Origin of the sequence: Actinomycetospora lutea (genome assembly GCF_028737205.1) — a bacterium.
GTDB lineage: Bacteria > Actinomycetota > Actinomycetes > Mycobacteriales > Pseudonocardiaceae > Actinomycetospora > Actinomycetospora lutea.
This window is the reverse complement of record NZ_JAQZAL010000019.1, coordinates 1-115,343: the sequence shown is the minus strand read 5'-3', so window position 1 is coordinate 115,343 and position 115,343 is coordinate 1. Positions and strand designations below refer to the sequence as shown.

Here is a 115,343-nt window from a genome sequence, read left to right as displayed (position 1 = left end):
TCTCGACGATGCCGGCGGCGGCCGCGTGCTCGGCGAGCATGAGGTGGTGCAGCAGGCCCGGGGAGTAGCGGCGGAACCGGTTGTCGAACGCCGGGAACCAGCCGGCGAGGGCCGGGCCGTTGCGCAGCCCGAAGTGGCCGGCGACCGGGGTGTCGCCGGCGCGGAGCATCGAGAGCGTGCCGGCGAAGGTCTCCGACGGGGTGGCCAGCAGCGACTCGAGCAGCTCGCGGATCCAGGGCACGCGGAAGCGGTCGCTGCGGTAGGTCCGCTGGTACTGCTCGGACTTCCACGCCATGATCTGCCGCAGGTCGGCGACGTCAGCGCTCCCCAGGGTGAACGTCACGGTGCCGTGGTCGCGGCCGAGCGCCCGTCCCTTGCGCTCCAGCTCGGAGAGGAACGACTTGGACCGGGCGCGCACCTCGGCCCGGAACGCCGGGTAGCCACCGCTGAGGTCCATCACCGGCGACGGCACCCGCAGCGCCTGGTAGCGCTCGAAGGGCTTCTGGCCGTCGACGAGGTGGTCGAACTCCCACACCGACAGCCCGCAGGCCCGCAGGAGCTGCTGGGGGTCCCACTCCGCGTCCTGCGCGTGCACGAGGCCGTGCGCGTCGGTGAGGCCGGGCGCGGGCGGCGTGCCGTACCCCCACCGCCCGCGCTCGAACGGGAAGAAGCCGACGGTCCGGCCGCCGTCCTCGAGCACCGCGACGCGCACCGGACGGCCCACCCGGCCCACGGCCTGCACGAACTCCGGGGCGAGGAACGGGTGGGCCGTCGGCCCCGAGCGCTGGAACGCGCGCCAGAGATCGAGGTCGGACGCCCCCAGCTCGTCCGGCCGGACCACGCTGATCTGCACATCCGCCCCCATGTCGCCCCCCACGGGAGGCTAGGCGGCCGGATGCCCGGGCGGCGTCGTCAGAGTGGACGAGTCCGTGTAGTCACCGTGAAGGTGTCGCCTCAGCGGGGGCACAGGCAGAACGGGTGGCCGACCGGATCGAGGAGCACCCGCCACGTCCCGCCCGGCTGGTGTTCCGGCAGCGTCGCGCCGAGCTCGCGGGCCCGGGCGACCGCGGCGTCGAGATCGTCGACGGCGAGGTCGAGGTGGTAGCGCTTGGCGCCGTCGGGGTCCGGCCAGGGCGGCGGGGTCCAGCCCGGCACGCGCCCGAACCCGATCGGCGCGCCCTCGCCCGAGATCATCGCGTACTCCTCCTCGGCGTGGACGGTCTGCCAGCCGAGCAGCGCGCCGTAGAAGGCGGCCTGCGCGCGGGGGTCGGGGCCGTCGAGGTTGATCATGGCGAGCGACGTGGTCATGGCGGTCACGCTAGGAGCCGTTCCTGACAGGTCACGTCAGGTTCGGACCGACATCTCGGCACTCGCCCGGCGCACCCCGTTCACCCGACCCGGTGGACCCGGCCGGTCCGGGCCTCGCGGGGCTAACGGACGCCCGGGCCGATGCGACACCGCTCACACAGCGTCCGACCGGACGCGCGCCAACTAGGCCGGTCGGGGGTCGACATGGGGTAGCACCACCGCCGGGAGGACGCCACGGTCACGCACGCGGACGTCCGGGCGGCCGTGCTCGTGCGCCCCGGTCGCCGCCCCGCGGTGCCGCAGGACGCTCCGCCCGCCGGGCTCGGCTACCCGCCGCCGACCGCGTACCGCCGCGACCCGGTGACCGGCGTGCCGACCCCGCCGCGCGCCGTGCCCACCGCCCCCGCCGCCACCACCCACGCGGCCGCCGGGCCCGTGCCGCGTCGCCGCGCCGGCACCCGCGCCCCGCTGGCCGTCGCCGTGGCAGGGGCCGCGACGGCGCTGGTCGGCCTGGGCGCCCAGATCCCGGGCCTCGTCGACGCGGTGAGCGCGTCCGCGGCCACCGCGCCGGCGCCCGCCGCCGGGTCGCCGGCCGTCGCCGGGCAGTGCGCCACGGTGGTCGCCGACGCCATCGACGAGACCGTCGCGACGCTCGGGCGCACCCCGGCCGGGCAGTGGACGGGCGTCGTCGCCGCCCGCGAGGAGTCCCTCGCCGCGACGTACGGCGACTCCTCCCGCGAGCAGCGCGCCTACGCCGCCGGCGTCGACGACGTCATGGACTGGCTGATGACCGACCCGGTCGCCGCCGAGGACTGGAACCTCGTCACCACCCGCGTCGCCCGCACGGTCGCCACCACCTGCGCCTCCTGACCCCTGTGAGCGCAGCGCGCTCACGGACGGCGGACGACCCCCGCGGCGGCCAGCGCGGCCGAGACGGCGGCGGTCGCGACGGCGACGTCGCGCAGCACGACCGGCAGCAGGACCACGCCCGTCGAGGTCGTGGAGAGGAGCATCCCGCCCGCGCCGGGCTTGCCGGCGGCGCCGTCGGCCGGGGGCGCGCCGGAGGTCGACGACCCCGGGACCTCGTGCGTCGGCGCGTTGCCCGCCGGCTCCGAGCGCGGCGGCGCGGTGTCGGTCACGAGCATCTCGCGGCCCGAGTCGTCCCACGCGTCCTCGAAGGTCGCCCGCGGCACCACCGAGATCGCCCCGCTCGGGTCGCCCGGGTCCGCGAGGTACACGTTCTCGTCGTCGATGCCCGTCACCACCACCGCGTGGTTGGCGTCGGCGCCCCCGTCGGAACCGTCGTCGTCGGTGCCGTACCAGACCTCGTCGGAGTCGACGTAGGCGATGATGTCGCGGTCCGCGTCGAGCAGGGACTCGAGGTCCTTGAGGCTGCCGTGCGTCGTGGTCGCCGGGATCCCGTAGCTCTCGAGCAGCGCCTCGGCGTCCGACGACGTCATGCCCGAGGCGTCGTCCGGCACGCCGTCGCCGGTGGTGTCGGTGGTGGTCAGCCAGCCGTGCGCCACGGCGCGGGAGACGACCTCGGGCTCGCCGACGTTCCGTCCCTGCCACTCCCCCACGATCTGCGCGACGGCGGCGGGCACGCAGTAGCCGTTGACCGACTGCGCGTACCAGTACGAGGACGCCTGCTCCGGGTCGCCGTGCATGCCGTCGTCCCGCGCCGCCGTGGCCTCCCCGGGCAGCACGCCGTCGCGGAGGTCCTCCCGGCGCCACCCGTCGGTCGACCACGCGCCGTCGGTGACGGGGTGGACCTCGTCGGAGGTGACGACCCCGTCCCCGTCGGCGTCGGTCCAGGCGAGGTCGAGCACCCCGTCGCCGTCGGTGTCCACCGCGGTGACGTCGACGAGGCCGTCACCGTCGAGGTCGGCGAAGAGGTCGAGCTCCCCGGCGTCGAGGTCCATGCCGGGTTCGACGATCACCGCACCCCGGGATGTTCCGGGCCGGCCTAGTGCGAGAGCAGCGACTCGGTGCGCACCGCCGAGATGTGCCGGTCGCGCTGGTGGCGGCGAGCGCGGTCCGAGGACTGGTTCTGGGCCACGCTGACGCCCAGCAGCGCCCCGCACAGGAAGATCACGCCCACGACGACCACGCCCACGATGACGAACATCCGACTCTCTCCTTCTGCCCCGAGCGCCGGGAACGCCCCGCACCCACGGATCCAGACGGGTGTCGCGATCGACGGTTGGCGGTCACGCTGCGTCGGCTACGTCACGCCCCCGGAGCCGGTCCGGGGAGCAACCTCGGTCCCGCAACGTGCCCGTGACGCGGAGGCCCGCGTCGGCGCGGCGCGTCCGGGGTACCGCTGCGGTGATGAGCAGCGATCCGCGCACCCCCGACGAGCGGCAGCTCGACGACGAACCGGGCGTCACCAGTCCCGAGCCGACCGACGACGCCGCCCCGGACGCCGACCCCGACGAGGTCGAGCCCGCGTTCGAGATCGACCTCGAGCCCGACGAGCAGGGGCTCGCCGAGGCGGGCGAGGAGCCGACCGGCTGAGCCGCTACCAGCCCAACAGCGACGGCAGCTGCGTCCCGACGGCCGGGGACATCGTCCGGCTGTAGGACGCCGACAGGTGGTTGTCGTCGAGGTAGACGAGCACGTTGCCGATCTCGGGCGGGCACGTCGCCGGGGTGCAGATCTCGTTGCTGAGGTCGAGGAACGCGACGTTGGACGGGACGTCGTCGCGCAGCGCGTACGGCGGGTCCGGGGCCAGCAGCTCGGCGCGCGGGATCCCGCACGGCGCCGCACCGCGCCCGTAGGTCTCGAAGCACTCCGACGGGCGGTGGTCGAAGCGCGGGTTGTCACGGACCGCGACGACCGGGATGCCGAGCTCGTCGAGCGCGCGCCAGCCGGCCACGAAGCCGTCCGGGGTCTGCTCGGTCAGCCCGGCCCGGACGTCCCGGGTGGCGCTGACGACCACCGCGTCCGGCGGGTCGAGGGCGAGGTGCTCGACGGCCGCCGCGTTCCAGTCCACGCAGGTGGCGTCGTCCGGGTCGGTCTCCGAGGCCAGCGAGAAGGGGCAGCGGGCGCGCACCAGGGTGCTGACCTGCCACCCCCGTTCCCGCGCGAGCGGCTCCAGGGCGGGCAGGAGCTGCTGCATGTGCGAGTCGCCGACGACCGTGATCCGGCGCTGGGGCTCGCCCTCGGGCGCGATCGGCACGCACTGCTCGAGCACCGGGTGGTCGGGCACCGGGGCACACGCGTCGCGGTAGTCCGCCCAGTCGTCCTGCACCCGCGCCGTCGAGGGCCGGACGGGCGCGGCGACGTCCCCGCCCGCCCCGCCGGTGGCCTCGTGGTCGGCGACGAGCACGGCGGCGCCGGGATGGTCCTGGTCCCCGACCGCCACCGGGGTGCCGCGGTCCGCGGCGACCACCGCGGCCCAGACGGCGAGGCCGAGCATCGCCGGCAGGAGGCTCGCCGCGACCGCCAGCGCGGCGAGCCCGACCGGGCGCGGCAGGGTGACCCGGCGCAGCGGCTCCTCGACGAGGTGGTGGGTCGCGACCGCGAGGGCCCCCGAGAGCCCGACCACGACCACGCCGCCGACCAGGCCCGGCGTCGCCGTCCCCATCAGCCCGAGCGTCACGACGAGCACCGGCCAGTGCCACAGGTAGAGCGGGTAGCTGATGCTGCCGAGGTACTGGGCGGCCGGCGTGGCGAGGCGCTCCCCCGCGCCCGCGCGCCCGGCCACGAGCACCGCGACCGCCGAGAGCACGGGCCACAGCGCGAGGTAGCCGGGGAACGCGGCGCCGACGTCGAGCACGGCGCCGCAGGTCACCAGCCCGACGACGCCCGCCCAGCCGAGCACCGCGCGTGCCACGCGCCCGAGCCGCACCCGGTCGAGCACGAGGGCGAGCAGGCCGCCCAGCGCGAACTCCCAGAGCCGCGTGCGGGTGTCGAAGTAGGCGAAGGCCTGGTCGGTGGCGGTGGCGTGCACCGAGTGCACGAACGACACGACGGCGACCGCCGAGAGCGCGAGCAGCAGCGCGGACCGCACGTCGACGCCGCGCGAGCGCGCCCACCGGGCGACGAGCAGCACGAGCAGCGGGGCCGCGAGGTAGAACTGCGCCTGGATCGACAGCGACCAGAAGTGCTGCGCGACGCTCGCCGTGCCGTGGTTCGCGTAGTAGTCGACGGCGTCGGTGGCGAGGCGCCAGTTCTCCAGGAACAGGCCGGACGCGACGAGCTCGCGCAGGTTGCGCGCCCACGTCGAGGGCGGCAGCAGGACCGCCGCGGCCACGGTGCTGGCGAGCAGGACGAGCCCGGCCGTGGGCACGAGGCGCCAGAACAGCCGGGTCCACGTGGCGCCGACGTCGACGCGCTCGCCCCGCATCGCGCGGCGGGCCACCATCCCGAGCACGAAGAAGCCCGAGAGCAGGAAGAACACGTCGACGCCGCCGGAGACGCGCCCGACCCAGACGTGGTAGACGACGACGAGGACGGCGGCGAGGCCGCGCAGACCCTCGATCTCGGGGCGCCGCTCGCTGCGGGGACGGGTCGCCGACGCGGTGACGGTCGTCCCGCTGCTCGCCACGTCTCCCGGCCCTCCCTCGCGGTGATCACGCCCTCACCGCCGGACGATTTTTCCGTATGCCGCCGCTCACCCCGACGTCGGGCTGCCGACCATCCTCGCGGGAGGATGATCAGGTGAGCGTGACGCGGCGTCTCGTCGTCTGCTGCGACGGCACCTGGAACACGGCCACCGACCACACCAACGTGCGGCGCCTGTACCACCGCCTCGCGATCACCGACGACCAGCTCCCGCGCTACTTCGAGGGGCTCGGCACCGACGGCGGGCCGGTGCGCCGGGTGCTCGACGGCGCGCTCGGGGTGGGGCTCCCGGAGGCCATCCGCGAGATCTACCGCTGGCTCGCCGAGACCTTCCGGCCCGGCGACGAGCTCGTCCTCGTCGGCTTCAGCCGCGGCGCGTTCACCGTGCGCAGCACCGTCGGGATGCTCACGCGGTGCGGCCTCGTCGCCTTCTCCCCCGAGCAGGACGACGCCGCGCGCGACGCGGTCGTCGCCCGCGTCTTCGCCGAGGGCTACCGGGCCGGGCGGGAGCTCGACGGGCTCGCGTTCCACCCGGGCTTCGCCCCCGACGACCGGGCGCCGATCGCGTTCCTCGGGGTCTGGGACACGGTCGGCGCGCTGGGCGTCCCGCGCACCTTCGGGCTGCTCTCGAGCCTCGCCGGGCGCGACCTCGTCGAGTTCCACGACCTCGAGCTCGCCCCCGACGTGCGCCACGCGCGCCAGGCGATCGCGCTCGACGAGCGCCGCGGCCCGTACGTGCCGTCGCTGTGGCCGACCCCGCCGCCCGATCGCCACACCACCTTCGCCCAGGTCTGGTTCCCGGGCGGGCACGGCGACGTCGGCGGGGGCAAACCACGGACGGGCCTGTCCGACGGGGCGCTGCGCTGGATGGCCGACGAGCTCGACGCCACGATCGCCCCGCGGTGGCGCGACGGTGTCGACGGGGGCCCGCCGCGCCCGGAGGGCGACCCGTGCGCCCCGCTCGACGACGGCGTCGACGGCCTCTGGCGGGTGCTGAGCCCGCGCCCGCGCACCGCCCCGCGCGTGGTCGAGGGCGCGCGGGACGTCAGCGCCTCGGCCGTGGCGCGCCGGCGGTGCGACCTCGATCCGCCCTACCGGCCCGGGCGGGTCCTGGCGGTCGGCGAGTCCGCCGAGGTGGCGGTCGGCGCCGGGGAACCGTGGGGCGAGACGGGGCTCTACCTCGTGCCGGGCCGCTACGCGCTGACGGTGTCGGGGACATGGCGCGACCACGGGGCCGCGTCCCCGGGCACCGGCGCCTCCCCGTGGCCGGTCCCGTCGTGGCCGTCGTACGCGGTGGGGAGCGCGCTCGACGGGGTGCGGCGCCTCGTCGAGCGCGTCACCGGCAACCCGCGCAGCGACGTCGTCGGCAGCCGCCGGGTGCCGGAGGCCGCGTGGCTCGAGCTGGTCGCCGCGGTGGCCGACGACGTCGTGGACGTGGACGGCACCGTGCGCGAGGGCACCACGGCCCCGATCGGGCCGACCGGGCACCGCGAGCTCGCCACCGCGCGGGGCGGCTACCTGTACGCCCTCGCCAACGACGCGTGGACCGGCTACGGCACGAACGGCGGCGCGGTGGCCCTGACGGTGGTCCGCGTCACCTGAGACCCGGTCGGCGTCGTCGCCGCTGACGCGGATGCACGCGCGGGGGTTGTCGCTCGTCCGGGTGAGGCGCTCCGGGCCGCCGTTATCGAGTCGTGACCTCACTCGTTGTCCCGATCAAGAGAACGCAGCGTCACGTTCTCCAGACGAACGGGGTCTTCCGGCCCGTGCGTCGTCACCGCTTCCCACCTTGACGCGATGAGGTACAGACCCATGGGTCAGCACTCCGCGCGCCGCTCCGGCGGCGCCATGACCACCGTCGCCGGCCGCGGCCTGTTCACCGCCACCGCGGCGGTCGCCCTGCTGGGCGGCGGCACGAGCATGGCCGTCGCCGGTGAGGCGCCGTCGTCCGGCGGCCACGAGCACGCGCAGAGCGGGTCCGAGCACGCCCAGGGCGGCGAGAGCGGGTCGTGCGAGATCCCGGTCGTCGACGCCACCGTCGAGTCCGGCGAGTCGACCGTCAACGCCGTCACCGGCGACGCGACCGCCCCGGTCTTCGAGGCGGGCGGCCAGGTCACGCAGCCGGTGCACGACGCCGCCTGCCCGCCGGCCAGCGAGCTCCTCGGCCCGATCCTCGGGGGCGCGCCGGCGAGCGCCGACGCCGAGGAGGCCACCCCCGACGAGGCCACCCCCGACGAGGCCACCTCCGAGGAGGAGACCTCGGACGAGTCGCCGCAGGCCGCCTCGTCGGAGACCCCTGAAACCCCCGAGTCCCCCGAGGCGTCGGGCTCCGGCGCCCCGATGGAGCTCCCGATCCAGTAGCCGGATCGGCCAGGACCGGCACGGCCCCGGTGGCGTCCCCGAAACGCCACCGGGGCCGTGTGCTGTCCGGGGCGTCCTGTCCGGGGCGTGCTGGGTGAGGTCGTCCGGAACCGCGTCGGCCCCGGCCCGTCGGGGCGGGCCGGGGCCGTGCGGCGCTGGGGAGCGGGGTCTGCGGGGAGCGAGGTCTGCGGGAGCGGTGCGGGGTGCGGGTCAGCGCACCCGTTCGCGGCGCGCCGAGCGGCGGCCGGCGGTGTTCGCCTCGAGCTGGCGGCGCCAGAGCTCCCAGGTGTCCGGGTCCATCGTCTGGCCGGCGGGCGGGGTCTGCGGGTTCCGCGGGGCGGGGAGCGCGGCCTGGCGGCCGGTGCCCATCGGGAGCGCGGGCATGCTGCCGGTGAGCGGCTCCCAGGGCCACGACTCGCGGACCGCGCGGGAGCGGTGGAAGCCCAGCCCCATGATGAAGCCGAAGATCAGGTGACCGATCAGCGAGAGCGTCAGCGTCGTCGGCGTCAGCGGGAACATCATCGTCTGGCCGCGGGTGGCCAGGTAGACGGTCCCGATGAGGCCGGCCCACACGGGGAAGACGGAGAACGCGACCGCGGCGACCACGCACACCCGGCGCGAGCAGCGCTGCAGCCCGAACGCGGACGCGAGGGCGAAGAACGTGATGCCGATGCCGCCGCCGTCGCCGATGTAGCGCCAGAGGTAGCCGACGACCGCGCCGGCGGTCAGGTCGTCGGGGTTGCCCGTGATCCAGGTGCCCATGACCGGGATGAAGTCCGCCCACCACCCGAACACGTGGACGGTGGTGAGGCGGAAGCCGTCGTAGATCGCGCAGCCGACGATGCCCCAGAGCATGCCGTCGGCGACGACGCGGTCGCCGGCGTGCGGCGCGAGCACCGTCAGGGCGACGATGGCGGCGGCCAGCGGGATCACGAGGATGCCGGCCGAGACGTTCATCGTGATCAGCCCGAAGACGTGGGCGGAGATCGCGAGGAGCGGCAGCGCGGCGAGCAGCAGGTGCAGGCCGATCCGGACCAGCCCGGCTCCGTCACGGCCCCCGGGGTGCTTCGCGGCGGCCGGTCTCGACCCCGTGACGGGGTGCTCCGGCGTGGTCGTCGTACGCATCGCCGGGAACGCTAGGGATTCGCCCGGTCACCAACCGCGAACCTGAGAGACCCTGAGGACACCCGCCGCCCACGCGCCCTCGGGACGCGACGACCGGCCGGGCGGCTCCCCCGATCGGACGAGCGTGTCGGGTGGCCCGGGAGACGTGGCCCTCAGCTCGGGCGATCACGGGGCTGCAGCGACGACGACCCGCGCGGGGCGAGCGGCGAGCGGCCTCCCGGTCCGGTGCGCTCGCCGGCGCCCGCCGCCCGTCGGACCGGTCGTCGACGCCGGACCGACACCGTGCCGTGACCGGACCGCGACCCACCCCGGTCGACCGGGCCGGACGAGCGATCACGGCCGGAGAGCGGCCGACCACGTGACGTGGTCGTAAGGCGGCGGACGGACGGTGCAGCCATCCGCCGCGAGGAGCACACCGTTCGGCCCAGGGCCACGCTCGGGAGCAGGGTGAGGTCACGGGCGGGTGACAGAGTGTCGGCAGACGAGCACGCTGCACGGCCCCGTGACGGGGGCTCCCCTTCACCCGTCCGGACCGACCCGGGAGACGCCCTCGATGACCGACGTGGTCACCCACGCCGACACCTCGCCCGACGGCGGGCGTCGTCCCTCCCGCGGCCCCCGCTCCCGTCGCGCCCAGCGGGGGATGCGCGTCCCGGGCGCCGAGCCGGTCGCGACCGGGACCGGGACCGACGCGCGGGCGCGTCACCGTCGCGCCCCGCGCACCGGGCCGTTCGTGGTGCCGACCGCCGGAACGACCGGTCCCGGGAACCGCCACCACGCCACGGACCCGACGGAGGCCTTCGGCGCCCAGCACCCGAACGTGCCCGGGCCGGGCGGCGGGCGGCACACCGGGGAGCACACGGTCGTCACCGGCCGGTACTCCGAGCCGCGCCCGCGGCACCGTCCCGACCCGGCCGCCGACCCCGCCACCGGGCCGATCGCCGTCGCGCCGGACGCGGCCACGGCCCTGACGTCCGTCACCACCGCGACCTCCACGGGCCGCCACGCGGCCGTCGACACGGTCGCGGTGGCGGAGCAGGCGCCGGTCGCCCGCACCGCGAGCGCCCCGACCCGCGCGTCGCGGCACGCGGCGCCGGCCCCGGTGGCCAAGCCGGCCGTCCCGGACGCCGAGCCGACGCGTCGCACGGGCCTGCCGCTGCGCGCGACGATCGGGCTGATCGGCGGCGGGGGCGTGGCGGCCCTGTTCGCGCTGACCACGCCGGGCTCGCCGCTCCCGGCGTCGGCGCCCCACGACCCGCAGCCCTCCGTCGCGGCGCCCGCGGGCCTGTTCGACTCGGTGCTGCCGAGCGCGCCCGTCGCGGCGCCGCCCTCGTCGCTCGTGCCGGTCTCGCCCTCCGAGATCACGACGACGCCCACCGAGGAGGGTCCGCAGCCGGTGATCGGCGCCCTGTTCGACGCCGCGGCCGGCGCGTTCGACGACCTCTTCGACAACAGCGCCAACGACGGCCTCGTCGAGAACGGGCCGCGGCCCCGGATCGTCGCGAACCCGGACGACCCGGGCCGCCAGGCCTGGCAGTTCTCGCTCGGGCCCGGCGGCAAGCGCAGCGAGGTCCTGCCGCAGGGCCCGGGCACCGAGCCGGTCGACGGCGACGAGCAGTACATCCGCTACACCGCGCACCTGTCCGACGACTTCCCCACGGACACGGACCACTGGCAGCTCATCCTGCAGTGGCACCACGCCCTGCCGAGCGGGTCGCCGCCGCTCGCGCTGCAGGTCACGCGCGGGCAGCTGTACATGGTCAGCGGGGGCGACGACATGCGGGCGATCGGCCCGGTCTCCCCCGGTCAGCGGATCGATCTGACGATGCGCGTCACGTTCGCGCAGGACCCGGACGAGGGCTCCGTGACGGTCTGGCGCGACGGCCGGCCCACCGGGGTCACGAACTGGCAGCCGCGCGACGGCACGATGAGCACCCGAGCGGCCTATCTGAAGATGGGCATGTACCGGGCGCAGGCCATCCGCGAGAACGGTTCGATCATCGTCACCGATCTGAAGATCGGGAAGACCCCCGAGGGGATCGGCGGCATCGGGCCGCGCACCGTCGACTGAGCCTCGCGCCCGGCGGGCGACCTAGGCTGGCGCGATGCCGTCCGTCGCCCACCTCGTGCGGCGCGCCCCGGAGCCGGGGGCTCCCCGCCGGCCGGTGGTCCGGCGAGTCGTGCGCGTGCTGGTGCGCGTGGTCGTGCCGGTGGTGCTCGCGGTGCTGGTGCTCCTGCCGGACCTGGTCGGCCTGGACCGCCACCTGCCGTTCGCGGTGTTCGCGGCGCTGCGTCCCGCGCTGGCGGTGGCCGGCGCGGGGGTGGTGGTCGTGCTGGCGGTGCTCTGTCGCCGTCGTCTCCGGGGGACGACCGCCGTCGGGGTCGCCGGGGTGGCGGTGGTCGTCGCCGTCGCCGCCGGGTTCGTCGTGCCGCGGGCGGTCCCGGCCGCCCCGCCGCCGCCCGGGGGCACGGCGCTGACGGTGCTCGAGCTCAACGCGTTCGAGGGCAGGGCCGACGTGGGTGCGCTCGCCGACGTGGTGCGCCGCGAGCGTCCCGACCTCGTCGTGCTGCCCGAGGCCGGCGAGCGCTTCCGGGGGCGGATCGCGGCGCTGCTGCCCGAGTACCGGTCGTGGACGAACGTGCCGGCCCGGGCCGCCGACGTCCGCGGCATCACGGTGCTGTCGTCGCCCCGGGCCGGCGACGTCACCGCGCGGACGATCTCCGACGCGCCCGGGACGCCTACCGACACCCGCTACCCCTGGGCCGAGATCACCGGGGGGATCCTCGGCCCGGTGCGGCTCGGCGCCGTGCACGTCGTCTCGATCGTCCCCGGCTGGGTCGCCTACTGGCCCGGCGAGCTCGCGCAGATGCAGCGGTGGTGTGCGGCGGGTCCGGCGCTGGTGGTCGGCGACCTCAACGCCACCCCGGACCACTCCGCCTTCCGCACGGGCACGCGGGGGTGCACGGACGCCGCCACCGAACGCGGGGGGTCGCTGGCGGGGACGTGGTTCGCGGGCGCGCCGCGGGCCCTGGGCGCGCAGATCGACCACGTGCTCATGACCGGTGGGCCGCGGGCGCGGGAGGTGGCCGTCCTCGACGTGCCGGGCTCCGACCACCGGGCCCTGTTGGCCCGGCTGACGCTCTGATCGGTGGCCCGCTCACCGGCGGGTGAGGGTCCCCGCGTGGGCGTGACGCGGGCGGACGGGGCGGCCGCGGAGGTCGAGGTGACCGCCGACGAGGCCGCACCAGGAGCACGGTCCGGCGTCCGCGTGTGACACCGCGGCCGACGCCCCGCTCAGCCCGCGCGCCGCGCGACCGGGGATCGCTCGCGCGTCCCCGTGCGCCGCCGACCCAGCGACCGACCGAAGCGACGAACCCGCCGCCGAGCCGCCCGGTGTGGACGGCGACGCCTCGAGGGCCGCCGCAGGAGTCCGCGCCTCCCGCCGCGCGCGCACCGCCCGCACGAGGCGCAGCAGGACGAAACGCAGGAGGGCGAGCAGCACCACCGCCGCGATGGCGACCACCGCGAGCCACTTGGCGAGGAGCAGGGCGCAGAACGCGATGAGCAGCCCGACGATCGTCGTCGTCACCCGCGCACCACCGTCCACGCGGAGGAGGGTACGTCCGCCGGGGGACCACACTGCACCACATTCACCCCGCGTGTCACTGCGACACCTTGAGTCACACGATGGCGGGCCGCTCAACCAGCCCGGACCGGTGAGCCCCGGGCACGGCAAAGCCCCGCGGGCCACCGGGTCGGGGGTCCGGTGGCCACGCGGGGCACCCGGGATGTCGTCACGGGCCCGCGGGCCGTTACACCGCCCGAGAAGAATTTTCCTCCGGGCTGTGTGCACCGTCCGGCCAGGCGACCGTCCGCGTCCGCACGGTGACCCCGTCCGGGGTGTGGCCGCCGGCGAGCTCCGCAGAGCGCACGCAGAACTCGACCCAGAGCAGGTACTGGATCTGCTTGGCCAGCCCGAGGCGGCTGTAGAGCACGTCGGCGATGCGGTCCCCGGCCCGCGCCCACGTCGTGATGCCGAACTCCAGGTCCCCGTCGGGCAGCTCGCGGGCGGCGAACTCGATCTGTCCGGCCTCGAGGTGCCCGTCGAGCGTGCCCAGCCGGAACGACGTCGCCGAGCGTTCGAGCACGCGCACCGGCCCGTCCCACGGCCCGGGCATGCGCACCACGAGCTCCTCGCCGACGCGCAGCGCCCCGCTCGCGGCGACGTAGTCGAACCGCGCCACCCCCGGCACCACGGCGCGGTTCATGTTCCGGGCCAGCGCGTCGATCAGCGCGGACGCGCTGCGCCGCGCCCCGACGACGCGCACGCGGAAGTCCCGGTGCAGCGCGGGCCCGAACCCCTGATCGAGGGGCTGGTCGCGCAGCGTGGTGTCGGGCAGGGGCGGCGGCAGATCGCGGTGGTCGCCCGCCTCGTCGATGGTGTGCACGGCCGCCTCGGGACGCACGCACCGCCAGAGCACCCCGGCGACCCCGCGCGGGAGCCGCGTGAGCATCAGCGCCTCGCGGACCACCTGACGCGGCCCGGGAATCCAGGTCGAGGTGCCCAGAGAAGGATCCGCCATGCCCTGGTCATACCCGCGGCCGGAACCGATCAGCCCGTGACCGTCCTGACGTGGACCCGGCGCGCGACCCCGGTCCGGCTCAGCCCGCGGGTGCGGCGATCCCGCTGCGCCGGCGCGTCTCGCAGTGCGCCTTGAGGTCGTCGCCGAGCTGCTGGAGGTTCGCCTGCACCCGTCCGGCGGTGAGGCGGCCCATCGGCGAGCCCATCCAGCCGGCGCGTTCGTGGGTCACGACGAGCCGCGTGCGGGAGGCGCCCGTGGGCGTCAGCGCGAACCGGACGTCCGCGTGCCCGCCGACGCCCTCGTGGCGCAGCGCGACCCGGTGGCGACGGGCCTGGAACTCGGCCACGCGCCACGTGCGCTCGGGCAGGCCGGGCGCCCGCAGCCGCACCACGCCGTGCAGCGCCAGCGTGCCGCCGCCGAGCAGGGCGGCGTCGCGCACGGCGGAGGTCCAGCGCGGCCAGCGGTTGAGATCGGTGATGACCGCCCAGACATGGTCGGCGCAGGAGTCGATGTCGACCGCGATCTCGCAGCGCATGATCGCCTCTCCGATGAGACCGACGCACCGCGTCCACGGCCGCCCCGACGTACGCCCACCACGGTAAGCGGGCGTCCGGGCACGGACCAGACCCGGGCCCCGCTCAGGACATCACGGTCAGGCCTCGCGGCGTCCGAGGCCGATGCCGGTGAGGCCCGCGCGCCGCAGCGTGGCCGGGTCGAGCAGGTTGCGGGTGTCCACCACGATGGGCTGCTTCATCGCCCCGGCGATCGCCACCCAGTCCAGGGTGCGGAACACCGGCCACTCGGTGAGCACCACCAGCGCCTCGGCGCCCTGCGCCGCCTCCATCGGGTCGCTCACCAGCGGCACCCCGTCGACCTCGTCCGCCGCGATCTTGTCCGGGTTCGACGGGTCGGGCACCAGCGCCGGGTCGTAGCCCACCAGGTCCGCCCCGGCCTGGCGCAGCAGCGCCGCGATCGCCAGCGCCGGCGAGTCCCGCAGGTCGTCGGTGCCCGCCTTGAACGTCAGCCCCAGCAGCCCCAGCCGCACCCGGGTCAGCGAGCCCGTCCGCCGCCCGGTCACCGCGTGCCGCACCTTGTCCACGATCCGCTGGCGCTGCCGGGTGTTGGTGTCGATCGTGGCCCGCAGCAGCCGGAACTCGAAGTCCGCCGCGTCCGCCACCTGCAACAGCGCGTGGGTGTCCTTCGGCAGGCACGACCCGCCCCACCCCGGCCCCGGCGACAGGAACGCCTGCCCGATCCGCCGGTCGTACCCGATCCCCTCGGTGACGTCCCCGATGTCCGCCCCGACCCGTTCGCACAGCTCGGCCATCGCGTTGACGTACGACAGCTTCATCGCCAGGAAGCAGTTCGCCGCGTACTTCATCAGCTCCGCCGACGCCGCGTCGGTCAGCACCGTCGGCGCGCCCAGCCGCGCGTACAGCGCCGCCACCCGCTCCGCGGCCTCCGCGGTGTCGCACCCCACCACGATCCGGTCCGGGTTGAGGAAGTCGTGCACCGCCGAGCCCTCGCGCAGGAACTCCGGGTTCGACACCACCGACACGTCCGCGCGGTCCAGCAGCTCCGCGGTCCGTCCCGCCGTGCCCACCGGCACCGTCGACTTGTTCACCACCACCGTGCCCGCCGCCAGCAGCTCCCGGGTCTCCTCGACCACGGCCTCCACCGCCCGCAGGTCGGCCACCCCGCCGACCCCCATCGGCGTGGGCAGGCACAGGAACACGATCTCGGCGTCCAGCTCGCCGGAACCGGACTCGCCCGGGAAGCCCTCGGACACCGCGTTCGCCGCCCCCACCACGAACGACAACCGACCCGCCGACACCTGCTCGGTCACCAGCTCCGCCAGGCCCGGCTCCACGATGTCGACCACGCCGCGGCGCAGCCGCTCCACCTTCGCGGTGTCGATGTCCGCGCACACCACCTGGTGACCCAGCGACGCCAGACACGCCCCCGTCGTGAGCCCGACATAGCCCGTTCCCACCACGGCCACCCGACGCGTGAACACGGCGTATCCCCCTCGGTTCCCCGGGCCGCTCGGCCCGTGCGATCTCGACGGCTACGCTGCCAGATCACGCTCCGCGCCCGTGTCGCCGGTCCGCCGGCGATCCAGCACCGTCTCGAGCAGCAGGAACACCAGCAGGGACGCACCGAGCAGCGGCAGGGCGATCCCGACCGCGACGGTGACCGCGAGGACGCCCGCGAGCAGCGGGCGCGGCAGGGAGCGCAGGACCCCGTCGGCCGGCACGTGCCCGGGACGCCGGCCCGGTCCGCGGCGCCACCAGAGCACGGAGCCCCAGACGACGGTGCAGGCGAGCCCGGCGGCGAGCGCGGCGAGCACCACCTGGTTGGCGACGCCGAACAGCAGGCCCATGTGCGCGTCGATGCCCCAGCGGGCGAGCTTCGCCGCCAACGGCCAGTCGGCGAACCGCACGACGTCGGTGATCTGCCCGCTGGCCGTGTCGACGGCGATCGCGTCGAGGTGCTGGGGCCACAGGCGGTCGATCTGCGTCACGGTGGTCGCCGCGCCGTCCCCGCCCGGCGTGATCTCGACCGGCCCGGCGAGACCGAAGTCCGCCGCGACCCGCGCGGCGACGTCGAGGTCGACCGAGGCGCCGGACGTGCCCGTCCCCGGCAGGGTCGTCGCCGGCTCGGGGGTCTCCCAGGAGAGCTGGGCGCGCAGGGCGCTGATGTTCTCGCCGGCGTAGGTCGACCACGTCAGCCCGGTGGCCGACAGGAACAGCAGTCCGGGCGCGGCCCACAGCCCCACCACCGCGTGCCACGACAGCAGTCGCGCCCGGCGCCCGCCCGACACCCGGGGGACGAGCAGGGCCGCCGCCCGCTCCCGGCGCCGCCGCCGGACGAGCCCGACCCACAGCACCAGCCCGGCCAGCACGAGCACCCACAGCCACGACGCCGCGACCTCGGTGTAGAGCCGGCCGGCGTCGCCGAGGTGCAGGGTGCGGTGCAGCTGGTCGGCCCAGGCGCGCAGCGGCATCGCCTGCCCGGACCCGTAGGTCTCGAGCACACCGCGCAGGTCGCCGGTGTGCGGGTCGACGAAGGCGGTGCGGTAGGTCGACCCGGGCAGGGCCGGGTCGTCCGCGATCACCTGCGTGCTGTCGGTCGGCGTCGCCCCGGGCCGCACCGCCCGCAGCTCGGTGCCCGGCACGGCGTCGAGGCCCGCCCGCACCTGGTCGGCGAGCGGCACCTGCGCGGCCGACGCCTGCACCGTCAGCTCGTCGCGGTACACGACGGTCTCGAGCGACGGCATGAGCGTGTAGGCGAACCCCGTCAGGGCCGCGACCAGCAGGAACGGCCCGACGAGCACGCCGGCCCAGAAGTGCACGCGCAGCACGAGGGGACGCAGCAGCGACCGGGCGCCGCGGTCGCGGTCCGGGGTGGAGGCGCGCGAGGGCCCGGGCTCGACGACGGTCACGGGGAGCCCTTCCTGGGGGAGCCGGGGATTTCTCAGTGCACGAGCAGCATCAGGGCCATCCCGGCCCCGGTAACGGCCTGGCAGCCGAGCTGCACGGCGGGGGTCTCGACCACGCGCCCGACGCGGGTGCCGAGCCCCACGGACGCACCCCCGCCGCCGGCCGTGACGGTGACCGTCGCCGCGGGGCGCAGGACCGTGCCGACGGTCAGCACGGTGTGCAGGATCAGGTAGATCGCCAGCGCGAAGGAGACGGCCTGCAGCGCCAGCGGCGAGGAGGCGCCGCCGCCGTGCCCGGCGTGCGCGCCCCCGTCCATGCCCGCCGTCGCGACGCCGGCCGGGACCATCGCGACGTACATGACGGCCATGGCCGCGTTGCTCAGCAGCAGGTGGGTCGGGTGGGCCGCGCAGCGGTCGCCGCCGATCGCCGAGCCCAGCGGACGACCCTGCGCGCGCAGCGTCACCAGGCGCACCGCCCACACCGCGCCCAGCGCGCCGAACACCACCGCGCCCGCGACCGGCGCGACGAGGTCGGCCGTCGCGGGCAGCACCATCGCCGCCATCCCGACGCCCATGACGACGTGGTTCGTCTCGGATGCCGCGGCGGCGCGCTCGTGGCGCCCCCGGCGTCGCCACAGGCTCGCCACGCACAGCGCCGCGGCGGCCAGGAAGACCGCGGCGAGGAAGCCCGCGACCGACGGGGGGAGGCTCACCGAGAACCCGCGAGGAGCTCGTCGAGCACACCCGCGCGGGCGTCGTCGACGATGACGGCGAGCTGCGCGAGGCTCATCCGGATGGACCGGCCGAAGTCGTCGGTGATGACCACGCGGCCGTCGTCGTCGGCGGCCGGGTCGACGTAGAGCTCCGGGCAGCCGCACGAGCACTGGCCGCAGAAGGTCGCGACGTGCTGCAGGCCGTCGGTCGGCAGCGGCTCGTGGTCGGTCATGGGGTCCTCCGGGGGGCGTGGCTGTCCTGCGACCTGCGGGGACGGTACGGCGGTCGGACCCGGCCGCACACCGCTCACCTCGCCGCGCGGGTCCGATGTGCCCGGTCGGCGCAGCGTTCTCAGGTGCGCGCCCGCTCCTTCTCAGGCAGGGCTCCTCGGTGGTCGACGAGCCCGGGGGCCTACCGTCGGAGCAGCACGGTAGGCGCCGCGGGGACGGTCGCGGAGCCCGGTTGTCGCAACGGTCACGGCCGGGAACTCCGGGCCGCCGCGCGACGACCACGTGCGTGGGACGACGAAGGAGCAGCCGGGGTGGACGACGCGAGGATCACCGCGCTGGCGCTGCGCGCCCGCGAGGGTGACCGCACCGCGGCCGGCGAGTTCGTCGCCGCCACCCAGCACCAGGTCTGGCGGCTGCTCGGCCACCTCGCCGACCCGGGCGTCGCCGAGGAGCTCGCCCAGGAGACCTACGAGCGCGCGCTCGGGTCGCTGCGGCGCTACCGGGGGGACGCGCCCGCCCGCAGCTGGCTGCTCTCGATCGCCCGGCGGGTCGCCGCCGACCACCTGCGCCGGCGCGCCCGCCGGCCGGTCGCGCCCGCCGAGCCCGCCGAGGACGACCGCCCGCTGGGCCGCGCCCCGCAGCCCGACCCGGCGGAGTCCGCGGCGGTCCGCGACGCGCTGGCCGCCCTGGACGCCGACCGCCGCGAGGCGTTCGTCCTCACCCAGCTGATCGGGCTGAGCTACGAGGACGCCGCCGCGGTGTGCCGCTGCCCGATCGGGACCATCCGCTCGCGCGTCGCCCGGGCCCGCGCCGACCTCGTCGACGCCCTGGGGGAGCCGGGCGCGCAGCGCCGGTCGGGGTGAGCGGGAGACGAAGCGGAGCGGAGCTCGACCCGAGATGACCGGGAACTCCGGGCGCCCGCGCGGCGACCAGCAGGGCATGGCCGGCTCCAGCGACTGCGACGTGTGCCGCGAGGCGGTGTCGGCGGCGCTCGACGGCGAGGCCGGCGCCGCCGAGTCGGCGCGCGTCGACGCGCACCTCGCCGGCTGCGCGGCCTGCCGGGCCTGGCGCCGGGACGCGGAGGCCGTGACGCGCCGCGCCCGCACCGGGGTGGTGGTCGGCGGCCCCGACCTCGTCGACCGGGTCGTCGGCGCCGCCCCCGGTCTGCGGGCGCGCTGGTGGGGCGTGACGGCCCGCGCGGGCCTGGCCGCCGCGGGGCTCGCGCAGGCCGTGCTCGGGCTGGTCGGGCTGCTGGGGGCGGCGACCCACGCCGGTCACGGCGACGACCCGCTCGTGCTGCTCGGCGCGGGTATGGCCCACGCGGCGCACGAGAGCGCGGCGTGGAACCTCGCGCTCGGCGTCGCCTTCGTCGCCGGGGCGATCTGGAGCCGCCACCTCGCGGGGCTGATGCCCGTGCTCGGCGCGTTCATCGCGGTGCTCGCCGTGCTGTCGGGCGTCGACCTCGTCGCCGGGCGTGTCGAGCCCGCCCGCGTCGCCGCGCACCTCGTCCTCGTCGCGGGCTTCCTGCTGGGGCTCGCCGTCGTGCGCACCACCCCGCGCCCCGGCGCCGGCCCCTCGCCGGGCGCGCGGTGGCGCTCCCGGCCCACCGAGCACGGCGCCGCGCCCGAGGGCCTCCGAGCCGCCGCCCCGACCGGCTGGGAGCGTGAGTCCGACGTCGCCTGACCGTCGGACCGTCCTCCTCGGCTGCCTGGGCGTCGTCGGCGTCGGCGCCGTGGTCGCGCTCCTCCGCGGCGACCTGCCCGCGACGCTGCTCGGCGTCACCGCCCCGCCGGTCGCGGTCACGGTCGCGACGGCCCTCGCGCGCCTGGTCGTCCTGCTGGCGGCGGGCGCGACCGTCGGCGGGCTCGTGGGCGCGCTCGTCGCGCGGCCGTCGCGCGACACCGCGCTCGGCGCGCCGGCCTACGCGACGGTGTGCCGGGCGGGCGCCGCGGCCGCCGTGTGGGCCGTCGGCGCGCTGGCCGCCGCCGTGCTCACGGTGCTGGTGGGCACCGGCAGCGACCCGCGCATCCTCACCACCCCCGACGCGTTCCTCGTCTCGGCGGGCGCCCTGGAGGAGCCCGCCGGGTTCCTCGTCGCCGCCGTCCTCGCGGGCGTGGTGGCCACCCTGTGCCGGGTCACGCTGTCGTGGCGCACGACGGCTGGCGATGCTGCTCGCGTCGATGCCCTTCCACGCGCCGACGGCCGGGACGCCACCCGCCGCGACCGGCACGCCGACCGCGACGGCGACGCCGAGCTCGCCGCCTGGAACCGGATGCTCGCCGACCTCGCCCGCGGCCGGTGAGGAACCGTGCGCACCCGCCGCACGACCTGAACCCGCGGCGCCGCACACCCGCCGACGCCCCGACGACGAGGAGGACCCCCGGATGGCCACGCGCCCGAAGCGCCCCGCGCCGGTGAAGCGCACGACGTCCCGGACGCCCACGATCGTGGCGGTCGCCGTCGTGGTGCTGGTCGCGGCCGTGGTGTTCGGCGGCGTACTGCTGTCGGGCAACGGCTCCTCGGGCGGCGGGCAGGGCGCCGCGATCCCCGACACCCCCGCTCCCGCGCAGTACGCGACGGCCGTCGACGAGGGCGTCGTCACCGCAGGCGGACCCGCGCCCCACACCCTCGACCTCTACGAGGACGCGCTCTGCCCCGCCTGCCAGGCCTTCGAGCAGCGCGAGGGCGACCGCATCGCCCAGGCCGTGGCGGCCGGGCGCCTGCAGGTCCGCTACCACCTCGTCAACCTGCTCGAGCAGCGCTCGACCCCGCCCGGCTACTCCTCGGCGGCCGGCAACGCGATGATGTGCGCGGCCGACAACGGCGCGTTCCCCGCGGTGCACACCAGCCTCTACGCCGCCCAGCCGCCCGAGGGCGCGCGCGGCTACGACACCGCGCAGCTCGTCGACCTCGGCCGGCGAGCCGGCGCCGGCCCGGGCTACGCCGACTGCGTCACCGCCGGCCGCCACGTCGGCGAGATCGCGCTGAACTTCCACGACGCCTCGAACGACCCGGCGCTGCAGGACCAGGGCTCGTTCGGCACCCCGACCGTCGTGCTCGACGGCCGCCTCGTGGAGCCGGGCTCGCCGGAGCTGGAGCAGGCGCTCGCCGGCTGAGGCCCATGATTCGCCCGGGTGCTCCGACGGGTCGACCTCATCGCCCCGGAGGAGCACCCGGAGCGATCACGGACCGAGATCGGGCGGATCCGCGGCACGGGGCGCTGCGTCGAACCCCGTGTGGACACCGAGAACGACCTCGCCGCCCTGCTACGCCGCCAGGACGGCGTCGTCACCCGGGCCCAGGCGCTTGCCTGCGGCCTCTCCCGCGCGGCGATCAAGCACCGTCTCGCCCGCGGCCTCTGGACGCTCCTGTGGCCCCGCGTCTACCTGTCGGCGTCGCACGCCTTCGGCCCCCGAGCGCGCCTGCGGGGCGCCTCCCTGTGGTTGGGGCCCTCGGCGACCCTGATCGGCGTCGGCGCGACCTGGTGGTGGCGTCTGGTCGACGAACCGCCGGACGTTCTACGCTTCGCGGTCCCCCCGAGCCGGCGCGTCCGGTCGCGCGGCGGCGTGGTGGCGGTGCGCCGGCGGCTTCCCGGCAGGCGCAGCACCGTCGACGGGGTTCCGGTGGTGTCGAAGGCGTACGCCGTGGTCGACGCCGCCGCCGAGCTCGGCCTGCGCCGCGGCGCCGAGCTGATGGACCGCGCGCTGCTGAGCGAGCGCGTGACGCTCGAGGCCCTCCGGAGCGCGCACCGCAGCCGTCTCGGCCGACCGGGCTCACGGACGGTCGCCCGCCTGCTCGCCCTCGCGGCCGGCGGGGCCCGGTCCGAGGCCGAGCGACGCGTGCATGCGCTCCTCCGGTCGGCGGGAGTGACCGGCTGGGCTGCCGACCTCCGCGTCGTGGTGCCGGATCACGGCGTCGCCGTGCTCGACATCGCCTTCCCGGGCAGCCGTGTGCTCGTCGAGGTCGACGGCTGGGCGTACCACCGCGACCTGCCGGCCTTCCGGCGCGACCAGGAGCGGCAGAACGCCCTCGTGCTCGTCGGCTGGACAGTGCTGCGCGTGAACTGGCACCTCCTCGAGAGCGACAGCGAGGCCGTACTCGCGATGATCACCGGGGCGCTGCGCGCGGCAGGCGCAGGCTCGAGGTCACGACGAGCAGCGACGACAGGGCCATCGCGAGCCCGGCGAGCAGGGGGTTGAGCAGGCCGGCGACGGCGAGCGGGATCGCGGCGACGTTGTAACCGAACGCCCAGCCGAGGTTCACGCGGATCGTGCGGTGCGTGGCCCGGGCGAGCGCCAGGGCCTCGGGGACGGCGGTGAGGTCGTCGCGCACGAGGATCACGTCGGCGGCGTCCAGGGCCACGTCGGTGCCCGTCCCGACCGCGAGCCCGAGGTCCGCGGCGGCGAGCGCGGGGCCGTCGTTGACACCGTCGCCCACCATGGCCACCACCGCGCCGGACGCGCGCCGCTCGGCGAGGAACGCGAGCTTGCCCTCGGGCAGCACGCCGGCGACGACCTCGTCGATCCCCACCGCGTGGGCCACATGCCGGGCCGCCCGCTCGTGGTCGCCGGAGAGCAGCACCGGGTGCAGGCCGGCCTTGCGCAACGTCGCGACGGCCGGGGCGGCGCTGGGCTCCACCTCGTCGGCGAGCACGACGGCGCCCTGCACGCGGGAGTCCCACCCGACGGCGACCACCGTGTGCCCGGCCTCCTCGGCCGCCGCCCACACCTCGGCGAGCGACGCCGGCACCGCGCCGACCAGGTCCGGCCGGCCCACCGTCACCGCCACCCCGTCGACCACCGCGCGCGCCCCCAGCCCGGGCAGCGCGACGAAGTCCTCGGGCTCCGCCGGCGCGCCGGCCGCGGCCACGATCGCCGCGGCGATCGCGTGCTCCGAGCCGCGCTCCACGGCGGCCGCCCGCTCCAGGACGGGTGCGGGACCGAGCACCGACACCACCGTCATCCGCCCGGTGGTCAGCGTCCCGGTCTTGTCGAGCACGACGGTGTCGACGCGGCGGCTGGTCTCGAGGGCGTGGTGGCCCTTGAGGAAGATGCCGCGCCGGGCGCCGCGGCCGGAGGCGACGACCATCGCCATCGGCGTCGCCAGCCCCAGCGCGCACGGACAGGCGATGACGAGCACCGCCAGCGCCGGCGCGAACGCCCCCGCCGCCCCGGCGCCCGCGAGCCACCAGCCCGCCGCCGTCAGCACCGCGAGCACGACCACCGCCGGCACGAACCACGCCGAGATGCGGTCGACGAGCCGCTGCACGTCGGCCTTGTCGGCGCGCGCGTCGCGGACCAGGCGCACCATGCCGGCCAGCGCCGTGGCCTCGCCGACCGCGGTCGCCTCCACCACGAGACGCCCCGACACGGCGATCGTCCCGCCGACCACCCGGTCGCCGACCCCGGCCTCCGACGGCACCGGCTCGCCGGTGAGCATGCTGCGGTCGACCGCCGAGCCGCCCGCCACGACCCGCCCGTCGGCCGCGATCTTCTCGCCGGGCCGCACGACGAACCGCGTCCCGACGGCGAGGGACGACACCGGCACCCGCGTCTCGGTCCCGTCCTCGCAGAGCACCGCCACGTCGCGCGCCGCGAGCCGCGCCAGCGCCGCCAGCGCGTCCCCCGAGGCCCGGCGCGCGCGGCGCTCGACGTAGCGCCCGGCGAGCACGAACGTCGTCACCCCGGCCGCGACCTCGAGGTACACGGGTCCCGCCGGGTGCAGCAGCAGCTCCCACGTGCTCGCCGCCGGCGCGGGCGCGGCCCCGCCGAGCAGGGCGCCGCACGACCACACGGTCGCCGCGACGATCCCGAGCGAGACCAGCGTGTCCATCGACGTCGTGCCGTGGCGCAGGCCCGCGAGCGCCCGGCGGTGCAGCGGCCACGCCGACCACCCCACGACCGGCGCCGCGAGCACCGCGAGCAGCCACTCCCAGCCCGGGAACCGCAGCGAGGGCACCGCGGTCATCACGAGCGCGAGGTCGGCCACGGGCAGGAACAGCGCCGCCGCGACGACCAGGCGGCGCCAGAGGTCGCGCAGATCGGCGTCGTCGTCGGCCTCGACGACCTCGGGCCGGGTGGGCCGCGCCGAGTACCCCAGCGTCGCGACGGTGTCGACGACGGTCGCCGTCGTGACGTCCGGCGAGTCGATGACGACGCGCGCGCTGTCCCCCGCGAGGTCGACGGTGGCGGCGACGCCGTCGATCCGGTTGAGCCGGCGCTCGATCCGCGCCGCGCAGGCGGCACACGTCATGCCGCCGATGTCCAGATCCAGGACCGACGCGGCGGGAGCGCTCACCGGCCCACCAGCCCCGCGGCCCACGCGGGGAACGTCGCGACGATCGCGACGACGATCGCGAGGTACCAGGCCGCGAGCCCCCAACCGTGCCCGCGCAGCGGCGCCGGGGCGCCGCCGAGGTGCCCGGCGCGCAGGGTGGCCACGGTGACGGCCCAGAACATGCCGATCACCGCGACCCACGCGACCATGCACCACGGGCACAGGGCGTGGATCACCGCGAGGCTCTGGACGATCAGCCAGTGCACGAACAGCAGGCCCAGCGTCGTGCCCGCCTGCAGGCCCCACCACGTCCACCGGGGCAGCGCGACCCCGCCGAGCACGAGCGCGCCCAGGGCCGCGGCGACCGGGAAGGTCACGAGGCCGATCACCGGGTTGGGGAACCCGAGCAGCGACGCCTGCCAGGTCTTCATGATCGTGCCGCAGGACAGCACCGGGTCGACGCTGCACGAGGGCACGAACGTCGGGTCGGCGAGCAGCGCGAGCTCGTCGCGCAGCAGGAGCAGCGAGACGACCGCGCCGACCAGGCCCCCGGCGAGCAGGACGGCGCCGACACCCCGCGCGGGAGCGGCCGCCTCGGCGACGGGCTCGTCCACCCCCTCGGCGACCCGCGTGTCCACGGCCCGATCGTCCTCCCGCGCCGCGGGGAAGGCCTCGGTGGGGGCTGTTCGGCTGACCACGTCGTGCTGGTCGTCGCGGGCCCCGGCCCGGTTCCCGCCGTGATCGCCGCGACGGCCGCGCGGTGCTCCACGGCGCCCGGTTCCGGTCCGGGTGCCGATCGCCGCGACCGGCGCTCGGGGGGTCTCGGCCTAGACTCGTCGGCGGCGCCCGTCACCCCACCGGGCGATGCAGCACGGGGCGATGCAGGAGGAACCCGCCAGGTGGAACGGCCCACCCCATGACCTCGGAGACGCCGGGACCCCGCCGCTCGGCGGGACCCTCGCGCGGAGCGACCGCGGCGCCCCTGCCCCCGTACGGCCTGCTGGCGCGCTGGGGCGACTGGTGGCAGGCGCGCGCCGACGGTCGCGCCGGGCTGCCCAGCCTCGAGCCCGGGCGGCCGGCGGGGACGCCGGCGCTCGAGGAACTCCACCAGGACTTCCTCGCCCGCGTCCACCGCGAGCGGCTGCGCCTCGACCTCGAGGTCGCCCCGCTGCACGAGACCCGCGCGACCATCGCCGTGCGCCTGCCCGCCACCGAGGACGCGCTCGCCCGGGCGCGGGCCGGCCTCGACGCGATCCCCGTGCTGCTCGACGCCGAGGCGCTCGCCGTGCGCCGCGGCGGCGAGACCCACACGGCCGCCGACGTCGTCGCCGCACGCCGCGCCCGCGAGCACGAGGCACGGCGGCGCCCCCTGGTCGACGAGGCGGCGCGCCTGCACGCCCAGCTCACGCAGATGCGCACGGAGTACGCCCGGCTGGGCAGCACGATCCGCTCCTGCGAGCTCGTCGGGGCCACCCGCATCCGCCGGCTGCACGCGCAGGTCATGCGCCGCGTCAGCGCCTACGAGCGCCACCTCGTGCGCCACCACCCCGCGGGCGACCGGATCGGCCCGGCGCTCGTGGCCCAGCACCCGGTCGTGCCCGGCTGGGTCGCCGCGGCCGAGGACGCCGACCCGGGGACGCCGGAAACGGGACCCGTCTCGCCACCGACAGGCATGCCGACACCCCGGTCCACCGTCGCCGGCCCCCCGCCCGGACAGGAGTAGCCATGGCCCGCAGGTTCTGGCCCCGGCGCCGCCCCGAGGGCGCCCGGCCGCCGACGCCGACCGGCACCTCGGGGGGCCGTCTGTCCAGCATCACGGCGATCCCCGGCGGGGCGGCGACGCCCGAGGAGCACCGGTTCGCACAGGTCTACGCCGCCGACCGCGTCGGCCCCATGCCCTATCCGAACCAGCCGACGCCGGACGTCTCCGCGGCGCGCGGGCGGGTCCGGTCGCTGGTGGAGGGCATGCTCGACGGCGTCGACGAGGGCAGCGGGCGGGCGCTCGACCCGCTCATCGCCTCGATCGCGTCGGGCTGGCTCGCCCGCGTCGACTCCCAGCACGCCGACCACCACGCCGTCATCGACCGCCTCGTCGGCGGCGCGCGCCAGCAGCTCGCCGAGGCCGAGGCCGCCCACGAGCGCGACCGCCGCGCCCTCGAGATCGCCCGCCGGGACTATGCCGAGGCCCGGGAGCGTCTCGGCGAGCCGGTCGACGACGGGTCGCCCGCCGCACCTCCTGCCGCCCCACCCACCGCGCCATCCGCCGCGCCATCCACCGTGCCCCCGGCCGACCCGCCGACCGGCCCGCTCCCCCGGGAGGACCGCCGATGAGCCGCGACGGCGGCGTGCGCCCCCGCACCTACCGGGACGCCACGCTCATGATCAACCGATCGCGCGAGGACCACCTCGCGCTCGTGATCGTGCTGCTGGCGATCGGCGGCGACATCGCGGCCTTCTACGTCGTGCTGGCCCGGGTCTTCCGCGGCTCGCCGCTGCTCATCGCCGTCGGCACCGTGGGGTTCGCGGCGGCCGCGGTCGGCCTCGCCCACCTCGTCGGGCAGGGGCTCGCGCGGCGCCGCTGCGGCGACCCGCGCGCATCGCTCGTCCTCACCGTGCTCGCCGCGGTCACCTGGCTCGCGCTCGGCGCCGCGGCGTTCTACACGCGGCTCATGACGCCCAGCAGCAGCTCGTCGGGCGGCTTCGGCTCCGGCGGCTCCGGGGGCGGCGGGTTCGGCTCCGGCGGCTCCGGGGGCGGCGGGTTCGGGTCCGGCGGCTCCGGCGGCGGCCTCGGCGGCTCGTCGGGCGGGCTCGGGGACGTGGAGCTCACCGCCCTGCTGCCCGCCCTGCTGTTCGGCGCGCTGTTCCTCGCGAGCGGGATGGCGGCGATGATCGCGACGTTCGTGTCGTTCAACCCCGTCGCGAGCGCCCTGCGCCGCGCCGAGCGCCGGATGCGCGAGGCCACCGAGCGCGAGCGGGCCAGCCGCGCCGAGCTCGAGCGCGCCCGCGAGGCCCTGCGCCAGCAGGAGAACGAGCGCGCCCGCGAGGACCAGCGCTGGCGCGCGGCCCGCCAGCAGGTGACCGCCGAGATGCTCGAGCTGCAGAACTACGCGCGCACCCTCATGGCGTCGAAGAAGGCCGACCCGTCGGTCACCGACGGCCTCACCGGCTCCTCGCCCTTCCCGCTGTTCACCCCGGCGAGCGAGGTGGTGCCCGGCGAGGAGGCGCCGCCCGGGATGCGCGCCGACGTCCCCGCGTTCACGACCGCCGAACCCACCCCGAACGGAGACCCTCGTTGATCCACCGGCGGGCCGTCCTGCCCTTGGTGTTCGCCCTGTCGTGCGGAGGGGCGCTGCTCGCGGGCTGTTCGAGCGGTGACGAGGGCGGCGGCGGGTTCTCGGGCGGGGGTGGCGGCGCCCTGTCGTGCCCGGTGCCCGTCGGCCCGATGGCGTTCGCGGTGTCGGGCCGCGCGAACTCCCCCGAGCCCGGCCTGCCGCAGGCCGTGCAGGACGCCACCGTGTCGGTGCTGACGCGCGCGGTCGACCAGGACGTCCGGCCCCGCATCACGCTGATCAACCTCGACGGGCGGCCCACCTCGGCGGGCAGCGACACCTACTCCAGCGACGCCGGCAACGGCATCGCCGCCGAGGACGACCGCAACCAGTTCCTCAGCGGCTTCGGCGAGGCCCTGACCGGGGTCCGCGCGCAGGCTCCCGAGGCCGACGTGCTGTCCGCGCTCGACCTCGCGGGACGGTCCGCCGGAACAGGGGGGCAGGGCAACCGCCCCGGCACCGTCGTGCTCGTCGACTCCGGGCTCTCCACCGTCGCCCCGGTGGACTTCCGCCAGCGCGGCCTCCTCGACGCCCCGCCCGCCGAGACCGTCGAGGCGCTGCGGGCGAACAACGCGCTGCCGGGGCTGCAGGGCGTCACCGTCGTGCTCGCGGGCCTCGGTGACGTCGCGGAGCCCCAGGCCGCGCTGAGCCCCGCCCAGCGCTCGTCGCTCGTGGGGCTCTGGACCGCGATCGCCGAGGCCGGCGGCGCCTCCTGCATCGCGGTGGTCGACGAGCCGCGGGGCGGCGACGCCCCGAGCGACGTCCCGTCGGTGAGCCTCGTCGACGTCCCGCCGCCGCCGACGATCACGCCGGGCCGGACCACCGCGCTGCCCGACGACAATTCCGTGGGGTTCCGGCCCGACACCGCGGAGTTCCGCGACCGGAATGCGGCGCGCGGCGTCCTGCTGCCGTTCGCGCAGTTCCTGCAGGAATCGCCGACGCGGCGTCTCGCCCTCACCGGCACGAGTGCGCGGGCGGGCACGCCCCAGGGCCAGGTCGATCTGTCCACCCGCCGGGCCGACGCGGTGAAGGCGCTGCTGGTCGAGCTCGGGGCGCCCGCCGACCGGATCAGCACCCGCGGGGTGGGCAGCCAGTTCCCCGGCTACGTGGACGACGTCGGCCCGGACGGGCGCCAGCTGCCGGGTCCGGCGAGCGCGAACCGGACGGTGATCGTCGAGCCGACCGGGTAGCCGGACGGTGACACGGTGTCGCCGGACGCCGCGGTTGCGCATTCCCGGAGAAACGTGGCTGCCATCACAGCACGATGTGGTCACGGAGGTCCCCGTGCGCGCACACCCGGTCGGAGCAGCGCCGATGGCGTTGATCGGCCGAGGCAGCGGGGGCCGCACTGTATCGATTCTGTCGACCGTACGAACTCAGGGCGGGTTCCGGGACGGCCCACGGCTGCCTAGCGTCGACTCCCCGGAAGCGTCCACGACGTCCGGAGGACACATGACCGCAGCCGCAGACCGGAGCCCCGACACCGCGGCTGGCCTCGACGACACGTACACCGAGGCCGATGTTCATCAGGAGTTCGGCGAGAACCCCAACGAGGTCCGCGACACGAACCACTACCAGGAGGAGTACGTCAAGGGGTTCGTGGACAAGTGGGACGACTACATCGGCTGGGAGGGACGCGCCGCCAGCGAGGGTTCGTTCTTCATCGACCAGCTGAGCGCCCGTGGGGTCGAGAAGGTGCTCGACGTCGCCACCGGTACCGGGTTCAACTCCGTCCAGCTCCTCAAGGCCGGTTTCGAGACGGTCTCCGCCGACGGCAGCGCGGAGATGCTCGCCAAGGCCTTCGAGAACGGCCGCCAGCACGGGCACGTGCTGCGCGTGGTCCAGGCCGACTGGCGCTGGCTCAACCGCGACGTCCACGGTGAGTACGACGCGATCATCTGCCTCGGCAATTCGTTCACGCACCTGTTCAACGAGCGTGACCGCCGCAAGGCCCTCGCCGAGTTCTACGCGATGCTGAAGCACGACGGCGTGCTGATCCTCGATCAGCGCAACTACGACGAGATCCTCGACAACGGGTTCTCGTCGAAGCACAAGTACTTCTACTGCGGCGACACCGTCACCGCGGAGCCCGAGTACGTCGACGACGGGCTCGCCCGTTTCCGGTACACGTTCCACGACGACGGTTCCGTGTACCACCTCAACATGTTCCCGCTGCGCAAGGACTACGTGCGCCGGCTCATGCGCGAGGTCGGGTTCCAGAAGATCGACTCGTACGGCGACTTCCAGGAGACCTACGGGACCGAGAGCCCGGACTTCTGGATCCACGTCGCGGAGAAGACCTACCGACCGGATGACGAATTGACCGAGAGCTACTCGACCGCGGTCCACACCGCGCGCGACTACTACAACTCGACCGACGCCGACACCTTCTACCACGAGGTCTGGGGCGGCGAGGACATCCACGTCGGGCTGTACGACAGCCCCGACGAGGCGATCGCGCCGGCCTCGCAGCGCACCGTCGAGCGCATGGCCGAGGGCATGGGCATCACCGCGGAGACGCGCGTGCTCGACATGGGTGCGGGCTACGGCGGGTCGGCCCGCTGGCTGGCCAAGAAGTACGGCTGCCGCGTGACCTGCCTGAACCTCTCCGAGGTCGAGAACGAGCGCAACCGCGAGAAGAACCGGGCTCAGGGCCTCGACCACCTCGTCGACGTCGTCGACGGGTCGTTCGAGAGCATGCCGGTGCAGGACAACTTCTACGACCTCGTGTGGTCGCAGGACGCGTTCCTCCACTCCGGCGAGCGCGGCCAGGTCGTCGAGGAGATCGACCGGGTGCTCGTGCCCGGCGGCCAGGTCGTGTTCACCGACCCGATGGCCGCCGACGGTGCCGACACCGCGGCGCTGACGCCGATCCTCGCGCGCCTGCACCTCGACACCCTCGGGTCGCCGGGCTTCTACCGCCAGGAGTTCACGAAGCGCGGCTACTCGTCGGTCGAGTTCGAGGACCACACCGAGCAGCTCACGACCCACTACGGGCGCGTGCTGTCCGAGCTCGAGGCCGCGGAGCCGAAGTTCAAGGGTGCGATCTCCGACGAGTACGTCTCGAACATGAAGACGGGCCTGAAGAACTGGGTGAACGGCGGAAAGAGCGGCCAGCTCGCCTGGGGCATCTTCCGCATCAAGCGCTGACGCTCCTCGCACGCCACGGGGCCGGTCGGGAATCCCTCCCGGCCGGCCCCGTGCGTTCGTTCGAGCGATGCGGCATCCCTGGCGTCTGACGCCAGGATCGCCACATCCTGGCTGCGCGACACGCCGATGGAGGAGGACGTCGTGCGCCTCGGGGCGACGCTCGTGCACCTCTCCCCGGGGCCGCCGTACGCGGTGGCCGGGTGGGCGCGGCGGCTCGTTGGCGCGGGCTTCGAGAGCCTGTGGTCCCCGGAGGTCATCGGTCGCGGCTCGCTGGTGCCGGATCCGTTCGTGGCGCTGGCGACCGCGGCCGCGGTGACCGACGAGGTCGAGCTGGGCACCGCCACCGTGCAGGTGCCGCTGCACCACCCCGCCGAGCTCGCCCACCGGGTCCTCTCCCTCGCCTCCGTCGCCGGCGACCGCCTGACCCTCGGCGTCAGCCCGTGTTCGACCGAGGCCGACTTCGCGCTCCTCGACCGCGACCACACCGCGCGCTTCCGCACGTTCCGCGAGCAGGTCCCGCGACTGCGCGCGCTGCTCGCCGGGAGCGGCCCGGTCCCGCCGCTCCTGCTCGGCTCCTGGGGCGCCAGCGTCGAGCGCGCCGCCCGGGAGTTCGACGGCTGGCTCGCGTCGGGCCACCGGCGCACGCCGGACGAGATCGTCGAGGCCCACGGCCGCTTCCGCGCCGCCGGCGGCGGACGGGCGGTCGTGTGCGCCGTCCCGGTCACCGACCCCGGGGAGACGCGCGCCGCGCTGCAGCGCTACGCCGAGGCGGGGTTCGACGACGCCGTGGTGCTGCTCGAGCCGGGCGGACCGGAGCCGGAGCAGGTACGGGCGCTGTACCCCTAGATCTCCTCCAGCGCCTTGTCCAGCGCCGCCGCCACGGCCTCGCGGCGGCCGGCGTCCCGGCGCAGCGAGCGCGACAGCTCGAGGTGCACGAACGCCGTCCCCGCACGCGCCGCCGCCCGGCCCTGCACGTTGCGCCGGCCCAGCAGGTCGCCCCAGCGCTCGTCGTCACCCTCGCCCACCCGTTCACCGGCGTCGGCGAGCCGGTCCCGCACGGCCGCCAGCAGCGCGCCCTCCCCCGCCGCGCCCGGCGAGAGCACGACGTCGACGCCCGCGCGGTCGGCGAACCCGTGGAGCTGGATCTGCGGCAGGCCCCGGTCGACGAGGGCCGCCGCGACGCGGGAGAACGGCGCGTCCTCGCGGGCGGCCACGTCGGCGGGGCAGTCGGCGCGCTCGCGGGCCTCCGGGGGCGCGGCGGCGACGCGGTGCGCACCCGCCTGTAGGTAGAGCACGCCCGGGCGGCGCTCGGCGAGGGCGAGCCCGACGTGCTCGGTGGCGAGGTCGGCGTTGGGGTGCGGGACCTGCACCACCGCGTGCGGCGCACACCCCAGCACGATCACCAGCCACGCCCGCTCGGCGCGCGGGTCGGACGCGAGCAGCAGACGGCCGTCGGCGCGTGTCGTCGCGAGCCCCAGGCGGGCACCGGCCTCGACCGCGGCGTCGCCGTGCCCGCGGGCGAGCGCGTCGGCCAGCGCGTCGAGCGCGGCGAGCTCGGACCCCTGGGGCGGGCGGTAGGGCCCGTCGCGGTGCATCGCGGGCACGAGCCGGGTGACCGCCCGGGACGGGTCGAACGTGCCCACCGCCGCGACTCTGCCAGCTGCCGCGCGATCACGCGGTGCCCGGGCCGCAGCGGAGAACACCGCCCGTCAGCGCGCGGGCTGCGGCGGGCCCCAGACGGGGCGTCGGTCGACGATCGGTGTGCCGGGCACGCGCTCGCGGGGGATCGGTGCCCGGCGCACCGGCGGGACTGGCGGCGGCGGGACGATCGGCGGCGGGACGATCGGCGGCGGGACGATCGGCGGCGGGACGGTCGGCGGCGGGGCGAGCCCGGGCGCACCGGCCGACGGCACGGACCCGGGCGGACCCGGCGGTGGTGGCGCCGGCCGGAGGCCGGGCACACCGGCCTGCGCGGTCGGCGCCGCGGGCGAGCCGGGCAGGACGGTGGTCGCGGTCGACGGCGCCCGGTGCCGCGGCGGGAGCGCCGGCCCCGCGGTGACGGTGGCGGTCACCGCGTCGGGGTCGGCGGCGACGGGCCAGGGCACCCGCCGCAGCGGCACGGCGCGCGAGCGGCGCGGCGAGCGCCGGGCCACCGGCGGGGGGTGATCGTCGTCGCGGCGCGCGTGACGCCCGGACGGACCGGGTTCTGCTGCTCCGGAAGGTGCGACCGGTGCTGCCATGCGGACCAGTGTGGACGTCGGAGATGCCCGTTCTGGACCGGGGGACGGGCGCTCGGCCGTCGGGGTGGCGGGCCGGTGCCCGCTCGTGACCCCGCGGAGCGGAGGATGGCGACACACCCTGTCCGGGGGGACGGTGCTCCCGCGCGGAGCAACGGCTTCGTCACCCTGGACACCACCGTCACCCGTGGACCAGGGAAGCTGAGGCCCATGACGTCCGTGTCCCCGTCGTCGTCGCGCACCCAGCCGGACTTCAGCGAGTCCGCCCGCCTCCAGGCCCGGCTGCACGATCTCGTGCCGGGCGGCGCGCACACCTACGCGCGCGGTTCCGACCAGTACCCCGAGACGATGACGCCGGTCATCGAGCACGGCCGCGGGGCGCGGGTGTGGGACGTCGACGGCAACGAGTTCGTCGAGTACGGCATGGGCCTGCGCTCGGTCACGCTCGGGCACGGCTACGAGCCGGTGACCGCCGCGGTCCGCGAGGTCCTCGACCGCGGGCTGAACTTCTCCCGCCCGAGCCGCCTCGAGGTGGACGCCGCCGAGGACTTCCTCGGCCTGGTCTCCGGCGCCGACATGGTGAAGTTCGCGAAGAACGGCTCCGACGCGACCACCGCCGCCCTCAAGCTCGCGCGCGCGGCCACCGGGCGGGACATGGTCGCCGTCGCCGACCAGCCCTTCTTCTCCACCGACGACTGGTTCATCGGCAACACCCCGATGAACGCCGGCATCCCCGCGACCACCCGCGTGGGCACCGTCGGCTTCGTCTACAACGACCTCGCCTCCCTGCGCGCCCTCTTCGACGCGCACCCGGGCCGCATCGCCGCGGTGTTCATGGAGGCGGCGACGGCGCTGCACGACCCGGCCCCCGGCTTCCTCGAGGGCGTGCGCGAGCTGTGCACGGCGCAGGGCGCGGTGCTGGTGTTCGACGAGATGATCACCGGGTTCCGCTGGTCGGCGCACGGCGCGCAGGCGGTCTACGGCGTCACGCCGGACCTGTCGACCTGGGGCAAGGCGATGGGCAACGGCTTCCCGGTCTCGGCGCTCGCGGGCCGCCGGGAGCTGATGGAGCTCGGCGGGCTGCGCACCGACGCCGACCGCGTCTTCCTGCTCTCCACCACCCACGGCCCCGAGACCGTGGGCCTCACCGCGTTCCGCGCGGTCGTCGAGGCCTACCGCCGCGAGGACCCGGTCGCCACGATGCGCCGCCAGGGCACCAAGCTCGCCGAGGCGTGCAACGAGGTCGTCGCCGCCGCCGGGCTCACCGAGTTCGTCGACGTCGTCGGGCACCCGGCGTGCCTCGTCTTCCGCACGCGCGACGCCGAGGGACGTCCGTCGCAGCCGATGCGCACGGTGTTCCTCGGCGAGCTCCTGCGCCGCGGCGTGCTCGGGCAGTCGTTCGTCATCTCCGCGGCGCACACCGACGCCGACGTCGAGCAGACCGTCGCCGCGGTCGCGGGCGCGCTGCCCGCCTACGAGAAGGCGCTCTCCGACGGGCCCGAGGCGGTGCTCGAGGGCCGTCCGGTCGCGCCGGCCCTGCGGGCCTCGGCGGCACCGAGGCGCCTGACGTGACGACGGCGGGGGGACGCTGGCTCGTCACCGGCGGGGCCGGGTACATCGGCGCGCACACGGTGCGGGCGCTGCGGGCCCGCGGCGACGCCGTGGTGGTGCTCGACGACCTCTCCACGGGGCTCGCCGAGCGCGTCGACGAGGACGTCCCGCTCGTGCGCGCGAGCGTGCTCGACGAGGACGCGGTCGCCGCCGCGCTGACCGACCACGGGCTCGACGGCGTCATGCACTTCGCGGCCCGCAAGAGCGTGCCCGAGTCGGTGGCGCGGCCGCTGTACTACTGGCGCGAGAACGTCGAGGGCCTGCGCAGCGTGCTCGCCGCCTGCGACCGGGCCGGGGTGGGGCGGTTCGTCTACTCGTCGAGCGCCGCGGTCTACGGGGCGACGGCCGGCAGCGCGGTCGGCGAGGACGACCCGTGCGAGCCGGTGAACCCCTACGGCACCACCAAGCTCGCCGGCGAGTGGCTGCTCGCCGACGTCCACCGCGCCACCGGCCTGCGCTACGTCGCCCTGCGCTACTTCAACGTCGCCGGCGCCCGCGACGCGCGGCTCGCCGACCGCGGCCAGGCCAACCTCGTGCCGATCGCCCTCGACGCCGTCGCGCACGGGAGCCCGCCGACCGTGTTCGGCACCGACTACGACACCCCCGACGGCAGCTGCGTGCGCGACTTCGTCCACGTCGACGACCTCGCCGACGCCCACGTCGCCGCCACCGCGCTGCTCGACGCCCCGGGTGCCGAGACGCTCAACGTCGGCGTCGGACGGGGCTTCTCGGTGCTCGAGGTGATGGCCACCGTCGCGCGGATCGCCGGCAGCCGCGTCGACCCGGTGATCGCGGCGCGGCGCCCGGGCGACCCGGCGTCGGTCGTCGCCGACGTCTCCCGGATCGCCGACCGGCTCGGCTGGCGCGCCCGCCACGACCTCGACGACATCGTCGCCTCGGCGTGGGCGGCCCGGACGGTGCCGGCCGGCTGAGCCCTACCGCCGCGCCCGGTCCGCGACCGACGAGGCCAGCCGGGCGCCGCGGCGCACGACCGCGCCAGCGAGCTTCGACGACTTGCGCCCGACCTTCCCGACGAGCTCGCCGAGATCGGTGTGCGGCGTGACGAGGACGCGACGCATCGCGTACGGCGAGGCGTCGGGGCCCGCGAGCCCCGCCCGGGTGGTGATGGCGGCGCGGTAGCCCGCCCGCTCGGCGAGCTCCATGGTCCGCTCGTCGTAGTCACCCTTGTTGCCGTTGGGGTAGGCGAGCAGGTCGACGGCCTGTCCGAGCCCGTCCTCGAGAGCCCGGCGGGACTCGCTGAGCTCGGCCTCCTGGGTCGCGACCTCCTCGCGGGCGAGGATCGGGTGGGTCACCGTGTGGGAGCCGATCCCGTGCCCGGAGGCGGCCAGCGCGCGGGCGCCGTCCCAGTCGAGGAAGAGCGAGGGGGAGGCCGGCGCCGAGGGCGCGATCCGCCCCGCGATGGCATCGACGGCGGCGACGCGGGTGACCCGGTCGACGAGCTTGAGCTCACCCTTCAGCGCCTCCTGGGTGGCGTGTCGAGCCTGCGGCGTCGACAGGTCGTGGATGCGCCCGGCCCACTCGAGGTGGGGCACCTCGGCGCGGTCGAAGGCCTCGGCGAGGTCCTCCCACCAGGCGCCGACACGGCGGGACAGGATGTCCGAGACCAGGAAGAACGTCCCGTGCACGCCCTGGCGGTCGAGCGCGGGGACCGCCGCCTCGAGCCAGTCGGCGTAGCCGTCGTCGAAGGTCAGCGCGACCGCCCTCGGCGGCAGCGATCCGCCCGCGGCGAGGGTGTCGACGGCCTCGCCCAACGGGACCACCGTGGCGATCCGGTCCAGCAGCGCGAGTTGCCGGGCGAATCCCTCGCGCCCGCTGCCCGGCGGGGCCGGCGCGTACGGCGTCGGGTCGATGTTGTGCCAACCCAGGACGAGCAGCCGACGGCTCATACCCGCGGATCGTAGGCGGGCCGCCGTCACGTTCCCGGAGCCCCCCGCAGGGGCAACGTGGAGGGGCCCCGAACGTCCTGGGAGAGGGGTAGGGAGCGGCCCGAAGCGGCCTTTCCGGGCGCTGATAGCTTCGGAAAGCGACCCTGCCGATGCCCGTCGGTGGCCCCTGACGACTGTGAGGACCAGGTGATGGAGCTCGGTGAGCACGACGTCCGGCGGGGGCCTGTCGGGGGAAACCACGGAGAGGAGCGCCGTGACGGGTAGGGCCCTGATCCTGGTCGAGAACCTCTCGGTCCCGGCCGACCGACGGGTGTGGCAAGAGTGCATGACCCTGCGCGACCACGGCTGGGACGTCGAGGTCATCTGCCCCCGCGGCGACGAGCGCGACACCGAGCCCGAGGCCGTCATCGACGGGGTCCACATCCAGCGCTACCCGCTGGACGCCGCTTCCGGCGGTCCTGCGGGCTACGTCCGTGAGTACGGCCAGGCGCTCTGGCGCACCTACCGGGCGCTGCGGCACGTCCGGCGCCGCGGGCCGATCGACATCGTGCACCTGTGCAATCCGCCGGACCTGTTGTTCGTCATCGCGTTGGTGCTGCGGCTCGGTGGCACCCGCGTCGTGTTCGACCAGCACGACCTGATCCCCGAGCTCTATCTCTCGCGCTTCCGCCCGAAGCGCGACGCCCTCTACTGGGCGATGCGGCTCGTCGAGTTCCTCACCTACCGCACCGCCGACGTCGTCGTCTCCACGAACGAGAGCTACCGGCAGCTCGCGGTGCGGCGCGGACGGGTCCGTCCGGAGCGCACGTTCACCGTGCGCAGCGCCCCCGCGGGCGAGCGCTTCCACGAGGTCCCCGTCGAGCCGGCGCTGCGCCAGGGCAAGAAGCACCTGCTCGCCTACCTCGGCGTGATGGGCCCGCAGGACGGCGTCGACTACGCGGTGCGCGCGCTGGCCCACCTGCGCGCGGAGCACCGCGACGACTGGCACGCGGTGTTCATGGGCGATGGCGACGCCCTCGACGACGTCAGGGCGCTGGCCGATGCGCTGGGGCTGTCCGACTGCACCACCTTCACCGGCTGGACGCACACCCCGGACATCCTGCGGTACCTCTCGGCGGCGTCGGTGGGCCTCGCGCCCGACCCGCGCAACCCGCTCAACGACCTGTCCACGATGAACAAGATCGTGGAGTACATGGCGATGGGCATCCCGGTCGTGTCGTTCGACCTGCGCGAGTCGCGGGTCTCGGCCGACGAGGCTGCCGTGTACGCGCGCGACAACGACGAGACCGAGTTCGCCGCGCTGATCTCGGAGCTGCTCGACGACCCTGAGCGCCGGCGGCGGATGGGCGAGATCGGCCGCGACCGGGTCACCGGCCCGCTGTCGTGGAAGCAGTCCGAGCAGGCCCTCGTCGCGGCCTACGACCTGGCCCACCGACCCCGGACGCGATGACCGCCCCCCGCACCCCACGGCGCCTGCAGGTCCTCGTCGCCGGCCCGTCCGCCCGCACCCAGGGCGGGATGGCCAGCGTCCAGCGCCTGCTCGAGCGGTGGGTCCCCGACGACGTGGAGCTGCACGTCGTCGCGACCTACACCGAGGGCGGCGTGGCCACGCGCCTGCGCGCGACCCTCGCCGGTGTCGGTGGGGCGGTGCGCACGCTGATGACGCGGCGGATCGACGTCGTGCACGTCAACCTGTCGAAGAAGGCCAGTGTCCTGCGCAAGGGCGTCATCCTCACTGTGGGCAGGCTGCGCGGCGCCGCCACCGTGGTGCACGCCCACGCCGGGCTCTTCCTCGACTGGTACGACGGCCTGCCCCGGCCCGCGCAAGCGCTCGTGCGCCGGCTGCTCGTGGCCGACCGCGTGATCGTGCTCAACGCGACCGTCCGCGACGGGTACGCGCAGCGCCTCGGCGTCCCGGCCGGGCGGATGGTCATGATGACCAACCCCGTCGAGTGGCCGGCGTCGGTGCCCGAGCGCACCGACGACGGCCCGGTCGTCGCTGCCTTCCTCGGCGCGCTGCGGGAGAAGAAGGGCGTGTTCGACCTCGTCCGGGCGGTGGACCTGCTCCCCGCCGAGGCCCGCGAGCGGCTGCGCGTCGTCGCGGCCGGCCACGAGGACCCGGCGCCGCTGCGGGCCGCTGTCCGCGACACCGGCGTCGGCGACGTCATCGAGGTGTCCGGCTACCTGGACGCCGCCGCGCGCGACGCCCTGCTGGCCCGCGCGCAGGTCCTGCTGCTGCCCAGCCACGCCGAGGGGCTGCCGATGTCGGTGCTCGAGGCGATGGCGTGGGGCGTCACGCCCGTCGTCACCCCGGTCGGCGGCCTGCCGGCGCTGATCCGCGACGGAGAGAACGGCGTGCTGGTGCCGGTCGCCGACCCCGACGCCCTCGCCGCGGCGCTGGGCAAGCTCCTCGTCGACGACGCGGGCCGCCACGAGATCGGCGCCCGCGCCCGCGAGGACGTCCGCGGCTTCGCCGCTGACGCCTGGGCGGCACGGCTGGCCGACCTGTGGCGCGACGTCGCGGGAGTGCGGGCGTGAGCGGCATCCGGCCCCTCGAGCGGCGAGACCTCGACGACGTCGCCGCGCTCTTCGACCAGGTCATGGGCACCGGCACCAGCAGCCGGGCCCAGATCGCCCGGTACTTCGAGCGCACCTTGCTCGACGATCCTTGGGCCGACCCGGACATCCCGTCCCTGGTCCACGAGACCGCCGAGGGGTCGATCATCGGGTTCATCGGCGCGAGCACGCGGCGCCTCCGCGTCGACGGGCGCCCCGCCCGGCTCGCGGTGAGCAGCAACCTCGTCGTCGACCCGGACTGGCGCACGAGGGGCGTCGGCGCCCTGCTGCTGCGCCGGCTCATGGCGGGCCCGCAGGACCTCACACTCGCCGACCGCTCCAACGACGACTCGTTGAAGATGTGGCGCGAGCTCGGCGGCCAGGAGCTCGTGCACGCCTCGGTCGGCTGGTACCGCATCCTGCGTCCCGGCCGGGCCGTCGGCGCCCTCATGGACCTGCAGGAGCGGGAGGGGTTGGTGCGCCGCGTCGCTCGCGGCGTGGCCCGCCCGATCGACGCGCTCGCCCCGCGGGTCCGACGGCTCGCGGCCGAGCCGGGCGAGCCCGCGGGCACCCGCGAGCCGCTGACGATCGAGGGGCTGCTCGAGCAGATGAGCAGCATCGGGCGACGGCTGCGGCTCTACCCGGACTATGACGAGGCGTTCCTGTCGTGGGCGCTCGACGAGGTCGCCGCCGTGCCCCGGATTGGGCGCCCGGTCGCCCGGCTCGTGCGGGCGGCGAACGGCCGGGTGCTCGGCTGGTTCGTCTACGTCCTGCCCGAGCACGGGGTCGCGCAGGTGCTGCAGCTGTGCGCCACCGGCAGCGACCCGGAGCCGGTGGTCGACCACCTGTTCCGCCAGGCCTTCGACGACGGCGCCGCGGTCGTCCAGGGCCGGCTCGAGCCGAGGCTCTCCGGTGTCCTGTCGCGGCCGGGCGTGGTCGTGCGCCGCTCGGCACGGGCGCTGGTCGCGTCGGAGGACTCGACGGCGCTGGCGCTGCTGGGCTCCACCAAATCGTTGATGAGCCACCTCGACGGCGAGTGGCTCGTCTCCATGGCCCGTCGTCTGTGACGCGGGGGGTGACGGGAGTGCCCCGATCGGGGCGCTCGTCGCGTCGTGCCACGATCGACGCGGCCCCGAATGCGCAGGAGGACGTGCGGGTGGCAGGCACCACGGAGCGGCGAGGGCTCGCCGTGCTGATCATCTCCCCGGCTCGCGCGGAGCTGCTCGACCGGGCCCTCGGCGCCGTCGACAAGTGGCTGCCCGACGCCCGGGTGCACGTCTGGGACAACCGGGACGCCGCCACCCCGGCGATCCGCGAGGTCGCCGCGCGCCGCCCCGACGTCACGTGGACCTTCTGGGACGCCGACCTCGGGCCGGTGACCGCCACCAACCGCCTCATGGCGCAGGTGCCCGAGCACGACGCGCTGCTCCTGGACCCCGCCGTCGAGCTGCTGGGCCCGCTGGCCCGCGCCCGCGAGGTGCTGGCCGAGGCCGGCGTCGCCGCGGTCTCGCCCACCGTCCTCGACGCCCACCGCGAGGGCCGGCCCTGGGACATGGCGCGTCGCCCGCAGAGCATCGTGCGCGGTCTCGTCGACGTCGCCGGCTGGTCGGACTCGCTGCGCGGGCGCCGGGTCAGCGAGCTCTACGCGACCGCGCCCGACCGCGTCGACGGGCACCTGCTGCGCCGCTGCCTGTTGGTCTCGCGCGACGCCTACGACGCCGTCGGGCGCTTCGACGAGCGCTTCTTCGACGGCGGCGAGGAGGCGGCCTGGCAGCGCGCCGCGCTCGCCGCCGGGTGGACGCTGCGCCTCGTCGACGACCCCGAACCGCAGGCCCGGTGGGAGGCGCCCGACGACACCGAGGACACGGCCGGCGTCGACGTGCCCGCCGACGAGCGCACCGTCCGGCGTCCCGACGACCTGCGCCGCGCCGCCCGCACGATGGGGCTCGGCATCCGCAACAACGCCGGCCGCGGCGCCCTGTTCGCCGCGGGAGCGTCGCTGCTCGACCGCGTGCAGCCCGTCTCCCGGGCCCGACGGCGCCGGGAGCGCACCGCCGCGGCGGCCCGGGCGGGCGACCGGCCGGCGGTCGTCGTCATCTCCAACGGCCTCGAACTGGGCGGCGCCGAGCGCCAGCGGGTGATGCTCGCCAACGAGCTCCTCGAGCGCGGCCACCCCGTCACGGTCGTGGCGCTGCAGAAGCTCGGCCCCTACACCGCGGAGCTCGACCCCCGCGTGCGGCTGCTGCTCCAGCCGTTCTGGCAGCCGCTGGTCGACGTGCCCACCGACGAGGCGATCCTCGTGAGCGGCGTGACCAACACCGAGATCGGCTTCGCCCTCGGCTGGCGCGCGCAGGGCCGCCTGCACGGCGAGCGGCGTCTGTGGATGCCCGCGAGCCACGACCCGGCCGAGCTCGGGGGGCCCACCTACACCGACCGCCAGGCCCGGGCGCTGCGCGCCGCGGACGCGCTGCTCGTGCTCGCGCGCCAGCACCACGACGACCTCACCCGGTTCCAACCGCTCACCGACACCGTGATGATCGCCCCGAACGGCATCCCCGCCGCGGCCGAGCGCTCCTACGCGCCCGCCACGGAGGGCGGCCCGGTCCGGTTCGGCATGGTCACGCGGATCGTGGAGTACAAGAACCCGCTGCTGCTCGCCGACGCCCTCGACGCCCTGGACCGCCCGGGCGACTGGACCCTCGACATCTTCGGCGAGGGCCCCGACCGCGCTGACCTCGAGGCGCGCACACCCCCGCACCTGGCCGGGAAGGTTCGCTGGCGCGGCCGCGCGTTCGGCCCCGACGAGGCCTTCGGCCAGATCGACGTCCTCTGTGTGCCCAGCGGGTTCGAGGCGTTCCCGCTGGTCATGGTCGAGGCGATGATGCGTGGGGTCCCGGTGATGGCGTCGGTGTCGGGCGCGGTGCCCGAGATGCTCGACGGGGGGCGCGCCGGCGTGATGGTCGACCCCCTGACCCGCGAGCGCTGGACCGAGGCCCTGCGCGCCGTGATCGACGACCCGGCCGGCACCGCCGCGCTGGGCGCCGCCGGCCGCGACCGCGCGCTCTCGCACTACACCGTCGCCGCGATGGCCGACGACTACCAGCGCGCCTTCGTCCGGCTGCTCGGCCACCCGTTCACCGGCGCGCCCGCCGAGCCCGCCCGCACGCTGTAGAGAGGTCCGCCCCCGTGCCGCGTCGGTCCCGCCCCCACGAACCCGCCCGCCTCTGCCTCGTGCTGAACGCCGCGCTCGTCGGCGGCGCCGAGGTGGTGCTGCTCGAGATGTTCCGGCACCTCGACCCGGACAAGGTGCGTCCGGAGCTGGTGTGCCTGCGCGAGGGCGGCACCCTCGCCGACGACTTCCGCGCCTCGGGCTTCGACGTCACCGTCTTCGGTCGGTACGGCTGGAAGGACCTGCGTGCCACCGCGAAGCTCTGGACCCATTTCCGGCGCACGAAGCCGGACGTCGTCCTCGTCCCCCACTTCCAGCGCGCCCCGCTCGTGCTGGGCCCGTGGTTCGCGAAGCTCGCCGGGGTCCCCGCGAACGTCATCGCCGTGCACAACATGGACCTGCACCACGTCGGCGACCGCGCACTGCCGCCCTACGTCGTCGAGACGCTGAAGGTCACCGACGGCCTGGCCCTGCTGGTGCCCAGCCAGAGCGCCTACCTGCACGAGCACGAGGGCGTGGGCCGCTACCCGTGGCGCCGCGTGCCCGAGTACGTGGTGCCCAACGGCATCCGCATCCCCGAGCTCCCGACGCCCGCGCAGCGCGCCGAGGTGCGCGCCGAGCTCGGGTTCGCCGAGGACGACGTCGTCGCGGTCATCGTCGCGCGCGTCACTCCGATCAAGGGACACGACCTGCTCCTGCGTGCGCTGGCGCGGCTCGCGCCGGACCACCCCCGGTTCAGGGTCCTCGTCGTCGGCGAGGGGCCGCTGGCGCAGGAGCGGACGGCGCTCGCCGAGGAGCTCGGGGTCGCCGACCGGGTGGTGTTCACCGGCCTGCGCCGCGACGTGCCGCGCCTGCTCGCGGGCGCCGATCTCGGCGTGCTCCCCTCGAAGCACGAGGGCGTGCCGATGTCGGTGATCGAGCAGATGGCGGCCGGGCTGCCCATCGTCGCGTCCGCCGTCGGGGGCCTGCCCGACATCGTCGCCGACGGCGCGGAGGGCCACCTCGTGCCCGCCGGCGATCTCGACGCACTGGTCCGACGTCTCGGCGAGCTCGTCGGCGACGACGAGCTGCGCCGTGCGTTCGGCAAGGCGGCCCGCATGCGCGCCGAACGGGACTTCAGCATCGAGACGACCGCTCGCTGCTGCGAACGGATGATCTCCGACCTGCTCGCGCACTGACGACAACCTGCGACGACGCCGCACGTCTCACGGTCGAGCGGTCCCGTGGACCACCGTGACCAGCACGCCCGCCGGGCGGGGCTCGACGCCCTGTTCGCTACCGTTCCGGGTGGCCGTGCAGGTGCAGGACAGGCCTGGAGACGGGCCTGGAGCAACAGCCCGTCACACTACGATGTGCCGGCGCACCATCCTCGGGCGGCGCGCCGGAGGCGATCGGACGAAAGGCACGCAATGAGCCCGCTCCTGATCCAGTGGGACCGCATCCGGCGTCGCTGGGTGCTGATCCTCGTCATCGGCCTCGTGGCCGCCGCGGGTGCGTTGGGGGCCTCCCTGCTGCAGGGGACGACCTACACCGGTCGCGCCGCGCTGACGATCGTCTCCCAGGATCGCGCACCCGAGCAGGACACCGTCCTGGCGCAGGGCTACGCGGACTACTTCAACCAGGCCTCCTCCCAGGAGGTGCTGCGCCAGCGCGCCTCGGTGCCGAGCTCGGTCGCGCTCAACGCGCGTATCGCCGCCTCGAGCCCGATCGTCTACGTGGAGGCCACGGCCGACCGGCCGGAGCTCGCGCAGACGTCGGCGACGCGGATGGCCGAGGCGCTGCGCGACGACGTCAACGAGGGCCTCCAGGGCAACAGCCAGGCCCAGATCGCCGAGCTGACACGCCAGCTCGACGCGGCCCGGGCGCAGAACAACTCGGACGAGGTCGGCCGGCTCCAGGACGCGATCACGAACCTGCAGAGCGGCACCAACCAGCTCCAGGATCTCCAGCTCAACGCCGGTGTCGCGTCCAACTCGTCCAACGCCGCCCGCAACGCCGGTGCCGCGCTGGTCGGCGGCCTGCTCCTCGGCGCACTGCTCGCCATCGCGCTCGGCCGCTTCGAGAACCGCATCGTCACCTCGAACGAGGTCCGCGACCGTCTGGGGCTGTCGGTGCTCGCGACCGTCGGCGGCCGGCGCCGCTCCGGCGAGGACGCCCGCGCGCAGCTTCTGCGCTCGCTGATGGGCCTCACCAACCCCTACGGAATGCCCACCCCGGGCGCGCTCGCGATCACCGGGCCCTACACCACCCGGGCGTCGAAGTCCCGCGTCGCCGTGGCCCTCGCCGGCCTGCGTGCCCTGCAGGGCCAGTCGACGCTGCTGCTGCAGACCGACCTCGAGGCCGAGCCGCTGCCCTCCGAACTCGCGACGATGTCCGGCGTCGCCGACTTCCTCGCCGAGCGCGGCGGCAGCCGGGTCGACGGCAAGATCTTCACCAACGGCCGCGCCCTGCTCGTCGCGCCGCAGGGCAGCAAGCGCGACGACCTGTTCGCGCTGTTCTCCAAGACCCACGTGCAGCGCCTGGTCACCCAGGGCACCGCGCTCGCCGACCTCGTCATCATCGACGCGCCGCCCGTCGAGTCGGTCGAGGGCCAGGTCGTCTGCACCGTCGCCGACCGCGCCCTGCTGGTGATCGAGGAGGGCGAGACCCGCGCCAAGGACGCGACCTCGGCGCTCGACGCCCTCGGTCGCACCGGGTCCACCGCTCTCGGCGTCGTGCTGGTTCGCAATCCGAACCAGATGGTCGACCCCGGCTTCCTGTCCGAGCGCAACTGGAACCCCGTGCGGCTCCCGGCGGGCCCGCCCACGGGTCGCCCGCTCCCGGCCGCCGCGCCCGTGGGGGCCGGCGCCCCGGCGGGTCCCGGCCCGCGTCCCGGCAGCGAGGCCGTCCCGCCGGCCGACCGCACGGCACCGATCTCGGCGAAGAAGCTCGAGGAGGCCCGCGAGGCCCTCAACCGTGACGGCTCCGGCACCACGACCGGCGCGGCCGGCGCGGCGGTCGCGGCGGCGGCTGCTGGTACTGCCGCAGGTGCGGCTGCCCCGGCCGGCCAGAACGGCACCAACGGCTCGCACCGCCCCGTCAACGGCACGGCCTCCCCGGCCGGCGAGCCGAAGCGCCGCGACGACAAGCCCGCCGCCGGCTCCGCGCCGACCGGGCGCCCGGGCACGGGCCCGGAGAAGGGCGACCCCTCGCCCGCCGCGCGCCCCAACCCGGCCGGCCCCGGCCGCTCGCCGAGCCCCTCGCCCGCGGCGGGCCAGGGTCAGGCCCAGAGCAGCCAGGCCCCGGTGGGTCAGTGTGGCCCGGCGAAGGGTCAGGGTGGCCAGGGCGGCAAGCCCGGCCTCGACGCCGCGCTGAGTCCGGCGGCCCGCGTGGTGCGCCGCACCGGCGAGACCGGCGGGAAGCCGTCCCCGCAGCCGAAGCCCGGCGGTGAGCCGCCGAACGGTGACACCCGCCAGCCCGGTGGAGCCCAGCCCGGTGGAGCCCAGCCCGGTGGAGCCCAGCCCGGTGGCTCCGAGTCGCTCGGCGGCTCGGCCCAGCCCGGCCCGCCGAAGCCGGCGAAGCCGGCGGAGGCGTCGGACGGGCCCGGCCCGTCGGCCGCGAAGCCGTCGGGGCCGGTGGGCGGCCAGCCCGCCAAGCCCGGGCCGGGTGGGCCCGGGGCCGCGAGCGCCCCGCACGCCGGCCCGGCGGGCGGACCGGCCGGGGGCCCGCCCGCCCGTCCGACCCCGAAGCCCACCCCCTCGGCACCCTCGCCGTCGGGCTCGGCGTCGAAGCCGTCCGCGAAGCCCTCCTCGCCGGGCTCGCCCGCGGGGGCCAAGCGGATCGGCGTCGCGCGCTTCACCAGCCGTGCCGGCAACGGTGCCGGGGCCTCCGCGCCGTCCGGCGACAAGGCCGGCGCCAAGGAGGAGGCCTCCGCCCGGCGCTCCGACTCGCTGTCCGCCCCGACCGTCACGATGCGCACGGAGAAATGAGCCTGCTCCCCCGGCGCCGCGAGGCGCCCTCCCGCACCGACGTGCTGGTCGGTGGCGTGGCCTGCGTCATCGTGCTGGGCCTCGCGGTGACGGCGCCGAGCGACGTCGGCATCCTCCTCGCGGGCGCCGCGGTGGGCGCGCTCGTGGGCCTCGTGGCCCTGGGCGACCCGCTGCTCGCGCTCGTCGTGGTCTTCGCCGCGTCGTTCGGGCGCCTCGCGCAGAAGGAGATCATCTCCACGGAGATGCTCACCCCGGCGCTCGGGCTGCTCGTCATCTCCTATGCGCTGGCGATCAAGCGCGGCGAGAAGAAGCCACCGACGCTCGGCGTCGTCGAGTGGCTGATGGCGGCCTACCTGGCCTGGAACATCCTGTCCTGGATGCTCCCGCACGAGCTGCCGCCCATCGACCCGGTGACCGGCGCCGACCAGGACGTGTGGCGCTGGATCTTCACCGGCACGATCGTGCCGTTCGCGGCCTACATCCTGGCCAAGGGCGTCGCCGACGACGAGCGGGGCGTGCGCTTCGTCCTCTGGGCCACGGTGGTGTTCTCGGCGTACTCGGCCTGGGTCAGCATCCTGCAGTTCCACGGCCCGCAGTCGCTGGTGTGGCCGCGCTACATCATCACCGACCCGAACTGGGACAACCGCGCGAACGGCGTGTTCAACCAGCCCGTGGTCAACGGCCTGATCCTCGACATGGGCTTCCTCGCCTGCGTGTTCCTGGCGACGCGCCCCGGGGTGAAGCGCTGGGTGCGCCTCGCGCTCTACGGCGTGGCCTTCGCGAGTGCGTACTCGGTCTACCTGACCCACACCCGTGTCTCGATGCTGGCCCTGGTCGTCGCGATCGGGATGGGGATCGTGTTCGCCCGGGGCTGGCGGCGCCCCTTCGTCGTGTCCGCGCTGGCCGGCCTCGCGGGTGTGGCGGCCAACGCCTCGACGTTCTTCTCGTCCGATCGCGCGAGCGGCGGTGTCGGGTCGTCCTACGAGGTGTACGACCGCCTCAACATCATGGCGACGTCCTGGCAGGCCATCCAGGAGCACCCGCTACTCGGCGTCGGGATCGCGCGGTTCCTCGCCTACAACACCTGGTACCACGTGCAGTGGTCCCAGCACGTGGAGTGGAACCGCGGCTACAACCTCATCTCCCACGAGAACGAGATCGGCATCGCCGCCGAGCTCGGCATCCCGGGCGCGCTGCTCTGGATCGGGGTCGTGGTCTGCGTCCTGTACCTGATGTGGCGGGCGCTGCGTGAGCTGCCGGCCAACGAGTTCCTCGGCCAGCCGCTGGCGCTGCTCGGCGCGATCGCGATGATCACACTGGTCGTGAACGGGCTCACCGTCGACCTCCGGCAGCTCGACTTCGCCACGTTCGTGCCGTTCCTCTACGCCGGCATGGTCGTGATCCAGCTCGAGCGCCACCGCGCCCGCGGCGTGCGGCCCCGGCCGGGCGTGCCCGGCAGCGGCCTGCCGGGCGGCATGTCGGGCGACGACCAGCGAGCCTGGTGGGACGAGCACGACCGCCCTCACGCCGAGGCGGCCGCGCTGCCCGGCACGCGCCCCCCGGACGGTGGCCCGGAACGTCGTCTCCAGCCGTCCCGGTGACGCTGCCGCACCCAGCAGCCACGATCAGTCCCGTCGGAGCCCGGCCTACGATGGGAGGGCCCGGCCGGGCGGACGCGCCGGGCTCGCGCGGCCCCGTGCCACGCGGGACGCCGGCGACGACGGAAGCATGAGCCAGCCACCGCAGCCCCCGGACGCCGAGGGCCCGCAGACCCCCGCGGGGACGGCGGGCCTCGACGCGGCGACGACGCACCTCGGCGTCCGCGACCCCGACACGCACGACCCGCGCGCCTCGGAGGTCCCCGACAGCGAGCACGATCCCTCCCTCGAGGGCCTCGGCTCGCGGCTGCGCTCGGGCGCCAAGTTCGCCTCGGTCGCGCTGGTCTTCACCCAGGTCATCTCGCTGGCGCAGACGATCGTCGTCGCCCGCATCCTGAGCCCGGCCGAGATCGGGACGTTCACGCTCGGCACGATCTTCGCGAACTTCCTGACGACGCTGACCGACGGCGGCATGCGCGCCGCGCTCATCCAGCGCGGCCGCCAGATCGAGGACGCCGCCAACACCGTCTTCTGGGTCGGCCTGGTGACCGGCACAGCCATGTCGCTCGTGGCGCTCGCGTCGGCGCCGCTGCTCGCGCTGTACTTCGACGACCGGCTCGTCGGCCTGATCTGCGCCGCGACCTGCGGCACGCTGCTGATCCACTCGTTGCTCAACGTTCCCGAGGCGCTGATGCAGCGGCGGTTCAACTTCAAGCGCCGCCTCATCGTCGACCCGACCACCGCATCGACCTTCGCGCTGGTCACGGTCACGCTCGCCCTGCTCGGGTTCGGCGTGTGGGGCATGGTCATCGGCCTCTACGCCTCGCAGCTCGCCACGCTCGTCGCCTGCTGGGCGCTCGCGGGCTGGCGGCCGGGCAAGGGCCGCTTCGTGTTCCGCATCTGGCGCGAGATGGCCGGCTACGCGGGGCCCCTGATCGTCTCCAGCGTCGTCGACCAGGCCCGCGAGGCCGTCCAGTCCGCCCTGGTCGGCGGCCGCCTCGACGTCGCCTCGGCCGGCCAGTACCGCTACGGGCGCCGGATCGCGATCCTCCCGGGTCAGGCGATCATCCAGGTCGCCTCGTACGTGCTGTTCCCCGCGTTCGCCCGCATCGCCGTCGACGTGACGCGCTTCCGCGACGGGCTGCTGCGCTCGCTGCGCATGCTGTGGGTGGCCACCACCCCGTTCGCCGCGGTGCTCGTCGCCCTCGGGCAGCCGCTGATCGTGGTGCTGCTGGGCGAGCAGTGGCGGCCGGCGGGCCTGTTCGTCACCGCCATGGCCGGCTTCGGCCCCGGCGTGGCGATGGCCGCGATCGGCATGGAGTCGATCAAGGGGGCCGGGCGCAGCCAGCTCATCAATTGGCTCACCGTGCTCAGCATCGTCGTCGGCATCGGCGGCCTGGTCCTGCTGCTGCCCTACGGCCTGCTCGGCGTCGGCCTCGCCGCGTCCATCGATTCCCTCGTCGGCGGCGTCGTGGCGCTCCTCCTGGCCCGCCGCCTGGCCGGGGTGTCGTTGGGCGACCTCGCCCGCGTGCTCACCCCGCCGCTGGTGGCGGCCACGGTCGCCGCCGGGGTCGTCGGCTACCTCGAGCACGGGGTGGTGCACGCCGACCAGCAGCCGGTCGTCATCGGAATGGTCTTCCTGGCGCTCGAGGGCCTGCTGCTGCTCGGCATCTTCGGCGGGCTGCTCTACCTCATGGCCCCCGACGCCATCCGCGAGCTTCGCGACGGGGTGCTGCGCCGCCGCGGCGGGGACGGGGACGACGGGGACGACGGCGACGGCGACGGCGACGGCGACGGCGACACCGGCGGGCCCACCGGTCCGCCCCCCGACGACCAGCCCGAGTTCCTCGACGCGCCCACCGAGGTCCTGCCGATCCTCGGCCTCTACGGCCCGACCGAGCAGGTCTACTCGCCGTTCCGGCCCGCGATGGCGGCCCCGCGTCCCGCGCTCCCGCGCCGCGTCGCGCCGCCGGCCCGGCCGCCGCGGCCCACCCCGGCGCCGACGTCCACGGGTGCCGACGACCGCGCCCGTCGCTTCGAGAGCGTCGGCCTCGACGCCCCGACCACGGCGATCCCCCCGACCCCGGCCCCGGAGACGGCCGAGGTGCCCGCCGCCCCGAAGGCGCGCGTGCAGGCCACCGTGCGCAAGTCCTCGCGCGCGACGCCGTCCCCGGACACCGCACCCGACGACGGCACCGACGACGAGCGCGACGAGGCGGCGACCGAGACCATGGCCACCCGCTCGCACCCGTCATCCGGACCTGCACCGGCCGGGGCCGCCGAGAAGAGCGAGAACGGTGAGAACGGCGAGGAGAGCGACGAGGATGTCGAGGCGACCCGGACCATGAGCGCCCGATCCGCCGCCGACGCAGACGCCGCGGACGGCAGCGACACCACCCGGACCCTGAGCGCGCAGACCGGGGGCGCCGGCGCCGAGGCGCCCGACGGGCCGCCCGCCACCGAGACGATCGGCAGCACCCCGGGCCACGGCACGAGCAACGGCAGCGGCAAGGGCGAGGGCAAGGGCAAGGGCCGCCTGGTCCCGCTCGTCGAGGTCCCCGGGGCCGAGGACGAGGCGCCGAGCCCGTCCGACGACCGTCGCCGGCGCTGACCGTCAGCAGCCGGGCGGCGCACCGCCGGTACCGTCGGCGAACGGCGGCGCGCAGTCGGCGCGCCGGGGCGTGCCGAGCGCTCCGCCGCCGGGGGTCTCCGGGGCGTTGTTCGTGACCACCGCGAGCTTCGTCAGCAGGTCCAGCATCTGCGCGGAGCTGATGTTGGGGAACTCGTCGAGCGCGGTCGACTGCACGTCGAACGATCCGGACGGCGCGCCGCCGGTCTCATCGACGACGTAGCCCCCGTAGGTCATGAGCGCCTCCGCGACCTTGCGGACGTCGGGCTCGGTGACGGCGGAGAGGTCGGTGTCGGGCGGCAGCGCGAGCAGCGACCCCATGTGGACCTCGGGGTTCTCGCCGCCGTACTTGCCCTCGTAGCCGGAGTCGGCCTTGACCGCGGGCCAGCGGAAGCCACCGCCCTCCGCCGAGCAGCTGGTGGTGCATGGCAGGCTGAACTTCAGCGCGTGGCGCAGCGGCTCCGGGCCGCTCAGCTCACCCTCGCGGATCGTGCCGCCGATCCCGGACATGCCCGACCCGCCGTGGCAGCCCTCGATGCCGGCGCCGGTGAGCGACTGTGCCGCCCATCCGTGGTCCCAGGACGGGTCGCCGCCGGCCTCCAGGGTCATCGGCTGGCCCTGCACGATCGTCACGCGGTCCGGGGTGTCGGCGAGCAGCGTCGAGCAGTTGTTCCAGCTGCCGTCGGCGGTGAGCTCGGGGTCGACGAGCACCGACCCTCCCGGGTCGCCGTCGAGGGTTCGCACGGGCGCGTCGGGGTCCACCGAGATGTTCTCGATGTCGGGGTACACGTCGCCGATCTGCGGGTCATAGGCCTGGTACTGCGCGCTCCGCGCCAGCGGCAGGTTCCAGATCGAGTCCCACGCGAAGGGTCGGGCGTAGACGTCACGGGTGGTGGGTGTGGCATCGGGCAGGGCGACCGCGGTGCCGGCGGTGGCGAGGACGGTGAGCAGCGCCAGCAACGGTGCGAGCAGCCGGGTCACGGGAGCGCCACCCCCGGCGCCGTCACGCGCAGCCCGTCGATCCGCACCGACGTCGCCGGGCCGGTGTCGCGGTAGATGCCCTGCTTGAGGTAGTTCGAGTCGCTGGTCATCGAGGCCCGGGCGGTGCGCGGCACGGTCTGGGACTCGTTCTCCCAGGCCTCGACGAAGCCGTCCTCGGAGCTGCGGGAGAACTTCACGTGCAGCGTGTAATCGACCCACTCGCCGCGGCGGACCGGCCCGATGGTCGGCCGCGGCTCGCCCTTGAGCCCATCTCCGCCGATGTCGACGGTGCCCTCGTTGCTGATGTTGATGGCGAGCGGTGGCGAACCGTCGCCGGCGTGCCACTGCATGACGATGAACCACACCCCGGTCGGGTCCTGGAAGTCCGCCGGGAACTTCATCGACCACTGGTACCAGCGCTCGTCGCCCTCCTTGACGACCGCGCCCTCGGCATCCGAGCGGACCTCGGCGCGCTCGCCGCCGCCGAAGTCGGGGACGTCGCCGGGGGCCAGGTCGAACTGGGCGGCGTAGCGGCCCTGGCGCACGTCGTCGGTGACGATCCGCATCGTCCGGTCGCCGCCGAACCCCGCGCAGTCGGAGTTGATCGTCGCGGTCTGGCAGATGCCCCACTGGCCGAAGTCGCCGGTCTCGTAGTCACCGACGAAGACGGGGTTGCCGACGACCTCGACGGTCGGGACGGCAGGGGGTGCGGCGCCGGCGGACGGGGCGCCCACGACACCACCCGCGAGGCCGAGCACGGCCCACCCCAGGGCGGCCCCGGCCACGCGCCGGCCCCGTCCGGGCGCGACGGGCCGGATGCGTCGCCGACCGTTCATGTCCATCGAAACCCCTTTACCCACCGCTCGTCGCACCACTCGTCACACTGGCTTGATTGAGCCTCATTGGTTTACCACTCGGCGCAGCAGACTGGCCGTTCGTCGCGCATGGCCGCAAGGCACACGTTCCGGCGAGGTCACGAGACGTCCGACGGGGTAGGGCAAACGCCCGGTGCGCGGATCCACAGCTCGGTGGGGGCGCAGGACGGGGCGGGAGACGCCGCCCGATACATTTCTGGAGAGACGCCTGATCAGGAACGTCCACCCGTCCGTGACCCGGCGGACGGCAGATGAGAGGCGCGCGGTGCAGCCCACCGGGGGGTCGGTGATCGTGACGAGCAGGACGCAGGAGGACCCGTCCGCGGGTCCGGGAGCGTCGCGCCCGGCGTTCAGCTTCCTCACGACGGCCTATCGCACGGCGGACACGCTGCCGCGGACGATCGAGTCGGTACTCGCGCAGACGCGGACCGATTGGGAGCTGGTCGTCGTCGACAACGGCTGGGACGACGAGATCGCCGCCGCCATCGAGCCCTACCTCGTCGACCCGCGGATCCGCTTCACGCGCCAGGAGAACGCCGGCGCGAGCGGCGGGACGATGGCCGCCGCCGCGCTCGCCACCGGGCGGTACCTCGTGCCGCTGAACTCCGACGACGCCGTCGTGCCGGAGTTCTGCGCGCGCACCGGCGAGCTCCTCGACGCCGACCCGGACGTCGCCGCGGTGACCACCGACGCCTTCCAGTTCGTCGATCCCGGCGAGCGGCGCCTCGCGCACAGCTACCTCACCGACGCGGGGGTGCGGGGCACGCCGGACGGCCACGCGCCACTGCGGCTCGCCGACGTCATCGACGGGCCCAGCCCGTACTACACGGCCGCGATCCGCCACGAGGTCTGGGACGAGCTCGACGGCATGACCTCGGAGACCCCGCTCGTCGACGACCTCGACTTCTGGCTCCGCATGATCGTCAAGGGGCACGACGTCCGGGTGATCCCCGACCGGCTGGGGCGCTTCCGCGTGCAGGCCGGCTCGGTGAGCAGACCCAACGACAACGAGCGCATCGAGCGGTTCGAGGCCCAGCGCGAGCGCGCGATGCGCAACGCCGTCGAGCGCTCCGGCGACCCGGACGCGCAGGAGGCGCTCGACCGGGTCGTGCGGCGCGTCCGCTACGAGCAGCACATCCGCCGCGCACGGTTCGCGTTCCGGGAGGGCGACCTCGAGGCCGCCCGCAGCCACGTCCGCGCGGCGTACGCGCTGCGCCACAGCGCCCGCAGCGCCGCGGTGCTGGCCGGACTGCGTTTCGCGCCGGGCGTGCTCGGCGCCGTCCACCCCGTCAAGCAGAACCTGCAGAAGGGCTGGCGGGCGCTGTGGTCGGCCGACTGGCTCGACCGCTTCCGCCCGGCCTCCCGGAGATCCGAGTGACGTTCCTGGTCCTGACGTCCCGCCGGCTCGAGTCGCGCCAGAGCGGCTACGACATCCGCGTCGCGCACCTCTGCGCCCACCTGCCGGGCGAGGCCCACCTCGTGATCGCGCCGATGGAGCCCCTCGGCCCGGCGGGGCCCGGGCTGCCGGGCACCGAGGACCTGTTCGCGAGCACCGAGGAGCTGCCCGCGCTCACCGGGCCGGCCAAGAGCCTGCGCCGGCACCTGCGCCGCTCCGACGACCACGTGCTCGAGGCGTTCCACCCGGCGGAGTTCGCCCGGGCCGCCGCCCGCCTGCAGGAGATCGTCGACGAGCGCGGGATCACCGACGTCGTGGTCTTCGGCGGCGACGTCGCCGAGCTGGCGGCCACGCTGCACGGCCCGCGCGTGACCCTCGACGTGTGCGACTCGACGGCCCTGACCACCCACCGCTCGCTCGCGTGGAGCTCGACCCCCGCCCAGGGGCTGCGGCGCTGGAAGGACAGGCTGAAGGTCCACCGGAAGCGCGCCACCGAATCGCGCTTCGCCCAGCGCTTCGACCGTGTGGTGACGATCAGCGGCGCCGACTCGCGGGCCGTGGAGGGCGGGCGCGCCCCCGGCACCGTGGGCGTCGTCCCCAACGGCGTCGACGAGGCGTTCGCCGGACCGCTGGGCGAGCCCGGCGAGCGCCGCGGCGTCGCGTTCTGGGGCAACCTCACGTTCGGCCCCAACCGGGACGCCCTCTGGTTCTTCGTGCACCAGGTGTGGTTGCCGACCCTGCGCCACGAGGGCGTGGAGCTCTGCATCGTCGGCGCCGGGGCCCCGGACTGGCTCGTCGAGATCGCCGGCCGCGAGCCGCTCATGACGCTCACCGGCTGGGTCGACGACCTGCGCCCGGTCGTCCGCCGCTACCCCATCATGATCAACCCGATGCGGTCGGGCAGCGGACTGAAGAACAAGGTGCTCGAGGCCTTCGGGCTGGGTCTGGTGGTCGTCACCACCGCCCTCGGCGTCGAGGCACTGCCCGACGTCGTGGACGGGACGCACGTCGTCGTGGCCGACGAGGCGGACGACCTCGCGGCGGCCGTGCTCGCGGTCCTCGACGCCCCGGCGCGCCGCGAGGCGCTGCGGACCGCGGCTCACTCGCTCGTGGACGAGCACTATCGCTGGGAGGTCATCGGCCGCGCCTGGCGACGCCTGTTCGAGGCGCAACCGTCGGGGGCCCGCCGCCCGGGCGTGTGATCGTTCGGGAACGTTCTCACCTTGGGTGAGCAATGCAATACGCCGTGCGACCGTGGGACCCTCAGCGCCTAGACTGATCGCGGTGTCGTGCCGCCGGACCGTCGGTGCGATCGGCCTCCGCTCCCCCACCACGGTCCTCGGTCCGCTCCCCCATGACAGGTCCGCCCGACGGCCACGGCCGCCCCCCGACGACCGCAGGAACCGGTGACGGGATCGGTACTGCGGCGGACGAGGGCGCCCGGGACGCGGGCCACAATCCCTCACTGAACAAGCTCAGCCGGACCCTCAAGCGCGGGGCGACGATCTCCGCCTCGATGCTCTTCGTCACCCAGCTGATCTCGCTGGCGCAGACGGTCGTCGTGGCCCGCCTGCTCTCGCCGGCGGAGATCGGGGCGTTCACGCTCGGCACGATCTTCGCCAACTTCATGATCGTGATGGCCGACGGCGGGATGCGTGCGGCGCTGATCCACCGCGAGACCGACGTCGAGGACGCCGCCAACACGGCGTTCTGGGCGAGCCTCGTCACCGGCGTGCTCATGTCCACCGCCGCGCTGGCCGCGTCTCCGCTGCTGGCGCTGTTCTTCGGCGACCACCTCGTCGCCCTCATCGCCGCCGCGACGTCGGGCACGCTGCTGGTGCACTCGCTGCTCAACGTGCCCGAGGCGCTCATGCAGCGCCGGTTCAACTTCAAGCGCCGGCTCATCGTCGACCCGCTGACGGCCGGCTCTTTCGCCGTCGTCACCGTGACGCTCTGCGCCCTGGGCCTCGGGGTCTGGGGCATGGTGATCGGGCTCTATGCGTCGCAGATCGCCACGCTGGTCGCCGCGTGGGGCCTGGCGGGCTGGCGCCCCGGCAAGGGCCGCTTCAGCTACCGGCTCTGGCGCGAGATGGCGCGCTACGCCTTCCCGATGATCGTCCAGAACCTGGCCAAGGACGCGCGGGAGATCGCGCAGCAGTCGATCGTCGGGCGCAGCCTCGACATCGCCACGGCCGGCCAGTACCGCTACGGGCGCCGGATCGGGATCCTGCCCGGTCAGGCGATCATTCAGGTCGCGTCCTACGTGCTGTTCCCGGCGTTCTCGCGCATCTCCTCGGACGCCGTGCGCTTCCGCCGCGGATTCGTGCGGGCTCTGCGGCTGCTGTGGACGGCGACGGTCCCGCTCGGCGCGTTCCTGGTCGCCGCCGGAGGGCCCGCGATCGTCGTGCTCCTCGGCCCGCAGTGGGCGCCGGCCGGCGTCTTCGTGGCGGCGATGGCCGGATTCGGCCCAGGGACGGCGCTCAACGCGATCGGCGTCGAGTCGATCAAGGGAGCGGGCGCGAGCAAGCGGCTGCACTGGGCCACCGCGGTCTCCCTCGTGCTCGGCATCGGAGGGCTGATCGCGCTGCTGCCCCTCGGGCTGCTCGGCGTCGGCCTCGCCGTGTCGATCGAGGGCATGATGGGCGGCATCCTCACCGTCGCGCTGGCGCGACCGCTGGTGAAGGTGTTGTGGAGCGAGCTGGTGCGGGTGCTGCTCCCGCCGCTGGTCGCGGGCGTCGCGGCCGGCGCGGCGACGTGGGCGCTCGAGCACCTCGTGCTGCAGTCCGACACCCGCCCGCTCGTGCTCGGCCTGCTCTACCTGCTCGCCGACGCCGTGCTGTTCGCCGCGGTCTACCTCGCCGTCCTGGCCGTGCTCGCGCCCGCCACCGTGGCCGAGCTCAAGGGTTTGCTCGTGAAGCTCCGGCGGCGTGGTGGGAGCGGGGCAGACGCACCCGTGGACGACGAGGGCCCCGACGACACCCGCCACGGCGAGGATCACCTCTTCGACGTCCCCACGATCGTCCTCGCTCTCGGCGACCACGCCACGCAGCGCCTCGCGAGCCAGGGCCGCCGAGGCCGCCACAGTCGCCCCGACGCGCCGCACGAGGCCACGACCGGGCTCTCCCCGGCCGTCTCCGAGGCCCTCACCGCCGCGCTCGACCGCGCCGCGCGCTCCGGGCGCACGGGCCGGGCGCGCCACGCCCTCGCCGAGCCGCCGGCAGGCCCGCCCGAGAGCCCGCCGGTGGGCACGCCGGTGCCGCAGGGACCGGTCGCCGGGCACCCGACGGTCGCGCTGACGACGGTCCGGCGCGGGCGGGACTGACCACCGGTCCCGACGTGCCCATCGCGTGATCGCGATCCCGGTGACGAATCCTCCTCCACCTGCGCGAGCGATCGTCCCCGAACCAGGGATCTCGCGGCCGGCGTCAGCGCGCGGGCGCGACCCGCCGCACGACGGGATCGACGACCACCCACGTCCCGCCGCCCGCCTCCACCTCGGGCATGCGGCGGCGCATCTCGGCGAGCATGTCGGTCACGAACAGCACGACCTCGTCGGGGCGCCGCCCGGCGACCGCGTCCGGAGCGATGATCGGGATGTCGGCGCCCGGGAACCGGCGGCCCTGCTTGCCCGGCGAGCTGTCGGCGACCGCCGGCAGCAGGTCGGCCCCGATCCCGGCGCGGTTGAGCAGCGGCACGGAGCGGGAGGCCGCAGCGTAGCCGAGGACGGTGCGGCGGGCGGCTCGCGACTCCTCGAGGTGGGCGCGCAGGGCGTCGGCGTTGCGCGACGCGGCCTCCTCGAGCCCGGCGACGACGGCCGGGTCGGTGACGCCCAGCGCCGTCTCACGCTCCAGCAGCGCGTCCACCGCGGCACGGTCGCGCGGGCCCTCGACGCCGTGGCGCCGAGCGGCCAGCAGCACGGTGCCTCCGTAGAGGTCGAACAGGAAGCCGTGGGTGGCCTCGAGACCCAACTCGTCGAGCATCCGCGCGAGTACCGGGGTCGCGTAGTAGGCGAAGTGCCCGTGGCGCAGGGCGTTCCAGCCGCCGTCGGCGACGATCGCCGCGAGCGTGTGGAACTGCAGCAGCAGCACGCCGCCCGGAGCGGTCGCCGCGACCCGCTCGGCGAGCCCGGCACGCTGGTCGGCGGCGTGCATGAGGCCGAAGCAGTCGATGACGACGTCCGCCGGCTCGCCGGCGCTCTCCTCGAGCCCCGCGGCGCCCAGCAGGTCCAGCCACGAGCCGCCGTGCGGGCTGCCGAACTCGCGCACCGTGCCCCCCTTCGGCAGCAGGCCCGCCGCCTCGACACGCGCCACGGCGTCGCGCGCCTGGGCCACCAGCGCGTCCGGCTCGGCCCCGCGGGGCTCCTCCGGGGTCGTCGGGTCCTCGGCGAGCTGCGCGAGCCCGCACGTGCCGCACAGCCACATCCGCAGGGGGTGCACGGGGTCGGGCCCGGGATCGTCGGCGGCCGGGAAGTGGTCGGCGGCGGGCTGGTCGCCGAGATCGAGCACGACGGTGCCCTCTCCGGCGCCGCACCAGCGGCAGGGATCGGTGGGGCGGGGGTCCACGGGCGGGATCCTCTCGCGGTCGTCGCGCACGGGGATGGCAGGGTTCGTCGGGTGGAGGTTCGCACGGCAGGTATCGAGGGTGTGCGGGTGCTCGTCCCCACGCCGCACCGCGACGACCGGGGGCTGTTCACCCGCACGTTCGACGCGGCGATCGGCGCGGAGCACGGCATCGACCTGGGCCCGCAGGCCCAGGACAGCCAGTCGCGCTCCCGGCAGGGCACCCTCCGCGGCATGCACGGCCGCCGCGGGCGGGGCGAGGCCAAGCTGGTCCGCGTGGCGCACGGGGCGGTGCTCGACGTCCTCGTGGACGCCCGGCCGGACTCGCCGACGTTCGGGAGGGTGGAGAGCTTCCGCCTCGACGACGAGGACTTCCGGCACCTCTACGTGCCGCCGGGGCTGCTGCACGGCTTCCAGGCGCTCACCGAGGTCGCGGACGTCTGCTACCGCATCGACCGCCCGCACGCGCCCGGCGAGGACGTCGCCGTCGCGCACGACGACCCGGATCTCGCGATCACCTGGCCGCTGGAGGTCACCGCGATCTCCGAGCGCGACCGCACCGCCGGCTCCTGGAAGGACCTGCTCGCCTCGATGTGAGCGAACTTCGGGGCTATCGCCCCGAAGTTCGCTCACACAGCGGGTCAGCTGGGGACGGGCGTGTCAGCACCTGGTCCTGGTCCCCTGGCCCTGGGCGTCCGCCCGGCAGCCGTCGGTCCGCGCGACCGCGGTGTTGTTGCTGCCGTTGCCGGCCCGGGCACCCGTGTCGGTGCCCTGCGCGGTCGCGCTGTTGTTGTCCCCGTTGCCCGAGACGGCGGTGCTGTCCGCGCCCTGGACCCGTGCCCGGTTGTGCTCGTCCCCCGGCTCGTCGCCCGCCGCGGCGTACGTGTTCGGCCCGTGCGCGACGGCCACGTTGCCGCGTCCGGCCTCCGAGTAGCACGTCGCCGTGCCCTGCTGGACGCGCACCGTGCCGTTCGTCGACACGCAGTGGTCGGGTGCCGCGGACGCGACGCCGGCACCGAGACCCGCCAGCAGGCACGCGCCGGCGATGGCCAGCCCGCCACGGCCGAGGAACGAACGCATCATCATGAGAGCCCCCCATCGCCCCTCGCCCGGACGGCGGGGTCACGCGGGCACGATGACCACAGAGCGATACCGACGACAAGTTACGCCACTCTGATGGAGCAGGGACACCCGCGAGTTCGCGACCGTGCGTGAGCGGGACCGCCGCGCCGCGGAGCCGAGCCGGGCCTCAGCTGGGGCGCAGGGACTCGTCGAGGGTGCCGGCCTCCTGGCGGTCCTTGAGGACCGCGAGGCGGGTGAAGCGGCGGTCGAACGCCTCCTGGGTCAGGCCGCGCGCCCGGTACTCCCGGATCAGCTCCTCGGCGCCGTCGGCGACCGACCACGCGGCCCGGAACTCGGGCAGCATCTTGCCGATCTTCGTGAAGTCGACCCGGTAGGAGCGCGGGTCGCCGCCGGTCTCGCCGGTGATGACGAGCTCCGCCTCGGGCACCGCCACCTTCACCGCGTCGGCGATGTCGCGCACCTGGACGTTGTTCTCCGTCGAGCCCACGTTGAACGCCTGCGCGCGCACCGTGTCGGCCGGCGCCGCGAGCGCCGCGACGACCGCGCCGCCGATGTCCTGGGCGTGCGCCAGCGGGCGCCAGGGCGTGCCGTCGCTCATCACCAGGATGCGGCCCGAGAGCAGGGCGTGGCCGACGAGGTTGTTCAGCACGATGTCGGCGCGCAGCCGCGGCGAGAACCCGAACGCGGTGGCGTTGCGCATCGACACGGGGACGAAGTCGTCGTCGGCCATGTCGACGAGGTCGGCCTCGACGCGCACCTTCGACTCCGCGTAGGGGGTCACCGGCTTCATCGGCGCCTCCTCGTCGAGCACGTCCTCGGTGCCCGACGCCCCGTACACCGAGCAGGTCGAGGCGTAGACGAAGCGGCCGACCCCGGCCTCCTTCGCCAGCCGCGCCAGGCGGGTGGAGGCGTGGTGGTTGATGTCGTAGGTGTGCCGGGGCGCCAGGGCGCCGAGCGGGTCGTTCGACAGCGCCGCCAGGTGCACGACGGCGTCGAACCCGGCGAGCTGGTCGACGGTGACGTCGCGCAGGTCGACGGCGAGCGCCGGGGGCTCGGCCGCGGGCAGCTCGCCCAGCACGCAGTCGGCGTAGAGGCCCGAGTCGAGCCCGGTGACCTCGTGCCCCGCCTGCGTGAGCAGCGGCGCCATGAGGGTGCCGAGGTAGCCCTGGTGGCCGGTGAGCAGGACGCGCATCGTGGCGGTTCCCTCCTTGGAGTGGTCTCAGCCAGACGGTACGGGGGCGCCCAGCAGCGCCCGCGTCAGGTGGAACCCCTCCGCGTAGCGCACGCCGGCCTGCACGCCGCGCACGCGCGCGAGCCCCCGGAACGTCTCCTCGTCGAACCAGGCCCGGGCGACCTGGGACGGGTAGTGCTCGTGCAGCAGCCGGACCTTGTCGGCGACCACGTCGGGCGCCAGCGGCCACAGCAGCGGCGGCTGGGCGAGGTCCGGCTCGGCCTTGAGGATCTCGTAGCCGAGCGCGAGGTGGTCGCGGAACACCGTCGGCACGAGCTTCGCGAGCTCGCGATGGTCCTGGTGGTCGTCACCGCGGTGACCGGCGAGGACGAGGTCGGGCTCACAGGTGCGCCGGAACGCCTCCAGCTGCTCCTTGGCCCACTCCCAGTGCGTCGGGAGCCGCCCGTCGGGCATGTCGAGCACGGTGACCGCGAGGTCGGCGCCCGGGCAGAACGCCGCCAGCGCGGCGCGCTCCTCGGCCTCCCGCGGCGTCCCGCCGCCGGAGAGCACGAGCGCGCGCACGCGCAGGCCCGGACGCGCCCGACAGAGCGTCAGGACGGTGCCGCCCGCGCCGATCGGGATGTCGTCGCAGTGCGCGGCGAGCAGGACCAGCTCGTCGACGGTCTCGGGGAGCAGCGCGCGCACGGCTCAGCGGCCGAGGGCCTCGTCGACGAGGCCCTCCAGCGGCGGGCGCTCGGGCTCGCGCTCCCACACCATCCAGGGCCGGGTGCCGGCGCGGTAGGCGGCCTCGAGCGCGTTGCGCTCCTTGAGGGTGTCCGCCGGCTGCCAGAACCCGTCGTAGACGTAGGACAGCAGCCTGCCCTCCTTGGCCAGCGCGGTGCAGGCGTCGCCGACGAGGTCGCCGTTCTCCGGGATGTAGTCGATCGCCTCGGGCCGCAGCGCGAAGTACCCGCCGTTCTCGCGGATCCGCATGTCGGTGACCGGGTAGATCGAGTTGACCCGCTCGCCCGGGTCGATGTCCACGATGTGGAACACCGCCTGCGGCGGGACCGCGAGCAACGACGCCGTCGCGTCCGAGCCCCGGAAGCGATCGATCATGTCGTCGATCGGGGCGTCGGTGAGCACGTCCGCGTAGTTGGCGAGGAAGACGTCCTCGTCCTCCACGAGGTGGCGCACGCGGCGCAGGCGCTCACCGATCGGCGACTCCAGGCCGGTGTGGACGAAGTGGATCGTCCAGTCGGCGATGTCCGAGCCCTGCAGCTCGATCTCGCCATGGCGCATGACGAAGTCGTTCGACTCGGTCTCGTGGTAGTCGAGGAAGTAGTTCTTGACGTGGTGGGCGCCGTAGCCCAGGCAGAGGATGAACTCCTTGTGCCCGTAGTGCGCGTAGTAGCGCATCACGTGCCAGATGAGCGGGCGGGGCCCGACCATCTGCATCGGCTTCGGGGCATCGGAGTCACCGTTGCGCATCCGCATGCCGTAGCCACCGCAGAAGAGGACGACCTTCACGGGTCGACAACCTTGCCAGAGCCCGGCTCGACCACCTGCAGCGAGGGGATGGGGTACACGAGCTTCCCTCCCCAGTCGGCCACGTGCGCGAGCTGCGCGGTGATCTCCTCGCGCAGGTTCCACGGCAGCACCAGCACGTAGTCGGGGCGGTCGGCGTCGATCCGCTCCGGCGGGTGGATCGGGATCCGCGTGCCCGGCGTGTACCGGCCGTGCTTGTAGGGGTTGCGGTCGACGGTGTAGGCGAGCAGGTCCGGGCGGATGCCGCAGTAGTTCAGCAGCGTGTTGCCCTTGCCCGGGGCGCCGTACCCGGCGACGGTCCGTCCGGCGTCCGCGGCCTCGATGAGGAAGCGCACGAGGTCGTTGCGGATGCGCGAGACCTCGCCGGCGAACCCGGCGTGGCCCTCGACCGTCTCGAGCCCGGCGGCGGCCTCCTCGGCCAGCACGTCGGCGACGGCCTGGGACGCGCTCGTCAACCCTGGTCCAGCTCCGCTGCGCTGCGTGTCCGCCCCCAGCTCGGTCGGCCGCGCCCAGCAGCGGATCGACCCGCCGTGGGTCGGGAGCAGCTCGACGTCGACCAGCTCGAGACCGCCCGAGCGCAGCGCCTTCTGCGCGGTGCCGAGCGTGTAGTACTGGAAGTGCTCGTGGTAGATCGTGTCGAACTGGCGGTGGCGCATCAGCGTGAGCAGGTGCTGCACCTCGATCGACACCCAGCCGTCGTCGGCCACCATCGCGCGCAGCCCCTGGGTGAAGCCCACCACGTCGGGGATGTGCGCGTAGACGTTGTTCGCCACGACGAGGGCGGCGGGGCCGTGCTCGGAGCGGACGGCCGCGCCGGTCTCCGGGGACAGGAACGCCGTGAGCGTGGGCACGCCCTTCTCCCGGGCGGCCGCGCCGACGTTGGCGCTGGGCTCGACGCCGACCGCGCGCATCCCGTCGGCGACGACGTGCTGGAGCAGGTAGCCGTCGTTGCTCGCCGCCTCGACCACCAGCGAGTCGGGCCCCAGCCCGGCGCGCGCGGTGGCGGCGGTGACGAAGCGCCGCGCGTGCTCGACCCACGACGTCGAGAACGACGAGAAGTACGCGTACTCGGTGAACGTCTCATCGGGGTCGATCAGGGGCGGCAGCTGCACGAGCAGGCACGAGCGGCAGACCCGCGGGTGGAGCGGGAACGTCGGCTCGGGCGCCTCGAGGGCCTCCTCGGTGAGGAAGAGCTCGCAGGGCGGGGTCGCGCCGAGGTCGACGAAGCTCGCCAGGTCGGCCGAGCCGCAGAGGCGGCAGATGATCTTTTCCAAGGCGTCCGTCTCAGTAGGCACCGTCACCGCGGAACACCGCGGAGACCGTCTTCCACATGATCACCAGGTCCATCGCGGGCGACCAGTTCTCCACGTACCGCAGGTCCAGGCGGACCGACTCCTCCCACGACAGGTCGGAGCGGCCGCTGACCTGCCAGAGCCCGGTCATGCCGGGCCGGACGAGGAACTTGCGCTTGGCGGCGTCGGTGTAGGCGTCGATCTCGCCCGGCAGCGGCGGGCGGGGACCGACGAGCGACATCGAGCCGCCGATGACGTTGAACAACTGCGGGAGCTCGTCGAGCGAGTAGCGGCGCAGCAGCTGGCCGATCCGGGTGACGCGCGGGTCCCTGCGCAGCTTGAACAGCGGCCCGGAGCCGTCGTTGGTGCCGGCGAGCAGGTCCTCGCGCAGCTTGTCCGCGTCCGGGACCATCGACCGGAACTTGATCATCCGGAAGGTCTTGCCACGCTGCCCGACGCGGGTCTGGCGGTAGAACACCGGGCCGCCGTCGAGCTTGACGATCACGGCGATGACCGCGAACACCGGCAGCAGCAGGAGCAGCAGCGCGGCGGTCGTGACCCGGTCGAACATCAGCTTGAACACGCGCGGCACGCCCGAGAGGCGCGGCTCGGTGAGGCGCAGCAGCGGCAGGCCGTCGACGGGCGCGACGTGCAGGCGCGGGCCGGCGACCTCCATGAGGCCCGGGTCGACGACGAGCTCCGAGCCGGTGCCCTCGAGGTCCCACGCGAGGCGGTGCAGGCGCTTCGGGCTCCAGCCCGGCGTCGGGGCGACGGCGACGACGCCGTAGCGCCCGCTGCGCACGCTGGAGGAGAGGTCGTCGAGGTCGCCGATGACCGGGACGCCGGCCACGTGGCCCTGCCCCTCCTCGCCGAGACCGGTCGGGGTGCAGGCGGCGATGACCACCCAGCCCATGTGCGGCACGCGGCGGGTGCGCTCGACGAGGTCGCGCACGGCCTGCTCGGTGCCGACGGCGAGCACCGGCAGCATCCCGCGGCCGCGCTTGCGGGCCTGGTGCAGCCAGCGGCGCAGCAGGTAGCGGCCGGCCATCGTGGCGAGGCCCGCGACCGGCAGCACGCCGAACACCCACGGCCGCACCCCGAGGCGCTCGAACGCCAGACCACCGAGGCCCAGGACGATCGCGGCGGAGACGAACGCCCGGATCAGTCGGCTCCACTCCTCGGCGCCCTGCCCGAGGGTTCGGGGGTCCCACGCCCGGCACGCGACGATCGCCAGCGGGACGATGACGGCGACCGCACCGGCCATGGCCCAGGGGTTCGAACTCCAGGGAGCCTCGGTGCCCTCCCCGAAGCCGATGAAGGCACCGAGGAGGACGCAGACCGCGAGGGTCGCCAGGTCCGAGGCCGCAACCGCCAGCGCGAACTTGCGCTGCCAGCTGGTCGCGACCGCCACGCTGCCCGGCTGCTCCGGGCCCTCGTCCTCCCAGATGCGGACGAAGCCGGGCGCGGTGGGCGCGGGCTCGACGAACACCTCGGAGCTCGCGATCGGGGTCCGGTCGTCCACCAGCCCGCCGGTGAGGTCCTCCGCGAGGCCGCCAGCGGGCCCGCCCACCTCGCGCAGCGGTCGCTGCACGAGGTCGTGCTGTTCGCCGAGCTCTGCTCGCCCGTTCGTCACGTCGCCCCCGTCGTGGGTCGGGTGGGCCTCCACCCTGTGCCCGTCGTCGGAATGGACAGCTCTTCTGAGACGTGGGACGTCCGAGTCGCGCCCGGGTTGCCCCGAGGGTCGGACGTGATCCCACACCTGCCTCCACCCCTCTCGATCAACGCGGCGGACGACGTGAGGTCACGGCGCGTCCCCTCATCCGGCTGCTCCGGACGAGCGAGCGGTCCGACGCCTCCGTCATCCTCGCGTATCAGCGGTCGGTATCGCCCGGGGGTCTCCGCGCGGGGACGGTGGTGCGGCTCGCCCGGGAGGCTGGGCCGACCGTCACCGAGAGCGAGATCACGGGTCACCCGAACCGGTGGGGCCGCAGCCGACGGAGGCTTCACGATGCGCCTCGGTATCGTCGGGACAGGGCGCGCATCGTCGCGCACCGTCCGTGACGAGACGCGGGCCGCCGACGCCGTCCGGCGCCCGGCGCGATGCCGCACCGGCTCTCGCCGGTCGAGACCCAGGGTTGGAGCCCACACCTTGCGGAGCAGACCCGCCGTCCCGCCGCTCACGACGCGTGGGTGGCTCGCCGGCCTCGTGGGCTCCCTGGTCGTCCTGGCCCTCGTCCTCGGGGTGATCGCCGCGGTTCCGGCGGCCGCCTCCCCCGCGTCGTCCCCCTCACCCTCCTCGGACCGACCCCTCTGGTCGCTGCCCGAGTCCGGCGACCTGCTCTCGGCCTTCTCGCGCAACGACTACGACGAGCAGGACGGCTCGCCGCAACAGGTGACCTCGCCGGACGACCCGGCGCGCCAGGCCGTGCAGTTCACGGTGCCCGGCGGCGCGCAGCGCTCGGAGATGCGGCCCCGCGTGCCCGACCAGACCGAGGGCACGACGCAGTACTACACCTACGTGGCGAAGCTCCCCGACGAGTTCCCGGCCGAGGTCGACACCTGGCAGCTGCTGCTGCAGTGGCACCAGTACGGCGACTCGGGCTCGCCGCCGGTCGCCGTGGAGATTCGGGACAACCGGCTCATGCTCGCGGCGGAGGGCGGCGACCTGCAGGACCTCGGGCCGGTCGCGGCCGGCGACCGGATCGACCTCACGATGCGGATCGCCTTCTCCCGTGACCCCGACCAGGGCTCGGTCGACGTCTGGCGTGACGGCAGCCCGGTGCTGCAGGGCTACCGGCCGCCGAGCGGCACGCTGCTCGACGGCGGCAACTACATGAAGGTCGGGCTCTACCGCGACACCTCGGTCTCGGAGACCGGCCGGGTCTGGCTCGAGGACCTGCGGGTCGGGTCGAGCCTGGCTTCGGTGCAATCGTCGATCTCGGCGTCGAACCGCATCCCGTCGGAGAGCGACCCGGCCAACAACCCGAGCGCCCCGGGCGGCGGGTCGTCCACCGAGACGCTCACCTGGGTCGCGGCGGGCCTGCTCGTCGTCGTGGCGGCCCTGGCGGTGCTGTCCCTGCGCCGGCGGCGCACCCACGGCTAGATCGCACGGTGCCGGTCAGCCCGATCGTGGGCGTCCGCCCCGGCGTGGGACGATCGCGGTGACCCGCCGGTGCGGGCGATCCGCCGTGGTGTAAGGGCAACACCTCGGATTTTGGTTCCGATGATCCTGGTTCGAATCCAGGCGGCGGAGCAGGACGTCCGGGGGCCGATCGCTGCCCGGCGACGGCGGACGGTGTCTCCCGCAGGCCGGATCCACCGTGCGGTGGACGGTCCGCCGGCGGCCGCGCGTCGTCGTGTGCACGCCGAGGTGTCCGGTGTCGACACGGACCGGTGACCGCCGGTCGCTCGCGCCGACGGCGTCGCCGAGGCCGTGGAGCTGCTGCGCGCGGCGACGGTGCTCGTCGACCCCGAGCGCGGTCCCGCATCCACGGCCGCCGGGCGCGGGGCAGCGCGGCGGGCACCGAGAAGACGCCGGCCCGGCGCCCGCACACTGACCATGACGAAGAGGTCTGCCCGGGACATCACCCGGGTAGAGCCTTCGCCATGGCGAACTCCGACGGGCCCCACACCGTCGACGGCGTCACCGTCACGCCGCCGAGTCTCGTCCGGCGCGCGGTCACCGCGTCCGGGATCGGCAACGTCACCGAGTGGTACGACTTCGGTGTCTACGCCTATCTGGAGACGACGATCCAGATGGTGTTCCTGCCGCCCGGCACGGCCGGCGGCCCGGTCATCACGGCGGGGCTGTTCGCGGCGTCGTTCCTCGCGCGGCCCTTCGGCGGGCTGTTCTTCGGGCCGCTGGCCGACCGCATCGGCCGCACCAAGACCCTCGCCACGACGATGCTGCTGATGGCCGTGGCCACGTTCGGGATCGGCGTGCTGCCCACGTACGCCTCCATCGGGCTGGCGGCGCCGCTGCTGCTGCTCCTGTGCCGGCTGCTGCAGGGCTTCTCCACCGGCGGGGAGTACGCCGGCGCGATGACGTTCGTCGCCGAGTACGCGCCGGACCGCCGCCGCGGCTTCCTGGCGAGCTTCCTGGAGTTCGGCACGATCACCGGCTACCTGCTCGGCGCCGGCGTGGTCACCGTGCTGCAGGCGGTCCTCGGTGAGGACTCCCCCGAGCTCCTGAGCTGGGGCTGGCGCATCCCGTTCCTCATCGCCCTGCCGATGGGCATGATCGGGCTCTACCTGCGCTACCGCCTCGAGGAGACCCCGGCGTTCACCCAGCTGTCGGAGTCCTCCGAGGAGCAGAGCCAGCAGTCGTTCCGGGAGTTCTTCCGCGCCGCGGCCCGCTACGGGTGGCGCCCGGTGCTCGTCTGCGGTGGCCTGGTGATCGTCTTCAACGTCACCAACTACACGCTCACCACCGTCGTGCCCACCTACCTCACCGAGACGCTCGGCCAGTACGGGGCCCCGACGGTCACGACGACGACGTCGCACGTCCTGCAGATCATCCTGTTCCTCGTGCTCCTGGCCATCGTGCCGGTGCTCGGCAAGCTCGCCGACCGCGTCGGCCGCAAGCCGATCATCCTCACCGGCTGCGTCATGCTCGTGGTGCTCGCCCTGCCGGCGTTCCTGCTGATGCGCACCGGGGCGATCCCGGGCGTCCTCGGGGGCCTGCTCCTGCTGGGGATCACGATGGTGTGCTTCAACGCGACCATGCCCTCCACGCTGCCCGCGCTGTTCAGCACCGGCGTGCGCTACGGGTCGCTCGCGATCACCTTCAACATCGCGGTCTCGGTGTTCGGCGGCACCACGTCGGTCATCGTCGAGGGACTCATCGCCCTCACCGGCGTGCTGGTGATGCCGGCGGTGTACCTGATGCTCGCGGCCGTGGTCGGGCTCGTCGCCGTGCGGTACCTGCGGGAACCGGGCAATCAGCCGCTCCCGGGCTCGCAGCCCTCGGCCACCTCGGACGAGGAGGCCCGCGAGCTCGCCGCGGCGCGCTGAGCGACGTCCGGGTGGCCCGCAGGAGCACGTCCGTGGGCCGCTCGCGCGGGTCGAACGAGCGCGTGCGCTCGACGATCGGTTTGAGCACCAGTCACGCCCACGGCCAGCAGCGCCGTCACCAGCACGCGGACTCGATCCGCGGCGCGGACGAGGCGGCCGTGGCGGCCCGCCCGCAACGGTGTGGCGGTGGGGATCGTGCCCGTCGACGAGCGCGGCATGGCCGTACAGGGTGCCCGATCACCGGGGCGGTTCGAGGGGGCTCCCCGGGACGGGGCAGAGTGGTCCCCCGATGGGCGGTCGTCGGTCGACACCTCGGCGCGTACCGCCACTCTCGGGAGCGCCGGAGGTGGGCATGCCCGCGGACCACGGCCAGGAGCGCGCGCCCACCGCCTCGACGACCACCGTCCACGCCGTCGCCCCGCAGTGGCAGGCCCGCGCCGAGGCGCGCGCCGCGCTGCTCGAGCGCACGAGCAGCGCCCTGCTGACCGCCACCCTCGTCCCCTCCCCCGACCCGCACGGCAGCGCCGCGGAGCTCGACGCCGCGCTGGCCGCGCCCGCCGCGCGCACGGGCGAGCCGGGGCTGCGGGCGCTGCTGCTGCGCCAGAACCTCGTCGCGCGCGTGCTGCTGGCCGCGGAGCCGGGCGGGTCCGGGGTCGCGGCCGCGCCGGACGGCCGGACCGACGCGCAGCTCGACGAGCTGCTGGAGCTCGTCGCCGCCCACGGGCTGTCGCTGTTCGGCGCCGACGCGCAGATGCTGCGGGCGCGGCGCGCGCTGCTCGTCGGCGACGAGGAGGCCGCGCTCTCGGCGGTGGCGACCGGGCTGGCGCACCTCGAGGAGCCCGTCCTCGTCGACCACGCGCCCACCGTCGCCGAGCACCGCCACAACGTGGACTGCTCGCGGCGCCTCGCGGCCAGCACCCTGATCTCGCTGGGCCTGCACGACCTCGCCGACACCCTCGTCGCGCCGCCCGGGGACGACCTCGCCGGCGGCTACGAGCGGGTGCGCCTCGGGGTGTCGTGGGGCCTGCGCCTCGAGCGCGCCGGGCGCCCGGGCGGCGAGCGCCTCGGCGAGGCCCTCGCGGTGGCCGGACGCCTGTGCCGGCGCGCGTCGGGCACCCAGCGCCCGCTGCTCGCCGCCGCCGGGGTGCTCGCCTGCCCGAGCCGCGGGCCGGCGCCCACCGCCGACGAGCGCCGGCTGGCCCGCCGCAGCGCCGCCGCGCTGGCGGCGGGGAACGTGGTGCCCTCCCAGCACGACCGCCTGGTCGTCGAGCTCGCCCGGGCCCGCGCGCTCGAGCGGGCGGGCGACGACGACGCCGCGGTCGCCGTGCTCGCGAGCCGCCGGGCCCGCCCGCCCCGGGGCGAGGCGAGCCTCATGCTCGCCGTCACGCGCGAGCTCGCGCGGTTGCGCACGCGGATCGCGACCTCCGGCGGCCCCCGCCAGGGGGCCGAGGCGGCGCTGGGCGACTACGTCGCCGACCTCGAGGCCGAGCTGTGGGCGCTGCACCGGGCGCGGGCGCTGTCGCTGCACACCGGGCTGGCCCACGACCGCCTGCGCCGCGAGCACGGGCAGGTCACCGCCCTCGCGCTCGCCGACCCGCTGACCGGGCTGCCGAACCGCCGCGCGCTCGACCGGCACCTCGCCGAGGTGCTCGACCGCGCCGCGTCCCCCGCCGTGGCGATGATCGACGTCGACCGCTTCAAGCAGATCAACGACACCGCCTCCCACGCGCGCGGCGACGAGGTGCTGCGCGGTGTGGCGACGGCGCTGCGCTCGTCGCTGCGGGCCCCGGACCTCGTGGCGCGCTACGGCGGCGACGAGTTCGTCGTCGTGCTCCCGGACACCGCGGTCGCCGACGCGGCCGCCGCGCTGGGTCGCGCCCGCGCCGCGGTGGCGGCGCTGCCGGCCGCGCAGGGCCGGCCGGTGACGCTCTCGGTGGGGGTGGTCGCGGCCTGCGCCGGCGAGGGTCCCGCCGACGTCCTCGCCCGGGCCGACGCCGCGATGTACGCCGCGAAGCGGGCCGGCGGCGACGCGGTCCGCACCCACGACGGTCCCGCCACCGGTCCGTGCCCGGCCGGACCCCGGTGACCGGTGGGGGACGCCCCAGGCCGCACGCCCCGGCCGGGCGGTGAGGACGCGGTCGTAGGATCGGCCCGTCGAGCCCCGGACCCGGGGCCGGTCCGTGCAGGAGTGGCAGGAGTGGGAGTCACCGAGCCGATGCCGCCGAGCCCGACCGCCAGCCCGACAGCCGTTGTCGTCCTGGCCGCCGGCGAGGGCACGCGGATGCACTCGGCGACGCCGAAGGTGCTCCACCCCGTCGGCGGGCGCAGCCTGCTCGGCCACGCGGTGCACGCCGCCGCCGGCACGGCCCCCGAGCACCTGGTCGTGGTGGTCGGCCACGAGCGCGAGCAGGTCGGCACCCACACCCTCGGGCTCGCCGCCGAGCTCGACCGGGAGGTGCTCACGGCGGTGCAGGACCGCCGGCGGGGCACCGGGCACGCGGTGGCCTGCGGCGTCGCGCGGCTGCCCGACGACCTCACCGGCACCGTCCTCGTCTCCTACGGCGACGTGCCGCTGCTGGACGCGGCGACCCTGCGCGCGCTGATCGGCGAGCACGCCTCCGGCGACTACGCCGTCACGCTGCTGACCGCCGAGCTCGACGACCCGCGCGGGTACGGCCGCGTCGTGCGGGACGAGGCCAACCAGGTCACCTCGATCGTCGAGCACCGGGACGCCACCCTCGACCAGCTCGCGATCAACGAGGTCAACTCGGGGGTCTACGCGTTCGACCTGGTGTTCCTGCGCGACGCGCTGAGCCGCCTGACCACCGACAACGCGCAGGGCGAGCTCTACCTCACCGACGTCGTGGCGATCGCGGCCCGCGAGGAGCGTGGGGTCGGCGCCGTCGAGACCTCCGACCCGTGGCTCGTCGCCGGCGTCAACGACCGGGTGCAGATGGCCGAGCTGGGCGCCGAGCTCAACCGCCGCCTGCTCGAGCGCTGGATGCGCGCCGGCGTCACGGTCGTCGACCCCCGCTCGACCTGGGTGGACGTCGGCGTCCGCCTCGAGCGCGACGTGACGCTGCACCCCGGCACCCAGCTGCACGGGAGCACGACCGTCGCCGAGGGCGCGGCGATCGGCCCCGACACCACGCTCACCGACGTCGCCGTGGGCGCGCGGGCCGCGGTGGTGCGCACGCACGGGTCGTCGTCGCGGATCGGGCCGGAGACCTCGGTGGGCCCCTTCGCCTACCTGCGCCCCGGCGTCGAGCTGGACGCCCGGGGCAAGATCGGCACGTTCGTCGAGGTCAAGAACGCGCACATCGGCGAGGGCAGCAAGGTCCCGCACCTGACCTACGTCGGCGACGCCACCATCGGCGAGGGCAGCAACATCGGCGCGTCCTCGGTGTTCGTCAACTACGACGGCGTCACCAAGCACCGTACGGTCGTGGGATCGCACGTCCGCACCGGTTCGGACAACACGTTCGTCGCCCCGGTGACGATCGGGGACGGCGCCTACACCGGAGCGGGCACCGTCGTCCGCGAGGACGTGCCTCCCGGCGCCCTCGCGGTGTCCTCGGGGCCGCAGCGCACCCTCGAGGGCTGGGTGACCCGGAAGCGTCCGGGCACCGCCGCGGCGCAGGCCGCCGAACAGGCCGCGAAGGCCGCCACCCGAGCCGCGGGTGAGGGCCGGGACAACCACACGACCGAGCGGCTCGAGCAGGAGGACCCGTGACCGTCAGCATGTCGTCGACCCCGAAGAAGAGCCTCATGCTCTTCTCCGGACGGGCGCATCCCGAGCTCGCCGAGGAGATCGCCAAGGAGCTCGACGTCACGATCACCCCCCAGTCGGCGTACGACTTCGCCAACGGGGAGATCTTCGTCCGCTTCGAGGAGTCGGTCCGCGGCTCCGACGCGTTCGTGATCCAGAGCCACACCGATCCCATCAACCAGTGGATCATGGAGCAGCTCATCATGATCGACGCCCTGAAGCGGGCGTCGGCCAAGCGGATCACCGCGGTCGTGCCGTTCTACGGCTACGCCCGGCAGGACAAGAAGCACCGCGGCCGCGAGCCCATCTCCGCGCGGCTCGTCGCCGACATGCTCAAGACCGCCGGCGCGCACCGGATCATGACGATCGACCTGCACACGGACCAGATCCAGGGCTTCTTCGACGGCCCCGTCGACCACCTGCTGGCCAACAAGGTCCTCGCCGAGCACCTGCGCGACGCCTACTCCGGAGAGGACCTCGCCGTCGTCGCCCCCGACTCCGGCCGCGTCCGCGTCGCCGAGAAGTGGGCGGACATGATGGGCGGCGTCCCGCTGGCCTTCATCCACAAGACCCGCGACAAGACCCGCCCCAACGAGGTCGCCGCCAACCGCGTCGTCGGTGAGGTCGAGGGCCGCTGCTGCATCCTCGTCGACGACATGATCGACACCGGCGGGACGATCGCCAAGGCCACCGAGGCGCTGCTCGCCGACGGCGCGTCCGACGTCGTCATCGCCGCGACCCACGGCGTGCTCTCCGGCCCGGCCGTCGAGCGGCTCTCGACCTGCGGGGCGCGCGAGGTCATCGTCACCAACACCCTGCCGATCCCGGACGAGAAGCGCTTCCCGTCGCTGACCGTGCTCTCGATCGCGCCGGTCATCGCGCGTGCCGTCCGGGAGGTCTTCGAGGACGGTTCGGTCACGAACCTCTTCGACGGCAACGCCTAGCGTCGTAGCCTCCTGAGCCATGGGTCTCTGGACCGAGCACGTCGTCCCGCGGATCGTCGACGTCGCGCTCGGGACCGAGGAGGTCCGGGCGGTGCGCGAGCGCGTCGTCTCCCGGGCCCGTGGCGAGGTCGTGGAGCTCGGGTTCGGCAGCGGGCCGACCCTGCCGCTCTACCCGGCGGCGGTGACCTCGGTGCGCGCCGTGGAGCCGTCGGCGGTCGCGCGACGGCGCGGCGCCCGGCGCATCGCGGAGGCGAGCGTCCCGGTCGAGCACGTCGGCCTCGACGGCGCGCACCTCGACCTTCCCGACGACTGCGCCGACACGGTCGTCAGCACCTTCACGCTCTGCACGATCCCGGACGTGGAGCTGGCGCTGCGCGAGGTGCGCCGGATCCTTCGCCCCGGCGGGCAGCTGCTCTTCGCAGAGCACGGCCTGTCCCCCGACCCCCGCACCGCCCGCTGGCAGCACCGCCTCGACGGCCTGCAGCAGCGCGTCGTCGGCGGCTGCCACCTCACGCGACCGATCGACGGCCTCATCCGCGACGCGGGCCTGAGGATCCTCGACCTCGAGCACGAGCAGGTCCGCGGCCCGGCGGTGGCAACGTACCTCTACCTCGGCGCCGCGACCCCCTGAGCCGGGAGGTCAGCGGCGGCGGGCGAGCAGCGCCGCCTGGGGCATCGGCGCCGCCCGCGACGTCGGCTCCGGTGCGCGGACGACGCGGGCGGTGACGTCGAACCCCGCCGCGTCGAGGAGGGCGGCGACGGCGTCGGGCCGGAGGCGGCGGAAGTCGAGGCGGACGCGGTGACCGAAGGCCTCGTCGTGGTGCGACACGTCGTCGCCGACCTGGAACCCGAGCAGCAGGTGCCCACCCGGCGCCAGCGCGCGCCGGACGCCGGCCAGCACCCCGGGCAGCTCGTCCGTGGGCACGTGGATGAGCGAGTACCAGGCCACGATCCCGCCGAGCGACGCCTCGGTGACGTCGAGGGCGGCCATGTCCCCCACGGCGAACCCGATGGCGGGGTGCTCGGCACGCGCCAGCTCGACCATCGCCGGCGACAGGTCGACACCGCGGACCCGCACGCCGAGCCCGTGCAGGTGCGCGGCGACGCCGCCGGGGCCGCTGCCGACCTCGAGCACCTCGCCGTCGACGATCTCCGCGAACGCCCCGAGCACCGCGCGGTCGAGCGGGGACCCCGCCAGCTCGTCGCGGAAGTGTTCGGCGTACGCCCCGGCGATGGCGTCGTAGCCCGCGCGCGTCGCCTCCCGGTCGAGGGTCACGCACGCACCCTAGGTATCGTGGGCGACGTACTTCGGCGAGGGCCGCCCCCAGGGTCGGCCGTGATCGACGCGGTGCGGCCGTCCCCGGCGTCCGGGTGGGCCGCGCGCGGCGCGCCGACCCGAGAGACCCGCAGACGACCGCAGGAGAGAACACCATGGCCGACGAGGTCCGCATCGCGGCGGAGACCCGCACCGAGTTCGGCAAGGGCGCCGCGCGTCGCACGCGCCGCGCCGGCAAGGTCCCGGGCGTGCTGTACGGGCACGGCACCGACCCCGTGCACCTCGCCTTCGACACCGTCGAGTTCGCCGCGGTGCTCCGCGAGAACGGGCGCAACGCCCTGCTGACCATCACCGGGCTCGGCGGGCAGCCGCAGCTCGCGCTGACCAAGAGCATCGCCCGCGACCCGATCAAGGGCTTCTTCGAGCACGTCGACCTCGTCCTCGTGCGCCGCGGCGAGAAGGTCCAGGTCGACGTCCGCGTCGTGATCATGGGCGAGGCCGCCTCGGGCACGCTGGTCTTCCAGAACGAGGACACGCTGACCGTCGAGGCCGACGCGACCAACATCCCCGAGGAGATCACGGTCGTCATCGAGGAGGCCGAGATCGGCACGCAGTTCCTCGCCGGCGACATCCGCCTCCCCGACGGCGCCGAGCTGGTCTCCGACCCGGAGCTCCTCGTCGTCAACGTCACCGAGGCCCCCACCGAGGAGGCCATGGAGGAGGAGATCGACACCGAGGGCGCGGGTGTCGAGGAGGAGGTCTCCGAGGAGGAGGCCGCCGAGACCGGCGAGTCCTCCGAGGCCGCCGACGGCGACCAGCCCGCGCAGGGCGGCGGGTCCTCCGCGTCCTCCGACGAGAGCTGACCAGCGCACGTGAGCTCCCCCGCTGCCCGGCCCGACGGCCCCCTGCTGGTCGTCGGGCTGGGCAACCCGGGCCCCGACTACGAGGGCACCCGGCACAACGTCGGGTTCGTCGTCGCCGACGTCCTCGCGGGGCGCCTCGGCAGCCGGTTCTCGCCCCACAAGCGCTCCGGCGCGGACGTGGCCGAGGGCCGGTTGGCCGGACGGCGCGCGGTGCTGGCCAAGCCCCGCGGCTACATGAACCTCTCGGGCGGCCCGGTCGCCGGCGCCGCCCGGTTCTTCTCGGTCGACCCGCTCGACGTGATCGTCATCCACGACGACCTCGACCTCGACTTCGGCGTCGTGCGCCTCAAGCGGGGCGGCGGCGAGGGCGGCCACAACGGGCTGCGCTCGATCTCGAAGTCGCTCGGGACCAAGGACTACCTGCGCGTGCGCTTCGGCATCGGCCGCCCGCCCGGGCGCCAGGACCCCGCCGACTACGTGCTCAAGCGCTGGTCGTCGGCGGAGCGCAAGGAGCTCGACGTCTCGGTCGAGCTGGCCGCCGACGCCGTCGAGGCGCTCGCGTCCGAGGGCCTGGAACCGGCCCAGAACAGGATCCACTGAGCCGTCGGGCTAGGCACGCAGGTAGGCCAGGACCGCGAGCACGCGCCGGTTGTCGTCCGGCGCCGCGTGCAGGCCGAGCTTGGTGAACGCCGAGCGCGCGTAGGCCTCGACGGTCTTCTCCGCGAGGTGCAGGCGCTCGCCGATGCCGTGGTTCGACCGGCCCTCGGCCATGACGGCCAGGACCTCGCGCTCGCGGTCGGACAGGGCGTCGAGGGGGTCGACGACGCGGCGCCTGCCGACCAGCTGGGCCACCACCGACGGATCGACGACGATCCCGCCCGCGGCCACGCGGCGCAGGGCGTCGGTGAGCTCCTCGACGTCGGCGACCCGCTCCTTGAGCAGGTAGCCCGCCGGTGTCGCCCTGCACCAGCGCCAGCGCGTAGTGCGGCTCCACGTGCGCGGACAGCACCAGCACCCCGACCCCGGGGTGCTCGGCGGCCAGCGTGCGCGCGGCGTCGAGCCCCTCGGTGGTGTGGGTCGGCGGCATCCGGATGTCGACGACGGCCGCGTCCGGCGGGTCCGCGCGCACGGCCGCGAGCAGCGCCTCGGCGTCGCCGACCTGCGCGGTCACCTCGATGCCGTGGTCGGCGAGGAGGCGGGCGACGCCGACGCGGAAGAGCACGGCGTCGTCGGCCACGATCACCCGCACGGCACGCTCGCCGTCACCCGCGTCCCGCGCCCGGCGGGGCTGGCGACCTCGAGGCCCCCGCCGAGGGCGGCGACCCGGTCGGCGAGCCCGCGCAGCCCGGAGCCGTCGGGGTCCGCGCCGCCGACGCCGTCGTCGACCACCTCGACGCACAGCCCGCCGGCTCCGGACACGTCGGGCACCACGCTGACCTCGACCGTCGACGCGCCCGCGTGCTTGGCCGCGTTGGTCAGGGCCTCGGAGACCACGAAGTAGCAGGTGCGCTCCACGGTCTCGGGCGGGCGCTCCGGCGGCACGGCGGCCAGCACGACCGGCAGCGGCGCCCGCTCGGCGAGCGACAGCAGCGCCGGGCCGAGGCCGCCGTCGGTGAGCAGGGGCGGGTAGATGCCGCGGGCGAGCTCGCGGAGCTCGGCGAGCGCGGCCGTCAGCTCGTCGGCCGCCTCGGCGAGCAGGGCGTCGAGCTCCGCGGGGGGTGCGCCGGCCCGGGCCAGGCGCAGCGCCAGCCCCACCGCGACGAGCCGCTGCTGGGCGCCGTCGTGCAGGTCGCGCTCGACGCGGCGGCGGGCGGCGTCGGCGGCCTCGACGAGGCGGGCGCGCGAGGCCCGGACCTCGCGCAGCTGGTGGCGGACCTCGGCGTGCAGGCGCTCGTTCTCCATCGCCAGGCCCGCGCCGGCGGCGACCGCCTCCACGAGGTCGGGCTCGGCGCTCAGCGCGGGGTCGTGCAGCAGCGCGGCGATCGGCTCGCCGTCGCGCTCGAGGAACGTGACGGCGCGCGCCCCGACCTCGACCGGCGCGCCCCCGGCGTCGACGAACCCGTCGGTGCCGGGCCGGCGGTGGACGAGCGCGACCGAGGGGTCGTGCAGCGTGCGCGCGACCACCGACCGCAGGTGCTCGGGACCGGCGCCGGCCTCGCCGAGCTCGACGACGAGCCGCCCGACCCCGGAGCGGTCGAGGCGGCTGCGCAGCAGCCCCAGCAGCAGCGCCGCCGGCCACACGACCAGCACGACCTGCGAGGACCACGCCAGCCACACCCCCGCCGACGGGGGCAGGAGCAGCAGGATCGCGGTGCGCTGAACCAGCAGGGTGCCGACCACGATCGTCCCGCCGACCAGCCCCGGCGTCAGCGCGCGCCGCGCCGCGGGCCCGCAGGCCCGCCACCGCGACCAGACCGACACCAGCACCGACACGCAGAGCGCGACGACCACGGCCTGCACGGCGAGGTCGACCGCCTCGGGCCGGAACCCACCGCCCGCCGGGGTGATCACCAGCCCGTTGGGCGGCGGTCCCTCGCCCCGGCCCCGCTGCGCCCCGAGGGCGAGGAACACCGCATCGAGCGGCACCGAGAGCAGCCAGCCGAGGCCGACCAGGACCCGCTGCGCGCGGGACTCGGTGCGCCCGGTCGGGAACGTCACGAGCAGCTGCACGAACACCGACAGCGCCACCGAGCCGAGCAGCACGCCGACGACGAACGCGGGGGTCGTGTCGACGGCGACGACGAACCGGGCGAGCCACGCGAACCCGAACAGCACCATGAGCACGCCGGTCCGGCTGTCCGGACGGCGGTGCCGGGCCACGAGCCCGACCCCCACGAACGACCACGCCACGGCCAGGGTCAGCACGAGCGTCGGCGCGACGAGCTCGGCCGGGACCGCGTACCCGCCGCGGACCAGGGCGAGCGCGGCCGCGACACCGGCGAGGACGGCCGCCGCGACCGTGGCCGTCCTCGTCACGACGCCCCCGCCAGCACCCGCCGCAACACCTCACCGGACAGGTCGTCCTTCGCGATGAACCCGCGTGCCGGGCTCGCGTCGACCCGCTGCCCGTAGTCGATCCGGGCCCGGCTGGAGACGAGCACGACGACCGGAGCGTCCTCGTCCCCCGCCAGCACCTCGGCCACACCGAAACCGTCGAGGTCCGGCAGCCGGATGTCCAGCAGCACGACGTCGGGCGCGAGTGCGCGGACGGCGGCGAACGCGTCGGCGGCGTCCCCGGCCTCGCCGACGACGTCGAATCCGTCGGCGACGAGCAGGCGGCGCGCGAGCGAGCGGAACGACGCGTGGTCGTCGACGATCAGCACGCGGGCGGTCACGCTCCGGACACTCGCACCGCCGGGGGCCGGCCCACTACGGGGTCAACCCTGCTCGTCACGAGGGATGTCCTGCTACTGCCGGGCCTGCGCCGCGCGGACGCTCGGCGGCCATGACGGTCGTCCGGAACCACCCCCTGGTCGCGTTCTTCGTGCTGACCTACGCCATCGCGTGGGCGTTCATCCCCGTCGGCTCGTTCGGGGCGTTCGCGCCCCTGGTCGCCGCGCTCGTGGTCGTCCCCGTGGCCCGGGGCCGCGCCGGTCTCGTCGAGCTCGGGCGGCGCATCGTGCGCTGGCGTGTCCGCTGGTGGTGGGCGCTCGCCCTCGGGGTGCCGATCGCCGTGCACCTGCTCGCGATCGTGCTCACCGGCGGGTACCGCGGCATCGCGTTCGCCTCCGCCGGCGACGTCCTGCTCGTCTTCCTCCTGCGCCTGGTGAACCCGACCGACGGGCCCCTCGGCGAGGAGCCGGGCTGGCGGGGGTTCGCGCTGCCGGGGATGCAGTCCCGGCTCTCGCCGCTCGCCGCGACGTCGGTCCTCGCCGTCCTGATCACCGTGTGGCACCTGCCCCTCGTGCTCCTCGCCGAGGGCGACCGGGCGACCACGCTCGCGGGCATGGTCATCGGCACGGTGGGGTGACCTTCTGGTACACGTGGCTGTTCGACCACACCGGGGGCAGCGTCCTGCTGGTGATCGTCGCGCACGCCGTCGAGGGCGCGGTGCAGGACGACACCCTCGTCTACTTCGCCGTCTGGCTGGCGCTGGCCGTCGTCCTCGTCGTCGTCGACCGTCGGATGTGGCTCGGGTGGTGGGCGCTGCTGGTGGCCGGCCTCGTGCTCATGTTCATGGTGGTCAACCCGCTGCTGTTCCGGCCCCCGCGCTCGACGCGGAACTGGGCGTCGAAGGCGGTGCTCGGCGAGCGGATCGGCACCGAGACGACCACCGTGCCGATCCCCGCCCGGTTCCGGACGTGGGTGCCGACGGTGGCGACGGTGTGGCAGCTCGCCGGGGTCGCGCTGCTCGCGGTCGGCCTGGTGCGCCTCGACCTCCTGCTCACCCTCGCAGGCCTGCTCCTGACGCAGTGCGCGAAGGCCTGGTACCTCGACCGCGCCGTGCTGCTCTTCGAGGACATGACGACCCGCGACCCGCACTACGCGAGCTGGGACTTCTGATGGACGACCTGCCCCTGGCCCGCCACGCCGGCCCGCTCGCGGCCGTCGCGGGCGCCCTGCTGGTGCTCACCGACCTGGGCCGGCTCCTCGGCGGCCGCGGCCCCGGGGCGTTCGCCCGCGACCCGCTCACCCTCGTCGCCAACGCGGGCTACGCCGTGTCGTTCGCGGTCCTCGCGGTCGCCCTCGTCGCGGTGTACCTGCACGACGCCCGCGCGACCGGGCGCCTCGGGCTCGCCGCGTTCGTCGTCGCCCTCGTCGGCATCGTCGAATTCGGCGGCAACATGTGGTTCGACGGCTTCGCCGGGCCGTGGATCGCGGCGGTCGCGCCCGGGGCGTTCGCCGCGGAGCGCACGACGATCCTCGAGGTCGGCGGGCTGTCCGGCTACCTGCTCTTCGGGCTGGGCTGGATCCTCACGGGCGTCGCGGTGCTGCGCGCCCGGGTCCACCCGTGGCCGATCGGCGCCGCGTTCCTCGTCGGTGGCGTCCTGGGGCTGCAGGCCGGCATGGCGCCGTTCGGCGCGCCGGTCGGGCTGGCGTTCCTCGCACTCGGGGTGTGGCTGGCGAGATCTAGTCGACCGCGTTCTCCAGCCACGCCTCCTCGAGCTGCTCGCGCTCGCTGACCAGGGCACGGAGCTCGGCGTCCAGTTCGAGCAGGCGCCCGGGCTCGGTGGCCGCGGCGGCGAGCTTCTCGTGCAGCCTCGTCTCCTCGGTGGCGATCCGCTCGAGCCGGCGCTCGATGCGCGCGACCTCCTTGCGCGCGGCCCGCCGCTCCGCCTCGCCGCGCCTGGTGCTCGCGGGCGTGGTGGAGCGAGGGACGCCCTGGCTGCCCCCAGCGGAGCGAGGGACGCCCTCGCTGCGGCCCTCCAGGGCCGCGCGGCGGCGCAGGTACTCCTCGATGCCCCCGGGGAGGTCGGTGATGCGGCCGTCGCCGAAGAGCGCGACCGCGCGGTCGCAGACCCGCTCGGTGAGGTAGCGGTCGTGGCTCACGACGACGAGGGTGCCTGGCCAGCCGTCGAGGAGGTCCTCGAGCTGCTGGAGCGTGTCGACGTCGAGGTCGTTGGTGGGCTCGTCGAGCAGCAGGACGTTCGGCTCGGTCATCAGCAGGCGCACGAGCTGCAGGCGCCGCCGCTCGCCCCCGGACAGGTCCGGGACCGGGGTCCACTGGCGCGAGGCCGGGAAGCCGAAGCGCTCGGCGAGCTGGGAGGCGGTCTGCTCGTGGCGCCCGATGGTCACGCGCTCGGCGACGTCCTCGACGGCCTGGAGCACGCGGCGGTGCATCGGCAGGCCGGAGAGGTCCTGGGACAGGTGCGCGATCCGGACCGTGGTGCCCTGCACGCGGTGCCCGCCGTCGAGGTCGCGCTCGCCGGCCACGGCCCGCAGCAGCGTCGTCTTGCCCGACCCGTTGATCCCGACGATGCCGATGCGGTCGCCGGGCCCGATCCGCCAGGTCTGGCGGTCGACCAGCGTCCGGTGCTCCCCTCCCTCCGGGCTCCCGACGGTCAGGGTCGCGTCCTCGAGCTCGATCACCGTGCGCCCGAGGCGGTGCTTGGCCATGGTCACGAGCTCGACGGTGTCGCGGGGCTGCGGGACGTCGGCGATCAGCGCCTCGGCGGCCTCGACGCGGTAGCGCGGCTTCGACGTGCGCGCCTGCGGGCCGCGTCGCAGCCACGCGAGCTCCTTGCGGGCGAGGTTGCGGCGGCGCTGCTCGGCGGCGTCCGCGAGCCGCGCCCGCTCCGCCCGCGCGAAGATCCAGTCGCCGTAGCCGCCCTCGTACTGCTCGACGTGCCCGTCGACGACCTCCCAGGTGCGCGAGGCGACGGTGTCGAGGAACCACCGGTCGTGGGTGACGACCACGAGCGCGGTCCGGCGCGCGAGCAGGTGCTCGGCGAGCCAGCCGACGCCCTCGACGTCGAGGTGGTTGGTGGGCTCGTCGAGCACGAGCAGGTCGAGGTCCTGCACGAGCGCGGCGCACAGGGCGATCCGCTGGCGCTCGCCGCCCGAGAGGCCGTCGACCGGCGTGTCGAGCCCCCGGTCCCCGCCCGGGCGCAGGCCCTCGACGACGGCGCGGCTGCGCGCGTCCGCGGCCCACTCGTGGTCGGGCACGGAACCCCCGAGCACCGCCTCGCGCACCGTCGCCCCCGAGAGCTGCGTCTGCTGGGTCACCAGCGCCATCCGCAGGCCGCCGACGGGGCTGCGCCGCCCCGCGTCCGGGGTGAGCGCGCCGGCGAGCACCGAGATCAGCGTCGACTTCCCGCCACCGTTGCGGCCGACGACGCCGATGCGGTCGCCGGTGTCGACGCCGAGCGAGACGCCGTTCAGGACCGGCTCGGGGCCGCCGAAGCCGATCGACACCGACTCGAGGTTGACGAGGTTGGGCACGAGCTCTCTTCCGGGGTGGTCGACGGTCAGGCGTAGGCGCCGGGACCGGGGTCGGGACGGGGTGGGGAGGGCGGCCCGGCGGAGCCGCCGTCGCCGTCGACCACGCGCGCGCCGGGGACGGGACCGTGGGCGACACGGACCGTGCGGCACACCCCGACGCCGGCCAGCTCGGCGGCCACGCGGACCGCGGCGTCGTGGCCGTCGCAGAGGAACACGCAGGTCGGGCCCGAACCGGACACGACACCGGCGAGCGCGCCCGCGTCGACACCGCCGCGCAGGGTGCGGCGCAGCCCGGGGTCGAGGCTCACGGCGGCCGCCTGCAGGTCGTTGCCGAGCAGGAGCGCCAGCGACCGGGCCTCGCCGGACGCGAGCGCCTCGAGCACGGGCTCGACGTCGCCGACCCGCCGCGGCGCCTCGGGGCGGGCGCGCAGGCGGTCGAGCTCGCCGAACACCGTCGGGGTCGACAGCCCGTGGTCGGCCACCGCCACGACCCAGTGGAACGTGTGCCGGGAGAGCACCGGGACGAGGCGCTCGCCGCGTCCCGTGCCCAGCGCCGTGCCGCCGTGCAGCGCGAACGCGACGTCCGAGCCGACCTCGGCGGCGATCTCCATGAGCCCCTCGCGGCCGATGTCGAGGCGCCACAGGCTCGCGGCGGCGAGCAGCGCGCCCGCGGCGTCGGCGCTACCGCCCGCCATCCCGCCCGCCACCGGGATCGCCTTGTGCAGCCCGACGCGCACGTCGGGCTCCCGGTCGACGCGCCGGGCCAGGGCCTCGACGGCCCGCCAGGCGAGGTTGGTGGTGTCGGCGGGGACCTCGGTGACGTCGACGCCGTCGGCGCCCGCGACCGCCACGCCGGGCTCGATCGCCCCCGCGACGGCGCGGGTCACCGAGACCTCGTCGGCGATGCTCAACGCCTGGAAGACGGTGACGAGGTCGTGGTAGCCGTCCTCGCGCAGGTCCCCCACGGCCAGGTGGAGGTTGATCTTGGCCGGGACGCGGACGGTGACCGGCGGTCCGACGGCGGAGAGCACCTGTCCAGGGTACGGACCCCCTCCGTTCGCGCTCAGGGCGTCAGGGCGTCCGGCGCCACACCCCGGCCCTGGCGGCGCCGGGCCCGCGCGATCGCGGTGAACGCGGCCACGTCGAGCGCCTCGCCCCGCGCGCCCGGATCGACGCCGGCCGCCCGCAGCACCTCCTCGGCCGCGGGCGCCGACCCGGCCCAGCCCGCGAGCGCGGCCCGCAGCGACTTGCGGCGCTGCGCGAAGGCGGCGTCGACGACGGCGAAGACCTCGGTGCGCTCGACGTCGGTGGGTGCCCGGCCGTGGCGGGTGAACGCCACGAGCCCCGAGTCCACGCCGGGGACCGGCCAGAACACCGCGCGCGGCACCGGTCCGGCCCGGCGCGCGTCGGCGTACCAGGCGAGCTTGACCGACGGCGCCCCGTAGGCCTTCTCGCCGGGGCGCGCGGCCAGGCGCTCGGCGACCTCGGACTGCACCATCACCAGGCCGCGGGCCAGGCCCGGGAGCACGGCGAGCAGGTGCAGGACGACCGGCACGGCGACGTTGTAGGGCAGGTTGGCCACCAGGACGTCCGGCGCGCGCGGCAGGTCGTCCGGCGCGAGCCGCAGGGCGTCGGCGGTGACGACGCGCAGGTCACGTCCGGGCGCCCGCTCCGCCGCGGTGGCGGGCAGCCGGCCGGCGAGCGCCGGGTCGATCTCCACGGCGACCACGGCCCCGTCGCCCGCGGTGGCCTCGAGCAGCGGCAGCGTCAGCGAGCCGAGCCCGGGGCCGACCTCGAGCACCACGTCGTCCGGCCCCACCCCCGCGAGGCGGACGATGCGGCGCACCGTGTTGGCGTCGTGGACGAAGTTCTGTCCCAGCCGCTTCGTCGGCCGCAGATCGAGCTCCGCGGCGAGGCCCCGGACGTCGGCGGGGCCCAGCAGGCGGACCGGGCTCGTCACGACGCCCAGTCTGCCCCCGACCTACTTCTTGCCGCAGACCGGCCAGGCGCCGTAGCCACCGCGGTCGGCGCGGACGCGCTCGGCGACGGCGATCTGCTCCTCGCGCGAGGCCTGGTGCGGCAGCGCGGCGTACTGGTCGCCGTCGTAGGCGCGCCAGGTCTGTCGGTCGAACTGCAGGCCGCCGTAGTAGCCGTTGCCGGTGTTGATCGACCAGTTGCCGGTCGACTCGCAGCGGGCGATGCGGTCCCACTTGGCGCCGTTGGACACCGCGGGCGCGCTCGACTTCGGCTTGGTGCCGCGGTGGATCACGCCGCCGACCGGCTGGCGCGTCACCTGCGACTCGCCGACCTGCGTCCGGCCGGTCTCCGCGCCGTTGGTGGCGTTGACCGTCCAGGTGACGATCTCCTCGCCGGCCTGGCCGGGCTCCTCGACGCGGGTCTCGCCCTGCTCGAGGTCCGGGTCGTCGACGGTGCGCATGGGCGGCGCGACCGGGCGGGTCTCGGTGACCTGGTTGACCGTGTTCCGGGTGACCGTCACGGTCGAGCCGTTGGTGAGACCCTCGCCGCCCGCGACCGTGTCGGTCGGGCTGAGGGCCGCCAGACCGTTCTGCGCGAGCAGCTCGGGGCCGGTGAGCGCGGTGGTGGTGACCTGGCGCGGTGCGGCGCCGCCGTCGACGAGCGTGACCGTCTTCGGGGTCCGCACGTCGAGGTTCATCCCGTTGACCGGGATGGCGGCGTTCAGCGGCGCCGAGCTGGCGAGGCCGTCGGTGGGGAGGCCGAGCTGCGCGAGCGCGTCCGAGACGGTGCGGGCCGTCGTCTGGAAGGTCTGCGGGCGGCCGTCGACCATCAGCGCGACGTCGCGCGAGCGGTTGATGACGAGGTGGTCGCCGTCGTGGACGTCGGCGTTCGGGCCGGGGGCGAGCTGGTCGCCCGGGCCGATCTCGATGTCCCCGCTGTCGAGGGCGCCGGCCACGTCGCCGGAGAAGGTGTGCACGACCTGGTCGACGCCGTCGACCGTGACCGTGACCTCCTTGTCGAGCGCGACCGCGGTGCTGCCGCCGGCGGCGACCGCGAGCAGGGCGACGGCGACGCCGCCCTTGACCGCGGTGGAGCGCCGCCTGGTGTCGGGCGCCAGGCGCTCGGGGTCGTCGAACGATGTCAGCCCGGCGGGCGCGGCGGCGGTGAGGTCGCCGTGCGGGTCCTCGGTCGCCTCCTGCTCGCCGGTGAACGACTCGAGGTCGTTCCACTCGTCGAGGTCGGTGAGGGCGATCGGGCCACTCGCCCCGTGCGCGCCCTGCACCGGCAGCGGGCCGGTGATGTCGTCGAACCACGCCGGCGCGCGGTCGTCGAACCCGCGGGCGCCGTAGGCGGTGTCGTAACCGAACTCGTGGGCCGCGTCGTAGCCGTAGTCCGAGCCGTAGTCGGGGGCATACCCGGTGCCGTGGACGTCGTGGCCGACGACGGGCAGGCCCGCGGTGTCGGTCTCGCCGTTCTCGGCGTATCCGGCGCGGCCGCGGCTGGTGGCGGTGTCCGCGCTCATCGTCCGGCCCCGGCGGGGAGCACGACGAGCGAGAGGGCCCTCAGAGCGAGCAGGGAGCGCACAAGCACAGGGGAGTCCACTTCGTCTCGTACATCCGGGCAGGAACCGCGCCCTGGGAGCCGTCACGACCTCGTGGCGGACTCCCTGTGGTGGGGACCTGGGGAAGTCCTCATCACGCGGGCCTCGGGGGTGGTTCCATCCCGGCGAGTCACAGCACGGTAACGAGTTGGGTGTCGCCACCATCAAGCCGACACGACCGTGTTGCGCCGAACGGCACCTCGACGACGACGAGCGTGGCTACTGCGTGCTCTCTCGTGCGACGGAGCGTGAAGGTTGAGGCTGTTCGGCCAACCGGAAGGCCCGTCTGGCGTTGTCGGCGCTGATCCGGGCCAACTGCTCCGCCGGCTCGTCACGCAGCTCCGCGAGCGCGCGCACCGTGTGGGGGACGACGTAGGGCTCGTTCGGCCGACCGCGGTACGGATGCGGAGTCAGGAACGGGGCGTCGGTCTCGACGAGCACGAGCTCCCCCGGCATCCAGGCCGCCGCTCGTCGCAGCTCGGCGGCGTTCGCGTTGCGGAAGGTCGCGGTGCCCGAGAGCGAGGCGAACCAGCCCTCGTCGGCGCAGCGCCGCGCGAGCTCGGGCCCGCCGGAGAAGCAGTGGAAGACGGTCACCGGCGGGGCGCCCTCGGCCGCGAGGACGTCGACGATGGCGTCGTGCGCGTCGCGGTCGTGCACCACGAGCGGCAGCCCGGTGCGCTTGGCGAGGTCGATGTGCCACGCGAAGGCCTCGCGCTGGACGTCGAGCGGCGCGCAGTCCTCGCGGCGCGTGGTCCAGTAGTCGTCCATCCCGGACTCGCCGACCGCGACGACGCGCGGGAGCCCGGTCAGCTCCTCGATCACGCGCCGCGCGTCGTCGGTGAGGTCGTTCGACCGCGTCGGGTGCAGGCCGACGGCCGCGAACACCCGGGGGTCGCTGTCGGCGGCCCACGCCGCCCAGCGCGCGGACCCGAGGTCGTCGGCGGTGGTGACCATCGCCTCGACCCCGGCCTGCGTCGCCCGGTCCAGGACCTGCGCCAGGACCTGCGGCTCCCGGGCCCCGCAGGCATCGAGGTGGGTGTGGGCGTCGACCACCCCCGACCCGAGGGGCTCGGGCACCGGGGGCGGGACGCGGTCCTTGCTACTCACCCGTCTGGATCGGCGCCCACGACGGCCCGGTCTCGCCGAGGCTCGGGTCGAGCTTGGCGAACAGCGGTGTCGGCCGGGACAGCGGCCGGCCGACCGGGATCGGCGTCGACTCCCAGCGCGCCTGCTCGTGGGCGTAGTCGCCGGTGAGCACCGAGTGGCTGGTGCCGAGCTCGCCCGACGTGCCCGCGTCCTCGCGGTGCGGCTGCTCGGCCCAGACCCCGGTGCCGCCGAGGGCCTCGTGGACCTTCTGCGCGGCGTGCGGCAGGAACGGCGTCAGCAGCGTGTTCGCGTCCTGCACCACCTGCAGCGCGGTGTGCAGGATCGTGTCGCGCCGCGCCGGGTCGTCCTTGCGCTTCCACGGCTCCTGGTGGCTCAGGTAGGCGTTCGCCTCGCCGACGATCCGCATCGCCTCGGTGATCGCCTGCTTGAACCGCGAGCGGGCCAGGTGGCCCCCGACCGTCTCGAACGTCGCCCGCGACTGCGCGAGCAGGGCCTCGTCGGCCGGGTCCGGGCTGGTCGGCTCGGGGACCGCGCCGACGTTCTTGGCCGCCATCGACACCGAGCGGTTGACGAGGTTGCCCCACTCGTTGGCGAGCTCGAAGTTCGTGCGCCGCACGAACTCGTCCCACGTGAAGTCGGTGTCCTGGTTCTCCGGGCCCGCGACCGAGATGAAGTACCGCAGCGCGTCGGGCCCGAACTCGCGCAGGAAGTCGCCGACGTAGATGACCGTCCCGCGGCTGGTGGAGAACTTCGAGCCGCTCATCGTGAGGAACTCGGAGCTGACGACCTCGGTGGGCAGGTTCAGGTGGCCGAACGACCCGACCTCGCCGCCGCGGTCGCCCTCGCCGTTGTGGCCGAGCAGGATCGCGGGCCACATCACCGAGTGGAAGGTGATGTTGTCCTTGCCCATGAAGTAGTAGGCCTGCGCGTCGGGGTCGCACCACCACTGCTTCCAGGCGTCGGGCTGCCCGGTGCGCTGCGCCCACTCGACCGACGCCGACAGGTAGCCGATGACCGCGTCGAACCAGACGTAGAAGCGCTTCATGGGGGCGTCGTGCCAGCCGTCCAGCGGGATGCGCACGCCCCAGTCGAGGTCGCGGCTGATCGCGCGCGGCTTGAGGTCGTCGGCGAGGCGGCGGCTGAAGTTCAGGACGTTCGGGCGCCAGTGCGTCCGGGTGTCCAGCCACGACGCCAGCGACTTCGAGAACGCCGGCAGGTCGAACAGCAGGTGCTCGGTCTCGACGAACTGCGGCGTCTCGCCGTTGATCCGGCTGCGCGGGTTGATGAGGTCGGCGGGGTCGAGCTGGTTGCCGCAGTTGTCGCACTGGTCGCCGCGCGCGCTCGGGTAGCCGCAGATCGGGCAGGTGCCCTCGATGTAGCGGTCGGGCAGCGTGCGACCGGTGGACGGGCTGATCGCGCCGAGGGTCTTCTCGGTGCGCACGTAGCCGTTGGTCCACAGCGCCGTGAAGAGGTCCTGGGTGACGCGGTGATGGTTGTCGGTGCTCGTGCGCGTGAACAGGTCGTACGACAGGCCCAGCCCGACGAGGTCGTCCTGGATCACCCGCGAGTACCGGTCGACGAGCTCGCGGGGCGTGGTGCCCTCGGCGTCGGCCTGCACCTGGATCGGCGTGCCGTGCTCGTCGGTGCCCGAGACCATGAGCACCCGGTTGCCGACCATGCGCTGGTAGCGCGAGAAGACGTCGGAGGGCACACCGAACCCGGACACGTGGCCGATGTGCCGCGGCCCGTTGGCGTACGGCCACGCCACGGCGGTCAGCACGGGGATGCTCATGGTGTCCATTCTCCTCACCGGTGCCACCGGACTCCGGGCGCCTCGACGCCGTGACGCGCGGGCACGTTCGGCCCGGCCTCCCGGGGTGTGGGCGACACCACGCCGGGGGCGACGCGGACCGCGCTCGGCCTGCTCCGGGCCGCCGGGGCCGCCCACGACGCTGCGGGACCCCACGCCGCGTCGGGTGTCCGTGTCGCGCGGGTCAGGGCGCCGGGACGTCGGCCACCAGGGGCACCAGCCCGTCGACGACGTCCTTCTGGTGCGGGGCGAGGTCCTGCCCGGCCATGGCGGAGAGGAAGTCGAGGAACGGGTCGTCGGCCTCGGTGCGGATGCCGCTGAGCTCCTCGAGGACGGCCAGCCCGCAGAACGGCACGTAGCCCGCGGAGTACCCGCCCTCGTGCACGCCGAGGAGCCGCCCGCCCGCGGTGGAGGCGGCGACGTCGACCATCCGGCGGGTGAGGCGGCGGAAGCCCTCGCTGTGCAGCATCTGGCGGCCCAGCGGGTCGAGGGCGCTGGAGTCGAACCCGGACGCCACGAACACGAACTCCGGCCGGAAGCGCTCGAGCGCGGGCACCACGACCTCGTCGAACGCGTACTCGTACCCGCCGGTGCCGGTGCCGGGCGGGAGCGGGACGTTGATGTTGCTCCCGTGCCCGGCGCCCTCGCCCCGCTCGTCGGCGTAGCCCGACTCGTGCGGGTAGTAGCCGTCCTGGTGCAGGGAGATCGTGAGCACCCGGGGGTCGTCCCAGAAGGCCTGCTGTGTCCCGTTGCCGTGGTGGACGTCCCAGTCGACGACCGCGATCCGACCGATCTCGCCGGGGCCCGCCGCCTGCAGGTGCCGCGCCGCGATCGCGACGTTGCCGACCATGCAGAAGCCGCGGCCGCGGTCGCGCTCCGCGTGGTGGCCCGGCGGGCGGGTGATGGCGTAGGCGTTGTCGACAACCCGGTCGCGGACCGCCTCGGCCGCCGCGATGACCCCGCCGGCCGCCAGCGCGGCGATCTCGAAGCCACCGCCGGCGAACGGGGTGAGCTCGCCCGCGTCGCCCCCGTCGTCGTCCGACAGCGCCTTCATCCGGTCCACGTAGTCGCGGTCGTGGACCCGGCAGAGCTCCTCGACCGTCGCCTCCCGCGGCGTCAGCCACTGCAGCTGCCCGGACAGGCCCGTCGCGTCCAGCAGGTTCTTCAGCCGCCGCTTCGTCCGCGGGTTCTCCGCGTGCTCGTCGGGCTCCAGCCACCCGCCCGAGGGGATGAACACGCTCGCGTGCCGCGTGTCCCACCACATGTACTTCTCGTGCCACAGCGCACCGGTCGTCATCGCCCGAGCGCACCGCACGGCGCGCCCGGGGTCCATGGGCCGTTCTGCCCATTGCTCCTACGGCATCGCTCCGAACTGGCGGTCCCCGGCGTCGCCGAGGCCCGGGACGATGTAGCCGTGTTCGTTGAGCCGCTCGTCGAGCGCGGCGGTATGGACCGGCACGTCGGGGTGGGTCGCGGCCAGGTGGTCGACGCCCTCGGGGGCGGCCAGCAGGCACACGGCGGCGACGACGTCGGCGCCGCGGGCCTTGAGCAGGTCGATCGTGTAGGCCATCGAGCCGCCCGTGGCGAGCATCGGGTCGAGCACGAACACCGGGATGCCGGCGAGGCTGCCCGGCAGCGACGCCATGTAGGGCGTCGGCTGCAGGGTCGCCTCGTCGCGGGCGACGCCGACGAACCCCATGATCGCCCCGGGCACCTGGGCGTGCGCCGCCTCCGCCATGCCCAGCCCCGCGCGCAGCACCGGCACGAGCACCGGCGGGTTCGCCAGCACCGCGCCCGTCGTCGTCGCCACCGGCGTGCGGACCTCGAGCGGCGCCGTCGCCGCGTCCCGCATCGCCTCGTAGACGACCATCGCCGTCAGCTCGCGGACCGCCGCGCGGAAGGTCGAGCGGTCGGTGGACACGTCGCGCAGGGTGGTCATCCGGACGTCGACGAGCGGGTGGCGCACGACCCGCGGATCAGCCATGGGTCGGCAGGCTAGCGACGAACTCCGCCACCACGCGGCCCAGCGCGTCGCCGGCGTCCTCCTGCAGGAAGTGGCCCGCGTCCGCGATCACCGGGTGATCGCGGCCCGCGGCGCCCGGCACGTGGTCGCGCAGCACCGACGCCATCGGCGCCGTGATCGGGTCCGAGTCCCCGAAGGCGACGAGGAACGGCCGCTCGTAGCGCCCGAGCGCCTCCCAGGCCGCGCGGTTGGGGCCGTTCTCCGGGTCGTCGGGGCGGGTCGGCACCAGCAGGGGCATCGCCCGCGGGCCGGCCTTGGACGACTCGTCGGGGAAGGGCGCGTCGTAGGCGGCGCGCTCCGGCGCGCCGAGGCCCCGCGCGCAGCCGGAGGCGACGAGGCGTCCGACGTCGAGCTGCTCGGCCTTCTCCACCGCCTGCCGGAACCTCCACCACACCGCGGGCATGTCGACGTCCCCGGTCGGCAGCCCGGTGTTCGCCGCGACGACGCCCGCCCACCGCTGCGGCTCGGCGGCCACCAGGCGCAGCCCGATCAGCCCGCCCCAGTCCTGCCCGAGCAGCACGGCGTCGCGCAGCCCGAGCGCGTCGACCGCCCCGGTCATCCACGCGACGTGGCGGGCGTAGCTGTGGTCGGCGATCCGCGTCGGCTTGTCGGAGCGCCCGAAGCCCACCATGTCGATCGCCACGGCCCGCAGTCCGGCGCCGGCGACCGCGTCGATGACGTGGCGGTAGAGGAACGACCACGTCGGCTCGCCGTGCAGCATCAGCACGGCCGGCGCGTCCTCGGGGCCGGCCGCGTAGGTGGCGACCCGGATCGGGTCCCCGCCGTCGGGGTCGTCGACGTGCACCCAGCGGGGCGCGGGCAGGGATCCCGGGAGATCCTCGAAACGGTCGTCCGGCGTGCGCAGCAGGTCCACGGGGGGCAGGGTGGCACGGCGGTACAGGCAGGTCACGACCGTCGTCATAGGGTGCGCCGCGCACCCCCAGTCCCCCGGTTCGCGGAGGCCGCCCGGCATGGCGCAGGACATCATCCCGATCACGCTGGCGCTCACCGCCGGCGACCTCGTCACGCTGTGGGCGCCCCGGTGGCGCCAGGACGGCGAGGAATGGGAGGCCTTCCTCGGGGACGACGAGGCGTTGTTCGCCTTCGCCGACGCCGCCGACCTCGCGGCCTGGGTCGCGACCGCCGAGGAGTCCGGCCAGGAGCACGACCTCGCCGACCACCCCGCGTGGCCCGTCGTCGTCAAGCTCTCGGTCGACGAGCTGACCCCCGAGGACGTGCAGCGCTACGACGTCGTCGGCGTCCCCGAGCTCGTCGCGGGCGACCCGGACACGTGGACGCTCGACGACCTCGCCGAGGTCGCCGCCATGTGCCGCTCGCTCGCCGACGTCTGCGACCTCGAGGTCGTCCACGAGGTCCTCGACGCGACGCCCGCCTTCGCCGCGCTCACCGCCGGGCCGACGGCGTTCGCCGGCCGCGACGGCCAGGCCCTGTGGACCGAGCTGGGCGAGGTCGTCGACGAGCGCTGGGACGAGGTCGTCGACGCGCTCGACGCCATGATCAGCACGCCCGAGGTCGACGAGGGTCTCGCCACGCGGCTGCGGGCCACGGCGACGCCGCGGGACACGGGAGGGGCGGAGGGGGCGGACGACGTCGTCGGCGAGGAGGCCGAGCCCGCCGAGAACGCCGAGAACGACCCGGAGGACCCCGAGGCCGTCGCCACCGACCCGAAGGACGCCGCTGCGTCCGGACCTCTGGCTGACGCGCCCGCCGACCTCCGCGACGACACCGCGGGCGAGTCCCTGCGCAGCGACCTCGTCGACGCCGCCGAGGAGCCCGAGGAGAGCTTCTGGGAGGAGGTCGGCATCGACCCCATCGCGATCACGACCTCCGAGGGCGAGGTCATCACCCTGCGCTGCTACCTCGACGACGCCCCGGTCTTCCTCGGCCGCCGCGGGACGATCGAGACCTTCGGCTCGCCGCGCGCCCTGCGCACGTGGATCGCGAACGAGGGCGCCGAGGGCCACGACCTCGCGGACGTGACCACCTGGGAGGAGGTCGTCGGCGCCGCGACCGGCGGCGACCTGGAGATCGAGGTCGCCCCGGAGAACCGCTACGTGCTCGCCGGCATCGCCGACGACATCGGCGAGGGTCCCGACGTCGTCGACGCCGAGCAGCTCGAGCTCGCCGTCGAGCTCGTCACCGACGCCGCGGACTGGGCCGGCGACACCCGCACCCGCGAGGCGCTGGCGCCGTCGGAGAGCCTCGGCTGGCTCGTGTCGTTCGTCGTGCGCCCGGACCCGACGCGCCTCACGCCCTCCCCGCCCTTCGATCGCGAGGCCGCCGCGTGGCGCGGGCTCGAGGACCGTTTCCTGGGGCGCCTGCGCCGGCACTGAACCCGGGGGCACCCCTGGTGCTCGTGTGGTGGACCTTCGCCTGCCTGTCCATCACCCGGATGGGGTGGCCCTCCGGGGGGTGTTTACGCTTCGGCCCCGCCGAGTCCGACCGTCCCCGGGGCCGGAACCGTCGCAGGAGAGTGGGCGCGCGTGATCGACAACAGCCAGACCATGTCCTTCGACCGCATGCGCAGCATGCTGGTGCGGGCGGCGGAGGTCCGGGACAGCGAGCAGCAGCAGATCTTCGACTCGCTGGACGAGATCCACGGTCGGCTGGCGGCGCTCGACACGCTCGGCGCGCTGCGCAAGCGCCTCTCCGACGTGCCCGACCGCACCGAGATGAGCGTGCTCGCCGAGCGGCTCGACGAGACCGTCGCGAAGCTCGACCACCAGGACTCGTCGATCTCGTCGCTCGCGCGCCTCGTCGAGGGGATCGTCGACCGCGTGGTGGAGCGCATGGCCACGCCGTTCGCCCAGATCGACGGCCGCCTCGACGGCGTCAGCGGCCGCTTCGAGGGCGTCGCGGGCCGGATGGACGGCCTCGAGGACCGCATCTCCGGGCTGCACAAGCGCCTCGACGACCTCGACAACAAGCTCGACCGCCACGAGATGCGCCTCGACGGGCTGCCCGCGGCCGTCACCGGGCCGGTGCGCGAGCGGGTGGACGCCGTCGACGCCAGCCTGCGCGACCGTCTCGACGACCTCGCCCGCGGCGTCTCCGAGGAGATCACCGGCACCCGCGAGGCGGCGCGCACCGACGCGACCACCTCCCGCACCGAGGCCACCACCCAGATCGGCGAGCTCACCGCGCGCCTCGAGGCGCTCTCGGGCCGGCTCGACCAGGTCGGCGGGCGCCTCGACGGCGTCGAGACCGGGATCACCGAGCGGGTCGGCGCGCTGTCGACCTCGGTGGAGAACGGGCTGGACCGCCTCGACGGCACCCTCGTCAGCCGCCCCGACCACGAGGCCGTCGTCGCCCTGGTCCGCCAGGCCAACGAGGAGTCCGAGCGCCGCAACGCCGGCCACCTCGACGAGGCGATGGCGACCTTCGCCGAGATCATCCTCGGCCCGGGCGGCGGCTCGTCGGGCTCGATGCCGGCACCGCGCCCGACCGCGCGCCGCGGCTCGCGCAAGTCCGCCACCCGCGAGGCCCAGAACAACGGCGCCGAGCTCCCGACCGAGAACATCAGCGCCGAGGACTGAGGTCCCCGCCCGCCCCTGGGGCCCGGACCGCGCCGGAGGATCCGGCGCGGCGAGCCGGGAGCGAGGGTCACCCTGGCTGCGTCGCAGGCGGCGAGGGACTCCCTCGCTGCCCGATCGGCGCGCCATCCGCCCGTCGGTCCACGCGCGTCCGACCCCGGCGTCTAGGGTCGCTGCGGTGCGTTCCCGACGGCGCCTCGCGACGGTGACGGTGCTCCTGGCCCTCGCCCTGGGCGCCCTGCCCGGCGCGGCAGCGGCACAGCCGGCCCTGCCCGCCGACGCCTCCTGCCCGTTCGGCACCGCGCCCGGCCCGCCGGTCGACGAGTCCGAGGTGCCGCAGCCCGGCCAGCCCGCGCCCGCCCCGCTGCCGATCCCGGACCCGCCCGTCGGCGGCCCGGCGATGGGCAACTGCGGCGACGTCGTCGCCGAGGGTTCGCCGCCCGCCCCGGCGGTCGGCGTCGTGTCCTACGTGCTCGCCGACCTCGACTCCGGCGAGGTGCTCGCCGCCCGCAACGCGCACGCGCGGCTGCGCCCGGCGTCGCTGATGAAGACGCTGACGGGCCTGCTCGTCGCCCGCAGGCTCCCCCTCGACGAGACGATCACCGGGACGCGGGAGGACGCCGACCAGGAGGGCACGCGGGTCGGCATGGGCCCCGGCGGGCAGTACACGATCCGCCAGGTGTTCGACGCGATGATGATGGCGTCGGGCAACGACGCCGCGCACGCGCTCGCCGTGCGCCTGACCGGCAGCGTCCCGGCCACCGTCGACCTCATGAACACCACGGCCCGCGAGCTCGGCGCGCTCGACACCCGCGCGGCCACGCCCTCCGGGCTCGACGGTCCCGGGATGCAGACGTCCGCCTACGACCTCGCGTCGATCTTCCGCGTCGCCATGCGCGAGCCCCCGTTCGCGCAGGCCGTCGCCACCACCCGCATCCCGTTCCCCGGCTGGGGCCCCAACCCGCCGTTCGAGGTCGTCAACGACAACAAGCTGCTGACCACCGGCTACCAGGGCTACCTGGGCGGCAAGACCGGCTTCACCGACGACGCGCGGCACACCTTCATCGGCGCCGCCGAGCGCAACGGGCGCCGGCTCGTCGTCGTGCTGATGCGCGGCGAGCAGCGCCCGACGCCGATGTACCAGCAGGCGGCCGCGCTGCTCGACCACGGCTTCGCGCTCCCGTCGCTCGACGGTGTCGGCACGCTCACCGACGGGCCGGTCGACGACGGCGGCCCGCAGGTCGACATCGTTCCCGAGACCGGGGAGGCCGGCCCCGTCCCGCCCGAGTCCGGGGAGGCGTCCTCCTGGGGCACGCCGCTGCTGCTCCTCGCCGTCGTCGCGGGTGTCGGCGGTCTCGTCGCCCTGCGCTCCGGGCGCCGCTGAGCGCAGGATCCCGACCATGGTCGAGTCGCTGGGCACCGCGTTCACCCGCATGGCCCGGGAGCGCCCCGACCGGCCGGCGGTCACCGACGACCCTGCGGCACGGAGCGCAGCGGAGCTGCCGCGCGGGACGCCGTCGACCACGACGTGGACGCTCGCCGAGCTCGAGGCCCACGCGAACCGGTGGGCCCACGACCTCGCCGCGCGCGGCGTCCGGCCCGGCGACTTCGTCTCGATCGCGCTGCCCAACGTCGCCGAGCACTACGCCCTCACGCTCGCGGCATGGAAGCTCGGCGCCGTCCCGCAGCCCGTGTCGCACCGGCTCTCCGAGAGCGAGCTCGCGGCCGTGCTCGATGTGGTGCGCCCGCCGGTGGTGGCCGGGCTCGCGCCGGGCACCGACCCGGGTGTCGCGCCGGCGGGCACCACCGTGCTCGAGCTGGGCCACCGCCCCGCCGGCCCGGACACCCCGCCCCCGCCCGCCCCGCCCCCGCCGGCGTGGAAGGCGCCCACCTCGGGCGGCTCGACCGGCCGCCCCAAGGTGATCGTCGCCGGCGAGCCGGGGACGTCCGACATCGTCGCGAGCCGGGCGGCGGTCTACCGCATCGAGCCCGACGGCACGTTCCTCTGCACGGCGCCGCTGTTCCACAACGCGCCGTACCTGTTCTCGCTGCTCGGGCTGATGTCGGGCCACCACGTCGTGCTCATGGGCCGCTTCGACGCCGCCCGCGCGCTGGCGCTCGCGCAGGAGCACGCCGCGACCTGGATCTACGCGGTACCCACGATGATGGGGCGGATGGTGCGCCTGGAGCAGCGGCCGGAGCTCCCCGCCCTGCGCACCCTGTTCCACATCGGCGCCCCGTGCCCGCCCGCGGTCAAGCGCGCGGTCATCGACTGGCTCGGCCCCGACCGCGTGCTCGAGGGCTACGCGGGCACCGAGGCGCAGGCCCGCACGTCCATCACCGGGCGCGAGTGGCTGGAGCACCCCGGCTCGGTGGGCCGCGTGACCGGGGGCGAGATCGAGGCGCGCACCCTCGACGGCGAGCGCCGGTGCGCGGTCGGCGAGGCGGGCGAGCTGTGGCTGCGCCCCGAGCCCGGCCGCACGACCTACCGCTACATCGGCGCCGAGGCGCGCACGCGCCCGGGCGGCTGGGAGTCGCTCGGCGACATGGGCTCCTTCGACGCCGACGGCTACCTCTACCTCGCCGACCGGGCCGCGGACATGATCGTCGTGGGCGGCCAGAACGTGTACCCGGCCGAGATCGAGGCGGCGATCCTCGAGCACCCCGCCGTCGTCTCGGCCGTGGTCGTGCCCGCCCCCGACGAGGACCTCGGCTCGGTGCCGCACGCCGTCGTGCAGACCGAGGGCGACGTCACCGACGCCGACCTGGACGCCCACGTCGCCGCGCGGCTCTCCCCGGCCAAGCGGCCACGGGCGTGGCGACGCTCGGCCGAGGCGCTGCGCGACGACGCGGGCAAGGTCCGGCGCTCGGTGTACCGCTGAGAGAAGGCCGGCCGGCTGCTACTCGTAGCGCAGCGTCCCGTCGTCGAGGTCGGCGGCGGGCAGGGTGTGGCGCTCCTCGGAGTACTCGTGCATGTGCGTCCAGGGCACCCGGTCGCCCTGCTTGAACATCTTGTCCTGCGAGCGCATGACGTAGCCGGAGTTGAAGTTCTCCGGGTCCGACCACGGCCGGATCTCCATGTCGGCGTCCTCGGGCCGCAGCGTGGGCGTCACCGAGCGCGCGCCCCGGCTCTCCATCGTCGTCATCAGCCGGCAGATCAGGTCGCTGACGAGGTCGGCCCGCAGCGTCCAGCTGTGCCGGAAGTAGCCGAAGACGTATGCCAGGTTCGGCAGGCCCGAGATCATGATCCCGCGCCAGGTGATGCGCTGCGAGACGTCGACGGGCTCCCCGTCCACGGTGAACGGGATGTCCCCGAGGGCGCTCAGGTTGAACCCCGTGGCCGAAACGACGATGTCGGCCTCGAGCTCCTCGCCCGACGAGGTCCGGATGCCGGTCTCGGTGAAGGTGTCGATGGTGTCGGTGACCACCGACGCCCGACCGTCGGAAATGGCGGTGAAGATGTCGCCGTCGGGCACGACCGCGATCCGCTGCTGCCACGGGCGGTAGCCCGGGTTGAAGTCCTTCTCGACGTCGTAGCCCTCCGGCAGGTAGGGCCGCATCTCGTCGAGGAGCCAGGTGCGCGCCTCCTCCGGGGTCTCCAGGCACATCCGCGTCAGCTCGTTGAACTGCTCGATGTAGGCCCGGCGGAGGATCTCGTGGGTCCACTCCTCGGGGATGTCGAGCGCGCGCAGCTGCACCGCGAGCTCGTGGGTCTTCGGCACCGCCGCCACGAACGTCGGCGTGCGCTGCAGCATCGTCACGTGCGCGGCCGTCTCGGCCATGGCCGGGACGACCGTCGCCGCGGTCGCGCCGCTGCCGATGACGACGACGCGCTTGCCGGTCCAGTCGAGGTCCTCGGGCCACGTCTGCGGGTGCGCGATGACGCCGCGGAAGCGCTCCGTGCCCGGCCACTCGGGCCGGTAGGGGTCCTCGTGGTTGTAGTAGCCCTGGCACATCCACAGGAAGCCGCAGGTCATCTGCAGCGTCTCGCCGGTGTCGCCGCGCAGCACGTCGACGGTCCACCGCTGGTCCTGCGACGACCAGCTCGCGGCCGTCACCTGGTGCCGGTAGCGGATCACCGCCTTGAGGTCGTCCTCCTCGATGACCTCGTCGAGGTAGTTGGTGATCTCCTCGGAGGTGGCGATCGACGGTCCGCGCCACGGCTTGTGGGCGTAGCCGTAGGTGAACAGGTCGGAGTCCGACCGGGCGCCCGGGAAGCGGTGGGTCCACCACGTCCCGCCCCGGCCGGGCAGCTTCTCCAGGATGGCGAACGTCTTCTCGGGGAAGCGCTCCCGCAGGTGGTGGCCGGCGTCGATGCCGGACACGCCGGCGCCGATGACGAGGACGTCGACGTGCTCGACGTCCCCGCTCCCGCCGGGGTGTGTGGTCGGGCTGCTCTCGGTGATGGTCACGGTGCTCCCTCTCCTCGCGGTCGGGGTCAGGCGGAGACGGTGGGGCTCAGGGCGGGGCGCATCGCGGCGACGGCGTCGTCGAGCGCCACGGCCCCGGACGGCGTGGCGCCGAGCGTCCAGAGGAAGCCGTGGATCATGCCGTCGTAGCGCTTGGCGGTGACGGTGTTGCCGGCCGCCTCGAGCTTGCCGGCGTAGGTCTCGCCCTCGTCGCGCAGCGGGTCGTACTCGGCGGTGGCGACGAACGCCGGCGGCAGTCCGGAGAGGTCGGGCGCGCGCAGTGGGAAGGTGTACGGGTCGTCGGCCGGGTCGGTCGCCCCGAGGTAGTGCGCCCAGAACCACTGCATGGTGGCGCGTCCGAGCAGGTAGCCCTCGCCGTTGTCGTTGATCGAGGGGCTGGTCCAGTCGAAGTCGACGACCGGGTAGAAGAGCAGCTGGAACGCGATCGCCGGGCCGCCGCGGTCGCGGGCGGCGAGGCTCACCGCGGCCGCGAGGTGGCCGCCGGCCGAGTCGCCGCCGACCGCGAGGCGCGCCGCGTCGACCCCGAGCTCCTCGGCGTGCTCGGCGACCCACACGGTGGCCGCGTAGCAGTCCTCGAACGCGGCGGGCGCCACGTGCTCGGGGGCGAGCCGGTAGTCGATCGAGACGACGACGGCGTCCGCGGCGTTCGCGAGGGAGCGGCACGGCCGGTCGACGGTCTCGAGGTCGCCGATCACCCAGCCGCCGCCGTGGAAGTAGACGAGCACGCCGCCCGAGCCGCCGCCGTGGGGCACGTAGATCCGCGCGGGGATGTCGCCGGCGGGGCCCGGGATGGCCCGGTCGGACACGGTGCCGACCTCCTCCGCCGGGGGCTGCAGGTCGACGAAGGCCCCGGCGGCCTGGCGGGCCTGCGGGACGGTCATGCACTCGATCGGCGGCATGCCCTGTTCGACGAGCGCGTCGAGGAGTGCCTGCGCCTCGGGGTGGACGGCCATGGGGGCTCCCGGGAGGTCGGTGACGGGTCCCACCGAGCGTGATGCAGCGCACACGGACCGCGCTTGTGCGGCGGGGACGAATCACCGACCAGCGTCTTGTCCCCGCCGACGCCCCCCGCCGGGATCCACGGGCCGTGTCGGTCCGAGTGCTGGTCGTCACATGCCGGGGCGGCTACGGTCGCTGGACGGGGGCCGACGCGGGCACACGACAGGTGGTGGTCGAGGGGTGGTCATGATCGAGCCCTCCCCCACCCCGGAGGACGCGGTCGCCACGGTCGCCGAGGTCGCGGCCGCCCTCGCGCCCCACCGCGCGGAGGTCAGCGCGTCGATCAGCGACGTGCTCGCGACCCGCATCGACGACCTGCGCGGCGACCCCGCCCTGCTCGACCTCCTCGCCGCGAGCGTCGAGGCCAACGTCGAGACGATCCTGCACGTGCTGCGGCACGACCTCGAGCCGCGCGACGTGGAGCCCCCGGCCGCCGCCATGGCCTACGCGCGGCGCCTGGCCCAGCGCGAGGTGCCCGTCAACGCGCTCGTGCGGGCCTACCGCGTCGGCCAGTCGCACCTCATGGAGTGGGCGTTCGCGGAGGCCGCGCGCCGTCCCGGGGAGGCGGCCGCGGCCGCGTCGCAGCGGATCGTGCTGGTGGTCATGGACTACGTCGACCACGTGACCCAGCACGTCATCGGCGCCTACGAGGCCGAGCGCGAGCACTGGCGCCAGGGCCGGCACGCGCTGCGCCTGGCGCGCGTGCGCGACGTCCTCGCCGGACGCACCCCCACCGATCCCGACGAGCAGCTGGCCGTCGAGACGACGCTCGCCTACCGGCTCGCCCCCGTGCACCTGGGGCTCGTGGTGTGGCTCGACGACCCGCCCGAGGAGGCCGGCGTGACCGCGCTCGAGCGGGTGGCGCTGGACCTCGGCGCCGCGCTCGACGCGGTGGGGCGCCCGCTGGTGGTGCCGTGGGACGCGGGCAGCGCCTGGGTGTGGGTGACGCGTCGCGACGAGGGCGCCCCGCCGGCCGAGGCCCTCGCCCGCGCGGTCGCCCGGCACGGCCCGGGGCTGCACGTCGCGTGCGGGGCACCGCTGGCCGGCGTCACCGGGTTCCGCCTGACCCACGACCAGGCGCGGCGCGCCCGCGACGTCGCGCTCGCGTCCGGCACCGGCGCGCCGGCGGTGACGCTGTTCGACGAGGTGGGCGCGGTCGCGCTGCTGTGCGCCGACCGGGAGGGCGCGCGGGCCTGGGTGCGGCGCGTGCTCGGCCCGCTGGCCGATCCCGAGCCCGGCGTCGGGCGGCTGCGCGAGACCCTGCGGGTGTTCCTGGCGACCGGCGGCAGCCTGGCCACGGCGGCCCGGCGCCTGCAGGTGCACCGCAACACCGTCAAGTACCGCGTCGCCCGGGCCCACGAGGTCCGCGGACGCCCGCTCGGGGACGACCGGCTCGACGTCGAGCTCGCCCTGATGGCGTGCGCCTGGCTGGGTCCGCCGGCGCCGGCGGACTAGCGGCTCAGGCGTCCCGGTCGCGGCGGCGGCCCAGGTTCAGCCCGAGCACGCCGAGGACGGCGCCCGCGCCGAGCAGGGCGCCCGCCGCGCGCGGCCCCGGCGTGCGCCCGACGGTGACGGCCGGCCGGACGATCACCGGCGCGGGCTCGGGGATCTCCTCGCGCTCGTTCTCCTTGAGCGTGGCCGCCCAGGCGGTGACGAACAGGATGAACCGCGAGACGAAGTTGGCGAACACCAGCAGACCGATGATCGGGCCGAACGCGGCGCCGGCAGGCGAGTTGGTCACGCTGCTGATGTAGACGGCCATGACCTGCTGGAGGATCACGAACCCGACCGCGGCGAACAGTGCAGCCCGCACGGCCGAGCGCAGGGTCACCGGCTCCCGGGGCAGCCGGGCGATGACCCAGAGGAAGACCAGCCAGTTCGCCGCCAGGGTGACGACGAGGCCGGCGAGGAAGAACAGGAACGTCGCCCAGGTCTCGTCGGCCAGCCCGAGGAACCCGAGGATCGTGTTCGACAGGCCGGTGCCGACGCCGGTGATCGCGAACGAGAGGGCGAAGGCGAGCCCGAGGCCGATCATGGCGAACAGGTCGCCGACGTACTTCTTGACGATCGTCGGGGGGTCGCCGCGCTGGTCCCACTGCTCGGAGAGCGCCTCGCGCAAGTTGCCCATCCAGCCGAGCCCGGAGAACAGGGCGCCGAGCAGACCGATGATCCCGACCGCGCTGCGCTGGGCGATGGCCTGCTCGATGACCGAGTTGAGCAGGTCGCCGAGCCCCGGCGGCACCGCGGCCGTGATCCCCTGCTGGATCTGGTCGAGCAGCGCCTCGTTGTTGGCCAGGACGAACGCCGCGGCGGCGAACGCGACCATGAGGATCGGGACGAGCGCGAGGATCGAGAAGAAGGTGATCGCCGCGGCGTAGTGGTCGCCGTGCTTGTCGGTGTACCGCGTGGCGGCCCGGATCAGGTGGTCGAGCCACGGGTACTTCGCCCGCAGCTTCTCCAGCTGCGTCGGCTCCGCCGCCCCGTCCGTGTCGGTCGTGCTGGCGCTCGTCATCGCTGGCGCGTTCCTCTCGCGGTCCCCGACTCGCGCGGACCTCTCTCCGGCCCGCGTGGGACGTAGCTACCCCGCGTGGCCGATGGTCACGCGCCGCCGCGCGACCGAGCGGGCACCGGCGACTGGCCGTAGGGCCGGGGGTCGAACGTCCCGTTGCGCGCCCGGAACGAGCGGGCCGTCCCCGGCCAGAGCAGCGTCAGGCGCCCGCTGGTCTCGTCGACGTACCAGCTGCGGCACCCGCCCTGCAGCCAGACGGTGTCCGCGCTCATCGCGTCGATCTCGCGGGTGTAGGCCTCCTCGGCCTCCGCGGTGACCTCGAGGGGCGCGCCCCCGGTCCCGGCGAGGTGGTCCAGCGCGCCCAGCACGTGGTCGATCTGCGCCTCGATCATGTACACCGCGGAGTTGTGGCCGAGGCTCGCGTTGGGCCCGTTGAGCACGAACATGTTGGGGAAGCCGTGCACGGCGGTCGAGGCGTGCGCGGTCATCCCGTCGGCCCAGCGGTCGGCGAGCAGCCCGTGCCGGCCCTCGATGCGCTGCGCGAACGGCAGCCGCGTGGTCCAGAACCCGGTGCCGAACACGAGGGCGTCGAGCGGGTGGTGCGCGCCCGAGGCGGCGACGGCGGTCGTCTTCTCGACGCGGTGCAGCGCGCTGGGCTCGAGGGTGACGTCGTCGCGGCCGAGCGCGGGGTAGAGGTCGTCGGAGATGACGATGCGCTTGCAGCCGATCTCGTAGTCCGGGGTCAGGCGGGCCCGCAGGCGGGCGTCGGGCACCTGGGCGGTGAGGTGGGCGAGCGCGCGGTCGCGCAGCCGGTCGATGTCGGGGCGGACCCGGCGCCGCGCCCCGATGGCGCCCTCGGCCTCCTCGAAGAGCTCCTCGCGCAGGGCCCGCTCGGCGGCGGGGTCGAGGGCGAAGGTGCGGCGCTCCTGCTCGGTGTAGGCGCGGTCGCCGCGCGGCACGACCCACGGCGGGGTGCGCTGGAAGACGACGAGGTGGGACGCGGCGCCGGCCAGCGCGGGCACGATCTGGGCGGCCGAGGCGCCGGTGCCGACGACACCGACCCGTTTCCCGGCCAGCGCGGCGGCGCCGTCCCAGCGCGCGGAGTGGAAGACGGGGCCGTCGAAGTCCGACAGTCCGGGGATCTCGGGGATGCGCGGCTCGGACAGGCGCCCGGCGGCCACGACGAGCACCCGCGCGCGGTAGGTGCCCGACGACGTCGCGATCCGCCATCGCGTGCCGTCCCAGCGGGCGCGCTGCATCTCGGTGCCGAGGCGCAGGTGGGGGTCGAGGCCCTCGTCGCGGGCGGACTCGCGCAGGTAGTCGTGGATCTCCGCACCCGGCGCGAACACCCGCGACCAGTCGGGCTTGGGGCGGAACGAGAACGAGTACAGGTGCGAGGGCACGTCGCAGGCGACCCCGGGATAGCGGTTGTCGCGCCACGTCCCGCCCACCCCGTGGGCGCGCTCGAGCAGCACGAACGACTCGCGCCGGCGGCGGGCCAGCCGCACGCCCAGGCCGATGCCGGCGAACCCGGCCCCGACCACGGCGACGTCGACGTCGGCGGGTGCGCTCACGGTGATCCCGGGGACCCCGCGCCGTGATCAGCCACGACCCGAACCTACGCCGGGGCTCCGGCCCGGTGCCACGTCTCAGGGCGCCGCGCGCAGGGCCGCCTGCCGCTCGGGGGTGGGGTCGCCGTAGACGGTGGTGCGCTGGCGCGGCGTGCGCCCGAGCTCGGCGGCGAGGGCCTCGACCTGCGCGAGCGTGAGCTGCCGGCCCGCCTCCGCCCCGGCGGCCGGGTCGAGCGCGCCGTCGAGGAGCAGGCCGCCGGCGTCGTCGGCACCCCCGCGCAGCACCGCGGTCGTGAGCTCCGGCCCGAGCTTGGGCCACGCCGCCTGCACGTGGTCGATCCGCCCGTACAGCATCAGCCGCGCGACGGCGTGGAGCGCTCGCGTCTCCCGCACGTCGGGCACGGTCCCCGTGCGAGCGATGCGGCGTTGCTGGCGTGTGACGCCAGGATCGCCACATCCTCGATCCGCGACACGCCGCAGTTCGGGCGGCAGCGCCTCGGGCAGGATCGGCATGGCGATGAACTCGGTGAACCCGCCGGTCCGGTCCTGGATCGCGGCGAGCGCGCGCAGGTGCGCGACCTGCTCGGCGCGCGTCTCCACGTGTCCGTAGACCATCGTCGCCGTCGAGCGCAGGCCGACCTCGTGCGCGGTGGTGACGAGCTCGGTCCACCGGGCGGCGGGGATGTCGGTGCCGCCGGTGAGCAGCGCGCGGATGCCGTCGTCGAGGATGCGCGCCGCCGTGCCCGGCACCGACCCGAGCCCGGCGTCGCGGGCGGCGACGAGGAACTCGCGCGGGGAGAGCCCCAGCCGCGCGGCGGCGTCGGCGACCTCCGCGGGCCGGAACGCGTGGAGGTGCATCGGCACCCGGCCGGTGATCAGCGCGACGAGGTCGAGCCGCGCGCGGTCACCGGCGTCGTCGGGCAGCGGGCCCTGCACGCAGATCTCCGTCGCCCCGAGCGCCCACGCCTCGTCGACGAGGGCCCGCGCGTGGCCGGGGTCGCGCACGACGGCGGTGTCGAGGTTGCGGTTGGCGACGAAGGTCAGCTGGTCGCCGACGGCGTCGCGGCGCAGGTCGTCGGCCAGCGCGGCCAGCGCGTCGAGCTCCGCGCCGTCGGCCGCGAGCAGCTCGACGTAGGCCTCGTCGGGCAGGCCTGCGGGGTCGGCCTCGGCGCGGGCGAGGAGGGCGCCGGCGCTCACCGCGTCCCTGCCGGCTGGCGCACCCGGGCCAGCCCCTGCTCGTCGGCCAGGGCGATGAGCGGGTCGACGAGGGCGGGGTGCAGCCACCGGTCAGGATCGCGCACGTAGCGCGGGTAGATCGTCAACCTCGGGCTGAGGGTGAACCCGGCGGTGGCGGTGACCGCCCGCAGCGCGTCGAGGCCGGGCCACGGGCGCTCGGGGTTGACGTGGTCGGGGGTCACCGGCGAGACGCCGCCCCAGTCGTCGATGCCGGCGCGCAGCAGCAGGGCCTGGTCGTCGGCGGCGCTCTGCGAGTCGTCCAGCTCGCCGGCGAGGTTCGGCGGCGCCTGGACACTGACACCGAGTGGCATGATCAGGCGCGCGACGGCCACAGCGGCGACTAACGCGTCGAACTCGGCGTCGGGCTCCCCGCGCATCGCCGTGTCGGGCTTGGCGCGGAAGTTCTGGACGATCAGTTCCTGCAGATGCCCGCCGCGGCGTGCCGACTCGGCGAGCACGAGCAGCGACTGCGCCCGCTCGGCGCGGTGCTCGCCGATGCCGACGAGAATCCCGCTGGTGAACGGCACGCGCGCGCGTCCCGCGTCGTCGACCACCCGGCGGCGCAGCGCGGGCTCCTTGTCCGGCGAGCCGAAGTGCGCGCCGCCCGGCCGCGACCACAGCCGCGTCGCAGTGGTCTCGAGCATCATCCCCATCGACGGCGACACGCCGCGCAGGCGCTGGAGTTCGACGAGGTCCATGACGCCGGGGTTGAGGTGGGGCAGGAGGCCGGTCTCGGTGAGGACAGCCCGGGCCGACTGCTCGACGTGCTCGAGGGTGGAGCCCAGGTCGCGCGCGCCCAGCCAGTCGCGGGCCGCAGTCCAGCGCTCCTCGGGGCGATCGCCCAAGGTGAACAGCACCTCGGTGCAGCCCTGCTCGGCGCCGGCGCGGGCGATCTCGAGGACCTCGTCGCGCTCGAGGTACGCCGCGGGCAGCCGCCCGGGCACGGTGGCGAACGTGCAGTAGTGGCAGCGGTCGCGGCACAGGCGGGTCAGCGGGACGAAGACCTTGGGGCTGTAGGTGACGACGCCCGAACGGCCCTCGCCGGCGAGGTGCTCGTCGCGGCGCGCGGCGGCGAGCGCGAGCAGGGCGTCGAGCTCCTCGCCCCGCGCGGCGAGCAGCGTCGTCGCATCGGCGAGCGTGGCGGGGTGCTCCGGATCGTCGGCGAGCGCGCCGTCCGCGGCCCGTCCGAGCGCGACACGCACCTCGGTACGCGACGGCTCCGCCGGCTCCGGGAGCTCGGCCAACGGCCGCGGGAGCGACACCGGAGCGGGGAGATCGGCCACGGACCCGAACCTACGCGCCGTGCGAGCGATGCGGCATCGCTGGCGCCTGACGCCAGGATCGCCACATCCTGGGTGACGCGACACGCCGGGCCACGGGGGTGTCTCAGCGTGGCGGCCACGCTGACGATCACCGTCAGCGAAGCCCCCACGATCACCGAGCGGACGGTCCGCGCGGGGTCCAGGGTGGGCGGCGTGGAGGCCCGGAGCCGCGCCCTCGCCGCGCTGTGCGTGACCGAGATCGTGAGCTGGGGCGTCCTGTACTACGCGTTCCCGGTGCTCGTGACGTCGATCAGCGCCGACACCGGCTGGTCGGTCGGCGCGGCGACCGGCGCGTTCTCCGTCGGCGCCCTCGTCTCGGCCGGCGCCGGCATCGTCGTCGGGCGGCTCATCGACCGCCGCGGACCCCGGTTGGTCATGACCGCGGGGTCGGTCGTCGGCGTCCTCGGCGTCCTCGCGATCGCGACGGCCCCGACGCTGCCGCTGTTCTACGCGGCCTGGGCGGTGGCCGGTGTCGGGCAGTCCGCGACGCTCTACCCGCCGGCATTCGCGGCCCTGACCGGCTGGTACGGCGAGCAGCGGGTGCGGGCGCTGACGACGCTCACACTCGTCGGCGGGTTCGCGAGCACGGTGTTCGCGCCGCTCACCGCCGCGCTGCTCGGGCCGCTGGGCTGGCGGGGCACGTTCGTGGTGCTGGCCGTCGTCCTGGCCGTCGTGACCGTGCCGCTGCACGCGCTCGTCCTCACCCCGCCGTGGCGCCCGCGCGAGGCCACCGACCGCGAGACCGTGGACCGCGAGCACGCGTCCGAGGTGCTGCGCAGCCCGCGCTTCGTGCTCGTCACCGCGGTCATGGCGCTCAGCGCGTTCGGGCTCTACGCGACGACGATCAACCTCGTCCCGCTGCTCGAGGGCCGCGGGCTGGACCTCGGGCTCGCCGCGCTGGCGCTCGGGCTCACGGGCGTCGGGCAGGTGGCGGGGCGGCTGCTGTTCGTGCCCCTGGTGCGACGGTCGACGCCGCGCACCCGGCTCGCGGGGGTCCTGCTGCTCGGCAGCGCAGGGGTCATCGCGCTGGCGCTCGTGCCCGGCCCGGCGGTGCTGCTCATCGCGCTCGCGGTCGTCGCGGGCGCGGGGCGTGGGCTGCACACGCTCCTGCAGGCCTCGACCGTCTCCGACCGCTGGGGCACCCGCGCGTTCGGCCGGGTCAACGGTGTCTTCTCCGCGCCCGTGACCCTCGCGGTCGCCCTCGCGCCGGCCGGGGGCGTCGCCGTCGCGGGACTCGCGGGCGGGTTCCCGGCGGCGTTCCTCGTGCTCGGGGTGGGGACGGTGCTCGCGGCGCTGGTGGGCCTGGCCGTGTGATCGTGCAGGCCTGACGGTGGACGTCGGCGTGGTCGCCACGCCGGGACACGGCGTGTCGCGTCGTCGAGGATGTGGCGATCCTGGCGTCACACGCCAGCGATGCCGCATCGCTCGTACCGGTCACAACCTCGCGAGGTGCGCAGCAACGGCGGCGTCGAGGCGGGCGGTGTCGCCGGTGGCGAGGAGGTCGAGCAGCGCCCCGCGTAGGACCGCCAGCAGCAGGGTGCGTTCGGCCGCCCCCGCCGGGGTGTCGCGGTAGGGCGCGGGCTGGTGGTCGGCGAGCAGGGCGTCCCAGTCGGCGACGGTGCGCGCCGCGAACCCGGCCCACGGCCCGTCGCCGGGGTCGGCGACGGAGCGGGTGTAGCCCTCGAGCCACAGCCGCAGCAGGGCGCGGTGCTCGGGCGCCGCCAGCCACGCCCAGACGCGCCCGCCCACCGCGGCGAGGTCCCCGCCCTGCCCGACGGCGTCGACGACCGCGAGCTGGTCGGCGCGCGAGCGCGCCAGCAGCGCGCGCACCAGCCCGTCCTTGCTGCCGAAGAGGAACAGCAGCACGCGCGGGCTCGACCCGATCGCCTCGGCCAGCGGGCGCAGCGACATCCCCGCCCAGCCGCGGTCGAGCACCCACGCGTACGCGGCTTCGAGCAGCTCCTGCTGCCGCGCGGAACCCTCGGACACCCGCTCAGTGTGCTTCACTGAAACAGTCGTTTCAGTGAGGAGGTCGTGATGGGTGAGGTGACGATCAGGGAGCTGGGCCGCCCGGGAGACCTGGGCTGGGTCCTCATGGCCCACGGGGAGCTGTACGCGGCCGAGTACGACTGGGCCGTCGAGGCCGTGACCGCGCGGATCGTGGCCGACCACGCCGCGCACGCCCGGCCCGGACGCGACGCGGGGTGGATCGCCGAGCTCGACGGCGCGCGCGTCGGCAGCGTGCTCTGCGTGCACGAGGACGAGCGGACCGCGCGCCTGCGCCTCCTGCTCGTCGACCCGGCCGCGCGCGGTCACGGCGTCGGACGCTCGCTCGTCGCGCGGTGCATCGCGTTCGCCCGCGACGCGGGCCACGCGCGTCTCGTGCTGTGGACCAACGAGCCGCTCGCCGCCGCCCGGCAACTCTACCTGGAGGCCGGCTTCGTCCTCGCCGGCGAGGAGACCCACACCGAGTTCGGTAGCGAGCAGCGCGGGCAGTCCTACGAGCTCGCACTCATCTGAACCCTTGACCGCACCCCTTGGTCCTGTTTTCATATCCAACCAAGAGGTTGTCGACCGAGGAGAAGCACGATGAGCACCACGACCGTCACCGAGGCCCCGTCCGCCGCGCGTCCCCGGGCGGCACGCTGGGGTCTCGTCGTCCTGCAGGTCCTGCTGGCGGCGCTCTACCTGATGTCGGGGTTCGGCAAGGTCTCGCTCGACCCGACGACCGTCGCCGGGTTCGCGATGATGGGGATCGGCCCGGCCGGCGTGGTGGCGCTCGGCGTGGTCGAGCTGGCCGCCGCGATCGGGCTGCTCGTCCCCCGCCTCGCCGGGCTCGCGGCCACCGGCTGCGTCGTGCTGATGACGGGCGCGGTCGTGATCACGGCGGCGACCGTCGGCGGCGCGATGATCCTCCTGCCGGCCGTCGTGCTCGTGCTCATCGCCGTGGTGGCGTGGGTGCGCCGCGCGGAGACCGCCGCGCTGGTCCGCCACCCGCGCGCGGTGCTGCTCGGCCGCTGACCCGACCGACCACGAGGGGCGGCCCGGATCCTCCGGGCCGCCTTGTCGCGTGCGTCGAGCCGGCGGATGTCCTGACGACGGGCGTCAGCCGACCGCCTCCGGCCCGGCCGCTCCCCCGTCGGCGTGCTCCCCGATCGGCGTGCCGTGGGTCGCCGCCACGCCGACACGACCCGAGCCGCCTCAGCCGCCTGAGCCGCCTGAGCCGCCGGGTGACCGCGCCGGCCCCGGGGTCGTGCCGTCGGAGCCGGGGAGCCGGGAGCGCTCCTCCGGGTCGCCGGAGTCCGCGTCGTCGTCCTGCATCTCGGCGACCGCGTCCTGGCTCGGCTCGTCCTGGTTACCGGCGCGCAGGTCGATCTGCTCACCGAAGTAGCGGAGGATCTCGGCGATCACCGCCGCCACCGGGACGGCGAGGAACGCGCCGGCGATCCCGGCGAGGCTCGAGCCGGCGGTCACCGCGAGGATGACGAGCGCCGAGTTGAGGCCCAGTCCGCGGCCCTGGACCAGCGGCTGGAGCAGGTTCCCCTCGATCTGCTGCACGGCGAGGATGAGGATCAGCACGCCGATCGCCGTCCCGGGACCCTGCACGACCAGCGCGATGAGCACCGACAGCGCCCCGGCGACGAGGGCGCCGATGATCGGGATGAACGCACCGAAGAACGTCAGGACCGCCAGCGGCAGGGCCAGCGGGACGCCGAAGATGACGAGCCCGACGCCGATGAACGTCGCGTCGACGAACCCGATCAGGGCCTGGCTGCGGATGAACCCACCGAGACGCAGCCAGGCACGGGCGCCGATCTCCGCGAGATGGTCGCCGGACGTCGGGCCCGCGACGCGGCGCAGCCACGGCAGGAACCTCGGGCCGTCCTTGACGAACAGGAACGCGAGCACGAGCGCGAGCACGGCGTTGATGACGCTGTTGGCCACCGTGGTGAGGCCGGTGAGGACCCCGGTGGCGATCTGCCCGGCGCTCTGCTGGATGCGCTCGACCGCGGCCTGCACGTACTGGCCGATCTGGCTCGCGCCCAGGTTGAACGGCGGGCCCTGCAGCCAGCCCTGGATCTGCTGGATCCCGCCGACGGCGCCCTGGCCGATCGCCGGCGCCTGTCCCGCCACCGCGGGGGCGATGGCCGCGATGATCCCGCCGAACAGCGCCAGCCCCAGCAGCAGCACCACCGCGGTGGCCAGCGTCCCGTTCCACCGGTGGTTGCGCAGCCACGTCACCGGGGGCTCCACCACCGTCGCGATGACCAGCCCGAGGAACACCGGGAACATCACGTCCCACAGCGAGACGACCAGGAACCCGATCACCGTCAGGGCCGCCACGACCAGCAGGAAGCGCAGGCTCCACCGGGCGGTCCACGCGAGCCCCTCGCCGATGAGGTGTCCGCGCGTGGGCGTGTGCCCACGTGCGATGTCCCGGGAGGCGGGGGCCTCGTCCATGGACGCGAGTGTGTCAGTGATGGGGGATCCTCCGGCGGCGACGTGCGGCGGGGCGGGCCGACGGCCCCGGATGCCCACCACCAGCACGGCCTATCCCGCGAGGGCCCCCACGCCGACGGGCCCCGTCCGACCAGGTCGGACGGGGCCCGTTCGGGGGGTGCCGGGTGCCGTCAGCTCGCGACGGCCTTCTGCAGGCCCTCGTCGATGGCGTCGAGGAAGTCCTGGGTGTTGAGGTACGGCGCGTCCTTGCCGATCAGCAGCGCCAGGTCCTTGGTCATCTTGCCGTCCTCGACGGTCCGGACGCAGACGTCCTCGAGCTTCTGCGCGAAGTCGACGAGGGCGTCGTTGCCGTCGAGACGGCCGCGCTGGGCGAGGCCACGGCTCCAGGCGAAGATCGACGCGATCGGGTTGGTCGACGTCTCCTTGCCCTGCTGGTGCTGGCGGAAGTGCCGGGTCACCGTGCCGTGGGCGGCCTCGGCCTCGACGGTGCCGTCGGGCGTCATGAGCACCGAGGTCATCAGGCCGAGCGAGCCGAAGCCCTGCGCGACGATGTCGGACTGCACGTCGCCGTCGTAGTTCTTGCAGGCCCAGACGTAGCCGCCCTCCCACTTCAGGGCGGCGGCGACCATGTCGTCGATGAGCCGGTGCTCGTAGGTCAGGCCGGCCTTCTCGAAGTCGGCCTTGAACTCCGACTCGAAGATCTCCTCGAAGGTGTCGCGGAACATGCCGTCGTACGCCTTGAGGATGGTGTTCTTCGTCGACATGTAGACCGGGTAGTTGCGGTCCAGCCCGTAGCGCAGCGAGGCGCGCGCGAAGTCGACGATCGACTCCTTGAAGTTGTACATGCCCAGCGCGACGCCGCCCTGCTCGGGGAACTTCGCGACCTGGAACTCCATCGGCTCCGCCCCGGAACCGTCCGTACTGTCGTCGGGCGTGTAGCTGATGGTGACCGTGCCCGGGCCGGGCACCTTGAAGTCCTGCGCCAGGTACTGGTCGCCGTGGGCGTGACGGCCGACGACGATCGGCTTGGTCCAGTGCGGGACGTAGCGCGGGATGTTCTGGCAGACGATCGGCTCGCGGAAGATGACGCCGCCGAGGATGTTGCGGATCGTCCCGTTGGGCGAGCGGTACATCCGCTTGAGGCCGAACTCCTCGACCCGCGCCTCGTCCGGGGTGATCGTCGCGCACTTGACACCGACACCGTGCTTCTTGATCGCGTTCGCCGCGTCGACCGTGACCTGGTCGTCGGTCTCGTCGCGGTGCTCGATGCCCAGGTCGTAGTACTCGAGGTCGATGTCGAGGTACGGGTGGATCAGCTTGTCCTTGATGAACTGCCAGATGATCCGGGTCATCTCGTCACCGTCGAGCTCGACGACGGTGCCCTCTACCTTGATCTTCGCCACGACTCGGGAGACCTCCTCCTGGGCGCCGACCACCGGCGCCGGCTGCTTGCCCGCACGCTATCAACGTGGGTGCGGACGACGACGGGTGAGGAATACCCAGGTGGGGCGCGTCACCGGGTCGCGAGAGGGCCACCCGTGATGGTGAGCGAGACGAGGATCATCACGAGCCCGAACAGGACGTAGGTGACGATGTCGACCCGGCGGCTGCGGACGGCCAGCAGACCGGCCGCGGTGCGGGTCAGGGTCGCGCGCAGACCCCCCGCGAGCAGCAGCGCGAGGCCCAGCTCGGTGGTGCCCTCGCGCCAGTGCTGCAGGCCGATCCGGGCGAACGCGACGGCCACCACGAGCATCACCGCGAGGAACGGCAGGTGCCCGCGGATCTTGCGCAGCGTCTCCGCGCGGGTGCGTGGCGGGCGGGCGTGCCGGCCCGCCGGGAGCATCTCGGTGGGGCTCTCGTCGGGCGGCGGGACGCCGGGCCGCGACGGGGGCGCCACCGGGGCGGCCGCGGGCTGCGGGCCCGACCCCGGGGACGGACGCGGGACCGGTGGCGCCGCCGCGCGGGGCGCCCCCGCCGGCGGCGCCGACCGCGATCCCACCGCCGGTGGCCCCGGCGGGGGCCCCGGCGGCTGTCCCGGTCGGGGGGTCACGGCGGTCATCCGCGGTGTCCGGTGGTCATCGGCTGCTCATCCGCCGGCCTGGCGCTCCGCGCGCTCGACGACGTTGGTGAGCAGCATCCCGCGCGTCATCGGGCCGACGCCGCCGGGGACCGGGGCGAGGTAGGAGGCGACCTCGGCGACCTCCGGGGCGACGTCGCCGACCAGGCCGTTCTCGCCGCGGGTGATGCCGACGTCGAGCACGGCCGCGCCGGGCTTGACCATGTCCGCGGTGACCAGGCCGGGGACGCCGGCCGCCGCGACGATGACGTCGGCGGCGCGCAGCTCGGACGCGACGTCCTTGGTGCCGGTGTGGCACAGGGTCACGGTGGCGTTCACCGAGCGCAGGGTGAGCAGCAGGCCCAGCGGGCGGCCCACGGTGACGCCGCGGCCGAGCACGGTGACCTTCGCGCCGTTCAGCGGCACGTCGTAGCGGCGCAGCAGCTCGACGACCCCGCGCGGGGTGCACGGCAGCGGGCCCGGTTCCTGGAGCACGAGGCGCCCGAGGTTGGTGGGGTGCAGCCCGTCGGCGTCCTTGTCGGGGTCGATCCGCTCCAGCACCGCGCCCGAGTCGAGGCCCTTCGGCAGCGGGAGCTGGACGATGTACCCGGTGCACGCCGGGTCGGCGTTCAGCTCGTCGATGGCGCGCTCGACGTCGGCCTGGGTGGCGTCGGCGGGCAGGTCGCGGCGGATCGAGTCGATGCCGACCTTGGCGCAGTCGTTGTGCTTGGCCTTGACGTAGGAGTGCGACCCCGGGTCGTCGCCGACGAGCACCGTGCCGAGGCCCGGCGTGCGTCCCGCGGCGGTCAGCGCCTCGACCCGCGTCTTCAGGTCGTCGAGGATCGCGGCGAGGGTGGCCTTCCCGTCCAGCTTGGTCGCGGTCACGCCCTCATGATGGCAGGTCGGACCTCCTGTTCCGCGTAGCCGACCGCCGCAGGGGCCACGGGGCGGACGCGACCCCCGCCGCGACGAGGGTGAGCAGGGCCCCGAGCACGGTCGGGAGGCCCGGGGCGCCGGCCGCGGAGGGCAGCACGAGGTCGAGCACCAGCGCGCCGACGACCTGCCCGGCCACCGCGCCGAGCGAGAGCAGCAGCACCCCCACCTGTCCGACGACCCACGCCCCGAGCCCGATGAAGATCGCGCCGAACGGCCCGCCGAGGTAGAGGTACCAGGCGCTCGGCAGCGGGTCCGGCGCGCCGAGCACGAGCACCGCGACGATCGCGGCGAGCACCAGGGCCGTCGTCCCGACGATGAAGTTGATCGTCGCGGCCGGGAGGACCGAGGCCACCACCGAGTCCTCGTCGTCCGGCGACGGCCCGGGGCGCGACCCGCCCGCCGCCGCGGCCACCCGGCCGTTGAGCGCCTGCTGGGTCGCGGCCGCGAGCCCGGCGGCGAGCGGGAGCAGCGCGAGCACCACGGGCGCGTCGGTGCTGACCGAGGGCGCCACCGACAGCACGACCGCGCCCAGCATGAGCACGGCCCCGACGACGCGCGGCGGCGTCGTGGCCCGGGGACCGGCCGGCCCGAGCCCGGCGCGGTCGACGACCAGCCCGCCGCTCGACTGGCCGGCGACGACGGCGATGGTGAACAGCGCGGTGCCCAGCACGTGCGCGGTCAGGCCCTGCCCGGCGACGAGCAGCGCGCCGCCGAGCCCGCCGAGCAGGTGCCAGGTGCGCAGCCGCCCGCGGCGCCGCGCCGACGCGCCCGAGACCGCGCCGGCCCGCGGGCAGCAGGGCCAGCAGCACGAGCAGCAGGACCAGGCCCAGCCCGAAGGAGATGGCGGCGGCCACGAGGCCGTTGCCGAGCTCGGCGCCGAGCTCCGCGTTCACCCGGGCCTGCCCGACGACGAACGCGCCGGTGACGAAGGCCCCGGCGAGCCCGAGCGCGGTGCGCGAGGAGGGTGCCGCCACGGGCACGGGAACCTAATGGGAGCGCACCGGCCTTCGTGAGGTTGGCTGGTGTCCGAGCCGCCGGTGAGGTGAGCACTGCAGGCACCAGGCCTGTGAGGTCTAGCGCTAGCGCTGCTGCTCGAGGTCGCGATGTAGATGCGGGTCGTCTTGAGGGCGATCGCGATTGCGCACGGTCGGTGCGATCTTCGCGGTCCAATTGCGCCGGCGCTTCCACGCGGCCAGGTCGACCACGACGAGGTAGAGCGCCGTCATGGCGGCGTGCACACCGACGTGAGCGCCCGACGCGCCGCTTCCTGGTCGGATGTACTCGGCCGTCACGTTGGTGACATGCGGCTGACGGGTGGTCGGTTGGCGCAGGCGGTG

The 115,343-nt window shown here is 75.1% G+C and carries 102 protein-coding genes, 1 tRNA gene and 2 pseudogenes (1 of these 105 running past the window's edge); 51 read left to right on the top strand and 54 right to left on the bottom strand.

All coding sequences use genetic code 11. The annotated features are described in order from the left end of the window. Together PHK61_RS20770 and PHK61_RS20765 are read right to left on the bottom strand one after the other, a co-directional pair. On the bottom strand, positions 1-865 hold the 5' portion of the coding sequence (locus PHK61_RS20770) for a GNAT family N-acetyltransferase (protein WP_274282922.1). The gene continues 239 nt to the left of window position 1, outside the view; only the first 865 of its 1,104 coding nucleotides appear in the window; it begins with the start codon at positions 863-865; the stop codon falls past the left edge of the window. Between the two features lie 89 nt (positions 866-954). Further along, positions 955-1,308: a VOC family protein gene (locus PHK61_RS20765; RefSeq protein ID WP_274282921.1), complete on the bottom strand. Its 354-nt coding sequence runs from the start codon at positions 1,306-1,308 to the stop codon at positions 955-957. Between the two features lie 264 nt (positions 1,309-1,572). On the opposite strand from PHK61_RS20765, the gene PHK61_RS20760 reads away from it, so the two are divergent. Further along, positions 1,573-2,178, top strand: coding sequence for a hypothetical protein (locus tag PHK61_RS20760; protein ID WP_274282920.1), 606 nt, complete (start codon positions 1,573-1,575; stop codon positions 2,176-2,178). A 20-nt stretch (positions 2,179-2,198) separates the two neighbouring features. On the opposite strand, the gene PHK61_RS20755 is transcribed toward PHK61_RS20760, so the two are convergent. Together PHK61_RS20755 and PHK61_RS20750 are read right to left on the bottom strand one after the other, a co-directional pair. Further along, complete coding sequence (locus tag PHK61_RS20755) at positions 2,199-3,248, bottom strand: C39 family peptidase (RefSeq protein WP_274282919.1); 1,050 nt, start codon at positions 3,246-3,248, stop codon at positions 2,199-2,201. Between the two features lie 26 nt (positions 3,249-3,274). After that, positions 3,275-3,436, bottom strand: coding sequence for a hypothetical protein (locus PHK61_RS20750; RefSeq protein WP_274282918.1), 162 nt, complete (start codon positions 3,434-3,436; stop codon positions 3,275-3,277). Positions 3,437-3,639: 203 nt separating this feature from the next. On the opposite strand from PHK61_RS20750, the gene PHK61_RS20745 reads away from it, so the two are divergent. Then, positions 3,640-3,825, top strand: a complete 186-nt coding sequence (locus PHK61_RS20745; protein ID WP_274282917.1) for a hypothetical protein — start codon at positions 3,640-3,642, stop codon at positions 3,823-3,825. A 4-nt stretch (positions 3,826-3,829) separates the two neighbouring features. On the opposite strand, the gene PHK61_RS20740 is transcribed toward PHK61_RS20745, so the two are convergent. Next, the gene (locus PHK61_RS20740; protein ID WP_274282916.1) at positions 3,830-5,860 is read right to left on the bottom strand and encodes an acyltransferase family protein; all 2,031 of its coding nucleotides are present in this window, start codon (positions 5,858-5,860) and stop codon (positions 3,830-3,832) included. A gap of 113 nt (positions 5,861-5,973) precedes the next feature. Between PHK61_RS20740 and PHK61_RS20735 the strand changes: the two genes are divergently transcribed. Both PHK61_RS20735 and PHK61_RS20730 read left to right on the top strand, forming a co-directional pair. Continuing rightward, positions 5,974-7,479 (top strand): DUF2235 domain-containing protein, encoded by a 1,506-nt coding sequence (locus PHK61_RS20735; protein WP_274282915.1) that lies wholly within the window; start codon positions 5,974-5,976, stop codon positions 7,477-7,479. A 210-nt stretch (positions 7,480-7,689) separates the two neighbouring features. Next, positions 7,690-8,238 carry a hypothetical protein gene (locus tag PHK61_RS20730; protein WP_274282914.1) on the top strand — a complete coding sequence of 183 codons (549 nt, stop codon included), beginning with the start codon at positions 7,690-7,692 and terminating at the stop codon, positions 8,236-8,238. A 210-nt stretch (positions 8,239-8,448) separates the two neighbouring features. On the opposite strand, the gene PHK61_RS20725 is transcribed toward PHK61_RS20730, so the two are convergent. Then, positions 8,449-9,363, bottom strand: coding sequence for a hypothetical protein (locus tag PHK61_RS20725; protein ID WP_274282913.1), 915 nt, complete (start codon positions 9,361-9,363; stop codon positions 8,449-8,451). Positions 9,364-9,916: 553 nt separating this feature from the next. On the opposite strand from PHK61_RS20725, the gene PHK61_RS20720 reads away from it, so the two are divergent. Together PHK61_RS20720 and PHK61_RS20715 are read left to right on the top strand one after the other, a co-directional pair. Next, a complete protein-coding gene (locus PHK61_RS20720; protein ID WP_274282912.1) occupies positions 9,917-11,434 on the top strand; it encodes a heparin lyase I family protein in 1,518 nt (505 codons plus the stop codon). Between the two features lie 34 nt (positions 11,435-11,468). Continuing rightward, the gene (locus tag PHK61_RS20715) at positions 11,469-12,509 is read left to right on the top strand and encodes an endonuclease/exonuclease/phosphatase family protein (protein ID WP_274282911.1); all 1,041 of its coding nucleotides are present in this window, start codon (positions 11,469-11,471) and stop codon (positions 12,507-12,509) included. A gap of 12 nt (positions 12,510-12,521) precedes the next feature. Here PHK61_RS20715 and PHK61_RS20710 read toward each other — a convergent pair whose 3' ends face one another. From PHK61_RS20710 to PHK61_RS20680, 7 genes are all read right to left on the bottom strand, one after another. Continuing rightward, positions 12,522-12,971 carry a hypothetical protein gene (locus tag PHK61_RS20710; protein WP_274282910.1) on the bottom strand — a complete coding sequence of 150 codons (450 nt, stop codon included), beginning with the start codon at positions 12,969-12,971 and terminating at the stop codon, positions 12,522-12,524. 205 nt (positions 12,972-13,176) lie between these two features. Further along, entirely contained in the window at positions 13,177-13,947 is a 771-nt protein-coding gene (locus PHK61_RS20705; RefSeq protein ID WP_274282909.1) for a DUF1990 family protein, read from the bottom strand. 79 nt (positions 13,948-14,026) lie between these two features. Then, positions 14,027-14,482 (bottom strand): SRPBCC family protein, encoded by a 456-nt coding sequence (locus PHK61_RS20700; RefSeq protein WP_274282908.1) that lies wholly within the window; start codon positions 14,480-14,482, stop codon positions 14,027-14,029. 117 nt (positions 14,483-14,599) lie between these two features. Continuing rightward, a complete protein-coding gene (locus PHK61_RS20695; protein ID WP_274282907.1) occupies positions 14,600-15,964 on the bottom strand; it encodes a UDP-glucose dehydrogenase family protein in 1,365 nt (454 codons plus the stop codon). A 51-nt stretch (positions 15,965-16,015) separates the two neighbouring features. Further along, positions 16,016-17,392: a PepSY-associated TM helix domain-containing protein gene (locus PHK61_RS20690; protein WP_274282906.1), complete on the bottom strand. Its 1,377-nt coding sequence runs from the start codon at positions 17,390-17,392 to the stop codon at positions 16,016-16,018. 32 nt (positions 17,393-17,424) lie between these two features. Continuing rightward, a complete protein-coding gene (locus PHK61_RS20685; RefSeq protein ID WP_274282905.1) occupies positions 17,425-18,102 on the bottom strand; it encodes a DUF5134 domain-containing protein in 678 nt (225 codons plus the stop codon). Next, the gene (locus tag PHK61_RS20680) at positions 18,099-18,335 is read right to left on the bottom strand and encodes a hypothetical protein (RefSeq protein WP_274282904.1); all 237 of its coding nucleotides are present in this window, start codon (positions 18,333-18,335) and stop codon (positions 18,099-18,101) included. Before PHK61_RS20680 ends, PHK61_RS20685 begins: the two co-directional genes overlap by 4 nt. A gap of 309 nt (positions 18,336-18,644) precedes the next feature. Here PHK61_RS20680 and PHK61_RS20675 point away from each other — a divergent pair, with 309 nt between their 5' ends. From PHK61_RS20675 to PHK61_RS20655, 5 genes are all read left to right on the top strand, one after another. Next, on the top strand, positions 18,645-19,196 hold the full coding sequence (locus tag PHK61_RS20675; protein WP_274282903.1) for a sigma-70 family RNA polymerase sigma factor: 552 nt from the start codon (positions 18,645-18,647) through the stop codon (positions 19,194-19,196). A 34-nt stretch (positions 19,197-19,230) separates the two neighbouring features. Beyond that, positions 19,231-20,016, top strand: coding sequence for a zf-HC2 domain-containing protein (locus tag PHK61_RS20670; protein ID WP_274282902.1), 786 nt, complete (start codon positions 19,231-19,233; stop codon positions 20,014-20,016). Beyond that, on the top strand, positions 19,997-20,635 hold the full coding sequence (locus tag PHK61_RS20665; protein ID WP_274282901.1) for a hypothetical protein: 639 nt from the start codon (positions 19,997-19,999) through the stop codon (positions 20,633-20,635). Before PHK61_RS20670 ends, PHK61_RS20665 begins: the two co-directional genes overlap by 20 nt. 82 nt (positions 20,636-20,717) lie before the next feature. After that, positions 20,718-21,449, top strand: a complete 732-nt coding sequence (locus PHK61_RS20660) for a DsbA family protein (protein WP_274282900.1) — start codon at positions 20,718-20,720, stop codon at positions 21,447-21,449. An 18-nt stretch (positions 21,450-21,467) separates the two neighbouring features. Continuing rightward, positions 21,468-22,532: an endonuclease domain-containing protein gene (locus tag PHK61_RS20655; RefSeq protein WP_274282899.1), complete on the top strand. Its 1,065-nt coding sequence runs from the start codon at positions 21,468-21,470 to the stop codon at positions 22,530-22,532. Here the strand turns inward: PHK61_RS20655 and PHK61_RS20650 are convergent. After that, the gene (locus tag PHK61_RS20650; RefSeq protein WP_274282898.1) at positions 22,441-24,630 is read right to left on the bottom strand and encodes a heavy metal translocating P-type ATPase; all 2,190 of its coding nucleotides are present in this window, start codon (positions 24,628-24,630) and stop codon (positions 22,441-22,443) included. The two genes, PHK61_RS20655 and PHK61_RS20650, sit on opposite strands and share 92 nt — an antisense overlap. Further along, positions 24,627-25,247 carry a vitamin K epoxide reductase family protein gene (locus PHK61_RS20645; RefSeq protein ID WP_274282897.1) on the bottom strand — a complete coding sequence of 207 codons (621 nt, stop codon included), beginning with the start codon at positions 25,245-25,247 and terminating at the stop codon, positions 24,627-24,629. Before PHK61_RS20645 ends, PHK61_RS20650 begins: the two co-directional genes overlap by 4 nt. 278 nt (positions 25,248-25,525) lie before the next feature. On the opposite strand from PHK61_RS20645, the gene PHK61_RS20640 reads away from it, so the two are divergent. From PHK61_RS20640 to PHK61_RS20615, 6 genes are all read left to right on the top strand, one after another. Next, a complete protein-coding gene (locus PHK61_RS20640) occupies positions 25,526-26,332 on the top strand; it encodes a hypothetical protein (protein WP_274282896.1) in 807 nt (268 codons plus the stop codon). Positions 26,333-26,334: 2 nt separating this feature from the next. Continuing rightward, positions 26,335-26,940, top strand: a complete 606-nt coding sequence (locus PHK61_RS20635) for a hypothetical protein (protein ID WP_274282895.1) — start codon at positions 26,335-26,337, stop codon at positions 26,938-26,940. Continuing rightward, the gene (locus PHK61_RS20630; RefSeq protein WP_274282894.1) at positions 26,937-27,905 is read left to right on the top strand and encodes a hypothetical protein; all 969 of its coding nucleotides are present in this window, start codon (positions 26,937-26,939) and stop codon (positions 27,903-27,905) included. Before PHK61_RS20635 ends, PHK61_RS20630 begins: the two co-directional genes overlap by 4 nt. After that, positions 27,902-29,128, top strand: a complete 1,227-nt coding sequence (locus PHK61_RS20625; protein ID WP_274282893.1) for an OmpA family protein — start codon at positions 27,902-27,904, stop codon at positions 29,126-29,128. Before PHK61_RS20630 ends, PHK61_RS20625 begins: the two co-directional genes overlap by 4 nt. A 262-nt stretch (positions 29,129-29,390) precedes the next feature. Further along, positions 29,391-31,088 (top strand): glycine/sarcosine N-methyltransferase, encoded by a 1,698-nt coding sequence (locus PHK61_RS20620; protein ID WP_274282892.1) that lies wholly within the window; start codon positions 29,391-29,393, stop codon positions 31,086-31,088. A 126-nt stretch (positions 31,089-31,214) separates the two neighbouring features. Further along, positions 31,215-31,934 (top strand): LLM class flavin-dependent oxidoreductase, encoded by a 720-nt coding sequence (locus PHK61_RS20615; protein ID WP_274282891.1) that lies wholly within the window; start codon positions 31,215-31,217, stop codon positions 31,932-31,934. Here the strand turns inward: PHK61_RS20615 and PHK61_RS20610 are convergent. Beyond that, positions 31,931-32,731 carry a hypothetical protein gene (locus PHK61_RS20610; RefSeq protein WP_274282890.1) on the bottom strand — a complete coding sequence of 267 codons (801 nt, stop codon included), beginning with the start codon at positions 32,729-32,731 and terminating at the stop codon, positions 31,931-31,933. The two genes, PHK61_RS20615 and PHK61_RS20610, sit on opposite strands and share 4 nt — an antisense overlap. 66 nt (positions 32,732-32,797) lie before the next feature. After that, positions 32,798-33,328 (bottom strand): hypothetical protein, encoded by a 531-nt coding sequence (locus PHK61_RS20605; protein WP_274282889.1) that lies wholly within the window; start codon positions 33,326-33,328, stop codon positions 32,798-32,800. Positions 33,329-33,535: 207 nt separating this feature from the next. Between PHK61_RS20605 and PHK61_RS20600 the strand changes: the two genes are divergently transcribed. Further along, a complete protein-coding gene (locus tag PHK61_RS20600) occupies positions 33,536-34,897 on the top strand; it encodes a glutamate-1-semialdehyde 2,1-aminomutase (RefSeq protein ID WP_274282888.1) in 1,362 nt (453 codons plus the stop codon). Beyond that, positions 34,894-35,868: a UDP-glucose 4-epimerase GalE gene (gene galE / locus PHK61_RS20595; protein ID WP_274282887.1), complete on the top strand. Its 975-nt coding sequence runs from the start codon at positions 34,894-34,896 to the stop codon at positions 35,866-35,868. The genes PHK61_RS20600 and galE overlap by 4 nt, the downstream gene beginning before the upstream one ends. 3 nt (positions 35,869-35,871) lie before the next feature. On the opposite strand, the gene PHK61_RS20590 is transcribed toward galE, so the two are convergent. Continuing rightward, complete coding sequence (locus PHK61_RS20590; protein ID WP_274282886.1) at positions 35,872-36,843, bottom strand: polysaccharide deacetylase family protein; 972 nt, start codon at positions 36,841-36,843, stop codon at positions 35,872-35,874. Between the two features lie 253 nt (positions 36,844-37,096). Between PHK61_RS20590 and PHK61_RS20585 the strand changes: the two genes are divergently transcribed. The 8 genes from PHK61_RS20585 (at position 37,097) to PHK61_RS20550 (ending at position 50,745) form a co-directional block, all read left to right on the top strand. After that, on the top strand, positions 37,097-38,293 hold the full coding sequence (locus PHK61_RS20585; RefSeq protein WP_274282885.1) for a glycosyltransferase family 4 protein: 1,197 nt from the start codon (positions 37,097-37,099) through the stop codon (positions 38,291-38,293). After that, a complete protein-coding gene (locus tag PHK61_RS20580; RefSeq protein ID WP_274282884.1) occupies positions 38,290-39,381 on the top strand; it encodes a glycosyltransferase family 4 protein in 1,092 nt (363 codons plus the stop codon). Before PHK61_RS20585 ends, PHK61_RS20580 begins: the two co-directional genes overlap by 4 nt. Continuing rightward, positions 39,378-40,466: a GNAT family N-acetyltransferase gene (locus tag PHK61_RS20575; RefSeq protein ID WP_274282883.1), complete on the top strand. Its 1,089-nt coding sequence runs from the start codon at positions 39,378-39,380 to the stop codon at positions 40,464-40,466. The genes PHK61_RS20580 and PHK61_RS20575 overlap by 4 nt, the downstream gene beginning before the upstream one ends. An 89-nt stretch (positions 40,467-40,555) precedes the next feature. Next, positions 40,556-42,571: a glycosyltransferase gene (locus PHK61_RS20570; protein ID WP_274282882.1), complete on the top strand. Its 2,016-nt coding sequence runs from the start codon at positions 40,556-40,558 to the stop codon at positions 42,569-42,571. A 14-nt stretch (positions 42,572-42,585) separates the two neighbouring features. Beyond that, a complete protein-coding gene (locus PHK61_RS20565; RefSeq protein WP_274282881.1) occupies positions 42,586-43,746 on the top strand; it encodes a glycosyltransferase in 1,161 nt (386 codons plus the stop codon). Positions 43,747-43,977: 231 nt separating this feature from the next. Continuing rightward, a complete protein-coding gene (locus PHK61_RS20560) occupies positions 43,978-46,536 on the top strand; it encodes a hypothetical protein (RefSeq protein WP_274282880.1) in 2,559 nt (852 codons plus the stop codon). Continuing rightward, on the top strand, positions 46,533-48,137 hold the full coding sequence (locus tag PHK61_RS20555; RefSeq protein ID WP_274282879.1) for an O-antigen ligase family protein: 1,605 nt from the start codon (positions 46,533-46,535) through the stop codon (positions 48,135-48,137). Before PHK61_RS20560 ends, PHK61_RS20555 begins: the two co-directional genes overlap by 4 nt. 127 nt (positions 48,138-48,264) lie before the next feature. Next, a complete protein-coding gene (locus PHK61_RS20550; RefSeq protein WP_274282878.1) occupies positions 48,265-50,745 on the top strand; it encodes an oligosaccharide flippase family protein in 2,481 nt (826 codons plus the stop codon). A 3-nt stretch (positions 50,746-50,748) separates the two neighbouring features. On the opposite strand, the gene PHK61_RS20545 is transcribed toward PHK61_RS20550, so the two are convergent. Further along, positions 50,749-51,744, bottom strand: a complete 996-nt coding sequence (locus tag PHK61_RS20545) for a hypothetical protein (RefSeq protein WP_274282877.1) — start codon at positions 51,742-51,744, stop codon at positions 50,749-50,751. After that, positions 51,741-52,586, bottom strand: a complete 846-nt coding sequence (locus PHK61_RS20540; protein WP_274282876.1) for a polysaccharide lyase family 20 protein — start codon at positions 52,584-52,586, stop codon at positions 51,741-51,743. The genes PHK61_RS20545 and PHK61_RS20540 overlap by 4 nt, the downstream gene beginning before the upstream one ends. A gap of 325 nt (positions 52,587-52,911) precedes the next feature. Between PHK61_RS20540 and PHK61_RS20535 the strand changes: the two genes are divergently transcribed. From PHK61_RS20535 to PHK61_RS20525, 3 genes are all read left to right on the top strand, one after another. After that, on the top strand, positions 52,912-53,997 hold the full coding sequence (locus PHK61_RS20535) for a glycosyltransferase family 2 protein (RefSeq protein WP_274282875.1): 1,086 nt from the start codon (positions 52,912-52,914) through the stop codon (positions 53,995-53,997). Next, positions 53,994-55,217, top strand: a complete 1,224-nt coding sequence (locus PHK61_RS20530) for a glycosyltransferase (RefSeq protein ID WP_274282874.1) — start codon at positions 53,994-53,996, stop codon at positions 55,215-55,217. Before PHK61_RS20535 ends, PHK61_RS20530 begins: the two co-directional genes overlap by 4 nt. Before the next feature lie 152 nt (positions 55,218-55,369). After that, on the top strand, positions 55,370-57,337 hold the full coding sequence (locus PHK61_RS20525) for an oligosaccharide flippase family protein (RefSeq protein ID WP_274282873.1): 1,968 nt from the start codon (positions 55,370-55,372) through the stop codon (positions 57,335-57,337). 103 nt (positions 57,338-57,440) lie between these two features. Here PHK61_RS20525 and PHK61_RS20520 read toward each other — a convergent pair whose 3' ends face one another. After that, positions 57,441-58,577, bottom strand: coding sequence for a methyltransferase C-terminal domain-containing protein (locus PHK61_RS20520; protein ID WP_274282872.1), 1,137 nt, complete (start codon positions 58,575-58,577; stop codon positions 57,441-57,443). A 51-nt stretch (positions 58,578-58,628) separates the two neighbouring features. Between PHK61_RS20520 and PHK61_RS20515 the strand changes: the two genes are divergently transcribed. After that, positions 58,629-59,171, top strand: a complete 543-nt coding sequence (locus PHK61_RS20515) for a dTDP-4-dehydrorhamnose 3,5-epimerase family protein (RefSeq protein WP_274282871.1) — start codon at positions 58,629-58,631, stop codon at positions 59,169-59,171. A 63-nt stretch (positions 59,172-59,234) separates the two neighbouring features. Here the strand turns inward: PHK61_RS20515 and PHK61_RS20510 are convergent, their stop codons facing one another. From PHK61_RS20510 to PHK61_RS20485, 6 genes are all read right to left on the bottom strand, one after another. Next, positions 59,235-59,660 (bottom strand): hypothetical protein, encoded by a 426-nt coding sequence (locus PHK61_RS20510; protein ID WP_274282870.1) that lies wholly within the window; start codon positions 59,658-59,660, stop codon positions 59,235-59,237. A gap of 163 nt (positions 59,661-59,823) precedes the next feature. Further along, positions 59,824-60,849: an NAD-dependent epimerase/dehydratase family protein gene (locus PHK61_RS20505; RefSeq protein ID WP_274282869.1), complete on the bottom strand. Its 1,026-nt coding sequence runs from the start codon at positions 60,847-60,849 to the stop codon at positions 59,824-59,826. 27 nt (positions 60,850-60,876) lie between these two features. Further along, complete coding sequence (locus PHK61_RS20500) at positions 60,877-61,533, bottom strand: PIG-L deacetylase family protein (RefSeq protein WP_274282868.1); 657 nt, start codon at positions 61,531-61,533, stop codon at positions 60,877-60,879. A gap of 3 nt (positions 61,534-61,536) precedes the next feature. Further along, on the bottom strand, positions 61,537-62,358 hold the full coding sequence (locus tag PHK61_RS20495; protein ID WP_274282867.1) for a glycosyltransferase family protein: 822 nt from the start codon (positions 62,356-62,358) through the stop codon (positions 61,537-61,539). Next, positions 62,355-63,650: a class I SAM-dependent methyltransferase gene (locus PHK61_RS20490; RefSeq protein ID WP_274282866.1), complete on the bottom strand. Its 1,296-nt coding sequence runs from the start codon at positions 63,648-63,650 to the stop codon at positions 62,355-62,357. The genes PHK61_RS20495 and PHK61_RS20490 overlap by 4 nt, the downstream gene beginning before the upstream one ends. A 10-nt stretch (positions 63,651-63,660) precedes the next feature. Next, entirely contained in the window at positions 63,661-65,334 is a 1,674-nt protein-coding gene (locus PHK61_RS20485; RefSeq protein WP_274282865.1) for a sugar transferase, read from the bottom strand. Positions 65,335-65,817: 483 nt separating this feature from the next. Between PHK61_RS20485 and PHK61_RS20480 the strand changes: the two genes are divergently transcribed. From PHK61_RS20480 to PHK61_RS20450, 7 genes are all read left to right on the top strand, one after another. Further along, a complete protein-coding gene (locus PHK61_RS20480) occupies positions 65,818-66,771 on the top strand; it encodes a polysaccharide lyase family 20 protein (protein WP_274282864.1) in 954 nt (317 codons plus the stop codon). Positions 66,772-66,850: 79 nt separating this feature from the next. Beyond that, positions 66,851-66,921: transfer RNA gene (locus tag PHK61_RS20475), tRNA-Gln, on the top strand. Positions 66,922-67,274: 353 nt separating this feature from the next. Further along, the gene (locus tag PHK61_RS20470) at positions 67,275-68,681 is read left to right on the top strand and encodes an MFS transporter (RefSeq protein WP_274282863.1); all 1,407 of its coding nucleotides are present in this window, start codon (positions 67,275-67,277) and stop codon (positions 68,679-68,681) included. Between the two features lie 352 nt (positions 68,682-69,033). Beyond that, the gene (locus PHK61_RS20465; protein ID WP_274282862.1) at positions 69,034-70,767 is read left to right on the top strand and encodes a GGDEF domain-containing protein; all 1,734 of its coding nucleotides are present in this window, start codon (positions 69,034-69,036) and stop codon (positions 70,765-70,767) included. A 129-nt stretch (positions 70,768-70,896) separates the two neighbouring features. Continuing rightward, a complete protein-coding gene (glmU, locus tag PHK61_RS20460) occupies positions 70,897-72,414 on the top strand; it encodes a bifunctional UDP-N-acetylglucosamine diphosphorylase/glucosamine-1-phosphate N-acetyltransferase GlmU (RefSeq protein ID WP_274282960.1) in 1,518 nt (505 codons plus the stop codon). A gap of 8 nt (positions 72,415-72,422) precedes the next feature. After that, positions 72,423-73,394, top strand: coding sequence for a ribose-phosphate diphosphokinase (locus PHK61_RS20455; protein ID WP_274282959.1), 972 nt, complete (start codon positions 72,423-72,425; stop codon positions 73,392-73,394). Between the two features lie 19 nt (positions 73,395-73,413). Continuing rightward, entirely contained in the window at positions 73,414-74,025 is a 612-nt protein-coding gene (locus PHK61_RS20450) for a class I SAM-dependent methyltransferase (protein WP_274282861.1), read from the top strand. 9 nt (positions 74,026-74,034) lie between these two features. Here the strand turns inward: PHK61_RS20450 and PHK61_RS20445 are convergent, their stop codons facing one another. Beyond that, the gene (locus PHK61_RS20445) at positions 74,035-74,670 is read right to left on the bottom strand and encodes a class I SAM-dependent DNA methyltransferase (protein ID WP_274282860.1); all 636 of its coding nucleotides are present in this window, start codon (positions 74,668-74,670) and stop codon (positions 74,035-74,037) included. Positions 74,671-74,825: 155 nt separating this feature from the next. Between PHK61_RS20445 and PHK61_RS20440 the strand changes: the two genes are divergently transcribed. Then, the gene (locus tag PHK61_RS20440) at positions 74,826-75,533 is read left to right on the top strand and encodes a 50S ribosomal protein L25/general stress protein Ctc (RefSeq protein ID WP_274282859.1); all 708 of its coding nucleotides are present in this window, start codon (positions 74,826-74,828) and stop codon (positions 75,531-75,533) included. A gap of 9 nt (positions 75,534-75,542) precedes the next feature. Next, entirely contained in the window at positions 75,543-76,133 is a 591-nt protein-coding gene (gene pth, locus PHK61_RS20435) for an aminoacyl-tRNA hydrolase (protein ID WP_274282858.1), read from the top strand. A 9-nt stretch (positions 76,134-76,142) separates the two neighbouring features. On the opposite strand, the pseudogene PHK61_RS20430 reads toward pth, so the two are convergent. The 3 genes and pseudogenes from PHK61_RS20430 to PHK61_RS20420 form a co-directional block, all read right to left on the bottom strand. After that, positions 76,143-76,782 (bottom strand): annotated as a pseudogene (locus tag PHK61_RS20430) (response regulator transcription factor). Next, the gene (locus PHK61_RS20425; RefSeq protein WP_274282857.1) at positions 76,773-78,509 is read right to left on the bottom strand and encodes a sensor histidine kinase; all 1,737 of its coding nucleotides are present in this window, start codon (positions 78,507-78,509) and stop codon (positions 76,773-76,775) included. The pseudogene PHK61_RS20430 and the gene PHK61_RS20425 overlap by 10 nt, the downstream one beginning before the upstream one ends. Further along, the gene (locus tag PHK61_RS20420; RefSeq protein ID WP_274282856.1) at positions 78,506-78,868 is read right to left on the bottom strand and encodes a response regulator; all 363 of its coding nucleotides are present in this window, start codon (positions 78,866-78,868) and stop codon (positions 78,506-78,508) included. Before PHK61_RS20420 ends, PHK61_RS20425 begins: the two co-directional genes overlap by 4 nt. A 110-nt stretch (positions 78,869-78,978) precedes the next feature. On the opposite strand from PHK61_RS20420, the gene PHK61_RS20415 reads away from it, so the two are divergent. The 3 genes from PHK61_RS20415 to PHK61_RS20405 are packed head-to-tail and all read left to right on the top strand — an operon-like array spanning position 78,979 to position 80,656. Further along, complete coding sequence (locus PHK61_RS20415; RefSeq protein ID WP_274282855.1) at positions 78,979-79,503, top strand: CPBP family glutamic-type intramembrane protease; 525 nt, start codon at positions 78,979-78,981, stop codon at positions 79,501-79,503. After that, positions 79,500-80,036 (top strand): DUF6653 family protein, encoded by a 537-nt coding sequence (locus PHK61_RS20410; RefSeq protein WP_274282854.1) that lies wholly within the window; start codon positions 79,500-79,502, stop codon positions 80,034-80,036. The genes PHK61_RS20415 and PHK61_RS20410 overlap by 4 nt, the downstream gene beginning before the upstream one ends. Next, the gene (locus PHK61_RS20405) at positions 80,036-80,656 is read left to right on the top strand and encodes a hypothetical protein (protein WP_274282853.1); all 621 of its coding nucleotides are present in this window, start codon (positions 80,036-80,038) and stop codon (positions 80,654-80,656) included. Before PHK61_RS20410 ends, PHK61_RS20405 begins: the two co-directional genes overlap by 1 nt. Here the strand turns inward: PHK61_RS20405 and PHK61_RS20400 are convergent. From PHK61_RS20400 to PHK61_RS20360, 9 genes are all read right to left on the bottom strand, one after another. Further along, on the bottom strand, positions 80,604-82,415 hold the full coding sequence (locus PHK61_RS20400; protein ID WP_274282852.1) for an ABC-F family ATP-binding cassette domain-containing protein: 1,812 nt from the start codon (positions 82,413-82,415) through the stop codon (positions 80,604-80,606). The two genes, PHK61_RS20405 and PHK61_RS20400, sit on opposite strands and share 53 nt — an antisense overlap. 26 nt (positions 82,416-82,441) lie before the next feature. Further along, positions 82,442-83,446 (bottom strand): 4-(cytidine 5'-diphospho)-2-C-methyl-D-erythritol kinase, encoded by a 1,005-nt coding sequence (locus tag PHK61_RS20395; RefSeq protein WP_274282851.1) that lies wholly within the window; start codon positions 83,444-83,446, stop codon positions 82,442-82,444. A gap of 32 nt (positions 83,447-83,478) precedes the next feature. Beyond that, positions 83,479-84,375 (bottom strand): 16S rRNA (adenine(1518)-N(6)/adenine(1519)-N(6))-dimethyltransferase RsmA, encoded by an 897-nt coding sequence (gene rsmA / locus PHK61_RS20390; RefSeq protein ID WP_274282850.1) that lies wholly within the window; start codon positions 84,373-84,375, stop codon positions 83,479-83,481. Between the two features lie 21 nt (positions 84,376-84,396). Next, positions 84,397-85,914, bottom strand: coding sequence for a resuscitation-promoting factor (locus tag PHK61_RS20385; RefSeq protein ID WP_274282849.1), 1,518 nt, complete (start codon positions 85,912-85,914; stop codon positions 84,397-84,399). Between the two features lie 297 nt (positions 85,915-86,211). Then, positions 86,212-87,099 carry a TatD family hydrolase gene (locus PHK61_RS20380; RefSeq protein WP_274282848.1) on the bottom strand — a complete coding sequence of 296 codons (888 nt, stop codon included), beginning with the start codon at positions 87,097-87,099 and terminating at the stop codon, positions 86,212-86,214. Next, positions 87,092-88,891 (bottom strand): methionine--tRNA ligase, encoded by a 1,800-nt coding sequence (metG, locus tag PHK61_RS20375; protein WP_274282847.1) that lies wholly within the window; start codon positions 88,889-88,891, stop codon positions 87,092-87,094. The genes PHK61_RS20380 and metG overlap by 8 nt, the downstream gene beginning before the upstream one ends. A 202-nt stretch (positions 88,892-89,093) precedes the next feature. After that, entirely contained in the window at positions 89,094-90,206 is a 1,113-nt protein-coding gene (locus tag PHK61_RS20370) for a class II histone deacetylase (protein WP_274282846.1), read from the bottom strand. Between the two features lie 57 nt (positions 90,207-90,263). Then, entirely contained in the window at positions 90,264-90,893 is a 630-nt protein-coding gene (gene upp / locus PHK61_RS20365; protein ID WP_274282845.1) for a uracil phosphoribosyltransferase, read from the bottom strand. After that, a complete protein-coding gene (locus tag PHK61_RS20360) occupies positions 90,886-91,806 on the bottom strand; it encodes a haloalkane dehalogenase (protein ID WP_274282844.1) in 921 nt (306 codons plus the stop codon). Before PHK61_RS20360 ends, upp begins: the two co-directional genes overlap by 8 nt. Before the next feature lie 97 nt (positions 91,807-91,903). Here PHK61_RS20360 and PHK61_RS20355 point away from each other — a divergent pair, with 97 nt between their 5' ends. From PHK61_RS20355 to PHK61_RS20340, 4 genes are all read left to right on the top strand, one after another. Then, a complete protein-coding gene (locus PHK61_RS20355) occupies positions 91,904-93,286 on the top strand; it encodes a primosomal protein (RefSeq protein WP_274282843.1) in 1,383 nt (460 codons plus the stop codon). 150 nt (positions 93,287-93,436) lie between these two features. Then, positions 93,437-94,489 carry a PA containing protein gene (locus tag PHK61_RS20350; protein WP_274282842.1) on the top strand — a complete coding sequence of 351 codons (1,053 nt, stop codon included), beginning with the start codon at positions 93,437-93,439 and terminating at the stop codon, positions 94,487-94,489. A 175-nt stretch (positions 94,490-94,664) separates the two neighbouring features. Next, positions 94,665-95,870: a D-alanyl-D-alanine carboxypeptidase family protein gene (locus PHK61_RS20345; RefSeq protein WP_274282841.1), complete on the top strand. Its 1,206-nt coding sequence runs from the start codon at positions 94,665-94,667 to the stop codon at positions 95,868-95,870. Between the two features lie 16 nt (positions 95,871-95,886). After that, positions 95,887-97,368, top strand: a complete 1,482-nt coding sequence (locus PHK61_RS20340; protein WP_274282840.1) for an AMP-binding protein — start codon at positions 95,887-95,889, stop codon at positions 97,366-97,368. 18 nt (positions 97,369-97,386) lie between these two features. On the opposite strand, the gene PHK61_RS20335 is transcribed toward PHK61_RS20340, so the two are convergent. Further along, entirely contained in the window at positions 97,387-98,898 is a 1,512-nt protein-coding gene (locus PHK61_RS20335; protein ID WP_274282839.1) for a flavin-containing monooxygenase, read from the bottom strand. A 26-nt stretch (positions 98,899-98,924) separates the two neighbouring features. Then, positions 98,925-99,869, bottom strand: a complete 945-nt coding sequence (locus PHK61_RS20330; protein WP_274282838.1) for an alpha/beta hydrolase — start codon at positions 99,867-99,869, stop codon at positions 98,925-98,927. 232 nt (positions 99,870-100,101) lie between these two features. Between PHK61_RS20330 and PHK61_RS20325 the strand changes: the two genes are divergently transcribed. Continuing rightward, on the top strand, positions 100,102-101,370 hold the full coding sequence (locus PHK61_RS20325; RefSeq protein WP_274282837.1) for a PucR family transcriptional regulator: 1,269 nt from the start codon (positions 100,102-100,104) through the stop codon (positions 101,368-101,370). Between the two features lie 4 nt (positions 101,371-101,374). On the opposite strand, the gene yhjD is transcribed toward PHK61_RS20325, so the two are convergent. The 4 genes from yhjD to cofG form a co-directional block, all read right to left on the bottom strand. Next, positions 101,375-102,427: an inner membrane protein YhjD gene (yhjD, locus tag PHK61_RS20320; RefSeq protein ID WP_274282836.1), complete on the bottom strand. Its 1,053-nt coding sequence runs from the start codon at positions 102,425-102,427 to the stop codon at positions 101,375-101,377. A gap of 86 nt (positions 102,428-102,513) precedes the next feature. Then, positions 102,514-103,998 (bottom strand): flavin-containing monooxygenase, encoded by a 1,485-nt coding sequence (locus tag PHK61_RS20315; protein WP_274282835.1) that lies wholly within the window; start codon positions 103,996-103,998, stop codon positions 102,514-102,516. Positions 103,999-104,073: 75 nt separating this feature from the next. Then, positions 104,074-105,192 carry an FO synthase gene (locus tag PHK61_RS31945; RefSeq protein WP_337993989.1) on the bottom strand — a complete coding sequence of 373 codons (1,119 nt, stop codon included), beginning with the start codon at positions 105,190-105,192 and terminating at the stop codon, positions 104,074-104,076. Beyond that, complete coding sequence (gene cofG / locus PHK61_RS31940) at positions 105,189-106,514, bottom strand: 7,8-didemethyl-8-hydroxy-5-deazariboflavin synthase CofG (RefSeq protein ID WP_337993988.1); 1,326 nt, start codon at positions 106,512-106,514, stop codon at positions 105,189-105,191. The genes PHK61_RS31945 and cofG overlap by 4 nt, the downstream gene beginning before the upstream one ends. A 108-nt stretch (positions 106,515-106,622) precedes the next feature. Here cofG and PHK61_RS20305 point away from each other — a divergent pair, with 108 nt between their 5' ends. Beyond that, entirely contained in the window at positions 106,623-107,867 is a 1,245-nt protein-coding gene (locus PHK61_RS20305) for an MFS transporter (RefSeq protein WP_337993987.1), read from the top strand. A gap of 120 nt (positions 107,868-107,987) precedes the next feature. Here PHK61_RS20305 and PHK61_RS20300 read toward each other — a convergent pair whose 3' ends face one another. Beyond that, a complete protein-coding gene (locus tag PHK61_RS20300) occupies positions 107,988-108,542 on the bottom strand; it encodes a TetR/AcrR family transcriptional regulator (protein ID WP_274282834.1) in 555 nt (184 codons plus the stop codon). A gap of 48 nt (positions 108,543-108,590) precedes the next feature. Between PHK61_RS20300 and PHK61_RS20295 the strand changes: the two genes are divergently transcribed. Together PHK61_RS20295 and PHK61_RS20290 are read left to right on the top strand one after the other, a co-directional pair. Beyond that, the gene (locus PHK61_RS20295) at positions 108,591-109,073 is read left to right on the top strand and encodes a GNAT family N-acetyltransferase (RefSeq protein WP_274282833.1); all 483 of its coding nucleotides are present in this window, start codon (positions 108,591-108,593) and stop codon (positions 109,071-109,073) included. Between the two features lie 69 nt (positions 109,074-109,142). Next, positions 109,143-109,574 (top strand): DoxX family protein, encoded by a 432-nt coding sequence (locus PHK61_RS20290; RefSeq protein WP_274282832.1) that lies wholly within the window; start codon positions 109,143-109,145, stop codon positions 109,572-109,574. A gap of 180 nt (positions 109,575-109,754) precedes the next feature. Here PHK61_RS20290 and PHK61_RS20285 read toward each other — a convergent pair whose 3' ends face one another. The 7 genes and pseudogenes from PHK61_RS20285 to PHK61_RS20255 all read right to left on the bottom strand — a co-directional run. Beyond that, positions 109,755-111,014 (bottom strand): AI-2E family transporter, encoded by a 1,260-nt coding sequence (locus tag PHK61_RS20285; RefSeq protein WP_274282831.1) that lies wholly within the window; start codon positions 111,012-111,014, stop codon positions 109,755-109,757. A 170-nt stretch (positions 111,015-111,184) separates the two neighbouring features. After that, the gene (locus PHK61_RS20280) at positions 111,185-112,417 is read right to left on the bottom strand and encodes an NADP-dependent isocitrate dehydrogenase (protein ID WP_274282830.1); all 1,233 of its coding nucleotides are present in this window, start codon (positions 112,415-112,417) and stop codon (positions 111,185-111,187) included. A 110-nt stretch (positions 112,418-112,527) separates the two neighbouring features. Continuing rightward, positions 112,528-112,911 carry a DUF3017 domain-containing protein gene (locus PHK61_RS31935; protein WP_337993986.1) on the bottom strand — a complete coding sequence of 128 codons (384 nt, stop codon included), beginning with the start codon at positions 112,909-112,911 and terminating at the stop codon, positions 112,528-112,530. Between the two features lie 189 nt (positions 112,912-113,100). Continuing rightward, positions 113,101-113,955: a bifunctional methylenetetrahydrofolate dehydrogenase/methenyltetrahydrofolate cyclohydrolase gene (locus PHK61_RS20270; protein ID WP_274282829.1), complete on the bottom strand. Its 855-nt coding sequence runs from the start codon at positions 113,953-113,955 to the stop codon at positions 113,101-113,103. A 4-nt stretch (positions 113,956-113,959) separates the two neighbouring features. Next, entirely contained in the window at positions 113,960-114,709 is a 750-nt protein-coding gene (locus tag PHK61_RS20265; RefSeq protein WP_274282956.1) for a DMT family transporter, read from the bottom strand. 127 nt (positions 114,710-114,836) lie between these two features. Further along, a pseudogene (locus PHK61_RS20260) lies at positions 114,837-114,899 on the bottom strand (hypothetical protein); the annotation flags it as partial. Positions 114,900-115,085: 186 nt separating this feature from the next. After that, a partial coding sequence (locus PHK61_RS20255; RefSeq protein WP_274282828.1) for a hypothetical protein occupies positions 115,086-115,343 on the bottom strand: 258 nt, incomplete at its 5' end.

What these genes read in the sequence shown, in the direction of transcription:
- PHK61_RS20285 (WP_274282831.1), bottom strand. Translation starts at nt 111,014, where the DNA reads ATGGACGAGGCCCCCGCCTCCCGGGACATCGCACGTGGGCACACGCCC.
- PHK61_RS20620 (WP_274282892.1), top strand. Translation starts at nt 29,391, where the DNA reads ATGACCGCAGCCGCAGACCGGAGCCCCGACACCGCGGCTGGCCTCGAC.
- metG (WP_274282847.1), bottom strand. Translation starts at nt 88,891, where the DNA reads ATGAGCATCCCCGTGCTGACCGCCGTGGCGTGGCCGTACGCCAACGGG.
- PHK61_RS20370 (WP_274282846.1), bottom strand. Translation starts at nt 90,206, where the DNA reads ATGACGACCGGTGCGCTGTGGCACGAGAAGTACATGTGGTGGGACACG.
- PHK61_RS20720 (WP_274282912.1), top strand. Translation starts at nt 9,917, where the DNA reads ATGACCGACGTGGTCACCCACGCCGACACCTCGCCCGACGGCGGGCGT.
- PHK61_RS20700 (WP_274282908.1), bottom strand. Translation starts at nt 14,482, where the DNA reads ATGCGCTGCGAGATCGCGGTCGACATCGACTCCTGCGCCGACCATGTC.
- PHK61_RS20355 (WP_274282843.1), top strand. Translation starts at nt 91,904, where the DNA reads ATGGCGCAGGACATCATCCCGATCACGCTGGCGCTCACCGCCGGCGAC.
- PHK61_RS20725 (WP_274282913.1), bottom strand. Translation starts at nt 9,363, where the DNA reads ATGCGTACGACGACCACGCCGGAGCACCCCGTCACGGGGTCGAGACCG.
- PHK61_RS20510 (WP_274282870.1), bottom strand. Translation starts at nt 59,660, where the DNA reads ATGATGATGCGTTCGTTCCTCGGCCGTGGCGGGCTGGCCATCGCCGGC.
- PHK61_RS20550 (WP_274282878.1), top strand. Translation starts at nt 48,265, where the DNA reads ATGAGCCAGCCACCGCAGCCCCCGGACGCCGAGGGCCCGCAGACCCCC.
- PHK61_RS20330 (WP_274282838.1), bottom strand. Translation starts at nt 99,869, where the DNA reads ATGGCCGTCCACCCCGAGGCGCAGGCACTCCTCGACGCGCTCGTCGAA.
- PHK61_RS20630 (WP_274282894.1), top strand. Translation starts at nt 26,937, where the DNA reads ATGAGCCGCGACGGCGGCGTGCGCCCCCGCACCTACCGGGACGCCACG.
- PHK61_RS20635 (WP_274282895.1), top strand. Translation starts at nt 26,335, where the DNA reads ATGGCCCGCAGGTTCTGGCCCCGGCGCCGCCCCGAGGGCGCCCGGCCG.
- PHK61_RS20465 (WP_274282862.1), top strand. Translation starts at nt 69,034, where the DNA reads ATGCCCGCGGACCACGGCCAGGAGCGCGCGCCCACCGCCTCGACGACC.
- PHK61_RS20340 (WP_274282840.1), top strand. Translation starts at nt 95,887, where the DNA reads ATGGTCGAGTCGCTGGGCACCGCGTTCACCCGCATGGCCCGGGAGCGC.
- PHK61_RS20560 (WP_274282880.1), top strand. Translation starts at nt 43,978, where the DNA reads ATGAGCCCGCTCCTGATCCAGTGGGACCGCATCCGGCGTCGCTGGGTG.
- glmU (WP_274282960.1), top strand. Translation starts at nt 70,897, where the DNA reads ATGCCGCCGAGCCCGACCGCCAGCCCGACAGCCGTTGTCGTCCTGGCC.
- PHK61_RS20450 (WP_274282861.1), top strand. Translation starts at nt 73,414, where the DNA reads ATGGGTCTCTGGACCGAGCACGTCGTCCCGCGGATCGTCGACGTCGCG.
- PHK61_RS20605 (WP_274282889.1), bottom strand. Translation starts at nt 33,328, where the DNA reads ATGGCAGCACCGGTCGCACCTTCCGGAGCAGCAGAACCCGGTCCGTCC.
- PHK61_RS20455 (WP_274282959.1), top strand. Translation starts at nt 72,423, where the DNA reads ATGTCGTCGACCCCGAAGAAGAGCCTCATGCTCTTCTCCGGACGGGCG.
- PHK61_RS20745 (WP_274282917.1), top strand. Translation starts at nt 3,640, where the DNA reads ATGAGCAGCGATCCGCGCACCCCCGACGAGCGGCAGCTCGACGACGAA.
- PHK61_RS20505 (WP_274282869.1), bottom strand. Translation starts at nt 60,849, where the DNA reads ATGCGCGTCCTGCTCACCGGCCACCAGGGCTACCTCGGCACCCTCATG.
- PHK61_RS20525 (WP_274282873.1), top strand. Translation starts at nt 55,370, where the DNA reads ATGACAGGTCCGCCCGACGGCCACGGCCGCCCCCCGACGACCGCAGGA.
- PHK61_RS20715 (WP_274282911.1), top strand. Translation starts at nt 11,469, where the DNA reads ATGCCGTCCGTCGCCCACCTCGTGCGGCGCGCCCCGGAGCCGGGGGCT.
- PHK61_RS20405 (WP_274282853.1), top strand. Translation starts at nt 80,036, where the DNA reads ATGGACGACCTGCCCCTGGCCCGCCACGCCGGCCCGCTCGCGGCCGTC.
- PHK61_RS20730 (WP_274282914.1), top strand. Translation starts at nt 7,690, where the DNA reads ATGGGTCAGCACTCCGCGCGCCGCTCCGGCGGCGCCATGACCACCGTC.
- PHK61_RS20440 (WP_274282859.1), top strand. Translation starts at nt 74,826, where the DNA reads ATGGCCGACGAGGTCCGCATCGCGGCGGAGACCCGCACCGAGTTCGGC.
- PHK61_RS20580 (WP_274282884.1), top strand. Translation starts at nt 38,290, where the DNA reads ATGACCGCCCCCCGCACCCCACGGCGCCTGCAGGTCCTCGTCGCCGGC.
- PHK61_RS20615 (WP_274282891.1), top strand. Translation starts at nt 31,215, where the DNA reads ATGGAGGAGGACGTCGTGCGCCTCGGGGCGACGCTCGTGCACCTCTCC.
- upp (WP_274282845.1), bottom strand. Translation starts at nt 90,893, where the DNA reads ATGGCTGATCCGCGGGTCGTGCGCCACCCGCTCGTCGACGTCCGGATG.
- PHK61_RS20600 (WP_274282888.1), top strand. Translation starts at nt 33,536, where the DNA reads ATGACGTCCGTGTCCCCGTCGTCGTCGCGCACCCAGCCGGACTTCAGC.
- yhjD (WP_274282836.1), bottom strand. Translation starts at nt 102,427, where the DNA reads ATGACGAGCGCCAGCACGACCGACACGGACGGGGCGGCGGAGCCGACG.
- PHK61_RS20325 (WP_274282837.1), top strand. Translation starts at nt 100,102, where the DNA reads ATGATCGAGCCCTCCCCCACCCCGGAGGACGCGGTCGCCACGGTCGCC.
- PHK61_RS20765 (WP_274282921.1), bottom strand. Translation starts at nt 1,308, where the DNA reads ATGACCACGTCGCTCGCCATGATCAACCTCGACGGCCCCGACCCCCGC.
- PHK61_RS20640 (WP_274282896.1), top strand. Translation starts at nt 25,526, where the DNA reads ATGACCTCGGAGACGCCGGGACCCCGCCGCTCGGCGGGACCCTCGCGC.
- PHK61_RS20415 (WP_274282855.1), top strand. Translation starts at nt 78,979, where the DNA reads ATGACGGTCGTCCGGAACCACCCCCTGGTCGCGTTCTTCGTGCTGACC.
- PHK61_RS20670 (WP_274282902.1), top strand. Translation starts at nt 19,231, where the DNA reads ATGACCGGGAACTCCGGGCGCCCGCGCGGCGACCAGCAGGGCATGGCC.
- PHK61_RS20385 (WP_274282849.1), bottom strand. Translation starts at nt 85,914, where the DNA reads ATGAGCGCGGACACCGCCACCAGCCGCGGCCGCGCCGGATACGCCGAG.
- PHK61_RS20680 (WP_274282904.1), bottom strand. Translation starts at nt 18,335, where the DNA reads ATGACCGACCACGAGCCGCTGCCGACCGACGGCCTGCAGCACGTCGCG.
- PHK61_RS20660 (WP_274282900.1), top strand. Translation starts at nt 20,718, where the DNA reads ATGGCCACGCGCCCGAAGCGCCCCGCGCCGGTGAAGCGCACGACGTCC.
- PHK61_RS20470 (WP_274282863.1), top strand. Translation starts at nt 67,275, where the DNA reads ATGGCGAACTCCGACGGGCCCCACACCGTCGACGGCGTCACCGTCACG.
- PHK61_RS20295 (WP_274282833.1), top strand. Translation starts at nt 108,591, where the DNA reads ATGGGTGAGGTGACGATCAGGGAGCTGGGCCGCCCGGGAGACCTGGGC.
- PHK61_RS20540 (WP_274282876.1), bottom strand. Translation starts at nt 52,586, where the DNA reads ATGGACATGAACGGTCGGCGACGCATCCGGCCCGTCGCGCCCGGACGG.
- PHK61_RS20555 (WP_274282879.1), top strand. Translation starts at nt 46,533, where the DNA reads ATGAGCCTGCTCCCCCGGCGCCGCGAGGCGCCCTCCCGCACCGACGTG.
- PHK61_RS20290 (WP_274282832.1), top strand. Translation starts at nt 109,143, where the DNA reads ATGAGCACCACGACCGTCACCGAGGCCCCGTCCGCCGCGCGTCCCCGG.
- PHK61_RS20590 (WP_274282886.1), bottom strand. Translation starts at nt 36,843, where the DNA reads ATGAGCCGTCGGCTGCTCGTCCTGGGTTGGCACAACATCGACCCGACG.
- PHK61_RS20750 (WP_274282918.1), bottom strand. Translation starts at nt 3,436, where the DNA reads ATGTTCGTCATCGTGGGCGTGGTCGTCGTGGGCGTGATCTTCCTGTGC.
- PHK61_RS20705 (WP_274282909.1), bottom strand. Translation starts at nt 13,947, where the DNA reads ATGGCGGATCCTTCTCTGGGCACCTCGACCTGGATTCCCGGGCCGCGT.